Origin of the sequence: Pantoea sp. B_9 (genome assembly GCF_008632015.1) — a bacterium.
Classification (GTDB): domain Bacteria; phylum Pseudomonadota; class Gammaproteobacteria; order Enterobacterales; family Enterobacteriaceae; genus Pantoea; species Pantoea dispersa.
The window spans coordinates 56,333-171,675 of sequence record NZ_VWVL01000005.1 but is presented as its reverse complement, the minus strand read 5'-3'; the positions used below and the strand labels follow the sequence as shown (position 1 = coordinate 171,675).

Sequence of the window (115,343 nt, the reverse complement as noted above, 5' to 3'; positions counted from 1 at the left end):
CCTGCACGTGAAACAGCAGCGGTGTCATACAGGCGAGGCCAACAAATTGCGCGGACGAGTAGATGCCAATTGCACTGGCACGCTCCTGCTCGGGGAACCAGCTGGAAATCACCCGATTGTTAGCGGGCATCACCGGCGCCTCGAAGGCACCCACGCCGAGGCGCAGACCGAACAGCGCGCCGAAGCTGCTGGCAAAAGCGTGCAGTGCGGTGATCAGCGACCAGGCAAACAGCCCCGCGCCGTATACCAGCCGCGCGCCGAGACGATCAATCAGGAATCCGCCGGGAATTTGCAGCGCCGCATAGATCCAGCCGAACGCCGAGAAGATCAGCCCCATCTCCAGCGGCGTGAAGCGCAGTTCACCGGCCATCTGCGTGGCGGCCACCGACAGGTTGGTGCGATCCATGTAGTTAATAATGATGTTGATAAACACCAGTGCCAGCATCATAAAGCGTGTGCGTCCGGCTCGCACGCTGACCGCGCTTTGGCTAAGTGGCTGTTCTGTCATAATACAACTCTCCCGAGGGGCAGAAGTGTTTCTTTAATAGAAACGCAGGCGGCGCTTTTCAGCGAATCTGTAGCGATAAATTTGCGATCGCGGATACGTTAAACCTGAGCAAAGCCGAACTTTTTGCTAATTTCAAACTCAGACCATCACGCATAGTAATGTGTTTTGGGTTTCGCCATAGTGGCGACCTGCAAATTGAACCCTTCAAGGAGGACTTTCGTGAAACTGAAAGCACTGGCGCTGGCCGCCGTAATGAGCACGGGCGCACTGTCCGGTCTGGTCCAGGCGGGAGAAGTGCCGAACGGACCGCACGTGGTGACATCAGGACAGGCCAGCGTGGATGCCCGTCCTGATATGGCTACGCTCTCCATCGTGGTGAATGTTTCGTCGAAAGACGCGGCGGATGCAAAAAAACAGGCTGACGACCGCGTGGCGCAATATTTTGATTTCCTGCAAAAGAACGGCATCGAGAAGAAAGATATTGATGCGGCAAATCTCAGCACCCAGCCGGAGTATGACTACACCAAAGAGGGTAAATCGGTGCTGAAAGGTTACCGTGCGGTGCGTCAGGTGGAAGTGACGCTGCGCCAGCTGGATAAGCTGAATGAGCTGCTGGACGGCGCGCTGAAGTCGGGCCTGAATGAGATTCGTTCTGTTGAGCTGGGCGTGGCTAACGCGGACAGCTATAAAGATCAGGCGCGTAAAGCGGCGATTGCCAATGCCACACAGCAGGCGAACGCCCTGGCCGAAGGCTTCAACGCCAAACTGGGCCCGGTATACAGCATTCGCTATCACGTGGCTAACTACCAGCCGATGCCGATGGCGCGCATGTACAAAGCGGCCGGTGCCGCAGCGGACACCACCGCGCAGCAGACCTACGAGCAGCAGAGCATCCATTTTGACGATCAGGTGGATGTGGTATTCGAAATCAAACCGAATACGGCGCAGTAAGTTAGCCTGTAAAATTGTAGCGGCGCGATTCATCGCGCTTTCCAGCAGCAGAACCGCTGTTAAAACGCGCGATGAATCGCGCCGCTACGACTGTTGTGCGCTAATCTGAACGGCGCTAAGCCGCAACTTCATCCTGGCGCAGTACGCGGTGGCCGTGGGCAATCAGCGCATCGGTCACGCTGCGCATCAGGCGGCTTTCCGGCGCGAAACGGTGCCAGTACAGCATCCGGCGCTGATACAGACCCGGTGTCAAATCAACCAGCTCTCCCTGCGCCAGCTCGCGCTCAATCTGCAGGTGCGGAATCATACAGCACACCGATCCCTGACGCGCCAGCTGCACAAAAGCCTCTGACGAGTTCACGATGTGGCACGGCACGCTGCCCGGCGATAAATCAAAGTTCTGCTGCAAAAAAGCCTGATGCATATCGTCGAGGTGGTCAAACGCCACCGCCGGGGCTTTCAGCAGCGCCGAGCGCGTCACGCCATTGGGGAAATAGCGCGCGGCAAACTCCGGCGAGGCGCAGAACAGATAGTCCAGCGCGCCCAGCTGATCCACCAGGCAACTTGGCAACGGCTGCGGCTGGATACTCACCGCGCCGACCACCTCACCGCGTCGTAAACGCTCCTGTGTGCGGGTTTCATCTTCCACCTGCAGATTCAGGCGCACCGGCGAGTCGGCCAGCACATCTTTCAGCGCCGGCAGCAGCCAGGTCGCAAGACTGTCGGCGTTCACCGCCAGCGACAGCAGCAGCGGCGTGGTGCCGCCGTTATCATCGCCCAGCCACTCCTCTTCCAGCAGCTCCACCTGATGCAGCAGCGCCAGCAATTTTTGTCCCTGCTCGGTCGGGCGCGGCGGCACGGTACGCACCAGCAGCGGCTGACCAAATAAATTTTCCAGCTGTTTAATGCGCTGCGACACCGCAGACTGCGTGATGCACAGCTTCTGGGCGGCACGCTCAAAGCCGCGTTCGCGAATCACAGCATCCAGCGCCTGAAGCGTTCGATAATCCGGGCGTTTCATTGTTGTTCTCTCTCGTTCAGGGTGGAAACTACTATGCCATAAAACGGCGAAGCTGTGCGGCCGACGCGTTTTTGCGGGCTGGCTTCCAAAGGCTTACATCCAACGTCGTTCAGCCGCGCTTTTTGACAGCGCCTTGTTTTATACTACGCGCACTTCGATGTCGCACAGGTTTTAAACATACCATGACCCAGGATGAACTGAAAAAAGCGGTAGGTTGGGCAGCGCTGCAGTACGTGCAGCCAGGCACCATTGTTGGCGTAGGCACCGGTTCAACGGCGGCGCACTTTATTGACGCGCTTGGTACCATCAGGAATCAGATCGAGGGCGCGGTTTCCAGTTCGGAAGCCTCAACCGAAAAGCTTAAATCGCTGGGCATTCCGGTATTCGATCTCAACAACGTGGATGCGCTGTCGGTGTATGTCGACGGGGCTGATGAGATCAATCCACAGATGCAGATGATCAAGGGCGGTGGCGCGGCGCTGACGCGCGAGAAAATTGTCGCGGCGGTGGCGCAGAAATTTATCTGCATCGCGGATGCGTCCAAGCAGGTCGATGTGCTGGGCAACTTCCCGCTTCCGGTGGAGGTGATTCCGATGGCGCGCGCTTATGTGGCGCGGGAGCTGGTGAAGCTGGGCGGCCTGCCGGAGTATCGTCAGCACGTGGTTACGGATAACGGCAACATTATTCTCGACGTACATAATCTGCGTATCCTTGACCCGATTGCGCTGGAAAAAACCATCAATGCGCTGCCGGGCGTTGTCACCGTGGGGCTGTTTGCCGCACGCGGAGCGGATATCGCGCTGATTGGCACGCCGGACGGCGTGAAAACCATCACCAATTGATCTCACCGGCGCGCTGCCAGCGCCGGTTATTTCCATTCGCAAAACATCTTTTCTTGCTGCAGTGAAATTTGGTGACTTATGTCACAAATGATTCATCAACAGCAGGTTCGTACTTTGCGCTCTCGTCATCTCACGATTTTGTGTGGATTTGTGTTGTCTGCACGTGGGCGCGTGCTGGCGTGCAGGCAATCGTTTGTATTGCCGCGCCGGAAAATTTTGATATTTTGACAGAAGGCTACCTTATGGTAGTCCTCGTTGAATTCTGAATAGGGTCGGGAAATGGCAAAGGTATCACTGGAAAAAGACAAGATTAAGTTCCTGCTGGTGGAAGGCGTTCACCAGAGTGCGCTGGATAATCTGCGCGCCGCAGGTTACACCAACATCGAGTTCCACAAAGGCGCACTGGATGCTGAGACGCTGAAGTCCTCCATCCGCGATGCCCACTTCATTGGTATCCGTTCCCGTACCCAACTGACTGAAGAGATCTTCGCGGCGGCTGAAAAGCTGGTGGCGGTGGGCTGCTTCTGTATTGGTACTAACCAGGTTGATCTCAGCGCGGCAGCGAAACGCGGCGTGCCGGTGTTCAACGCCCCGTTCTCCAATACCCGTTCGGTCGCGGAACTGGTAATCGGCGAAATGCTGCTGATGCTGCGCGGCATTCCGGAAGCCAACGCCAAAGCCCACCGCGGCATCTGGAATAAAATCGCTACCGGCTCGTACGAAGCGCGTGGTAAGAAGCTGGGTATCATTGGCTACGGCCATATCGGGATGCAGCTCGGCGTGCTGGCGGAAAGCCTCGGCATGCACGTATTTTTCTACGATATCGAAAACAAGCTGCCGCTGGGCAATGCCACCCAGGTGCGCCATCTCTCTGACCTGCTGAACATGAGTGATGTGGTCAGCCTGCACGTGCCGGAAACGCCATCTACTCAGAACATGATTGGCAGCGAAGAGCTGGCACTGATGAAGCCCGGCGCGCTGTTGATCAACGCCGCGCGCGGCACCGTGATTGACATCCCGGCGCTGTGTAATGCGCTGGCCAGCAAGCACCTCGCCGGTGCCGCCATCGACGTCTTCCCGGTTGAACCTGCAACCAACAGCGATCCGTTTAACTCGCCGCTGTGCGAATTCGACAACGTGATCCTGACGCCGCACATCGGCGGATCAACGCAGGAAGCGCAGGAGAACATCGGTCTGGAAGTGTCTGGCAAGCTGGCCAAGTACTCTGATAACGGCTCGACGCTCTCCGCAGTAAACTTCCCGGAAGTCTCGCTGCCGATGCACGCCGCCAGCGCCAGCCGCCTGCTGCACATCCATGAAAACCGTCCGGGCGTGCTGACCGCCATCAACCAGATCTTTGCCGAGCAGGGCATCAACATTGCCGCTCAGTATCTGCAAACCTCGCCAGTGATGGGTTATGTGGTTATCGATATTGATGCCGAAGAAGATGTAGCGGAGAAAGCGCTGCAGCTGATGAAGGCGATTCCGGGCACTATTCGCGCCCGTCTGCTGTACTGACAGTGCAGGGCGCCGCTGGGCGCCCTGTCTTTATCCCGCCAGCGTTTCCCACTGCCAAAGCTTTGACGGCGTGAGAATCGCCGGCAATGGCACATCCCAGGCCGCCACCGGCAGCGCATCCACGCGCTGGCAGTCGTGCGCAATACCCAGCGGTAAAAAGCCATGCTGTTGCCAGTGCTGTAGCGTGCGATCGTAAAAACCCCCGCCCATGCCTAAGCGTTGTCCCTGCGCGTCAAACGCCACCAGCGGTACCAGCATCACATCCAGCTGATCGAGTGTCGCCAGCTGCGTAATATCCAGCGGCGGCTCAGGGATGCGCAGCTTGTTAGGTCGCAGCGGGGTTTCTGGCGTGTAACGCAAAAAAAGGAGGTGACCGGGCGCAAACGGGTGCAGCACCGGCAGAAAGACCTGCTTCTTTTGCTGCCACAGTTTGGCAATCAGCGGTCGGGTATTGATTTCGCCATCGACGGAGAGAAACAGCGCGATGCGTTGTGCGCTGGCCAGCGGGGCAAAATTGATGGCATGTTCAGCCAGCAGATCGGCGGCCTCAACCTGTTGCTCAGGCGTAAGATTGCGGCGCAGATGGCGCACATGCTGACGAATATCCTGTCGGTCGAGAAGAGAGAGTGCTGGCATGATGTCCCCGGCTGATAAGGCTGTTGATAGCCACATTATCACACCGGGAATAACAGGGTGGAACTAAGAGGAGATCTCCGAGATGCCGCCGCAGGCTGTAACCCTTGAACCCTTGGTTCAAGGTGAGTATGCCGTCGTAACCATCAGGCTTCTCGGACGGACCGAGCATGCTCACAGGTTACAGAGCGTCACACTCTGTTGGTATGAAATATCGGCTCAGGGGACTGGCCCGCTTGCAAACATCTCAGAGAAAATTGACTTCACCGTTACTCTAACACGAGTACCATGAAGTGTTATTCGAATTTAGGGCCCTGACGTTCAGTTATGCGACCTTGCTCAACTAATGCCTGCTCAATGGTCTGCTGCAGCATACGGATGCGTTGTTCCATATTGGCTGCGTAATCGCGCGTTTTACCTTTCTCTTGTGCCAGCTCGTGGCAAATGTTTAACGCGGCGATGAACACCAGCTGCTCTGTATTTGTGACTCTAGTGCGAACTTTTAAATCTTGCAACCGTTGATTGAGATCCTCTGCGGCCAGATTCAGCGCATCTTGCTGTTCAGGCGGACAATTCACTCTCAATGAACGACCAAAAATCTGAATATCTACCGGTTGTGCAGACATGCCACCATCCTGACTGATTACTTCGTTCGCATCTCCCTTACCTGTCAATGGGTTGGGAGGTGCGCAACTATATAGACCCGCGTGATAAGTTACAACCCCTTTTCTGGAAACCCTGAGGCACCTGGTGGTAGCATAACACGAACTTATTCTGCCAACGACGACCAAAGCTTATGTCTTTACAGAACGCAACACCCACTTACAACGCGCTGGCCGCGGCACTTTCCCAGCAGGGCGTTGGCATGACGCCCGCCGAGATGCACGGATTGCTGTGTGGCATTCTGTGCGGCGGCAATCAGGACAGCAGCTGGAAAACCCTGGTGCACGACCTGACTAACGAGGGCATGGCGTTCTCGCAAAGCCTGTCGCAGCCGCTGCAGGCGCTGCATGAAAACCTGGCCAACACGCTGGATGAAGAGGGTTTCCTGTTCCAGCTGATGCTGCCGGATGAGGAGGACATCACGGTGTTCGATCGTGCTGACGCGCTGGCCGGCTGGGTCAATCACTTCCTGCTGGGCCTGGGCGTGACGCAGCCGAAGCTGGACAAAGTGACCGGTGAGACCGGCGAAGCGATTGACGATCTGCGCACCATTGCGCAACTTGGCTACGATGAAGATGAAGATCAGGAAGAGCTCGAACAGTCGCTGGAAGAGGTGATTGAGTACGTGCGCGTTGCCGCGCTGCTGTGCCATGACACCTTCACCCGGCCACGCACGCCGACCGCACCGGAAGTGCAAAAACCTACGCTACACTAAGCGCGTCATCGTGGGCAGGTCGCTGCCCGTTTTCTACAGGGAGTGCAAATATGATTACACTGGAATCCTTCCGGCAACGTCGTCAGGCGCTGATCGCCCGCATGGCGCCCGGCAGCGCGGCTTTGATTTTTGCTGCACCTGAAGTGACGCGCAGCAACGACACCGAATATCCCTTTCGCCAGAACAGCGATTTCTGGTACTTCACCGGCTTCAACGAGCCGCAGGCGCTGCTGGTATTAATCAAGAGCGATGACAATCATAACCACAGCGTGCTGTTTAACCGCGTACGCGACCTGACGGCCGAGATCTGGTTCGGGCGTCGGCTTGGTCAGGAAGCCGCACCGGCGAAGCTGGGCGTTGACCGCGCGCTGCCGTGGGATGCGATTGACGAGCAGCTGCACCAGCTGCTCAACGGACTTGATGTGGTCTATCACGCACAGGGTGAATACGCGGAAGCGGATACGCTGGTGTTCAGCGCGCTGGAGAAACTGCGCCGCGGTTTCCGGCAAAACCTCAGCGCGCCGGCGACGCTGACCGACTGGCGTCCCTGGGTGCATGAGATGCGCCTGTTTAAAAGCGAAGACGAGATCGCCATTCTGCGCCGCGCAGGAAAAATCAGCGCGCTGGCACATACCCGCGCGATGCAGGCGTGCCGTCCCGGCATGTTTGAATATCAGCTGGAGGGCGAAATCCATCACGAATTCACCCGCCACGGCGCGCGCTTTCCGTCTTACAACACCATCGTGGGCTCCGGTGAGAACGGCTGCATTTTGCACTACACCGAAAACGAAAGCGAAATGCGCGACGGCGATCTGGTGCTGATTGATGCCGGTTGCGAATTCCATGGCTACGCCGGCGATATCACCCGCACTTTCCCGGTAAACGGTAAATTCAGCCAGCCGCAGCGCGAGATCTACGACATCGTGCTCGCCTCGCTGTATAAGGCGCTGTCGATGTTCCGCCCGGGCATCAGCATCCATGAAGTCAACGACGAAGTGGTGCGCATCATGATCACCGGTCTGGTCGATCTGGGAATACTGGAAGGCAATATCGATACGCTGTTTGAAGAGCAGGCGCACCGTCCGTTCTTTATGCACGGTCTTGGGCACTGGCTGGGGCTGGACGTGCATGACGTCGGCCACTACGGCACGCCCAGCCGCGACCGCCTGCTTGAACCCGGCATGGTGCTCACCGTTGAACCGGGCCTGTATATCGCGCCGGATGCCAAAGTGCCGGCGCAGTATCGCGGCATCGGTATCCGTATCGAAGACGACATCGTCATCACCGCCGACGGTAATGAAAACCTGACCGACAGCGTGGTAAAAGACGCTGAGGCGATCGAAGCACTGATGGCGGCGGCGCGCGGCGTATGAATATCCTGATTGCAGGCGGCGGCATGACCGGCGCCACGCTGGCACTGGCGATTTCGCATCTGACACAGGGCCAGTTGCCAGTGACGCTGATTGAACGTCATCAGCCGGACAGCCGCGCGCACCCGGGCTTTGACGGGCGCGCCATCGCGCTGGCGGCGGGCACCTGTCAGCAGCTGGCGGAAATTGACCTGTGGCGTTCGCTGGCGGATTGCGCCACGCCCATTACCCACATCCACGTTTCCGATCGCGGGCACAGCGGGTTTGTTCAGCTGCAGGCTGAGGATTATCAGCTGTCGGCGTTGGGCAACGTGGTCGAGCTGTATGACGTGGGACAGCGCCTGTTTACACGTCTGCGTGAGGCACCCGGCGTGACACTATGCTGCCCGGATCACGTGACCTCAGTAACCCGCAGCGCCGATAGCGTGCAGGCGACGCTCAGCAGCGGCGCAACGTTACAGGGCGCGCTGCTGGTGGCCGCTGACGGCGCACGCTCGCCGCTGGCGGCATCCTGCGGCATTCGCTGGCAGCGCGACGACTACCAGCAGCTGGCGGTGATTGCTAACGTCGCGACGCAGTTGCCGCATCAGGGTCGCGCGTTTGAGCGCTTCACCCGGCATGGCCCGCTGGCGCTGCTGCCGATGTCCGGCAACCGTCTGTCGCTGGTGTGGTGCCATCCGGCGGCGGCCGAAGCCACGGTTAAGCAGTGGGACGATGCCACCTTCCTGCATGAATTACAGCGCGCCTTTGGCTGGCGGCTGGGGCGCTTTACTCACGCCGGCCAGCGCGAAATCTATCCGCTGGCGCTGCAGACCGCAGAGCGTCAGGTGACGCACCGGCTGGCACTGGTCGGCAATGCGGCGCAGACGCTGCATCCGATCGCCGGGCAGGGCTTTAACCTCGGTTTGCGCGATGTGATGTCGCTGGCGGAAACCCTTGCGGCGGCGCATCGTCACCAGCAGGATCCGGGCAGCCACGCGGTGTTGCACCATTTTGCTGCGCGCCGCCAGCCGGATCGCGCGGCGACCATTGGCGTCACCGACGGTCTGGTGCGGCTGTTCGCCAACCGTTATGCCCCGCTGGTGGCAGGACGAAATCTTGGGCTGGTGGCAATGGACCACCTGCCATGGCTGCGAAACCCACTTGCCGTGCGCACGCTCGGCTGGGTTAAGCGTTAAGCATGAATTAAGGGGCAGCAATGCAAACATTTGATGTGGCGATTGCCGGTGGCGGCATGGTCGGTCTGGCGGTGGCCTGTGGCTTACAGGGCAGCGGCCTGCGCGTTGCGGTGCTGGAAAAAGCGCCTGAGCCACAATTTGATGCGGCGGCGCCAGCGTCGGTTCGCGTCTCGGCCATCAACGCCGCCAGCGAGCGTCTGCTGCAAAAACTTGATGTCTGGTCCACCATTCTCGCGCTGCGCGCCAGCGCGTATCACGGCATGGAAGTGTGGGATCAGGACAGCTTTGGCTCGATCAGCTTTGATGACGAGCAGCAGGGGCTGTCGCACCTCGGACATATCATTGAAAACGAGGTGATTCACAGTGCGCTGTGGCAGCGCGCCAGCCAGTGCAACGACGTGACGCTGATTGCACCGGCTCAGCTGCAGCAGGTGGCGTTTGGCGATAACGAAGCCTTTATTACCCTGCAGGACGGCAGCATGATGAGCGCGCGCTTGCTGATTGCTGCGGACGGGGCCAACTCGTGGCTGCGTGACAAAGCGGATATCCCGATTACCTTCTGGGATTACGAACATCACGCGCTGGTGGCCAATGTACGCACCGATATGCCGCACGATGCCATCGCGCGCCAGGTGTTCCACGGCGACGGCATTCTGGCCTTCCTGCCGATGCAGGATCCGCACCTGTGCTCCATCGTCTGGTCGCTGTCACCGCAGGAAGCGGCGCGACTGCAATCCATGCCGGAAGCGCTGTTTAACCAGCAGCTGTCGGTGGCATTCGATATGCGCCTTGGTCTGTGCCAGGTGGAAAGCGAACGTAAAACCTTTCCGCTGACGGCGCGTTACGCCCGCAACTTTGCTGCGCACCGGCTGGCGCTGGTGGGCGATGCGGCGCATACCATCCATCCGCTGGCCGGGCAGGGGGTTAACCTCGGCTTTATGGATGCTGCCGAGCTGATTGGCGAAATCCGTCGTCTGCATCAGCAGGGCAAAGATATCGGCCAGCATCTCTATTTGCGGCGTTATGAACGCAGCCGCAAGCACAGCGCAGCGCTGATGCTGGCTGGAATGCAGGGTTTCCGTGAGCTGTTTGCCGGGCACCATCCGGCGAAAAAACTGCTGCGCGACGTCGGGCTGAAGCTGGCCGACACGCTGCCTGGCGTGAAGCCGTTACTGCTGAAGCAGGCCATGGGCCTCAACGACCTGCCCGGCTGGATCCGCTAACCCTCCTTATTACGGCACCCTTTCAGGTGCCGTTTTTCCTGCACTGACGTTACGCGATCGCCCTCAAGGGTGGGCGTGGCAGTCGGCTGCCGCTCATGAATCACCGAACTGCACAGCGTTGTCGCCATCCATCGCGACCCTGTGCGCACCCGGTAACGCCACTGCAAAACCCGCCCCGGCACCATTATTGTGCATCGCTGCACCCAAATTGCCCGTCATTTGATTTATTCTAATTTCAGGTCTCAATTCGCATTACTTTAACTAATCCTAAATGCTTTTTGATCCCGAACCATTTCCCTTGTCTGCGGCACAGGTTCCATTATTCGGCTGAATTACTGCGCAACAGGTGAATTATATGCGCGGTAAATCACATAAATGCAGTGAGATGTGCTGGCGTGGCTGCAGGGGCAGCACAAAGGATGATAAGGTTTCACCCTCGTTTTCCTTATGGTTAATTGCCGTATTCGGTGGTAACTTCAGCGTAAAGAGAACGTTTGCGTCGCTCAAAACTGACGGCGCAGGCGCGTCACACTCACTTGTCTTCACAGGATGGTTATGACTCAGCAAACGCCTCTATTCGAACAGCATCAGGCCTGCGGTGCCCGCATGGTGGACTTCCACGGCTGGATGATGCCGCTGCACTACGGCTCGCAAATGGATGAGCACCATGCGGTGCGCAACGATGCCGGAATGTTTGACGTTTCCCACATGACCATTGTCGATCTGCACGGCGCGCGCACCCGTGAATTTCTGCGTTACCTGCTGGCCAACGACGTCGCCAAACTGACCCAGCCCGGCAAAGCCCTTTATACCGGCATGCTGAATGCTTCAGCTGGCGTCATTGATGATTTAATTGTTTACTTTATGAGCGAAGATTTCTTCCGCCTGGTGGTCAACTCCGCCACGCGCGAGAAGGATCTGGCGTGGATCGCTGAGCATGCGCAGCCGTTTGGGGTTGAACTGACCGAGCGTGACGATCTGGCGCTGATCGCCGTACAGGGGCCGAACGCGCAGCAAAAAGCACAGAGCCTGTTAAGCGCGGCACAGCGTGACGCGGTGGCAGGCATGAAGCCGTTCTTTGGCGTACAGGCGGGCGATCTGTTTATCGCCACGACCGGTTATACCGGTGAAGCCGGTTATGAAATCGCCCTGCCTGCCGCTCAGGCCGCAGATTTCTGGCAACAGCTGCTGGCCGCAGGCGTGAAACCAGCCGGACTGGGCGCACGCGATACGCTGCGTCTCGAAGCTGGCATGAATCTGTATGGGCAGGAGATGGATGAAGGAGTTTCGCCGCTGGCTGCCAACATGGGCTGGACCATCAGCTGGGAGCCCGCCGACCGTGATTTCATTGGCCGTGAGGCGCTGGTAGCACAGCGCGAGAACGGCACGGAAAAGCTGGTCGGGCTGGTGCTGACCGAAAAAGGCGTGCTGCGTAACGGTCTGACGGTGCGCTTTACCGATGCGCAGGGACAGCCGCAGCAGGGCATCATTACCAGCGGCTCCTTCTCGCCAACGCTGGGCTACAGCATTGCGCTGGCGCGCGTGCCGGCCAGTATCTGTGAGCAGGCGATTGTTGAAATCCGCAATCGTGAAATGCCGGTGAAAGTGACTAAACCTATTTTTGTTCGCGCCGGCAAGCCGGTCGCTCAGTAATTTTTTTCAGGAGAAATGGCGATGAGCAATGTGCCAAATGAATTGAAGTACCGTGATAGCCACGAGTGGGTGCGTAAAGAAGCTGACGGTACGTTTACCGTGGGCATCACCGAACACGCGCAGGAACTGCTGGGCGACATGGTGTTTGTCGACCTGCCTGACGTGGGCGCCAGCTTTGCCGCCGGTGACGACTGTGCGGTAGCCGAATCCGTGAAAGCGGCATCGGATATCTATGCCCCGCTGAGCGGCGAAATTGTGGCGGTTAACGAAGCGCTGGGCGATGCCCCGGAGCTGGTGAACAGCGAACCGTACGCCGCCGGCTGGCTCTTCCGCATCAAAGCCAGCGACGAGTCCGAGCTCGACGCGATGCTCGATGCCGCCGCCTACAAAGCGTCCATCGACGAGTAACCGGTAGTCTCTGAAGGTGCCGCACTGCGGCGCCTTCTTTTTTATCTGCCTGATTTAATGCCATTTTGTCACCCAGCCCGATTCAGGATGTACTGTAAATGACCCAGACTCTCAGCCAGCTCGAACATAACGGTGCTTTTATTGAGCGCCATATCGGTCCTGATGCCGCGCAGCAGGCCACCATGCTGGAAGCGATTGGTGCCAGCTCGCTGGCTTCGCTGATCGCTTCAATTGTGCCTGCTGATATCCAGCTGCCAGGCCCGCCGGCGGTAGGCGATGCCGCGACTGAACAGCAGGCGCTGGCAGAGCTGAAAGCCATTGCCAGCCAGAATCAGCGTTACAAATCCTGGATTGGAATGGGTTACAGCGCCGTGATCACCCCGCCGGTGATTCTGCGCAACATGCTGGAAAATCCGGGCTGGTACACGGCGTACACGCCGTATCAGCCGGAAGTGTCGCAGGGCCGTCTGGAAGCGCTGCTCAATTTTCAGACCCTGACGCTCGATCTCACCGGGCTGGATATCGCTTCAGCTTCGCTGCTGGATGAAGCCACCGCGGCCGCCGAAGCGATGGCGATGGCTAAACGCGTCAGCAAGCTGAAAAACGCGACCAAATTCTTTATCGCCGATGACATCCATCCGCAAACGCTGGATGTGGTGCGCACCCGCGCTGAAACCTTTGGCTTTGAGCTGATTATTGATCGCGCCGAAAAAGCCCGCGAGCACGACGATCTGTTTGGCGTGCTGCTGCAGCAGGTCGGTACCAGCGGAGAAGTGCACGACTACCGTGAACTGATTGCTGAGCTGAAAAGCCGCAAAGTGGTGGTGAGCGTGGCGGCGGATTTCATGGCGCTGGTGCAGCTGGAAGCGCCGGGCAAACAGGGTGCTGATATCGTCTTCGGTTCCGCCCAGCGCTTTGGCGTACCGATGGGTTACGGCGGTCCGCACGCGGCCTTCTTTGCCAGCCGTGATGAGCACAAGCGCTCCATGCCGGGCCGTATCATCGGTGTGTCACGCGATGCCGCCGGTAACACCGCGCTGCGCATGGCGATGCAGACGCGCGAACAACACATCCGCCGTGAGAAAGCCAACTCCAACATCTGTACTTCACAGGTGCTGCTGGCGAATATCGCCGGCCTGTACGCGGTTTACCATGGCCCGGCCGGACTGAAGCGCATCGCCTCGCGCATTCACCGTCTGACCTCGATTCTGGCAGCAGGCCTGCAAAACGGCGGCCTGAAGCTGCGCCATCACAGCTGGTTCGATACGCTGACCGTTGAAGTCGCGGACAAAGCGGCGGTGCTGAACCGTGCGCTGAGCTTCGGCGTCAACCTGCGCAGCGATATCCTCAATGCGGTCGGTATCACGCTGGATGAAACCACCACGCGTGAAGACGTGCTGGCGCTGTTTGCCATTCTGCTGGGCGACGCGCACGGCCAGGATATCGAGGCGCTGGACGCCGCGGTGGCGGCGGAAAACAGCGCCATTCCGGCAGGCCAGCAACGTACCAGCGAATTCCTTACCCATCCGGTGTTCAACCGTCATCACAGCGAAACTGAGATGATGCGCTACATGCACAGCCTGGAGAAAAAGGATCTGGCGCTGAATCAGGCGATGATCCCGCTCGGCTCATGCACCATGAAACTGAATGCCGCCGCCGAAATGATTCCGATCACCTGGCCGGAATTCGCTGAACTGCACCCGTTCTGCCCGGCAGAGCAGGCGAGCGGTTATCTGCAGATGATCGGCCAGCTGTCCCAGTGGCTGGTTCAGCTCACCGGGTACGATGCGCTGTGCATGCAGCCGAACTCTGGTGCGCAGGGCGAATACGCCGGTCTGCTGGCCATCCGTCGCTATCATGAGAGCCGTAATGAAGCGGGCCGCACGATCTGTCTGATCCCGAGCTCGGCGCACGGCACCAACCCGGCGTCCGCGCAGATGGCGGGCATGGCGGTGGTGGTGGTGGCCTGTGATAAGCAGGGCAACATCGATCTCGGCGATCTGCGTGAAAAAGCAGCGCAGGCCGGTGATGCGCTGTCGTGCATCATGGTGACCTATCCGTCGACGCACGGCGTCTACGAAGAGACCATTCGCGAAGTGTGCCAGATCGTGCATCAGTACGGCGGCCAGGTGTACCTCGACGGCGCAAACATGAACGCGCAGGTCGGGATCACCACGCCTGGCTACATTGGCGCTGACGTGTCGCATCTCAACCTGCACAAAACCTTCTGCATTCCGCACGGCGGTGGCGGTCCGGGCATGGGGCCCATCGGGGTAAAAGCGCATCTGGCACCATTCGTACCGGGCCATAGCGTGGTGCAGATTGACGGCGTGCTGACCCAGCAGGGCGCGGTTTCTGCGGCGCCGTTCGGCAGCGCATCTATTCTGCCCATTAGCTGGATGTACATTCGCATGATGGGCGCAGAAGGGCTGAAGCAGGCCAGCTCGGTGGCGATTCTCAACGCCAACTACATCGCCAGCCGGCTGCAGTCAGCGTACCCGATTCTGTACGCCGGCCGCGACGGCCGCGTGGCGCATGAGTGCATTCTCGACATTCGTCCGCTGAAAGAGCAGACCGGCATCAGCGAGCTGGATATCGCGAAACGCCTGATCGACTACGGCTTCCATGCGCCGACAATGTCGTTCCCGGTCGCCGGCACGCTGATGGTCGAGCCGACCGAATCCGAGAGCAAAATCGAGCTGGACCGCTTTATTGACGCGATGCTGGCGATCCGCATGGAAATCGATCGCGTGGCCGACGGTGAATGGCCGGCTGACGACAACCCGCTGGTGAATGCACCGCATACCCAGATGGAAATCGTCGGCGACTGGACTCATCCGTACAGCCGCGAGCTGGCGGTCTTCCCGGCCGGCAGCGCCAACAAATACTGGCCGACCGTTAAGCGTCTCGACGATGTGTTTGGCGATCGCAATGTGTTCTGTTCATGCGTTCCGATGAGCGAATACCAGTAATCAGCAGGCGTAATTCAAACCCTTCAGTAATACTAAAGGCCGATTTGTCGGCCTTTTTTTATGGGAGAAGCATATGGATCTGGCACTGGTCACCGGCGGTAGCCGCGGAATTGGACGGGCAACATCGCTGCTGCTGGCGCAGGCAGGTTATCGCGTGGCAATCAATTTCCGGCAGCGCGCAGCAGAAGCGTTGCAGGTGGTAGCAGATATCGAAGCGCAGGGCGGCAGCGCGTTTGCCTTACAGGCGGATATTGCCGATGAAGCGCAGGTGGTGCGCATGTTCCGCCAGCTGGATCAGCAGCCATGCGCGCTGCGCGTGCTGGTGAATAACGCCGGTATTCTCCTCTCCCAGTGCCGGGTTGAGGATCTGGATGCTGCGCGCATTCAGCGCGTGCTGGCAACCAACGTCACCGGCACGTTTATCTGCTGTCGCGAAGCGGTAAAACGCATGAGCACCGCACACGGCGGTCAGGGCGGCGCCATTGTTAACGTCTCGTCAGCGGCCGCGCGTACCGGCTCGCCCAATGAGTATGTCGATTACGCGGCGTCGAAAGGCGCGATGGATACGCTGACCAGAGGATTGTCACTGGAAGTGGCGGCGCAGGGGATTCGCGTCAATAGCGTGCGGCCAGGGCTGATCTACACCGATATGCATGCCGACGGCGGCGAGCCGGGGCGCGTTGATCGTCTCGCGGCATCGCTGCCGATGCAGCGCGGCGGCCAGGCGGAGGAGATCGCTGCCGCCATCGTCTGGCTGGCCAGTGACGCCGCTTCATACGTCACCGGCAGCTTTATTGATGCATCAGGCGGCCGTTGAGCCGCACTTCACAGCCTGTCTGCGCGCGGCGCACATTTATACGTCGCGCGCCATTAGCGGTTACAACACTTCACCATTGCTGGCAATTACCTGCTGATACCAGGCGAAACTCTTCTTCTTCGAACGGGCAAAGCTGCCGCTGCCGTCATCGTTTTTATCAACGTGGATAAAGCCGTAGCGCTTGCTGTACTGGCCGGTGGTAAAGGAGACGCAGTCGATGCAGCCCCACGGCGTATAGCCCAGCAGATCGACACCATCCAGCGCCACCGCTTTTTTCATCTCTTCGATGTGCGCGCGCAGATAATCAATGCGGTAGTCATCTTCGATTACGCCCTCAGCATTGGCTTTATCAATGGCACCAAAGCCGTTCTCAACGATAAACAGCGGCTTCTGATAGCGCTCATACAGCGCATTCAGCACGTAGCGCAGGCCGACCGGATCAATCTGCCAGCCCCAGTCGGACGCTTTCACATGCGGGTTAGGCACTACGCCGTCGAAGCCGGTGATCGGGTCGTCGACGCCGCTGGCTTTGGTGTCCACCGCATTGCTCATGTAGTAGCTGAAACCGATGTAGTCGCAGCAGCCCTGACGCAGCGTTTCGGCGTCATCGGCTTCCATCTCAATGTGATAGCCCTTGCGCGCCCACTCTTTAAGCGTATAAGCCGGGTACGCGCCGCGCATCTGCACGTCGCTGAACACGTAGCGCTGATGCATCGACTCCTGTGCGCGCATCACGTCATCCGGATGGCAGGAGAACGGATAGACCGGTACCATGGCGATCATGCAGCCAATCTGGAAATCCGGGTTGATTTCGTGGCCGCGCTTCACCACTTTGGCACTGGCAACGAACTGGTGATGCATCACCTGATACATCGTCTGCTCCGGCTTTTCATGCTCTGTGAACACGACGCCGGAGCAGCAGTAGCCGAACAGTGGATACTGCCAGTTGCGCTGGTTATTGATTTCATTGAAGGTCATCCAGTACTTCACTTTGTGGCGATAGCGCGTCATCACCACGTCACTGAAGCGCACAAAGAAATCGACCACTTTGCGATTAGCCCAGCCGCCGTACTCTTTAACCAGATGATATGGCATCTCAAAGTGCGACAGGGTAATCACCGGTTCGATGCCATATTTCAGCAGTTCATCAAACAGGTCATCGTAAAATTGCAGGCCGGCTTCATTGGGCTGCAGTTCATCGCCGTTGGGGAAAATGCGCGTCCAGGCAATCGAGGTGCGGAAGCATTTGAAACCCATCTCAGCAAACAGCGCCACGTCCTGTTTGTAGTGCGAATAGAATTCCACCGCCTGATGGTTGGGATAGTGCTGGCCGGGCTGAACGCCGGGCGTGATGACGCGATCTACGCCGTGTGCGCCGCCGGTGAGAACATCGGCGATACTGACGCCTTTGCCGCCCTGATCCCAGCCGCCCTCAACCTGATGGGCTGCCACCGCGCCGCCCCAGAGAAATCCGCTGGGTAACTGCAATCCTTCACTCATTTCAATACCTCGTCACGCTGTTGGCGAAAATAATACTGCCCGCAGTGTAACAACTGAAATAGCAAAGTCACGCTATAACACCGGCGCGGAAATGTGACTTGTTACCGCCGAAAAACAGGCTGTTTTATACCTGCGTGAGGCGGGCAATATAACGGCCCAGCGTCTCCAGAATATAAATGACCGGTACCTGGGTGGTAATATCGAAGCGGTCAGGCAGTTTCTCCTGCGGCACATGATAGGAGAGATTGAAATCCGCCATTTTCGCCAGCGAGCAGTTGTCGTGATTGGTGATGGAGATGATTTTACAGTGATGCAGGCTGAACTGACTGGCAAAGCGCAGGATCTCTTCGGTTTCGCCAGAGACGGATAAAATAATCGCCAGCGCATTTTCCCAGGCGCTCTTACTCACCGGGTAATAAGGATCATCGATGTGATGGCTGAATTTGCCAATATTAGAAAAATAGCGCGCACCATATTTGCCAAGGCTGCCTGAAGTACCAGCACCAATAAAGAAAATGTGCTCAGCCTCAATGATCATTTGCGCCGCGGTGGCAATTTGCTGATCAAATTCTGCGTTATTGATGCTTTTAAAAAAGCTCAGCATTTCTCCGACGCCGGAGGGCAGCAGCACCGGCGCGCTTTGCTCCTGCGCCAGGCGAAAACGGATGCGGAATTCTGACCAGCCGTCACAGTGCATTTTGCGGCAGAAGCGCAGCACCGTGGTGGTCGAGACGCCCGCCTGCGCCGCCAGTTCACGGATGGTCATATAACTGACACTTTCCCGGTGTTTGATGATGAAGTGATAAACCTGCATCTCAAGGTCATTCAAACGGGACAGGTCGCTGTGTGAAAACATTCGGGCGGCGCTCACGGCAAAAAGAAGCCTCAGTGTAACAGATTGGTTTGCCGCTGGGTTGTCACACCTCTTCACAGAATAATTTTAGCGTACATGTGTACTCTGAAATTGTTCTTCGCTACTCTGGTGCACAGAAAAAGCACAACTTTCGTTACGATGTTCAGGAATCCGATGCCATGGTACAGAACCGACTTATTGCCCAGGGCTATTCACTGGCCGAAGAGATCGCCAACAGCATCAGCCACGGCCTGGGCTGTGTGTTTGGCATCGTGGGGCTGGTGTTGCTGTTGACCCAGGCCGTTGAAATGCAGGCGAATATCACCGCCATTACCAGCTATAGCCTGTACGGCGGCAGCATGATTTTGCTGTTCCTCGCCTCGACGCTGTATCACGCCATTCCGCACCAGCGCGCCAAATACTGGCTGAAGAAATTTGACCACTGCGCCATCTATTTGCTGATCGCCGGGACTTACACGCCGTTTCTGCTGGTCGGGCTGCAATCGCCGCTGGCGCAGGGATTGATGGTGGTGATCTGGAGTCTGGCGCTGGCGGGCATCATATTTAAGCTGACCATTGCGCATCGCTTTAAAGTGCTGTCGCTGGTGACCTATCTCGGCATGGGCTGGCTGTCGCTGGTGGTGATTTATCAGCTGGCAACCAAACTGTCGGCCGGCGGCGTCTGGCTGCTGGCGGCGGGCGGGATTGTCTATTCACTCGGGGTGATTTTCTATGTGTCGCGCCGCATCCCGTACAATCATGCCATCTGGCACGGTTTCGTGCTGGGCGGCAGCGTGCTGCACTTTTGCGCCATCTATTTTTACGTAATGTAACAAGGCAAGGGTCGCCACTGATGGCGACCCTGCGGCGTACCAGCCGTAACCGTTACTCCTCCAGCGAATAGGGCAGCAGCTGAATGGTCAGCTTACCGCTTTCATCGCCTTCAACGCGCAGCACGCTGTCCGGCTCCAGATCGTTGTTTAGCACCGCCTGCACCCACACGCTGCCATCATCCAGCTGTACGCCGCTCAGCACCGTGCCGGTGCGACGCCATTTGTCGCCCATCTGCAACTCCAGCGAACTGGCCGCGTCCGGTACTTTGCTGGCGCTGCCCGCCAGCCAGTAGAGCGCACGTTTATTGGCGCCGCGGAATTTGGCGCGCGCCACCATCTCCTGGCCGGTATAACAGCCTTTTTTAAAGCTGATGGCATCCAGCGCCTGCAGGTTGGTGGCTTGCGGAATCAGCTGCGCCGTGGTGGCGCTGTCGATCACCGGCACGCCCGCCGCAATATCCAGCGCCAGCCACTGCGTGCTGTCATTCAGCTGCGCTTCCCCGGCCAGCTTCTGCTGCAGCGCTTCGGCCTGCGCCGGCGTGGTGACCAGCAGAAAACGCTCGGCTGGCTCGGCGAACCACAGCAGGGTGGTGTCATCCTGCTGCACCACTGGGGTTGTGGCATCCGGCAGCGTGGCGAAAACGTTAGCCAGCGCGGCGCGCGCCTGAAAACCGGCAACGCCGAGCAGGACCGCGTCATCATCGGCCGCAATGGTCACTTTGGCGAACACCGCATACTTCTTCAGTTCGGTCACCTGCTGCTCGCGCAGATTGCGGCGCACCAGGTAGGCATAACCTTCTCCACGATGGAACAGACGCAGATTGCTCCACATTTTGCCTTTGGCATCACAGTGCGCCGCCGGGCGATGCTGCGCTGCGTCCAGCGCCGCCACGTCCAGCGTTAGCTGACCCTGCAAATAAGAGGTGCTGTCTTTGCCCTGCACCGATACCAGCGCCCACTCGTCGAGCGACATCAGCGTTAAAGGCAGGCGCGACGCCGCAGCGGGCTGGCGAGGCGGAAGGGTGAAAATCGGCATGAGTCCGTCCTGATCAATAAGGTTTATCCAGTAATATGCTTACCAATGTTAAAAGAGCAGTGCGCCATTGCAACCTGTTTGCGGAATCTGGCGCACAAATCGCGTGATAACCCTGTAACCGGTGGCATTGCTGTGCGTCATCGCGCGCAGCGTCGGGTTGCACGCCTGCAGCGCGGCGAAAAAGCAGGTACACTGAGCGCCACTGTTATCAGCTGTGGAAGAAGACACATGGATATTCATGACAAAGCGCGCGTCCAGTGGGCATGCCGTCGCGGCATGCTGGAGCTGGATGTCTCGATCATGCCGTTCTTTAAATATGAGTATGATTCGCTGAGCGACAGCGACAAACAGGTGTTTGTCGCGCTGCTGAAGAGCGACGATCCGGACCTGTTTAACTGGATGATGAACCACGGCGAACCGGCCGATCCTGAGTTTAAACGCATGGTGAAACTGATTCAGCAGCGCAACCGTGAACGCGGGCCGGTGGCAATGTAATCTGCGCGCGTCACGCAGCGCGCGGGTGCTGAATGTGACGCTGTTCGGGCTGTGTGGCGCGCTGTTGCTGAGCTGTCGCTGGCCGGCGGGCTGGGCCTGGGTTCAGATCGCGGTAGTGATTCTGCTGACACTGCAGTGCTGGCGTAACGCGCGTCGCCTGCAGCAGCGCTGCGGAGCGCTCATGCTGGATGACAAGGGTGACTGGTACTGGCGCGGTGAGCGCTGGCAGGCGCAACGGCAGCCGGACTGGCTACCGTGGGGCGTGTTGCTGGTGCTGCGTAACCGTCGCGGGCAGCGCTGGCGGCTGTGGCTGCTGCACGACAGCATGCCGCCCGACGCGTGGCGCGCGCTACGCGCCCGCTGTTTTTTGCTGGATGGCGCGACGCCGCATTAAAGCAGCGCGGCGGTTTCGGTCAGAATCTGTTCACACCACTGCTCGACGCGCGCTTCGCTCAGCTCAAACTGATTAACATCGTCGAGCGCCAGACCGACAAACTGCTGACCATCGGCGGTCAGCGGTTTTTTACTGGTGAACTGGTAGCCGTCGAGCGGCCAGTAACCGACAAACTGCACGCCCATCGGCAGCAGCAGTTCGTGCAGCATACCCAGCGCATCAAGGAACCATTCGCTGTACTCGACCTGGTCGCCCATGCCGTACAGCGCCACAATTTTGCCCTGCAGATTGAGTGCCGGCAGCTGTTGCCACACCGCTTCCCAGTCCTCCTGCAGTTCGCCGAAATCCCAGGTCGGAATACCGAGAATCAGTAAATCGTACTGCTCCATCAGCGACGGATCGTCATCTTTCAGGTTATGCAGTGTGACTAATTCTTCACCGATAAAGTCGCGGATTTTCTCCGCCGTCATCTCGGTGTAACAGGTACTGGAACCGTAAAACAGACCGATATTCATGCAATTAATGCTCTGACTGAAACTCACTCTGGCGCAATTGTACCAGAAGCAGGCCAGTTTCAGGCATAATGAGCACGATTTCACACGGCGAGGGGCAACAGTGCAGGACAGCGATCTGATAGAACAGTTTCTCGACGCGCTCTGGATTGAGCGCAACCTGGCGCAGAACACGCTGGCGTCCTATCGTCAGGATTTGCAGACGCTCACTGCCTGGCTGCACCACCATGAGCGCACGCTGCTGACGCTGGAAGCCGCTGATTTGCAGCAGTTTCTGGCTGAGCGGATTGAGGGCGGTTACAAAGCCACCAGCTCAGCGCGTACCCTGAGCGCGATGCGCCGTCTGTTTCAGTATCTGTACCGCGAAAAGCTGCGCAGTGACGATCCCAGCGCGCTGTTATCAGCGCCGAAATTGCCGCAGCGCCTGCCAAAAGACCTGTCAGAAAATCAGGTCGAGCGCCTGTTACAGGCGCCGGCGACGGACATACCGCTCGAACTGCGTGACAAAGCGATGCTGGAGCTGCTGTACGCTACCGGGCTGCGCGTCTCTGAGCTGGTCGGTCTGACGTTGAGTGATGTCAGCCTGCGTCAGGGCGTGGTGCGCGTCATCGGTAAAGGCAATAAAGAGCGGCTGGTGCCATTAGGTGAAGAAGCAATTTACTGGCTGGAGCACTATATGGAACACGGGCGGCCCTGGCTGCTGAACGGGCAGACCATTGATGTGCTGTTCCCCAGCAACCGCGCGCAGCAGATGACACGCCAGACCTTCTGGCATCGCATCAAACACTATGCCACCCTTGCCGGCATCGACAGCGAAAAGCTGTCACCGCACGTGCTGCGCCACGCATTTGCCACACATTTACTGAACCATGGTGCCGATTTACGCGTCGTACAGATGTTGCTGGGGCACAGCGACCTGTCGACCACCCAGATTTACACGCACGTGGCGACTGAGCGCCTGCGTCAGTTACATCAACAGCATCATCCGCGCGCCTGAGCAGCGGCAACAAGGATTTGAGATGAAAAAAACCGTTACGACGCTGGCTCTGCTGGTCAGCGCCTTTTCTGCGCTGGCCCATGCCGATGACAGCGCGATTCAGCAATCACTGAAAAAACTGGGTATGCAGCAGGCGGAAATCCAGCCGTCGCCGCTGCCGGGTATCAAAACGGTGATGACCGAAAGCGGCGTGCTGTACGTCACCGAAGACGGCAAGCACATGATTCAGGGCCCGCTGTACGATGTCAGCGGCGCGCAGCCGGTGAATGTCACCAATCAGCTGCTGGAGAAAAAAGTCGCCGCGCTGGCACCGGAAATGATTGTCTACAAAGCGCCGAAAGAGCAGCACGTGATCACCGTGTTCACTGACATTACCTGCGGCTACTGCCGCAAGTTGCACGAACAGATGGCTGACTACAACGCGCTGGGCATCACCGTGCGCTATCTGGCGTTCCCGCGTGAAGGCCTGCACGGCCAGGTGGAGAAAGCCATGACCGCCATCTGGTGCAGCGCCGATCGCAACAAGGCGTTTGATGCCGCAATGAAAGGCGATGCACCGCAAATGGATGCGCCGGCGAGCTGCAAAATCAATCTCGACCAGCACTACAAGCTGGGCATTCTGTTTGGTATTCAGGGCACGCCCGCCATTCTCACCGACAGCGGCATGATGATCCCTGGCTACCAGGGACCGCAGGAGCTGAAGCAGGTGCTGGACGGCCAGAAGCGTGGTGGTTAAGACACAGTGATGCACTCTGTAGAATTGCGTCGGCGTGAAGCCCAGGCCGACGCGCAGTTACCCGATGATTTACCGCCGCTGCTGCGTCGTCTCTACCTGCAACGCGGTGTCAAAGACGCCGCCGAACTGGAGCGCGGCGCGAAATTCCTGCTGCCGTGGCAAAGTCTTGGCGGCATTGAGCGCGCCGTGACGCTGCTGCACCAGATGCTGCAGCAGCAACGCCGCATCGTGGTGGTGGGTGATTTCGATGCCGATGGTGCCACCAGCACCGCGCTCACCGTGCTGGCGCTGCGTAGCATGGGCGGCAACGTCGATTATCTGGTGCCGAACCGCTTTGATGACGGCTATGGCCTGAGCCCGGAAGTGGTGGAGCAGGCGCGCGCGCGTGGCGCCGAGCTGATCCTCACCGTGGATAACGGCATTTCGTCGCACGCCGGCGTCGATACCGCGCACCAGCACGGCATTCCGGTGCTGATCACCGATCATCACCTGCCGGGCGAAACGCTGCCGGCGGCAGAAGCCATCGTTAACCCTAACCTGAGCGACAGCGCATTCCCGTCGCGTTCGCTGGCCGGCGTGGGCGTGGCGTTTTATCTGATGCTGGCGCTGCGTGCCCATCTGCGTCAGCAGAACTGGTTCAGCGACGGGCGCAGTGAACCCAATCTGGCCGAACTGCTGGATCTGGTGGCGCTCGGTACTGTGGCCGACGTGGTGCCGCTGGATGCCAACAACCGCATTCTGGTGTGGCAGGGGCTGAGCCGCATCCGCGCCGGCAAATGCCGTGCCGGCATCCGCGCGCTGCTGGAGATTGCTAACCGCGATGCGCGTCAGCTGGCGGCCAGCGACCTCGGTTTTGCCGTCGGGCCACGCCTCAATGCTGCCGGCCGGCTGGACGATATGTCGGTTGGCGTTGCGCTGCTGCTGACGGAAGATATTGCCCAGGCGCGCATGCTGGCCAGCGAACTTGATGCGCTTAATCAGACGCGCAAAGAGATTGAGCAGGGCATGAAGAGCGAGGCGCTGGCGCTGTGCGATGAGCTGGAGCGCCAGCATCGCGATCTGCCGCTCGGGCTGGCGTTTTATCACCCGGAGTGGCATCAGGGCGTGGTTGGCATCCTCGCGTCACGCCTGAAAGAGCGCTTCCACCGTCCAGTGATCGCCTTCGCACCCGCCGGTGACGGCACGCTGAAGGGCTCTGGCCGTTCGATTGCCGGCCTGCACCTGCGCGACGCGCTGGAACGCATCGACACGCTCTATCCCGGCCTGATCATCAAATTTGGCGGGCACGCCATGGCGGCGGGGCTGTCGCTGGAAGAGGCGAAGTACGATGAGTTCCGCCAGCGCTTTGCTGCGCTGATCGACGAATGGCTGGAGGGCGAGGCGCTGCAGGGCGTGATGTGGTCCGATGGCGAACTGCATGCGCAGGAGTTTACCCTGCACACCGCGGAAATGCTGCGGGAAGCCGGCCCCTGGGGCCAGGCGTTTCCGGAGCCGGTGTTCGACGGTCAGTTTAAGCTGTTGCAGCAGCGTCTGGTGGGCGAGCGTCACCTTAAGGTGATGGTCGAGCCGCTGGGCGGCGGCCCGTTACTGGATGGTATCGCCTTTAACGTCGACACCAGCCTGTGGCCAGACAGCAGCGTGCGTCAGGCGCAGCTGGCCTACAAGCTGGATATCAACGAATACCGCGGCAATCGCTCGGTACAGCTGATCATCGACCATATCTGGCCGCAGTCGTAACCTTTAGAACGTGACGTCGACACCGCCGCGCAGCACCTTCTCATCGCCGCGATCGGCCACGTGGCGGTCGGCACGCAGGAACAGCCGCGCGCGTGCCGACTGCACCAGATCAACCCGCGCACCAAACCACTGCGAGCGGCGATCGAGCTGCATACCCGGGATGGTAAAGCTCTGCTGACCGCTGCCGAAGCCGCTCCAGCGCGCGCTGACGTCCATCGACGGATTGCTGAACGCGTACTGGTATTCGCCATACAGGCTCAGCATACTCCACCAGCCCGCCGACCAGTCCTGGCGCGCGCTGAGATTCAGGCCACCGTAACCGACGCTGCGGCGATAGCTGTCGCCGTCACCCTGCAGACCAAACGCGCTGCCGCTGTCGCTGAAGCTGCCGGTTTGCAGGCCGGTTTCACGCCAGCCGAGATAAGGCTCAATGCGATAATCCTCCAGCAGCGTCCAGCGATAGCCGCTCTGCAGCGCCGCCTGCCAGCTGTCAGTGCGGGCGGAAGAGGAGACCGGTGCAGCTTCATCCAGCAGCACCAGGCGCTGCAGTTTGTCGCGTCCATGCTGATAGCTGAGATTGCCCTGCCAGTACCAGGCTGGCGTCACCGCATAGCGCCCATACAGCATTACGCCCTGCAGGCTGTTCTGGCTGTTGCCGCCGGTGTCGTCATAGGTGGCATCAAGCTGAGTGTGCGTCCAGGCGATGCCGAGGCGCAGGCCGGGCAGGCCAAAATCGCTGTCGGCACCCAGCGCGGTCAGGGTGTTGCGATAGCGGTTGCCGAGATAGCCGTCCTGGTCGAGCGAACCGCGCAGCTGACCGCTCTCCAGCCAGAAGCCGAAGCGCCCCTGTTCGCTGGCATCATCGATGCGGTTGTTGAGCAGGCGCGTCTGATAATCAAGCGCGTTGAACAGCACCGCATTGCCGGAGGCATGCGCCTGGCCGGACAGGGAGTTGATCGCCGCCTGTGCGCTGCGGGTGTCCGCCAGCGTCTGGAAGGCGCCTGCGGCCGCCAGCGCTGACTGCTGCGCACTGCTCAGCGTCGCCTGACCCTGCCAGCGGTCCGCCAGCTCAAACGCCTGCTCCAGGTTGCGGCTGGTTTGCTGCGCGCTGGCGCTATCGATTCCCATCGCCTGTGCCGCCGCGGCGGTGTTCTTGCGCGTCAGCTGGCCGGTAACGCTGTGGGCGTCATAGCTGACGGAACCGTCGAGAAATACGCCGGTATTGACCTGGCTAAACTGACCGCTCACGCCGCCGCCGCTGGTCAGCAGCGTTTCCTGCTGTTTCACCACGTAGCTGGCGGAGGGCGGCGCCAGGTTTAGCGTGCCGTCGAGCGCTGCGTTGCCGGTCACGCGCAGCGGATTGTTCAGCGTGACGTTAAGCGTACCGTTGGCGCTTTGCTGATAGTTGCCCGCCACCTGCAGGCCGCCATTAACCGATCCCTGGTTGACCAGATTGCCGCCGATGCGTCCGCTGCCACCCAGTTTGCCGCTGCCGTTCACCAGCGCATTGCCGGCAATCGCACCGTCAATCAGCAGGCTATTGGCGGAGACCTGCGTCAGGCCCTGATAGCTGTTGTTGCCGGTCAGCTGCAGCGTACCGCCGCGTTCGCTGCCGTCCAGCACCAGCCCGCGATCGCCGCTGATGTCATTGCTGAACACATACTGACCGCCGTCGAGGCGCGCACTGAAGTCCTCTGCCCAGAATTGTCCCGGCCCGTTTAAGGCTTTGGCGGCGTTAAGATCGCCCCAGCCGAACGTCTCATTGTATGGCCGCCCGTTCGCGCTGTCGGCGACGTTATCGTGCGCATCACTGCGGTAGGTGGCGGTGGTCAGCAGGGTTTGCTGCAGGTTATGGCCGCTCATCCACGGGAAACGCTGCAGCAGCTGCGAAGCCGCAGCCGTCACGCGCGGTGCGGCAAATGAGGTGCCGAAGCTGCGCACCTTTACCCAGCTGCCGTCAGAATTTTGATAAAGATAATCGGTATAACCCGGCGCGGTCAGGCACCATGCGGCGGCCGCGCCGCAGGCGTCAAACGGTCCGGTGCCGGCTGCGCGTCCCGGCAGATCATAACCGGTATGATCCATGATGCCGGTGACCGCCAGCAGATTACGCGCCAGCTGCGGGTCGTTATACATCAGCGGTGTCAGCACGTCCGGTGCCGGCGTGGCGCCGTTGCTGTTGCCGGTGATCATCACCGCCAGCCCATCTGCCGCAGCCACCGCGTTGAGCCCCTGATACAGTGACTGATAGCGCTGGCGCGCATCGCTCAGCGCCTGCTGGCTGGTGAGGCGCTCCTGCGAACCGTAGGACATATTGAAAATGCGCACGCCCTGCGCCACCAGGCCCTGCACGGCGCGCGCAGTATTGTCGTAGCTGAAAATGTTATTTTGTGACGCCTGCGCTACATACAGCGCGCTGTCAGGCGACAGCCCCAGCAGCGTCATCGCCACCAGCGTGCCGTGGCCGTTGATCCCCATGTTGTCGTTAAGCGTGGTGTTGCTGTCGACATAGCTGGAGAAATTCACGTTGGCGTAATTAATTCCGCTGCGGCCCGGGGCCAGACCAGAGTCAATGATGCCCACTTTACTGCTGGCGGCCGTGGCCGGCACCGCAGGTTCAACAACCGGCGTGACCGGGGTCAGGGTGCTGTCGCCGCCGCTACCACCGCCGCCGCCTCCGCCACCACAGGCGCTCAGCAGAAACGGGATGATGATCGCCAGCAGGCGCGGTGAGGATCGAAAAGTAACAACAGGATAATGCATGGCAACTCCTCATGCCTCTCAGGGCATGTTGTCGCCCGTTCACGTTAACGGGCCTGAATGCAGTCTTTCCCTGTCACGAATACTCCTGAGCAACGTGGCTGACAGACAGAACGCAATAGATGAAGCACGAATCCCTGAGATTCCGCCAGGGTGCAGAAAGGATAAGGTGCGCACTGGCCGGTTGATGGCCAGGACAGCGCAGCATTGCGCAGGCTAATCGCGCTATATCACGCTTCGAACCAGACATTTCTGATGGTGGAGTTTTAATGATTTTGTTTGAGAAATCATGGGTTTTAATGACGCCAGCTGGCGTTTATTGCCGTGATTATGTAGGAAAATTCTGAAGGCGCACCGCGCCGGTGGCGAGTGACAGCGGGATTTCTGGCAACCGCCATACCTGCCGGTTTCCAGAACTGGCGCAATTATTTTCTGCCGGTTCATACGCGGTATAGCCATTGATGTGCAAAGCTACAAACCAGACGCGCTTTCGGGTAAACTAGCGCGTTACTTTTATCTCCTCTCACCGAATCGTCAAAAAAGACTGAAAAGCCATGTTTGAAATTAATCCGGTCAAAAATCGTATCCAGGACCTCAGCGAGCGCAGCAGCGTTCTTAGGGGGTATCTTTGACTACGATGCTAAGAAAGAACGCCTCGAAGAAGTAAACGCCGAGCTGGAACAGCCGGACGTCTGGAACGAACCTGAACGCGCGCAGGCGCTGGGCAAAGAGCGCGCCTCGCTGGAAGCGTTGGTTGAAACGCTCGACCAGATGCAGCAGGGGCTGGAAGATGTGCAGGGTCTGCTGGAGCTGGCGGTTGAAGCCGACGACGAAGAGACCTTCAACGAAGCCGTGGTCGAGCTGGACGCGCTGGACGTGAAGCTGGGTGAACTGGAGTTCCGCCGCATGTTCTCCGGCGAATACGACAGCGCCGACTGCTACATGGATATTCAGGCCGGCTCCGGCGGCACCGAAGCGCAGGACTGGGCCAGCATGCTGCTGCGCATGTATCTGCGCTGGGCGGAAGCCAAAGGCTTCAAAACCGAGATCATCGAAGAGTCCGAAGGCGAAGTGGCCGGTACCAAATCAGCCACCATCAAAATCATCGGTGATTACGCTTACGGCTGGCTGCGTACCGAAACCGGCGTTCATCGTCTGGTGCGTAAGAGCCCGTTCGACTCCGGCGGCCGTCGTCACACCTCCTTCAGTTCGGTATTTATTTACCCGGAAGTGGATGACAACATCGACATCGAAATCAACCCGGCCGACCTGCGTATCGACGTCTATCGCGCCTCGGGTGCCGGTGGTCAGCACGTTAACAAAACCGAGTCCGCGGTGCGTATTACCCACCTGCCGACCAACATTGTGGTGCAGTGCCAGAACGACCGCTCGCAGCATAAGAACAAAGATCAGGCCTTCAAACAACTGCGTGCCAAGCTGTATGAATATGAAATGCAGAAGAAGAATGCCGATAAGCAGGCGGCGGAAGAGAACAAGTCGGACATCGGCTGGGGCAGCCAGATCCGTTCATACGTTCTTGACGATTCGCGCATCAAGGATCTGCGTACCAGCGTAGAAACGCGTAACACCCAGGCCGTACTGGATGGCGATCTTGACCGTTTTATTGAAGCAAGTTTAAAAGCAGGGCTATAAGGAACCGACATGTCTGAACAACAACCGCAGAGCGCTGATGCCGCCCTTGAGTTAAACAACGAACTGAAAGCGCGTCGCGAAAAACTCAGCGCGCTGCGTGAAAAGGGCGTGGCGTTTCCTAACGATTTCCGCCGTGACACCACCTCCGATCGTCTGCATGCCGACTATGACAGCAAAGAGAACGACGAGCTGGAAGCGCTCGGCGTTGAGGTGAGCGTAGCCGGTCGTATGATGACCCGCCGCATCATGGGTAAAGCGTCGTTCGCCACCCTGCAGGATGTGGGCGGTCAGATCCAGATCTACGTTTCCCGTGACGATCTGCCGGAAGGCGTCTACAACGAGCAGTTCAAAAAGTGGGATCTCGGCGATATCCTCGGCGCGCGCGGTAAGCTGTTCAAAACCAAAACCGGCGAGCTGTCGATCCATATCTCTGAGCTGCGCCTGCTGACCAAAGCGCTGCGTCCGCTGCCGGACAAATTCCACGGCCTCGCCGATCAGGAAACCCGTTACCGTCAGCGTTACCTTGACCTGATCTCCAACGACGATTCGCGTAAAACCTTCAAAATTCGCTCACAAATCATGGCCGGCATTCGTCAGTTCATGGTTAACCGCGACTTTATGGAAGTGGAAACGCCGATGATGCAGGTGATTCCGGGCGGCGCGTCCGCGCGTCCGTTTATCACCCATCATAATGCGCTCGACATCGACATGTACCTGCGTATCGCGCCGGAGCTGTATCTGAAGCGTCTGGTGGTTGGCGGTTTCGATCGCGTGTTTGAGATCAACCGTAACTTCCGTAACGAAGGGATCTCGCCGCGCCACAATCCAGAGTTCACCATGATGGAGCTCTATATGGCGTATGCGGACTACAAAGATCTGATCGAACTGACCGAGAGCCTGTTCCGCACCCTGGCGCAGGACGTGCTGGGCACCACGGAAGTGCCTTACGGTGAGCACACCTTCGATTTCGGCAAGCCGTTTGAGAAGCTCACCATGCGTGAAGCGATCAAGAAATACCGTCCGGAAACGGACCTCGCCGATCTGGATGACTTTGACAAAGCAGTGGCGATTGCCAATGAGCTGCACATCAAAGTGGAGAAGAGCTGGGGTCTGGGCCGCGTGGTGACCGAGATCTTCGAAGAGACCGCCGAAGCGCACCTGATTCAGCCAACCTTCATCACCGAGTATCCGGCAGAGGTGTCACCGCTGGCGCGTCGTAATGACGAGAACCCGGAAATCACCGACCGCTTTGAGTTCTTCATCGGCGGCCGTGAAATCGGTAACGGCTTCTCCGAGCTGAACGATGCGGAAGATCAGGCAGAGCGTTTCCTGCAACAGGTTAACGCGAAGGACGCCGGTGATGACGAAGCGATGTTCTACGACGAAGACTACGTCACCGCGCTGGAGCACGGTCTGCCACCGACTGCGGGTCTGGGCATTGGTATCGACCGCCTGGTCATGCTGTTCACCAACAGCCACACCATTCGTGATGTAATCCTGTTCCCGGCTCTGCGCCCGACCGGTAAGTAATCAGGTTGCCCTCACCCTAACCCTCTCCCATGGGGAGAGGGGACTTGCCCGTACCCCGGTGGGAGAGGGCCGCTGTGGTTTTCTCCCTCTCCCCGTGGCAGAGGGCTGCTGTGGTTTTCTCCCTCTCCCTGTGGCAGAGGACCGCTGTGGTTTTCTCCCTCTCCCCGTGGCAGAGGTCAGCTCTGGTTTTCTCCCTCTCCCACGGGGAGAGGGCCGGGGTGAGGGCATCAGCGCGCACCCAACCTAAGACTTCACCACCCCATCCAGCCACGCCTGGAACCGCGCATAAGGCACATACAGTGCCACATCTTTAAACAGCGTTTTGCCGCTCTTATTATCATCAATCCGACTGCTATAGCCGACAATCACCCCGGCCAGCGTGTCGTCGCTGGCGTTATACACCGCGCCGCCGGACATGCCTTTCACCACGCCGGCATTGGCCGCCACCACCACGCAACTGGCCTTATTCCAGTCATTGCTCAGCGTCGTATTGATCAGGTTTTTGCCGCTTGATGCCACCGGCAGCGCGGAGATAAAGCTATACCCATACAGATTAACGTTGTCGCCGATATGGCTGTTGCGGAACTGCGGGGGCAGGTTGGCTTCTTTATTCGCATGATAAACCACGGCGATATCGCACTCCGGATGCCAGGCCTTCACCCGATACAGCGAATATTTGGCCACGTGCGCCGCCGTCAGGCTATATTCGCGCGTCAGGGGGATAGTGGTGCCCAGCGCACCCATGCCGAGCACGGTGGGGATGCCGGTGACGGTCATATCGACGCGCCTGGCCGCTTCTGAGCTGTATTCATAGTGCCCGACCGAGCAGCCGCTTAAGCCGCCGATCGCCAGCGCGATGATCCATCGCATAACTCTGTCCCCCTGTTGTGTTGACGCCGCATTACCGGGCAATCCATTGGGGTATCGGCAATGTGCGACCATCCTTTACTGCCTGATTTAACGCCAGAAAGCGCCGTCGCTGTGACAGCGATCACAACCTGTTATCAAGCGTAGTCTGTTATCGCCATCCTGTCTCAGTGATGCATAAGCGACACTTTTTAGCGCCGGGATTATTGCCGCGCAGGCAAAATAGCCTTGCTGCCGCCCGGGTGGTTGAGAGTCAGAGGCTGTGCTTTAATAGCAGACTGTGACGCAGTTCAAAAATAAACATCCCCGCACTGTCGGAGGGATACGCGTCTGTCTTAACCGTACGGCGTTCGTCGTGCGGCCCGCCTGCAAAATTATTTTGGGAGAGTGTGTTATGCCTGTTGCATTACTGGCGCTGGCGCTGAGTGCGTTCGCCATCGGCACCACGGAGTTCGTCATCATGGGGTTACTGCCGGAAGTGGCGGGTGACCTGCAGGTGTCGATTCCTTCTGCGGGCTGGCTGATCAGCGGCTATGCGCTGGGTGTGGCCATCGGCGCGCCAATCATGGCGCTGCTGACCGCGAAACTGCCGCGTAAACGTACCCTGATTCTGCTGATGATCATCTTCATCATCGGCAACGTACTCTGTGCGCTGGCTTATACCTATAACCTGCTGATGCTGGCGCGCGTTATTACCGCGTTGTGTCACGGTGCGTTCTTCGGCATCGGTTCAGTGGTGGCGGCCAGCCTGGTGGCACCGAGCCGTCAGGCGTCGGCGGTGGCGCTGATGTTTACCGGTCTGACGCTGGCCAACGTACTGGGCGTGCCGCTCGGCACCTGGTTTGGTCAGCTGTTTGGCTGGCGGGCCACCTTCTGGGGCGTGGCGATTATTGGCATCCTCGCGTTCATCGCGCTGATCGTCAGCCTGCCGACTAACAAAGATGAAAAACCGGTGCACCTGGCGAGCGAAATCAGCGCGCTGGCCAACGGCAAACTGTGGCTGTCGCTGCTGATGACGGTGTGTTTTGCCGCCGCGATGTTTGCGCTGTTCAGCTACATTGCGCCGCTGCTGCTGCAGGTGACCGGCATCAGCGATCGCGGCGTCAGCTGGACGCTGTTCCTGATTGGTGCTGGCCTGACGGTGGGTAACATTGTTGGCGGGAAACTGGCGGACTGGAAAGTGTCGTTCAGCCTGATCCTCAGCTTCTCGCTGATCGCCGTGTTCTCGCTGCTGTTCAGCTGGACCAGCCATGCGCTGTGGCTGGCAGAGGTAACCCTGTTCCTGTGGGCAATGGCGACCTTCGCCACCGTGCCGGGCCTGCAAATTAACGTGGTGCGCCACGGTAAAGACGCGCCAAATCTGGTGTCGACGCTCAACATTTCGGCCTTCAACGTCGGTAACGCACTCGGTGCGTGGGTGGGCGGCGCAGTAATCGATAAAGGCTATGGCCTGACGGCGGTGCCGGTCGCGGCGGCAGCGCTGGCGGCAGCGGGATTAGTGGTTTGTCTGCTGACCTTCCGCAAATCGGGCGGTCAGCGCGAGACGGTGCGCGCTTAAGCCAGACGCTGGGCGATGCGCTGCGTAAAGGTGGCCACCTGCTGCTGCAGGTGGTCGCAGAAGTGATCGACCAGCGCCGATGCTGGTCGATGCTGCGGCCGCACCAGGCTCACCGTGAACGGCACGGCAATACTGAAGCGGCGCATCACCACGCCGCTGTCGGCGTAATCCAGCGCCGTCAGCGGATTAACAATCGAAATACCCACCCCGGCGCGCACCATCGCGCACACCGACGCGGCGCTGTGCGTCTCCAGCACCAGCCGCCGCTCCACCTGCTGCTCATGGAACAGCGCATCCAGCAACTGACGATAGCTATCGCTGCGCGACAGGCTGACATAGTTTTCACCGTGGAAATCCTGCGGCGTCAGCATCGCCCGCTGACACAGCGGATGCTGCGGTGGCAGCACGCACACTTCATCACAGGTCAGCAGTGCCAGACGTTTAGTCCCGGCGGGCGCATGCTGGGTTTCGGTCAGACCGAGATCGTAGCGCTGCGCCGACAGCCACTCCTCCAGCAGCGGCGACTCCTGCGGAATAATATTCAGGCTCACCTGCGGATAGCGTTGTAAAAACGGCTGCAGCAATGGCGGCAACAGCGACTGGGAAAACACCGGCAGGCAGGCGATGGACAGCTCGCCCTGGCGGAAATTGCGCAGCCCTTCGGCGGCATCCATGATGCGATCCAGACCGTACCACGAGCGCTGCACCTCTTCGTACAGCCGCAGCCCCTGCACGGTGGGCTGCAGGCGGCCGCGCACCCGCTCAAACAGCTGTAAGCCCAGCTGCTGCTCCAGCCGCGCCAGTTCGCGGCTCACCGTTGGCTGCGAGGTGTGCAGCAGCGTGGCGGCCTGGGTCAGATTGCCGCTGGTCATCACCGCGTGAAAGATTTCGATTTGCCGCCAGTTAATTTTTGCCATCGTCCCCTCCGTGTCATCCATATCATATTTGCATAGCTGATGCTTAAACAGATATTTTTCCGCATCACTGTGCTGTGGCTAAATGACAGCAACGACTCAGGAGAATGTTCATGCCACGTCCACTTAACGATTCCCAGACGGCGCTTAACGCCACAAATCTACTGCCGCTGGCGCAGCGCTACAGCGGCCCGTTCTGGGCTTACGATGCCGAAATCATTCAGCAGCGTATTGCGCAGCTCAGCGCGTTTGACGTGGTGCGCTTTGCGCAAAAGGCCTGCTCAAATATTCATATTCTGCGCCTGATGCGTGCTGCCGGCGTCAGGGTCGATTCGGTCTCGCTCGGCGAGATCGAACGTGCGCTGGCTGCCGGTTTTCAGCCGGGCGGCGAGGATATAGTGTTCACCGCCGATGTGCTGGACTCGCCGACGCTGGCGCGCATCGCCGAGCTGAAGGTGCCGGTGAATGCCGGCTCCGTGGATATGCTGCATCAGCTCGGCGCGGTTTCGCCGGGTCACAGCGTCTGGCTGCGCATTAATCCGGGCTTTGGCCACGGTCACAGCCAGAAAACTAATACCGGCGGCGAAAACAGTAAGCACGGCATCTGGCATAGCGATCTGCCGCTGGCGCTGGCGGCGATTCAGCAGCATGGCCTGCAGCTGGTGGGGCTACATATGCACATCGGTTCCGGCGTCGATTATGGCCATCTGCAGCAGGTGTGCGACGCGATGGTCGACCAGGTAGTGGCCTTTGGTCAGGACCTGCAGGCCATTTCGGCGGGCGGCGGGCTGTCGATTCCTTACCGCTTTGGTGAGGAGGCGATTGATACGCAGCACTATTACGGCCTGTGGAACGGCGCGCGCGAGCGTATCGCGGCGCACCTCGGCCATGCGGTGAAGCTGGAGATTGAGCCGGGCCGTTTTCTGGTGGCGGAGTCGGGCGTACTGGTGTCGCAGGTGCGGGCGGTGAAGCAGATGGGTAGCCGTCACTTTGTGCTGGTGGATGCCGGTTTCAGCGATCTGATGCGTCCGTCGATGTACGGCAGCTATCACCATATTTCGCTGCTGCCTGCCGATGGCAGCGCGCCGGGTGAGGCGAATGTGGAGAGCGTGGTGGCCGGGCCGCTGTGTGAGTCGGGAGATGTGTTTACCCAGCTGGAAGGGGGCAAAGTGGAAACCCGCGCGCTGCCAGCGGCACAGGTCGGCGATTATCTGGTGTTCCATGATACCGGCGCTTACGGCGCATCAATGTCCTCCAACTACAACAGCCGTCCGCTGATCCCGGAAGTGCTGTTTGAGCAGGGCGTGTCGCGTGAGATTCGCCGTGCGCAGACCATTCAGGAACTGCTGGCGCTGGAGCTGAACTGATGCGCATCGTGCCGCTCAGCAGCGTGCCGCATCACGCCAGCCAGATCATCGACTGGCTATGGCAGGCGTTTGGTGACGGCACCTCGCGCGCGTTTTACGACAGCATTGTACGCAGTAGCCTGAACGGTGCCGCGTTTCCGGTGACCTTTGTCGCGCTGGATGACGATGACGTGCCGCATGGCACGGTAGGGTTCTGGCGCTGCGATTTGATTAGCCGTCAGGATCTCTATCCGTGGGTTGCCGCGCTGTATGTGGATGAAGCGGCGCGCGGGCAGGGGCTGAGCGCCGCCCTGCAGCAGCACGTGCTGGATTACGCCCGCCAGCGCGGCTATGCAACGGTGTGGCTGTGGTCGACGTTTGGCGGCTACTACGAGCGATTCGGCTGGCAGTATCAGTGTGATGCGCTGGAGTTTCCTGAGGTGCAGGTGAAGGTGTATTCGCAGGATTTATAGTGGGTTGGGTGCGCGCTGGCCCTCACCCCGACCCTCTCCCGCAAGCGGGCGAGGGGGCTGACCGCGCGCTCTGGAACGTTCCCTCTCCCTCAGGGTGAGGGAAAGCCTGCACCCGTTTAACCCGGTCCACCCACCGAATGCCGCCTGACCAGCGTCGGGCTAAACATATTGGTCACCTCCGGCAGCGCGGTGCCGTTGGCCAGCGCCAGCGCCAGCTGCGCGGCCTGCTGCGCCATGGTCACAATCGGATAGCGCACCGTGGTCAGGCGCGGACGCACGTAGCGCGACACCAGCACATCATCAAAGCCAATCAGCGACATCTCTTCCGGCACGCGAATGCCGTTATCGCTCAGCACCGCCAGCGCACCGGCGGCCATCGAATCGTTGTAGCACGCCACCGCGCTCACCTGCTTGCCGCGTCCGAGCAGTTCCGTCATTGCCTGCTCGCCACCGACCTCATCCGGTTCTCCCCACGCCACCAGCCGGTCGTTGCACGGCAGACCGTGCTCCTTCAGCGCATCGTAGTAGCCCTGCAGCCGATCTTCGGCGTCAGAGATGGTGTGCGTCGAGCAGATAAAGGCGATCTGCGTATGACCCTGCTGAATCAGGTGACGCGTGGCCAGCCAGGCGCCGTAGCGGTCATCCAGCGCAATGCAGCGCGACTCAAACCCCTGCAGCAGCCGGTTCAGCAGCACCATGCCTGGCACCTGCTTCATCAGCAGCTCTAAATCGTCATCGGGAATTTTCTTGGCGTGCACCACCAGCGCGGCGCAACGATGGCGCATCAACTGTTCAATCGCCTGACGCTCTTTCTGCTCATTATGGTAACCGTTACCAATCAGCAGAAAGTTGCCGGTTTGCCCGGCGACTTCATCGACCGCTTTCACCATCGCGCCAAAAAACGGGTCTGACACATCGCCTACCACCAGCCCGAGCGTTTCGGTGGATTGCTGCGCCAGCGCGCGGGCATTGGCGTTCGGGTGATACTGCAGCTGTTCCATGGCCTGGGTAACGGCGAGGCGCGAACTCTCGCTGGCTTTGGGCGAATTATTGATGACGCGGGACACGGTCGCGACCGACACCCCCGCCATGCGGGCAACATCCTTAATAGTAGCCATGCAATGGTCGACATCCGGGAAAACGTTTACACATGCTCTCAGTGTTACGGAAAAGCCCGGCAGCCGCAACCCGCCAGAATGTCAGCGCTGTCGCAAAAGTGCGGAAAATCAGACGCTCACGGCGAGGCTTTAGCCCGGTAACGGCACCGTGCTATGCTGCCAGCCTGAATCACACCTGCCTGCCGGACCCATAACCATGAAAACTCGTGTGCCGCACCTTGCGCACTGGGGCGCGTTTACCGCCGTCACCGAAAATCAGCGCCTGATTGCCTGCGAACCTTTCTTCGCCGATGCCGATCCTTCCCCGATGATCCACACTATCCCTGAACTGGTGTACTCGGATAAACGCATCCGTCAGCCGATGGTGCGCCGTTCGTGGCTGAAGTCGCGTGAAAACAGCGATCGCACGCTGCGCGGCCGGGAAGATTTTGTCGCCGTGGACTGGGACACCGCGCTCGATCTGGTGGCGGAAGAGAACCGCCGGGTGCGCGACCGCTACGGCGCTTCCGGCATTTTCAACGGTTCGTACGGCTGGTCATCAGCCGGTCGCGTCAACCACGCGCGCACCCTGATTCGTCGCTTCTATTTCCAGGGCGGCGGTGGCGTTGATCAGCAGGGTAACTACAGCTGGGGCGCGGCACAGTTCTTTCTGCCGTACGTGATTGGCACTTATATGCCGCTCACCGGCCGCGTCACCGACTGGCCGCAGGTGGTGGAGCATGCAGAAATTTTCGTCGCCTTTGGCGGCCTGGCGCTGAAAAATGCGCAGGTGGCCTCCGGCGGCGCCGGCGAGCACAGCCTGAAACCGGCGCTGCAGCAGCTGAGCGCCAAAGGCACGCCGATCATTAACATCAGCCCGATGCGCGATGACTGCCCGGCATTCGTTAACGCCGAGTGGATTCCGATTCGCCCGAACACTGACGTGGCGCTGATGCTGGCGCTCGGCTATGAAATTACCCGCCGGAACGCTATCGATGAGGCTTTCCTCGCCAGCCACTGCACCGGCTGGCCGCAACTGCGTGCCTATCTGCTGGGCGAAAGCGACGGCGTGGCAAAAACGCCCGCGTGGGCCAGTGCGATAACCGGCATCCCGGCGGCGCGTATCGCACTGCTGGCGCAGCAGCTGGCGGGCAAACGCAGCTTTATCACTTGTGCTTATGCGGTGCAGCGCGCCCATCGCGGCGAGCAGCCGTACTGGATGATGATTGCGCTCTCGTCGATGCTGGGCCAGCCGGGACTGCCGGGCGGCGGCTTCTCTTTTGGTCATGGCTCGATGAACAGCGTCGGCAATCCGCGCCAGGAAGGCCCGGCGCCGCTGATGAGCACCGGCCCGAATCCGGCGAACCTGTCGATCCCGGTGGCGCGCATCAGCGACATGCTGCTCAATCCCGGCCAGCCGTATGCGTTTCAGGGCGAGACGCTGCACTATCCCGACATTCACCTGGTGCACTGGGCAGGCGGCAATCCGTTCCATCATCACCAGCAGCTCAACCGACTGGTCGAGGGCTGGCAGCGTCCGGATACGGTCATCGTGCAGGATATCGTCTGGACGCCCGCGGCGCAGATGGCGGACATCGTGCTGCCGGCCACCACCACGCTGGAGCGCAACGACATTGGCGGCTCGTCGCGTGACCGCTTCGTGCTGGCGATGCACCAGGCGATTAAACCGCAGCATCAGGCGCGTAACGACTTTGATATCTTTGCCGATCTGGCCGATCGCCTTGGCTACCGCGATCGCTTTACCGAAGGACGCAACGAGATGCAGTGGATTGAGCATCTTTACCAGCAGTGCGCGCAGGCGCATGCGCAGCTGGACATCGCGTTCCCGGAGTTTGAGGCATTCTGGCAGCGCGGCTTTGTTGAGATTCCGCAGGGCGGCAAGCCGTACGTGTTTATGGATGATTTCCGCGCCGACCCGCAGGCGCATCCGATTCACACCGCCAGCGGCAAAATTGAGCTGTTTTGCCAGACCATCGCCGATTACCAGCTGGCGGATTTCGCCGGGCATCCGGAGTGGCGCGCGCCGCAGGAGTGGCTTGGCGCAGCGCTCAGCGCGCAGTTCCCGCTGCACATGATTTCGGTGCAGCCTGCGGATCGCCTGCACAGTCAGCTGGATGCTACCGCCACGGTGCAGGCCGGCAAAACCGCCGGTCACGAAACGCTGTATATGCACGTTGACGATGCCGCCGCGCGCGGTATCAGCGACGGCGATGAGATTGAAGTGAGCAACGCGCGTGGCCGAATGCTGGCTGGCGTCCGCCTGACGGACGGCCTGACGCCCGGTGTGGTGATCATCGCCACCGGCGCCTGGTTCGATCCCGGTTTTGGCAAAGCGTGGCAGCCGTGGGACCGCGCCGGCAACCCTAACGTGCTGACGCTCGACATCGGGACCTCGTCGTTAACTCAGGGCCCGAACGCCATGAGCTGCCTGGTGGAAATCAAAAAACACGCCAGTTGCACAATCGGCTAACAATCTCACCGCTGGTTACATTTTGCCGGTAACTGTTGCGTTTGAGTGATAGTTTCTGCGCTGAGCAACTTGCTACAGTCAGGGTCCCAGAGGTATTGATGGGTGAACATCAACAGTTTTCTTGATTACACCGACCTGCGCAGATGCGCAGGTTTTTTTTGCCTGCGATCTGCCGGTGTGACGCGTCCCGTTACGATGACCTCAATCGGGCATAAACGAACTGATACATTGTTTTCCTGTCAACTCGCTTTACCTTTCTTTATAACTGCAGCTAACCCCTTTGGATTCATCTTTTATCGCAGCGGATCGCCATGCCCCCGATTAAAAAATTTCTGGGAAAAGACCAGATTAAAGCCCCGTTTAACCCGTTTCGTTTTCGTCTGATTTGTCTGGGCGTATTAGGCTGCATGGGCCTGCTGCTGGCGCGCGTCGGCGATCTGCAGCTGATCAATCATCCGATGCTGGAGCACGAGGCCGACCAGCGCTCGCTGCGTACCGTGACGCTGCCGACCAACCGCGGCACGCTGCTCGACCGCGACGGCCAGGCGCTGGCGCTCAGCGTGCCATCGCGCGATATCATCGCCGATCCGCTGCGCGTGCTGGAGGCCAATCCCGACTTCACCAGCGCCAAATGGAGCTATCTGGCGGCGGCGCTGAATCTGCGACCGGACGAGCTGCGCGCGCAGATCACCGCCAATCCGAAAAAGCGCTTCCTCTATCTCGGGCGCAAAATCGAGCTGGGCATTGCCAAAGATATTGCAGAGCTGCATCTGAAAGGCATCAGTTCGGTGTATGACGACAGCCGTTTTTATCCGATGAGTGAGGCCGCGGCGCCACTGATTGGCATCGTCGGGGCGGACAATAACGGGCTTAACGGGCTGGAGAAGGGCTTTGACCGGGTACTGCAGGGCGAGCCGGGTAAAGAGGTGTATCGCCAGGACGGGGACGGCAACATTATTGCGATGATCGATTACGAGCCGCCGAAGCAGCCGCCGACGGTGCAGCTCAGCATCGATAAGTTTGACCAGTTTACGCTGTACAGCAAGCTGCGCGACGGCGTGCTGCTCAACAAGGCCGATTCAGGCGCGGCGGTGCTGGTGAAGATCGACACCGGCGAAATCCTCGCCATGGCGTCTTATCCATCGTTCAACCCCAACAATTATGACAACGCCACGCCGGCGCAAATGCGCAATACCGCCATCAACGACAGCTACGAGCCCGGTTCGACGGTGAAGCCGCTGGTGGTGATGGAAGGGCTGCAGCGTCATCTGGTGCGCCCCGATTCGGTGATCGACACCACGCCCTACAGCGTCAACGGCCACCTGATCCGCGATGTCGGTCACTGGCCGCGCCTGACCATGACCGGCATTTTGCAGAAATCCAGCGACATCGGCGTCTCGCACATCGCGCTGGCAATGCCGGCGGAAGCGCTGGTGAACACCTATCAGGCGTTTGGTCTCGGCAAGCCGACCGGGCTGGGGCTGACCGGAGAGAGCGTGGGCTACTTCCCGCTGCATCGCCAGCGCTGGGCCGACATCGAGCGCGCCACTTTTTCGTTCGGTTACGGTCTGCGCGTAACGCCGCTGCAGATTGCGCGTGAATACGCCACGCTCGGTTCGTATGGCGTCTATCGCCCGCTGTCGATCACCAAAGTGACGCCACCGGTGCTGGGCAGGCAGGTGGCGGATCCGCAGATCGTGCAAACCGTGGTGCACATGCTGGAGAGTGACGTGCTGCCGGGCGGTACCGGGGTGAAAGCAGCGGTACCGGGCTACCGGCTGGCGACCAAAACCGGTACCGCGGAGAAGATGGGCAGCAGCGGCAAATATGACGGCGGCTATGTCAACTACACCGCCGGCATCGCGCCGGCCAGCCATCCGGAAGTGGCGCTGGTGGTGATGATTAACCATCCTACCGCCGGCGATCACTTTGGCGGCTCGGTGGCCGCGCCGGTATTTGGCAACATCATGGGGCCGGTGCTGAAACACATGAACGTGGCACCAGACGCGATTTACAGTAAACCGGCATCAGATAAATCTTAACGAAATCAGGATGTAAACGCGCAGTCGAGCTTTTCACACCTCGTTGCATTTCGCCGAACTCCGTTGCGATTTGCGGCTGTTATCCGTGCCGCCATTGCGCGACGATAAAGGTCCCAGAGGTATTGATTGGTGTGAAGATCGGCTGCTGCGGCAGCGATACCCTTGTGGTATTCACCCTGTTCGGTTGCACCGACCCACGCGGATGCGTGGGTTTTTTTTGCCTGTAAGTTGTCCTCCTCTCCCGTTTATAGCGCCTGCGCGCGCCATCACCGACCGCTGCCGGGCGCGGTTTAAATCCTGCATCTCTTAACGAAACGCTTACGGTTTGCGTATAGAAAACGTTCTGGCGATCCGCCGATAATGCGCGTCGTGATGATTTTCGCTGAAATAATCTCCTGCTTACCGGGGTTTTTACCCACACTTTTGCTGATCTGAAGACGCTGATGACTATCCATGCTCCCCGTTCTGGTTTCTCCCGCTGGCTGAAATGGCTGCTTGTGTTGCTGGTGCTGCTGATCGCGGCCGGCGTGATCTGGCGTGTGGCAGGCGGCAAGCGGGGCGCAGTACCCGGCGACCTGCCGCCAGGCGGTCATCGCGGCGCGGCGCAGATGAGCGGCCCGGCAACGCTGGTGCACAGCGGCGTTGCCGCGACGGCCGACGTGCCGGTGTACCTGAATGCGCTCGGCACGGTGATCCCCAACGCCAGCGTCACCGTCACCAGCCGCGTGGCCGGGCAGTTGCAGCAGGTGTTCTTTACTGAAGGGCAGAAAGTCAGCGCCGGTCAGCTGCTGGCGCAGATCGATCCGCGCAGTTATCAGGCGACGCTGGCGCAGTATCAGGGCGATCTCAGCCAGAACCAGGCGCTGCTGCACAGTGCGCAACTGACGCTGGCGCGCTACAAAAAGCTGGCAGCGCAGGACTCGCTGTCGCGCCAGGATTTGGATAGCCAGATTGCTACCGTCGGCCAGTATCAGGGCGCGGTGGCGGCGGATCAGGCGCAAATCGTCAGCGCAAAACTGGATATTGAGTATGCCCGCATCACCTCGCCGATCAGCGGTCGCGTAGGCCTGCGGCTGGTCGATCCCGGCAATATGGTGCAGACCAGCGACACCACCGGCATTGTGGTGGTGACGCAAATGCAGCCTGCCGCCGTGACGTTCAGCGTGCCGCAGAGCTACATCGCGCAGCTGACGCGCGCACTGCGCAACGGCCAGAGCCTGCCCGCGACGGCCTTTGATCAGGACAACAGCACCATACTGGCGCAGGGTGAGGTGAAGTACATCAGCAATCAGATCGATACCAGCACCGGCACCATCGAACTGAAAGCCAGCTTTCCTAACCAGGACGAAGCGCTGTTTGCCAACCAGTTCGTTAATCTGCGTCTGCAAACCGGCACGCTGAAAAACGCGACGGTGATCCCGGCGCAGGCGCTGCAGCTGAGCAGCGACGGGAGCTTTGTGTTTATTATCAACAAAGACAATAGCGTGACGCGCAAAGCGGTCACCGCCGGACCGGCACTGGGGGAAGATCGTCAGGCGATCCTGCAGGGTGTGGCGCCAGGCGATCGTCTGGTGACCGAGGGGATCGATCGTCTGACTAACGGCAGCAAAGTCCAGCTGGCTGACGACAGCAAAAGTACCCAGCCATGAATCCGTCTCGTCTGTTTATCCTGCGCCCGGTGGCGACGATTCTGCTGATGATCGGCGTGCTGATCGCCGGCCTGTTCGCTTATCGCTTTCTCTCCACCTCGGCGCTGCCGCAGGTGGATTATCCGACCATTCAGGTTACCACCCTTTATCCTGGCGCCAGCCCGGACGTGATGGCCTCATCCGTAACCTCGCCGCTGGAGCGTCAGCTCGGTCAGATGGCCGGTCTTAGCCAGATGACGTCTGCCAGCTCGGGCGGATCATCGATTATCACCCTGAAGTTCAGCCTCGATCTGTCGCTTGACGTCGCCGAACAGGAAGTCCAGGCGGCAATCAACGCGGCGAATAATCTGTTACCGGACGATCTGCCCAATCCGCCGACGTATAAAAAGGTCAATCCGGCCGACAGTGCGGTGATCACGCTGGCCGCCAGTTCCGACACGCTGCCGCTGACTGAAGTGCAGGATCTGGTGAACACGCGCGTGGCGCTGAAGCTGTCGCAAATCAACGGTGTGGGGATGGTGACCCTGGCGGGCGGCAATCAGCCGGCGATTCGCGTGCAGATGGATCCAAAAGCGCTGGCGGCGCACAAGCTGTCGCTGGAAGACGTCAATACGCTGATCGCCAACAGCAACGTCAACGGTTCGAAAGGCGGCTTCGACGGCAAATATCACTCGGTGACCATCGACGCCAACGACCAGCTGCGCACTGCGGCCGAATACGGCAATCTGATTCTCACCTGGCAGAACGGTGCGGCGCTGCGGCTGAAAGATATCGCCCATATCGAACAGGGGCCGGAGAATCGCTTTCAGTCGGCGTGGGCCAATAACCGTCCGGCGATTGTCATCAGCGTGCAGCGCCAGCCTGGCGCCAACGTCATTCAGGTGGTGGATAGCATTAAAAAGCAGCTGCCCGTACTGCAGGCGGCGCTGCCGGATGGCGTGAAAATGCGTGTGCTTGCCGATCGCACGCAGACCATCCGCGCCTCGATCAGCGACGTACAGTTTGAACTGATGCTGTCGATCGCACTGGTGGTGATGGTGACCTTCCTGTTTCTGCGCAACGTGGCGGCGACGCTGATTCCCAGCGTGGCAGTACCGCTGTCGCTGATTGGCACCTTTGGCGTGATGTATCTCGCCGATTTCAGCCTCAACAACCTGTCGCTGATGGCGCTGACCATCGCCACCGGGTTTGTCATTGATGACGCGATTGTGGTGGTGGAGAACATTTCGCGCCGGCTGGAGCAGGGGGAAACGCCGATGCAGGCCGCGCTGAAAGGCTCGCAGCAGATTGGCTTCACCATTATTTCCCTGACGTTTTCCCTGATTGCGGTCCTGATTCCGCTGCTGTTTATGGGCGATGTGGTCGGACGGCTGTTCCGCGAATTCGCCATCACCCTGGCCGTGTCGATTCTGGTGTCGATGGTGGTGTCGCTGACGCTGACGCCGATGCTGTGTGCCTGGCTGTTAAGGCATATTCCGGAGTCGCAACAGTCACGCTTTGCGCGCAAAGGCGGCGAGCTGTTTGACAAACTGGTACGCGGCTATGACCGCCTGCTCAGCGTAGTGCTCAACCATCAGAAGCTGACGCTGCTGGTGGCGCTGGCAACCTTTGCACTCACCGCGCTGCTGTATCTGGCCATCCCGAAGGGGTTCTTTCCCACCCAGGATACCGGGCTGATTCAGGGGGTGACCGTGGCGTCGCAGGATGTCTCCTTCACGGCGATGGCGCAGCGTCAGCAGGCGCTGGCAACGGTGATCCTGCAAAATCCGGCGGTCGAGAGTGTGTCCTCAACCATTGGTATTGACGGCAATAACACCAGCCTCAATAGCGGGCGCCTGCAGATCAACCTGAAAGCGTTTGACCAGCGCGACGTCAAAGCCGGCGAGGTGATTGCGCAGCTACAGCAGGCGGCGCGCCAGGTCGCCGGCATTCAGCTTTATCTGCAGCCAGCACAGGACCTGACGGTCAACGATCAGGTGACGCCGAGCCAGTACCAGTTCACCCTTGATGATGCCGACAGCGAAAACCTGGTGCGCTGGACGCCGCAGCTGATAGCTGCGCTGCAGCAGCGCCCGGAGTTTAATGGCGTGGTCAGCAACCTGCAGGATCAGGGGCGCGTGGCCTATGTGGAGCTGAACCGCGATCAAGCGGCGCGCTACGGCATCACGGCAGCTGACGTCGACACCGCGCTGTACAACAGCTTTGGGCAGCGGCTGGTTTCCACCATTTTTACCCAGGCGAATCAGTATCGCGTGGTGCTGGAAGTGGCGCCGCAGTATCAGCAGTCGCCAGCGTCATTTGATGACGTTTATCTGCCGATGAGCAGCAGTGCATCAACCAGCAGCGACAGCGACAGTGAGACCACCACCGGCATGGTGAAACTCACCGCCATCGCCAGCGTGCATGCGCGGACCGGAGCGCTGATGCACATGCGCCTGAATCAGTTCCCGGCGGTGATGGTGTCGTTCAATCTTAATCCCGGTTATTCGCTGGAGGAGGGGCAGCGGGCGATTGCGCAGGTCACGCAGCAGCTTAAACTGCCCGCCAGCATAACGCTGCGCTATCAGGGTGAAACTGCGGCGTTTCAGAGTGCCACCGGCAACACGCTGTGGCTGATTCTGGCGGCGCTGATCACCATGTACGTGGTGCTGGGCATTCTGTATGAAAGCTTTATTCATCCGGTGACCATTCTCTCCACGCTGCCGTCGGCGGCGGTCGGGGCGCTGCTGACGCTGATGCTGGCGGGCAGCGAATTCAGCCTGATCGCGCTGATTGGCGTCATTCTGCTGATTGGCATCGTTAAAAAGAACGCCATTATGATGATCGACTTCGCGCTGGAGGCGCAGCATAAGCAGCATATGACGCCGCGCGAAGCGATCCATCAGGCCTGCCTGCTGCGCTTCCGGCCGATTCTGATGACCACCATGGCGGCGCTGCTCGGGGCGCTGCCGCTGATGCTGGCCTCCGGCTCCGGTGCCGAACTGCGTCAGCCGCTCGGGCTGGTGATTGTCGGTGGCCTGCTGGTGAGCCAGGTGCTGACGCTGTTCTCCACCCCGGTGATCTATCTGTGGTTTGATGGACTGGCGCAGCGCGGTAAGCGCTACGTGCAGCGCCGGCAGCAGCAGGCGCGGGGCGAGCCATGAACATCACCCGGCTGTTTATCTTTCGCCCGGTTGCTACGCTGCTGCTGACGCTGGCGATCCTGCTGCTCGGGGCGCTGGGCTACCGGCTGCTGCCCGTCGCGCCGCTGCCGCAGGTGGATTTTCCTACCATCATGGTCAGCGCCAGCCTGGCCGGCGCCAGCCCGGAAACCATGGCGGCCACGGTGGCGACACCGCTGGAGCGTTCGCTCGGCCAGATTGCCGGTGTGACGGAGATGACGTCGACCAGCTCGCAGGGCTCGACCAGCGTGATACTGCAGTTTGAACTTGACCGCGATATCAATGGCGCGGCGCGCGACGTACAGGCGGCGATAAACGCGGCGCGCAGCCTGTTACCGAGTGCTATGGAGTCGCTGCCGACCTATCGCAAAGCGAATCCCTCGGACGCGCCGATTGTGATGCTGGCGCTTACCTCCGCCACGCGCACGCCGGGTGAACTGTATGACCTCGCCGAAAGCAAAATTGAACAGGCGATGGGGCAGGTCAGGGGCGTAGGCGAGGTGTCGCTGATGGGCAGCGCGCTGCCGGCGGTCCGCATCGATCTGCAGCCGCAACAGCTGACGCACTATGGCATTGCGCTGGATACGGTGCGCAGCGCCGTCGCCAGCAGCACCACCAATCTGCCGAAAGGCATGCTGCAGGGCAGCAGCCAGTCCTGGATGGTGGACGGTAACGGCCAGCTGGACAAAGCGGCACAGTACCGCGACCTGATAGTCAGCTACCACGCGGGTAAGGCGGTGCGACTGCATGACGTCGCCACGGTGTATGACTCGGTGGAGGATCAGTATCAGGCCGGCTTTCTCAATTCACAGCCGTCGGTGATGATCGCCATCAAGCGTCAGGCCGGCGCTAACATGCTCGACACCATTGACGCCATCAAAGCGCAGCTGCCACAGCTGGAGAAAGATCTGCCTGCCGATACCCAGCTCAAAGTGGTGGTGGACCGTTCGCCAACGGTGCGCGCCTCCCTCTATGACACCGAAGAGACGCTGCTGGTGGCGATGCTGCTGGTGATTGCCGTGGTATTTGTCTTCCTGCGTAATTTGCAGGCGGTGGTGATTCCGGCGCTGGCGCTGCCGGTGTCGCTGATCGGCACCTGCGCGGTGATGTATCTGCTCGGCTACAGTCTCGATAACCTGTCGCTGATGGCGCTGATCATCGCCACAGGCTTTGTCGTTGATGACGCCATCGTGGTGCTGGAAAATATCACCCGGCACATCGAAGCCGGTCTGAGTCCGCTGCGTGCCGCCCTGCGCGGTGCCCATGAAGTGAGCTTTACGGTGCTGTCGATGACGGTGTCGCTGGTGGCGGTGTTTATCCCGATTCTGCTAATGGGTAGTATTGTTGGTCGCCTGTTCCGGGAATTTGCGGTGACGCTGACGGTCTCGCTGCTGATCTCCATGTTTGTCTCGCTCAGCCTGACCCCGATGCTGTGCGCCCGACTGCAGCGGCCGAAGCCGCAGGTCACCCGGCGGCCGCATCCGCTCTATCAGCTAATCGAAAATGCGCTCAACGCGCTGCTGGCAGCCTACGCGCGTGGCCTGGCGTGGGTGATGGCGCACCAGAAGATTACCCTGCTGAGTTTGCTGCTCACCGTGCTGCTCAATCTGTTTCTGTTTAGCGTGGTGCAAAAGGGCTTTTTCCCCAATCAGGACACCGGCCTGCTGATGGGCGCCCTGCGCGCTGACCAGAACATCTCCTTCCAGGCGATGAAGCCAAAGATGCTGGCGTTCACCAAAATCATTGAGGCCGATCCGGCGGTAGACAGCGTGATGTCGTCAATGGGCAGCGGCATGTTTGGCTCGCGCAATAGCGCCAACTTTTTTGTCCGGCTGAAAGATTTTGACCAGCGCAGCGCCAGTGCCACCGAAGTGGCTAACCGGCTGAGCCAGAAAACCCGCCATATTGCCGGGGCGCAGCTGTTCCTGATGGCCGCGCAGGATCTGCACATCGGCGGGCGCAGCGCCAACGCCACTTATCAGTACAGCCTGCAGGCTGACGATCTCGACCTGCTGCGCCGCTGGACGCCGAAAGTCCAGGCGGCGCTGGCCGCGATACCGCAACTCAACAGCGTGGATTCCGATGCGCAAACCGGCGGACAGGAGGTGGTGATCAATATCGATCGCGACCGCGCCACGCGGCTGGGCGTTAACGTGCAGATGCTGGACACGCTGCTGAACAATGCCTTTAGCCAGCGACAGATTGCCACGCTCTATCACACGCTCAATCAGTACCATGTGGTGATGGCCCTGCAGGACAGCGACACGCGCGATCCGGCCATGCTGCAACAACTGTATGTGATTAACGACAGCGGCGATCGCGTGCCGCTGGCGGCCTTTGCCCGCTTCAGCGGCGGCAACGCGCCGCTGTCGGTTGCGCATCAGGGCCAGTCAGCGACCAGCACCATCGCCTTCAACCTCAACGACGGCGTGTCGCTGGAGCAGGCGCAGACGCTGATTAAGCAAGCGATGGCACAGCTGGGGTTGCCCTCCAGCATTCAGGCGGGCTTTGCCGGCACCGCCGCGGCGTTCTCTCAGCTCACCGCCACTATGCCGTGGCTGATCATCGCGGCGCTGGCGGCGGTGTATATCGTGCTGGGCGTGCTGTATGAGAGTTACATTCACCCGCTGACCATTCTCTCCACGCTGCCGTCGGCAGGTGTCGGAGCGCTGCTGCTGTTGCTGCTGACCAATACGCAGCTGACGGTGATTGCGCTGATCGGCATCATTTTGCTGATCGGTATCGTCAAGAAAAACGCCATCATGATGATCGATTTTGCCCTGCACGCCGAGCGCAGCCAGGGGCTGTCGCCGCAGCAGGCGATTACGCAGGCGTGCCTGATGCGCTTTCGGCCGATCATGATGACCACGCTGGCCGCCTTCTTCGGCGCTCTGCCGCTGGCGCTGGGCAGCGGTGGCGACGCTGATTTACGCAGTCCGCTGGGGATTGCCATTGCCGGCGGTCTGGCCCTGAGCCAGCTGCTGACCCTGTTTACCACGCCAGTGGTCTATCTCTGGCTGGATCGTCTCAGCCGCGCCACCCAGCGTCAGTGGCGGCGCGTGCGTCATGTGGAATCCTGATTGATGAAAATGATGAACATTGGCGCGCTGACGGCGGCGCTACTGGTTGCTGGCTGTAGCGTTGGCCCCGATTATCAGCGTCCGGCGATGGCGCTGCCGACGCATTATAAAGAGGCCAAAGGCTGGACGCAGGCCACGCCGCAGGACGCCAGTCGCAAAGGGGAGTGGTGGACGGTGTATCACGATGCTACCTTGTCCAGCCTGCTGCGCCAGGTGAGCATCTCCAACCAGAACGTCGCCAGTTATGCGGCGCAGTATCGCGAAGCTCAGGCGCTGAGCGCGCAGTCGCGCGCGGCGCTGTTTCCCTCACTCGACTACGATGTCAGCAGCACGCGCAGCGGCAGCCGTGCCAGCACCAGCGGTCAGCGCAGCGTCAGCAACAGCCACAGCGCTACGCTGAGTGCCAGCTGGGAGCTGGATCTGTGGGGCAAACTGCGCCGCACCCAGGAAGAGGATAAGGCCAGCGCGCAGGCCAGCCAGGCTGAACTGGCCAATGTCACGCTGAGCGCCCAGTCAGAGCTGGCGCAGGACTATTTTCAGCTGCGCATCATCGACGAAAAGATCGCGCTCTATCAGCGCAGCATTGAAGCTTATCAGCGCTATCTCAGCGTGATCGACAACAAGTACCGCGCCGGTAGCGAATCCCGCGCCACCCTGGCGCAGGCGCAGATGCAGCTGGAGAGCGCCCGCGCTTCGGCGCAGGATTATCAGTGGCAGCGCGCGCAACTGGAGCACGCGGTGGCGCTGCTGCTGGGGCGGGCGCCAGCCGACTTTACGTTGCCGGTGGCGAAGCTGGATGCCACGCTGCCGTCCATTCCACAGAGCCTGCCTTCGGCGCTGCTGCAGCGCCGTCCGGACATCGCCTATGCCGAACGTAACGTGGCGGCCGCCAACGCGGCGGTCGGGGTGGCGATTGCCGGTTATTATCCCGACCTGACGCTCAGCGCCAGCGGTGGCGTGACCGCCTCAGCGATCCACAGCTTATTGTCGCTGCCGAATCGCGCCTGGTCGCTGGGGCCGGAGCTCAGCGGTACGCTGCTCGACTTTGGCGCGACCTCGGCGAAAGTGGCGCAGGCGCGTGCCGCCTATGATGCCAGCGTGGCCACCTATCGCCAGACGGTGCTGAGCGCGCTGGGAGAAGTGGAAGATAACCTGGTGGAACTGAATACCTTGCAGGGGGAAATCGCCGCGCAGCAGCGCGCCGCCGTGGCGGCACAGGAGTCAGCACGCGTAACGCGCAACCAGTATGACGCCGGCATGATTGATTACCTTGATGTCGCTACCACGGAAAACAGCAGCCTGAGCGAGCAGCAGAGCCTGCTGTCGCTGCAGAGCAGCCAGTGGGTGAGCAGCGTGGCGCTGATCGCCGCGCTGGGCGGCGGCTGGCAGGGCGAATCACCCTGAATTCATCACGATAAATCACTGCGCTACTTGTCGAACATCCCCGGATCCTGCAAGGTAAGAACCATTTTTTACCGCTGCTAAGGAGCTGGCATGCTATTTACCGTTCTGCGTTTCCTCTGTCGCCTGTTATGGCGCGTTGAGCTGCGTGGCGATCTGACTGCCCTGCACAAAGAAAAAGTGCTGATCACGCCAAACCATATGTCGTTTCTCGATGGCGTGCTGCTGGCGCTGTTTCTGCCCATCAAACCGGTGTTCGCCGTCTATTCTTCGATCAGCGAACAGTGGTACATGCGCCTGCTCAGGCCGATCATCGACTTCGTGCCGCTCGACCCCACCAAACCGATGTCGATCAAACATCTGGTGCGCATGATCAACGAAGGGCGTCCGGTGGTGATCTTTCCGGAAGGGCGCATTACCGTCACCGGCTCATTGATGAAAATCTACAGCGGCGCTGGCTTCGTCGCTGCGAAATCCGCCGCCACCGTGGTGCCGATGCGCATTGAAGGCGCAGAGTACACGCCGTTTGGCCGCCTGGCCGGGGTGTTTAAACGTCGCCTGTTCCCGCGCATTACCCTGACGGTGCTGCCGGCCACGGTGATTCCCATGCCGGAAGCGAAACGCGCGCGCGACCGCCGCGTGCTGGCCGGTGAGCATTTACATCATGTGATGATGGAAGCGCGCATGGCGGTGCGCCCGCGCGAAACGCTGTTCGACGCTTTTCTCAATGCGCGCACCCGTTACGGGTTGAGTAAAGCCTGCATCGAAGACATCAACTTTAAGCCGGACAGCTACACCGGGCTGCTGAAAAAAGCGCTCGGTGTCGGACGCATTCTGGAGCGCTACAGCCAGCAGGGCGAATTCGTTGGCCTGCTGCTGCCGAATGCCACGGTGACCGCGGCAGCGATTCTCGGGGCTTCACTGCGCGGTCGCGTGCCGGCCATGCTCAACTACACCGCCGGCATCAACGGCATGCGCGCGGCGCTGACCGCCTCGCAGGTGAAAACCGTGTTTACCTCGCGCCAGTTCCTCGAGAAGGGCAACCTGTGGCACCTGCCGCAGGGGCTGACGGAGGTGCAGTGGATCTATCTGGAGGATCTGAAGAATACCGTCACGCTGCAGGACAAACTGTGGATCCTCGCGCACCTGCTGCTGCCACGCCGGGCACAGGTTGCCCAGCAGCCAGAAGACGCGGCAATGGTGCTGTTTACCTCCGGCTCGGAAGGCAATCCCAAAGGTGTGGTGCACTCGCATAAAAGCCTGCTGGCGAACGTGGAGCAGATTCGCACCGTGGCGGATTTCACCCCGCGCGACCGCTTTATGTCGGCGCTGCCGCTGTTCCACGCCTTCGGTCTCACCGTCGGGCTGTTCACGCCGCTGCTGACCGGCGCGCAGGTGTTCCTCTATCCCAGCCCGCTGCACTATCGCATCGTGCCGGAGCTGGTGTATGACCGTAACTGCACCGTGCTGTTTGGCACCTCGACCTTCCTCGGCAACTATGCGCGCTTTGCCAGCCCGTACGATTTCGCCCGGCTGCGCTACGTCGTCGCCGGTGCCGAGAAGCTGCAGGAAGGCACGCGCCAGATCTACATGGAGAAGTACGGCATCCGCATCCTCGAAGGTTACGGCGTGACCGAGTGTGCGCCAGTGGTGGCAATCAACGTGCCGATGGCCGCCAAATCGCATACCGTCGGGCGTATTCTGCCTGGCATGGATTCACGTCTGATTGCGGTGCCCGGCATTGAGCAGGGCGGACGGCTGCAGCTGCGCGGTCCGAACCTCATGAACGGCTACCTGCGGGTGGAAAATCCCGGCGTGCTGGAGCCACCGGTGGCGGATAACGGCGAAGGCGAACAGGAAGCGGGCTGGTACGATACCGGGGATATTGTCAGCTTTGACGAGGGCGGTTTCTGTCAGATTCAGGGGCGCGCTAAGCGCTTCGCCAAAATCGCCGGAGAGATGGTGTCGCTGGAGAGCGTGGAGCAGATTGCCCTGAAAGCTTCGGCGGAGAAACAGCACGCGGCGTCGCTGCGGCCCGATGGCCAGCGTGGTGAAGCGCTGGTGCTGTTTTCCACTGACAGTGAACTCAGCCGCGAGCGGCTGCAGCAGGCTGCGCGTGAGATGGGTGCGCCAGAGCTGGCCGTGCCGCGCGATATTCGCTTCATGAAACAGCTGCCGATGCTGGGCAGCGGTAAACCAGACTACGTCAGCCTGAAACAGCTGGCAGAAGAGGAGCGGGCATGAGTCAGACGGTGAATCCGGACGCCCCGTTGCTGTCGCGCAGTATGCTGGCGGTGATCGTGGCACAGTTTTTCTCTGCCTTTGGCGACAATGCGCTGCTGTTCGCCACGCTGGCGCTGCTGAAAAGTCAGTTCTATCCGGACTGGAGCCAGCCGATCCTGCAGATGCTGTTTGTGGCCACTTACATTCTGCTCGCGCCGTTTGTCGGGCAGATGGCCGACAGCTTTGCCAAAGGGCGGGTGATGATGTTTGCCAACAGCCTCAAGCTGCTCGGGGCGCTGGTAATCTGCTTCGGCTTTAATCCGTTTCTTGGCTACACGCTGGTAGGCGTTGGCGCGGCGGCATATTCGCCGGCGAAATACGGCATCCTGACGGAGATCACCAGCGGCGCGCGGCTGGTGAAAGCCAACGGGCTGATGGAGTCGTCGACTATCGCGGCGATTCTGCTCGGCTCGGTGGCAGGCGGCGTGCTCGCCGACTGGCATCTGCTGGCAGCACTGGTGGTGTGTGCACTCACTTACGCACTGGCGGTGGTGGCGAATCTGTTCATTCCGCGTCTGCTGGCAGCGCGCCCCGGCCAGAGCTGGCACGCTGGCGCGATGCTGCGCAGCTTTATCGCCTCGGCACAGCTGCTGTGGCGTAACGGTGAAACCCGCTTCTCGCTGCTCGGCACCAGCCTGTTCTGGGGCGCCGGCGTCACGCTGCGCTTCCTGCTGGTGCTGTGGGTGCCGGTGGCGCTGGGCATCACGGACAATAAAACGCCGACCACGCTAAATGCCATGGTGGCGATCGGTATCGTTATCGGCGCGGGCGCGGCGGCAAAACTGGTCACGCTGCAAACGGTGCGGCGCTGCATGCCGGCCGGCGTGCTGATTGGCGTGATGGTGGTGCTGTTCTCGCTGCAGCATAGCCTGCTGAATGCGTATCTGCTACTGATGCTGATTGGTGCACTCGGCGGCTTCTTTGTGGTGCCGCTCAACGCGCTGTTGCAGGAGCGCGGCAAAGATACCGTGGGTTCTGGCAACGCGATTGCGGTGCAAAACCTGGGTGAGAACAGCGCGATGCTGCTGATGCTGGGGCTGTATACCGTGGCGATTAAGCTGGGGGCGCCGGCGGTCGCGACGGGCGTAGGCTTCGGCGCGCTGTTCGCCATGTCGATTGCCGTGCTGTGGTGGAGAACGCGTCGCTGAGCGGCGCAGAAAGGGACCAGGTCGCCATGAATGGCGACCCTACCCTGGCCCGGCGCGTACGCCAAAACCACAGCAGTACGCAAGGGTAACGAACCCTGTAGGGTGCGCGTTAACGCGCACCAGGGAGATTACGGTGCCGGATACGTATACTGACGGTGAATCGCTTCCAGCGCTTCTAACACCTCGCCGCTCAGCGTCAGGTTGAAACTCTCCACGTTAACCTTCAGCTGTTCCATGGTGGTGGCACCGAGCAGGGTGCTGGCCACAAACGGCTGCTGCCGCACATAGGCCAGCGCCATCTGTGACGGATCCAGGTTGTGCTGTTTCGCCAGTGCCACGTAGGCAGCAATCGCCTGCTGTGACTGCTCGCCGCTGTAGCGGGTAAAGCGGCTGAACAGCGTATTGCGTGCGCCGGCCGGTTTCGCCCCGTTGAGGTATTTGCCGCTCAGCGTACCAAAGGCCAGGCTGGAATAAGCCAGCAGTTCCACACCCTCATGCTGGCTGATCTCTGCCAGACCCACTTCAAAACTGCGGTTCAGCAAGCTGTACGGATTCTGAATGGTGACGATACGCGGCAGCTCGTGCTTCTCCGCCAGCTGCAGGTAGCGCATTACGCCCCAGGCCGTTTCGTTCGAGACGCCAATGTAACGGATCTTGCCCGCGCGCACCTGTTCGGTCAGCGCTTCCAGCGTCTCCAGCAGCGTAACGGTGGCGGTGTTATCACTGTACTGATAACCGAGCTTGCCAAAGTAGTTGGTCTGGCGCTGCGGCCAGTGCAGCTGGTAGAGGTCGAGGTAATCGGTATTAAGGCGTTTCAGGCTGGCGTCCAGCGCTTCGCGGATGTTCTTGCGATCCAACGCCTGGTTGGGGCGAATCAGCGCATCGCTGCCGCGCACCGGGCCGGCGACTTTACTCGCCAGAATGATTTTGTCGCGGCTGCCGCGCTTTTGCAGCCAGCTGCCAATGTATTTTTCGGTCAGGCCCTGGGTTTCCGGACGCGGTGGCACCGGATACATCTCGGCGGTATCAATCAGGTTAATACCCTGGCTAACGGCGTAATCAAGCTGCTGGTGGGCGTCGGCTTCGCTATTCTGCTCACCAAACGTCATCGTGCCTAACCCCAGCTGACTGACTTCCAGCGTGCTATGGGGGATACGGTGATAATGCATTGCCGGCTTCCTTTTTTCATTATGAAACGGAATGTTGTGTTCTCTGGGACTATAGCCTGTGAAGTGGCGCAGAAGGAAGGGGGGAAAGTTCGGGAAATCGCCTGCACGGGGGGAAAACGCGTACAGGCGAGGCAATTTGGCACTTAACGCTCAATGATGGTGGAAACCTCGTCACCATTAATTTGCATAACATGGCCCTGTTCGTCGGTGTACTGCACCAGACCGGTTTCTTTATCAATCGACGGCTTACCTTCGGTCATAATCATGCGGCCATCTTTGGTGGCCATAACGTAATCACTGCTGCAACCGCTTAATGCCAGCGCCGCCAGCAGCAGGCCCACTGCACTTACCAACCCTTTCATTCTCAGCTCCCTCAAGCCACTTCAACAGCAAAAGTGTAGTAATAAATGCTTTTGCCAGCAGGAGTAATCGCATCATTCCTAAAATAACAGGGCGAGATGCGCTCGCCCTTGACAGGTTACGCTTTGTTTTTCCTGCTGCGCATCAGGTTCAGACACTCTACCGCCATGGAGAAGAACATCGCAAAATAAATGTAACCTTTTGGTACATGCATACCAAAACTCTCGAGGATCAGGGTAAAGCCGACCAGAATCAGAAACGCCAGCGCCAGCATTTTGACCGACGGATGCCGCTCAACAAACTCACCAATCGCGCGCGCGGCCACCATCATCATCAGCACCGCGATAACCACCGCCGCCATCATAATGAACAGATGATCGGACAGGCCGACGGCGGTAATCACCGAATCCAGGCTGAAGATGATGTCGAGCAGCATGATCTGCACGATGGCGCCGAAGAAAGAGTGCACATTGGTTTTATGCTCCTCTTCGTCGCCTTCGATGGTTTCATGGATCTCCATGCTCGACTTCCACAGCAGGAACAGGCCGCCGAACAGTAGAATCAGATCGCGCGCGGAGAAGGCGTGGTCCATGATGGAAAACAACGGCTGCGTCAGTCTCACCACCCAGGCGATGGAGGCCAGCAGCCCGAGGCGCATCAACATCGCCCCCATCAGACCCAGCCGGCGCGCCCGGTTTTGCTGGTGCTGCGGCAGTTTTGCGACCACCAGAGACAGGAAAATAATGTTATCGATACCCAGCACCACTTCCAGAATGGTTAATGTTCCCAGCGCCAGCCAGGCGTTGGGATCAGCAATCCAGTCAAACATGAATCCTTCATTCCTAAACGAAAAGTAAACGGGAATTATACACGGCGCAGGCGGCGCTGCCTAAAGCGATCCTGCAAGGGCGAAGTTGTACCGGGCATTACAGCAGAAAATGCCGCGCCAGCAGCGGTCCGGTAAAACTTTTCTTGAGGTAAAAACCGCGCGGCAGCGTCATGATCGGCTCGCCGTGTTCGCCGATGGCTTCGGTCAGCGCTTTGCTGTTGGCCGCTTTTGGCCTGATTTGCAGCCACGCACCGTGGCGGGCGGTGATGCGCTCCACCTGGCCGAGCACAATCATGTCCATCAGCTCTTCCCAGTCCTCACGTAACTGCTGCTCTTCCTGCGCATTCGGCTGCCACAGCAGCGGCGAACCCACGCGGCGCTCGGCCAGCGGAATGGCGCGATCGCCCTCCACCGGGATCCACAGCACCCGCGCCAGCTTGTGGCGCACGTGGCTGGTTTGCCAGGTAACGCCGCTGTTGCCGGTGAGCGGTGCCACGCAGACAAAGGTGGTTTCCAGCGGCTTACCCAGCGCGTCGACCGGAATGGTTTTGAGTTCAATACCCAGATGCGCAAAATCCTGCTCGGCTTTACTGCCGGCGCTGGCGCCCAGCAGCAGCTCCAGCAGCATACCGACCCAGCCTTTGTCACGGCGTAAATCGGCGGGCATCGGCAGGCCGAGTTGCGCGGCCAGCGCGGCAAAGCTCTGACCAGCCAGCTGTTGGGCACGCTGGAGCAGTTCGGCTTCGTTACGGGGCGCAGCAGGCAAGGCGGCAGGGCAATTCATGATAAAACTCGCATTGGTCAAAATATGGTCAGTAAAGGTCAGCGCGTGTTGTCCACACCGTGCCGGACAATGTAAACGTGATAATAGCATGATTCAGCATGCTTTTTTAGCGCGATTGACCAGGTGCTCACCAGGGTAAGAGGCGGTTATCCCGGTTTGTTATCGACAATGAACAGGATCTTAAACCCAGTTATCCACAGAAAAGTGGGATAACCCCACGTTTTGCCCACCCCTGTTTCCATTTACAGCCTTGACTTTGCCGAACTGCGCGCTTTTTTTCCATTCTCTGCCCAGGTTTAGGACATTCTCTGTGGATAAAATCAACGGTGATGGATCTTTGAGCAGCGGTAACCGCGTGGGGAAGAATAACCGGCTTTCACGCTGTGTATCTGAACGAGTTAATTGGCTATCACTATGATAAATTTGGGGTTTAGTGCTATTCTTCCCGGCGTGCATGAGAATTTTCCGAAGCGGTTATTCAACTCATTCCCGTGTTCTGCACAAAGCTATCCACAGAAAAGGTGAATAAGATCGCCGTTAAATACCCCTGTCTGTTTATAACATGGCTATTATCTGTGAGTTATCCCATTGTTATCCGGTCAGCGGCGCGGATATCCAGTGGTTTACCGCCTGTAAGGAGTATGAAACAATCAGGCTATTCAAATTTAGCTTTGAGGTAGTCCAGTGATCGATGATGATGGCTACCGCCCGAATGTTGGTATCGTAATCTGTAACAGGCAAGGACAAGTGTTATGGGCCAGGCGCTTTGGACAGCACTCCTGGCAGTTTCCTCAGGGAGGCATCAATCCGGGTGAAACCGCTGAACAGGCGATGTATCGCGAACTGTTCGAAGAAGTGGGTTTACACCGCAAAGATGTTCGAATACTTGCTTCAACCCGTAACTGGTTACGTTACAAGTTGCCAAAACGTTTGGTGCGTTGGGACACAAAGCCGGTGTGTATCGGCCAGAAACAAAAGTGGTTTCTTCTGCAGTTGATGTGTAGTGACGCGGATATCAATGTGCAACACAGCAGCACGCCGGAGTTCGATGGCTGGCGCTGGGTCAGCTTCTGGTATCCGGTACGTCAGGTTGTCTCTTTCAAGCGCGATGTGTATCGCCGCGTCATGAAGGAATTCGCTGGCGTGGTGATGTCTATGCAGGAGAGTGCGGGGCAGCGCAATAACAACGCCGCCCATCGACGTAAAAGAGGATAGGCCACGCCCTTTATGCTCACTCAGTTGCGCGAAATTGTAGAAAAAGTGGCGAGTGCACCGCGTCTGAATGAAGCACTCGACATTCTGGTCAACGAAATATGCCTGGCGATGGAGACCGAGGTCTGCTCGGTTTACCTCGCCGATCACGATCGGCGTTGCTACTACCTGATGGCGACGCGCGGCCTGAAAAAGCCGCGCGGCCGCACGGTTACGCTGGCGTTCGACGAAGGTATCGTCGGGCTGGTGGGCCGCCTGGCTGAACCGATCAACCTCGCCGATGCGCAAAGTCATCCCAGCTTCAAATACATTCCCTCCGTCAAAGAAGAGCGCTACCGCTCGTTTCTGGGTGTGCCAATCATCAGCCGGCGTCAACTGCTCGGCGTGCTGGTGGTGCAACAGCGAGAGCATCGTCAGTTCGACGAAAGCGAAGAGTCATTTCTGGTTACGCTGGCCACGCAGATGGCCGCGCTGCTGTCGCAGTCGCAGCTTGGCCAGCTGTTCGGTCAGTTCCGCCAGACGCGCGTCAAAGCGATTGCCGCCGCGCCGGGCGTCGCCGTTGCACCTGGCTGGGTTGATGAAACGCAGCCGCTGCTCGACCAGGTGTCCGCCGCCTCTACGCTCGATCCACAGCGTGAACGCGAGCGCCTGATTGTCGCCATGGGCGAGGCGAGTAACGAGTTTCGCCGCTTCAGCAAGCGTTTCGCGGCCAGCGTGCAGAAAGAGAGCGCGGCGATCTTCGATCTCTACTCGCACCTGCTCACCGATGCGCGACTGAAAAAAGATCTGTTTGCCGAGATCGAGCGCGGATCGGTAGCCGAGTGGGCGGTCAAAACGGTGATCGAGAAGTTTGCCGCACAGTTTGCCAGCCTGCAGGATCACTATTTACGCGAGCGCGCCGGGGATTTGCGCGTGCTCGGCCAGCGCCTGCTGTTCCACCTTGACGACACGCTGGTGGGCACCAACGCCTGGCCGGAACGTTTTGTGCTGGTGGCCGATGAACTCACCGCCACCACGCTGGCGGAGCTGCCGCAGGAGCGGCTGGCGGGCGTAGTGGTGCGCGATGGCGCAGCCAACTCGCACGCGGCGATCCTCACGCGCGCCATGGGTATTCCGACCGTGATGGGCGCGGATATCCTGCCGTCGCAGCTCAACAAGCGGCTGCTGATCGTGGACGGTTATCGCGGCGAAGTGCTGATCGATCCAGAGCCGGTGCTGGTGCAGGAGTATCAGCGGCTGATCAGCGAAGAGAACGCGCTGAGCAAAATGGCCGAAGATGTGGTGGAGCAGCCCGGCGAGCTGAAAAGCGGCGAGCGCGTGCAGGTGATGCTCAACGCCGGTCTCAGCCCGGAACACGAACAGGCGCTCGACAACTGGGTTGACGGCATTGGCCTGTATCGCACCGAAATTCCGTTCATGCTGCAAAGCGGCTTCCCGTCGGAAGAGGAGCAGGTGGCGCAATATCAGGGCATGCTGCAACTGTTTTACGACAAACCGGTGACGCTGCGCACGCTGGATGTCGGCGCTGACAAACAGCTGCCTTACATGCCGATCAGTGAAGAGAACCCCTGTCTCGGCTGGCGTGGCATTCGTCTGACGCTCGACCAGCCGGAGATCTTCCTGGTGCAGGTGCGCGCCATGCTGCGCGCCAACGTCGCTTCGGGCAACCTGAGCATTCTGCTGCCGATGATCAGTCATATCGACGAGATCGAAGAGGCGCGGCGCCTGATCGATCGCGCCGGTCGCGAAGTGGAAGAGATGCTCGGTTATGCCATTCCGAAACCGCGCATTGGCGTGATGATTGAAGTGCCGTCGATGCTGTTTCTGATCCCGCATCTGGCGCAACGCGTGGACTTTATCTCTGTCGGCACCAACGATCTCACCCAGTATCTGCTGGCGGTCGATCGCAACAATACCCGCGTCGCCAACCTTTATGATTCGCTGCATCCGGCGATGCTGCGGGCGTTGCAAACCATCGCCAGTGAAGCCCGCCAGGCCAAACTGGAGCTGTGCCTGTGTGGTGAAATGGCGGGCGATCCGATGTGCGTCGCGCTGCTGGTGGGTCTGGGTTATCACCATCTCAGCATGAACGGCAAGAACATTCCGCGCGTCAAATACCTGCTGCGCCACCTCGATTATGAAGAGGCGCAGAAACTGAGCCAGCAGGGCGTGATGGCGCACACCGCAACGGAAGTGCGCCATCTGGTGTCGGCCTTCATGGAGCGGCGCGGCCTGGGCGGACTGATTCGCGGCGGACGTTAACTGTTTACATTTCTGCGGAAATTGTGAAAAGCGGCTGTGCTATGATGCGCAGCCTTTTATTGTATGGCCCTTTAGCCACGCCCTTTTGCGGGCAGAAAAAACATGGTGAAAGATGACTAACGGCTACATTTCATTTCCCCAATTCGATCCGGTGATCTTCTCCATCGGACCGGTTTCGCTGCACTGGTACGGCCTGATGTATCTGGTAGGCTTTGTGTTTGCTATGTGGCTGGCGGTGCGCCGCGCCAACAAACCCGGTAGCGGCTGGAAGAAAGAAGAAGTTGAAAACCTGCTGTACGCGGGCTTCCTCGGCGTGTTCCTCGGCGGCCGCATCGGCTACGTGCTGTTCTATAACCTGCCGCTGTTCCTCGACAACCCACTCTATCTGTTCAAAGTGTGGGACGGGGGCATGTCATTCCACGGTGGTCTGATTGGTGTGATCGTGGTGATGCTGATCTTCGCCCGTCGTACCAAACGCACCTTCTTCCAGGTCTCTGATTTCATTGCGCCGCTGATCCCGTTTGGCCTCGGTGCTGGCCGTCTCGGCAACTTCATCAACGGCGAACTGTGGGGCCGCGTGGCGCCTGACTTTAAATTCGCCATGCTGTTCCCGGGTTCGCGCAGCGAAGACCTCGCGCTGGCGGCCAATAACCCGCAATATCAGGAACTGCTGAACACGTATGGCGTGCTGCCGCGCCATCCGTCACAGCTGTATGAGCTGTGCCTGGAAGGCATCGTGCTGTTTATCATTCTCAACCTGTTTATTCGCAAGCCGCGCCCGATGGGCAGTGTCTCCGGCCTGTTCCTGATTGGCTACGGCGCATTCCGCATTATCGTGGAGTTTTTCCGCCAGCCGGATGCCCAGCTTGGCCTGTTCGAAGGCGGTATCAGTATGGGCCAGATTCTGTCGATCCCGATGATTCTGGCCGGAGTGATTATGATGGTCTGGGCGTATCGTCGTCGCCCGCAGCAACAAACGCGTGAGGTAAAATGAAACAGTATCTGGATTTGATGCAACATGTGCTGAATGAAGGCGCAGAAAAGGCCGACCGTACCGGTACCGGCACGCTCTCCATCTTTGGCCACCAGATGCGTTTCAATTTGCAGGACGGTTTTCCGCTGGTCACCACCAAGAAGGTGCATCTGCGCTCGATCATTCATGAGCTGCTGTGGTTCCTAAAAGGCGACACTAACATCGGCTACCTGAAAGAGAACAAGGTCACCATCTGGGACGAGTGGGCGGATGAAAATGGCGATCTGGGACCGGTCTACGGCAAGCAGTGGCGCAGCTGGGGCAAGGCTTCCGGCGAAGAGATCGATCAAATCAGCAAGGTGATTGAGCAGCTGAAACGCGATCCGGATTCGCGCCGCATTATCGTTTCGGCATGGAACGTCGGTGAGCTGGATCAGATGGCGCTGGCGCCGTGCCACGCGTTTTTCCAGTTCTACGTGGCGAATGGCAAGCTGTCGTGCCAGCTGTACCAGCGTTCGTGCGATATCTTCCTCGGCCTGCCGTTCAATATCGCCAGCTATGCGCTGCTGGTGCATATGGTGGCACAGCAGTGCGATCTTGAGGTGGGCGATTTCGTCTGGACCGGCGGCGATACGCACCTGTACAGCAACCATCTCGAACAGGCGCGACTGCAGCTGACGCGTGAACCGCGACCGCTGCCGAAACTGGTGATTAAGCGTAAGCCCGCGTCGATTTTTGATTACCAGTTCGATGATTTCGAGATCGAAGGCTACGATCCGCATCCGGCGATCAAAGCGCCGGTCGCCGTGTAATCTGCCGCTCTTCAGCATCAGGCCCTGCCATCGCGCAGGGCTTTTTTTTGCCTGGCCTCCGTCCGCTTCTGCGGGAATTTTCTGAATCCGACGCGCAAAAAAAGGGTGCTGTCTGCACCGGACATAACTTTCCTGCGGCACGCTTTCCATCTTCTCTGTTTGCCGCTGTTGCTTTTCGTCCGGCAGGCGCAGAGTGCCGGTTATGAACAGAACCCAAAACGCCGGCTTTACGCTGCCGGAACTGCTGCTGGTTATGGTGATTGCCGGCATCCTCAGCATCGCAGCCTTACAGGGCTGGCAGCGCTGGCAACAGTATCAGCAACTGCGTGACAGCGTTCTGCAACTGCAGAGCTTTTTGCTGCGGCTGCGCGCACACGCCAGCTGGCACAACCGCGACCTCAGCCTGTGGCTGCAATCGGGCGAAAACGGCTGCCTCGGCACCGGGCCGCAGCCCGCAGAAGGATGTCAGCTGCCGTCGCGCTGGCTGTTCCGGCCGCCTTATCGCGAAGTGCGCATCACCGCACTGGTCGGCGAGCCGGGCTTTTACGGCCGACGCGATGTGGCCCGGCCCGGCAGTATCGAACTGGAGAGCGCAGCTGGCCGCTGGCGCGTCATCCTCTCCGCCCGGGCGCGCATCCGGGTCTGCCAGCCGGGAGAGAAGGGATGCGAATAGCGCAGGGGGGCTCCAGTCTGCTGGAGATGCTGATCGCCATGGCGATTGGCGCGGTGCTGATGGTCAGCGTCGGCCGCTTTCTGCCGCTGCTGCTGGAACAGAACCTGCGCCTGCAGCAGCGGGTCCAGCTGCAACAGGAGCTGCAGCAGGTTGCCGGCTCGCTGGCCAAAGCGCTGCGCCGTGCCGGTTACTGTCACGGTCAGTGCAGCGGTGCGGCGCTCACGCTGGTGAGCGGCGGCAGCTGTGTACTGCTGCGCTGGGACGAAAACAGTAACGGACGCTGGGAAGGTGTTGGTCACAGTGAAAGCGATTATTACGGCTATCGTCTGCGCAACGGACAGCTTGAGATGCAGCGCGGCGTGGACGAGTGCAGCAGCAACGGCTGGGAGCGCATCACCGACCCGGCATTCCTCACCCTCAGCACCTTCCGGGTTGAGCGCCAGGGCTCGCAGCTGCTGTTGCAGCTGGCCGCCACGGCGGGCCGCCAGCAGGCAGAGCTGGCGATAATAGCGGAGGGGCTGAATCTGTGAAGCAGCGTGGCAACAGCACGCTTGGCATGGTGGTGATGTTACTGCTGATGGGCGGGCTCACGCTGCACGCCGCGCGCACGCAGCTGGCGCAGGGCATGGCGCTGGTCGCCGACGAGCAGCAGCATCAGCAGGATTTCTGGCAGGCGCAGGCCGCTTTAACGTGGGGCCGGCAGCAAAACTGGCCGCAGGCCGCGGGCTGGCAGTGTCAGACCGCTCAGGCCGACGCGTGGCAAAGCTGTCTGCTGCGGCAGGAGGAGAATCATGGCTTATTATCGGCGCGCGGCACCGGACGCGCGCTCGTGCTCTATCAGTGGGTGTTGCTACGCAACGGTCAGCTGCAGCCACAGCCGCATGGCTGGATCGACTACTGCCCGCTGGCGAAGGCGGAGCAGTGTCAGCTGCCAGAGGCGACAGCAGGGTTTTAGCCTGGCGGAAACGCTGGTCGCCATGCTGCTGCTGGCGATGACCATCAGCACGCTGCTGCAGTATCATCACGCACTGGCGCTGGGATTTAGCCAGCAGTGGCAGCAGCGCCAGGCGTGGCAGGTAGCCGGGCAGGCGCTGCTCGGGCGTGATACTGCCGGCTGGCACATTGTGCACCAGCCGCAGAGTTTACCTGGCGGGTGTGTGCTGGATCGCGTTACCGTCACCGGACCCCATCAGCGCACGGCGTCGCTGGCGCGGCTCAATTGCCGCGAAGGTGATGCCGGCGGGTAGGCAGGCCAGACGATTAAGGGTAGAGTGACCGGGCTGCGCTTTCCCTTCTTTAAGGAGTTTTATGTTCCGGGTTTACCACTCCAATCGGTTAGATTTATTGAAAGACTTAGCGGTAGAGCTGATAAAACTCCAGCCGCTGGCCGATCCGCTCGCGGCTGAGCAGGTGCTGGTACAGAGCCCGGGCATGGCTCAGTGGCTGCAGATGGAGCTGGCTAACCGCTTCAACATTGCCGCCAACATTGATTTTCCGCTGCCCGCCAGCTTTATCTGGAGCATGTTCGTTAAAGTGCTGCCGGATATCCCGGAAGAGAGTGCTTTCACCAAAGCCAGCATGAGCTGGAAGCTGATGCACCGGCTGCCGGTGCTGCTGGAGCAGGAGGCGTTTCAGCCGCTGCGCAGCTATCTGCATGACGACGACGATCAGCGCAAACTCTACCAGCTCAGCGCGCGCGTGGCGGATCTGTTCGACCAGTATCTGGTCTATCGGTCCGACTGGCTGAACCGCTGGGAGCGCGGCGAACAGGTGGACGGGCTGAGCGATGCTCAGCAGTGGCAGGCGGCGCTGTGGCGCGATCTGGTCGAATTCACGCGCAGCCTCGGTCAGCCGATGTGGCACCGGGCCAATCTCTATGCACGGTTTATCCAGGCGCTGGAGCAGGCGTCAACGCCGCCGCCGGGGCTGCCGCAGCGCGTCTTCATCTGCGGTATCTCTGCGCTGCCGCCGGTTTATCTGCAGGCGCTGGAAGCGCTGGGCCGCCACATTGATATTCACCTGCTGTTTACCAATCCCTGTCGTCACTACTGGGGCGACATTCAGGATTACGCTTTCCTCGCGAAGCTGCAGAGCCGCCAGCGGCTGCGCCTGCATTCGCAGGAGACACAGCCGCTGTTCCGCGACCCGGATGCTGCGCCAGCGCTGTTTAACGAACTGGGCGAGCAGCAGCTGACCAATCCACTGCTGGCCTCGTGGGGCAAGCTGGGCCGCGACAACCTGTTTTTGCTGAGCCAGATGGAGTCAGCCGCCAACGACATCGATGCGTTTGTGGAGATGTCACCGGATAATCTGCTGCACTGCCTGCAGGCCGATCTGCTCAATCTTGACGATCGCGCGGTGATTGGGCTCAGCGCTGGCGAGCTGGCAGACAGCATGGACAAGCGCCGGCTCGATCCGCACGATCGTTCCATCACGCTGCAGGTGTGTCACAGCGCCCAGCGTGAAGTGGAAGTGCTGCAGGATCACCTGCTGGCGCTGATGGAAGCCGATCCGGAGCTGAAGCCGCGCGATATCATCGTCATGGTGGCAGACATCGACAGCTACGCGCCTTTTATTCAGGCGGCTTTTGCCAGTGCGCCGCCTGAGCGCTATCTGCCGTTCGCCATTTCTGACCGGCGCGCCAGTCAGGCGCATCCGGCCATCCTCGCGCTGCTCAGCCTGCTGGCACTGCCGGACAGTCGCTTTGCCTCAGAAGAGGTGCTGGCGCTGCTGGAGGTGCCGGCGCTGGCACAGCGTTTCTCCGTGGAGGAGAGCGGCCTGCGCCTGCTGCGCCGCTGGGTGATGGAATCCGGCATCCGCTGGGGACTGGATGACGCCAGCGTGGAAGCGCTGGCGCTGCCGGTCACCGGCCAGCACACCTGGCGCTTCGGCCTGCAGCGGATGCTGCTGGGCTACGCGCTGGAAAGCCGCAACGGTGACTGGCAGGGCATTCTGCCGTATGACGAATCCAGCGGCCTGATCGCCGAGCTGGCGGGCCATCTGGCCGAGCTGCTGGCGCGGCTCGACAGCTGGCGCACGCGCCTTGCGCAGACGCGCACCCTGGCGGAGTGGCTGCCGCTGTGCCGCGAGCTGATCGACAGCTTCTTCAGCGGCGATGCTGACAGCGAAGCGGCGCTGCTGCTGGTCGAAACGCAGTGGCAGGAGATCATTGAGCAGGGGATGCAGGCCGCCTATCAGCAGCCGATTCCGGTCACGCTGCTGCGCGATGAGCTGCGTGCGCGCCTCGATCAGCAGCGCATCAGCCAGCGCTTCCTGGCCGGGCCGATCAACTTCTGTACGCTGATGCCGATGCGCTCTATCCCGTTTAAAGTGGTGTGCCTGCTGGGCATGAACGACGGTGTGTATCCGCGCACCCTGGCGCCGCTCGGTTTTGACCTGATGCAGCAGCAGACGCGGAAAGGCGATCGCAGCCGGCGTGATGATGACCGCTATCTGTTCCTTGAAGCGCTGATCTCGGCGCAGCAGCAGCTGTACATCAGCTACATTGGCCGGGCGATTCAGGACAACACCGAGCGCTATCCCTCGGTGCTGGTGACTGAACTGGTGGATTATCTGGCGCAAAGCTTCTGTCTGCCGGGCGATGAAGCCTGTGAGCCGGACGTCAGTGAGCAGCGGGTGCGGGCACATTTGCAACGCCTGCACAGCCGCATGCCGTTTGCAGCGGAAAATTTTCAGCCGGGAAGCCACGTGCAGAGCTTCGCCGCAGAATGGTTGCCGGCGGCGACCGGCAGCGGCGTGGCGCAGCCCGGGTTTGTCCAGCCGCTGCCGGTTCAGCCGCTGACCACGCTGTCGCTGGAGCAGCTGCTGCGCTTCTGGCGTCATCCGGTGCGGGCGTGGTTTCAGCAGCGCCTCGGCGTGGCTTTCTGGATGGAGGAGAGCGAACTGCCGGACAGCGAACCGTTCGCACCGGACAGCCTGGAGCGCTATCAGATCAACGCTGAACTGCTCAATACGCTGGTCAACGGTGACGATCCGGCCCAGCTGTATGCGCACCATCGCGCCGCCGGTAATCTGCCTTACGGCGCCTTCGGGGAACTTTTCTGGCAAAGCCAGACCGAAGAGATGCAGGAAGTGGCGGCGGAAGTGAGCGCGCAGCGGCTGCCGGCGGAGAGCTGGGAAGTCAACCTGACGCTGGGCGCAACGCAGTTGACCGGCTGGCTGACTCAGGTGCAAGCTGATGGGCTGCTACGCTGGCGGCCGGGCGTGCTCAACATCAACGATGGCCTGCTGCTGTGGCTGGAACATCTGGTGTATTGTGCGCTGGGCGGCAACGGCACCAGCCGCATGTACGGTCGCAAACAAAGCCGCTGGCGCTTCGCGGCGGTGGCACCCGCCCAGGCGCAGGCGCAGCTGGCTGAATATGTGGCCGCCTGTGAGGCGGGTCTGGCGCAGCCGCTGCTGCTGCTGAATAAATCCGGCGGCGCCTGGCTGGACGCCAGCTTTGACAGCAAATCCGGCCAGCTTCAGGAAGATGACGCCACGCAGAAAAAGGCGCTCAACAAGCTGTTGCAGGCGTGGCAGGGTGGCTACCAGGTTGAAGGCGAGGGCAGCGATCCCTATCTGCAGCGCCTGTGCCGCACGCTGGACGAGCCGACGCAGCAGCAGATCATCGCTGCGGCGCGTCAGTGGTATTTGCCGGTGCGCCTCGCGCATCAGGATGATGAATAGCAACGGAAGTGCGGCCTGTACCTTGGCAGCCACCGTCTTATAAGAAAGTGTTTGAGTATCCCGACCGGCGCAACGCCGGCGGATAAGGGTAACGTTGAGGGGTTGAAATGCGGATTTACGCACGCTGGATAGGAGCGCTGCTGCTGAGCATGCTGGCGCTGAATGCCTTTGCCGACGACGGGCGCGGCTGGCAGCCGATTGATGAAACCATCCGCAAGAGCGATCACGATCCGCGCAGTTATCAGGCCATTACCCTGAGCAACGGCATGACGGTGCTGCTGGTGTCAGATGCTGCCGCGCCGAAATCGCTGGCAGCGCTGACGTTACCGATCGGTTCTCTGGACGATCCCGACAGTCAGCTGGGCCTGGCACACTATCTGGAACACATGGTGCTGATGGGGTCAAAAAATTATCCGCAGCCGGATAACCTGGCGGAGTTTCTCAAGAAGCACGGCGGCAGCCACAATGCCAGCACAGCCTCGTACCGCACCGCGTTTTACCTGGAAGTTGAAAACGATGCGCTGCAACCGGCGGTGGATCGTCTGGCGGATGCGATTGCGCAACCCCTGCTCGACCCGACCAACGCGGACCGCGAGCGGCATGCGGTTAACGCTGAGCTGACGATGGCACGCTCGCGCGATGGGCTGCGTATGGCGCAGGTTGGCGCGGAAACCCTCAACCCGGCGCACCCCGGCTCGCGTTATTCGGGCGGTAATCTTGATACCCTGAGTGACAAACCCGACAGCAACCTGCATCAGGCGCTGCTCGATTTCTATCATCGCCACTACTCGGCGAATCTGATGAAAGCGGTGATTTACAGTAACAAACCGCTGCCGGAGATGGCGACGATCGCTGCCGAGACTTTTGGTCGCGTGGCCAATCATCAGGCCAGCGTGCCGGATATTACCGTGCCGGTGGTCACCGATGCGCAGAAAGGCATCATCATTCATTACGTGCCAGCGCAGCCGCGCAAGCAGCTGAAAATTGAGTTTCGCATCGCCAACGACAGCGACCAGTTCCGCAGCAAAACCGACACCTTAATCAGTTATCTGCTGGGCAACCGCAGCAAAAATACCCTGAACGACTGGCTGCAGCAGCAGGGACTGGCGGATGGCGTCAATGCCGGCGCGGATCCGATGACCGAGCGCAACAGCGGCGTGTTTGCCATCTCGGTTTCGCTGACCGACAAAGGTCTGGCGCAGCGCGATCGCGTGGTGGCTGCAGTATTCAGCTACCTTGATATGCTGCGCAAACAAGGCATCGACAAGCGCTATTTCGATGAAGTCGCGCACGTGCTGGCGCTGGATTTCCGCTATCCATCAATTACCCGCGATATGGATTACATTGAGTGGCTGGTGGATACCATGCTGCGCGTGCCGGTGACGCACACGCTGGATGCACCTTATCTGGCCGACCGCTATGATGCGGCCGCGATCAACGCCCGTCTGGCTGAGATGACGCCGCAGAACGCCCGCATCTGGTACATCAGTCCCGCTGAGCCGCACAACAAACAGGCTTACTTTGTGAATGCGCCTTATCAGGTGGATAAAATCACCGCCGCGCAGTTCAGCGCCTGGCAGCAGCAGGCGCAGCAGATTCCGCTGTCGCTGCCGACCCTGAATCCCTACATTCCGTCGGATTTCTCCCTCATCCCCTCTGACGGTAAGCATTACGATCATCCGGTGGCGCTGACCAGTGGCGACAGCATGCGCATCTACTGGATGCCGAGCCAGTTCTACGCCAGCGAGCCGAAGGCCGCTATTACGCTCGCGCTGCGTAACAAATCCGCGATCAGCGATGCGCGCCAGCAGGTGTTGTTTGGTCTCAACGACTACCTCTCCAGCCTGGCGCTGGATGAGCTGAATTCGCAGGCTTCGGTGGGCGGCATCAGCTTCTCTACCGGTGAGGACGACGGGCTGGTATTCAATGCCAGCGGCTTCACCCAGCGCCTGCCGGAGCTGCTGAAAAAGCTGGTTGAAGGCTACGCCAGCTTCCAGCCGGATGCGCAGCAGCTGGAGCAGGCGAAATCCTGGTATCTGGATCGGCTGGAAGCAGCGGAAAAGGGCAAAGCGTTTGAACAGGCGATTCAGCCGATGCAAATGCTGTCCCAGCTGCCTTATACCCAGCGTGAGGCGCGACGCCAGCTGGTGAAACAGATCACGCTGCAGGAGGTAATGGATTACCGCGATGCGCTGATCCAGCACGCCACGCCGGAAATGATGGTGGTCGGCAACCTGTCGGCCGATCGCGTCAGGCAGCTGGGCGAAGAGCTTAAACAGCAGCTGCACAGCACGGGGCACGGTTACTGGCACAGCAATTATGTGGTGGTGGATAAGCCGATCAAAGCCAACCTGCAGAAAACCGGCAGCAGCACCGACTCAGCGCTGGCGACGCTGTATGTGCCGCTCGGCTACAGCGAGTATCAAAGTATGGCTAACAGCACCATGCTGAGCCAGGTTGTGCAGCCGTGGTTCTACAATCAGCTGCGCACCGAGGAGCAGCTGGGCTATGCGGTGTTCGCTTATCAGATGCCGATTGGTCGCCAGTGGGGCATTGGCTTCCTGCTGCAAAGCAACAGTAAACCGCCCGCTTATCTGCTGCAGCGTTTCCAGGCGTTCTATCCGCAGGCGGAACAGCGTCTGCGCAGCATGAAAGCGGAGGATTTCGCCCAGTATCAGCAGGCACTGATCAACGATCTGAAACAGCGTCCGCAAACGCTGGATGAAGAGGCCAACCGCTACAGCCGTGATTTCAATCGCCAGAACTTCGCGTTTGATACGCGCGAAAAAGCCATTGCGCAAATTCAGCAGCTGACACCGGCCAGCCTGGCTGACTTTTTCCATCAGGCCGTGCTGGCGCAGCAGGGCATGGCGATGATCTCGCAGATTGGCGGCAGTCACGATGGCACCCACGATGCGGATTACGCGCCGCTGCCGGGCTTTACCACCTGGGATGAAGTCGCCCGGCTGCAGCAGTCGCTCTCCGTGAAGAGTGATGCGCCATGAGTCAGCGCCCTGAATCGCTCAATCCCCTGACGCTGCCGCTGCAGGGTGAGCGTCTGATTGAGGCCTCCGCTGGCACCGGTAAGACCTTTACCATTGGTCTGCTCTACCTGCGTTTGCTGCTGGGACTTGGCGGACCGAATGCTTATGCGCGTCCGCTGTCGGTGGAAGAGATTCTGGTGGTGACCTTTACCGAAGCCGCCACCGCCGAACTGCGCGGCCGTATCCGGGAAAATATTCATGAGCTGCGGCTGGCCTGTCTGCGCGGCATCAGCGCAAATCCGATGCTGATGCAGCTGCTGGCCGACATTGCCCAGCCCGCTGAGGCGGCCTCGCTGCTGCTGGCAGCGGAACGTCAGATGGACGAGGCGGCGATCTTCACCATTCACGGCTTCTGCCAGCGCATGCTCAATCTCAACGCGTTTGAGTCCGGCATGCTGTTTGAGCAGCAGCTGATTGAAGATGAACAGCTGCTGTTGCGTCAGGCGACGGCGGATTTCTGGCGGCGCCACTGCTATCCGCTGACGCTGGATATTGCGCGCGTCATCGTTGCGGAATGGAGCGGGCCGGAACAGCTATTGTCGACGCTGCGCCCGTGGCTGCAGGGCGAGTCGCCCAGCCTGCGCCTGGCGCCGCACGACAGTGAAACCCTGACATCGCGCCACAGCAGCAACCTGGCGCGCATTGCCGAAATGAAAGCGCAGTGGCGGGCGCTGGGCGAAGAGGTGCTGACGCTGGTCGGGCAGTCTGATGTCGATAAGCGCAGCTACAGCAGCAAAAACCTGCCGCTGTGGGTCAGCAAAGTCAGCGCCTGGGCGCAGAGCGAGACCGCGGATTACCAGATTCCCGCCGAGCTGGCGCGTTTCGGTCAGCAGGTGCTCAATGAAAAAACCAAAAAGGGCGCGCCACCGCAGCACCCGTTGTTTGCCGCCATAGATACGTTCCTGGCGCAGCCGCTGTCGCTGCGCGATTTGGTGATTGCACGCGCGCTGGTGGAGGTGCGTCACGCGGTGCGTAAAGAGAAACGCCTGCAGGCGCTGCTGGGGTTTGACGATCTGCTGAGCCGGCTGGACGAGGCGCTGCAACAGCCCGGCGGCGAGCAGCTGGCGCAGGCGATTCGCCAGCGCTTTCCGGTGGCGCTGATTGACGAATTCCAGGATACCGACCCGCTGCAGTACCGTATTTTCCGCACGCTCTATTTACAGCAGCCGCAGCATGCGCTGCTGCTGATTGGCGACCCGAAACAGGCTATCTACGCCTTCCGCGGTGCGGACATCTTTACCTATATTCGCGCGCGCGGTGAAGTTCACGCGCACTACACGCTGGATACCAACTGGCGCTCGTCACCGGCGATGGTGGAGAGCGTCAATCAGCTGTTTATGCGCCAGCCCGCACCGTTTCTGTTTGCGGACATCCCGTTTCTGCCGGTCAATGCCGCGCCGCCCAATCAGCGTTTGTCGCTGAGTATCGACGGCGAGGAACAGGCCGCGCTGCGCTTCTGGCTACAGCCGGGCGCAGGCTGCAGCGTCAGCGAATACCAGCAGCTGATGGCGCAGCAGTGTGCCGCTGATATCAGCCGCTGGCTGCAGGCGGGTCAGCAACAGCGCGCGCTGCTGGGCAAAACGCCTGACCAGCGGCCGGTGCAGGCCTCGGACATTACCGTACTGGTGCGCAGCCGGAACGAAGCCAATCTGATTCGCGCCGCACTCAATCAGCTCGGCATCCCTTCGGTGTATCTCTCCAACCGCGACAGCGTGTATACCACGCCCGAGGCGCGAGAACTGCTGTGGCTGTTGCAGGCGATCCTCGCGCCCGAGCAGGAGCGGATGCTGCGCACCGCGCTGGCCACGTCGCTGTTTGCCTTTGATGCCGCGCAGCTGGACGCACTGGATCAGGATGCGCGCGGCTGGGATGCGCTGGTGGATACCTTTGCCCGCTGGCAGCAATTGTGGCACCAGCGTGGCGTACTGCCGATGCTGCGTCAGCTGATGCTGGAGCGCCAGCTGGCAGAAAACCTGCTGGCCTCAGAGAATGGCGAGCGTCGCCTGACCGATCTGCTGCACCTCGGCGAACTGCTGCAGGAGGCGGCGGCCCAGCTCGACAGTCCGCACGCGCTGGTGCGTTATCTGGCGCAGCAGATCGCACGACCGGACAGCCAGTCGGCCAGCCAGCAGCTGCGGCTGGAGAGCGACCGCCACCTGGTGCAGATTGTCACCATCCATAAATCCAAGGGGTTACAGTATCCGCTGGTGTGGCTTCCGTTTGCCGCCGGTTTCCGCGAGGCCGATATCGCGCTCTATCACGACCGCGAGCATTACAACGCGGTGCTGGATTTGCAGAATGATGAGCAAAGTCTGGCGCTGGCAGAGCAGGAGCGGCTGGCAGAGGATTTACGCCTGCTGTACGTGGCGCTGACGCGTTCGGTGTATCACTGCAGCGTCGGCGTGGCACCGCTGTTTCGCGGCACGCGCAAGAAAGAGGGCGAGAGCGATTTACATAAAAGCGCGCTGGGTTTCCTGCTGCAGCGCGGCGAGCCGGCCACCGCAGAACAGCTGGCGAGTTTACTGCACGACATCAGCGTGACCGGAACCGAAGTGGTGATGGCGCAGCCGCAGGGCCATGAACGCTGGCAGGCGCTGGACGAGGTTGACGATGAGCTGGATGCGCGCAGCGTCACGCGCGCGCTGGCCGATCCGTGGCGTGTCACCAGCTATTCCGGGCTGCAGCAGCACGGCAGTCACCGTCTGCTGGATGTGATGCCGGGCTTCGATGCGGAAGCGGTCGGGGAAGATCGCGAGGCGGAAGTGCTGGAAGCCGCGCTGACGCCGCACCATTTCCCGCGTGGCGCTGCGCCCGGGACTTTCCTGCATACGCTGTTTGAATCGCTCGACTTCACCCAGCCGCCGTCAGCGCCGCAGCTGGAACAGCAGTTGCAACAGAGCGGCTATCCGCTGCACTGGCAGCCGATGCTGAGCGAGTGGATTACCCGCGTGGTGAACACGCCGCTCAACACTCAAGGGATCCGGCTGAGCGACATCACACCGGGCAATCGCCTGATCGAGATGGAGTTCTATCTGCCGATTGATGGACTGCTGACGGCACCGGCGCTGGACGCGTTGATGCGGCAGGATCCGCTGTCGCGTCAGGCGCCGCCGCTCGACTTCCGCCAGGTGCAGGGCATGCTGAAAGGCTTCATCGACCTGGTATTTCGCTGGCAGGGCAAATACTATCTGCTGGATTACAAATCTAACTGGCTGGGCGAGAGTCATCAGGCATACACACCGCAGGCGATGGCGCAGGCGATGATCGACCACCGTTACGATTTGCAGTATCAGCTGTATACGCTGGCGCTGCATCGCTATTTGCAGCACCGCCTGACGGATTACGATTATGAACAGCATTTTGGCGGCGTATTCTATCTGTTTTTACGCGGCATGGATGGCAGCTCGCCGGATAACGGGGTGTTCCATACCCGACCGACGTCAGATTTCGTTACACAACTGGATAGCCTGTTTCGCGGGCCGGGAGCAGCAGCATGAGTAGCATGAGTACGCTATTGGCACAGGCGGCAGAACTGCGCCTGCTGCGGGCGCTGGATATTCAGTTTGCCCGGCTGCTGGCCGACGACGATCGGCCCGCGCATCTGCTGGCGGCTGCCTGTCTCAGCGCGGAAGCCGGTGACGGTCACGTCTGTCTGCCGCTGTCGCAGCTTACCCGCGAAGCGCTGTTCAGCGGTCGTCATCCGGAGCTGGCGCACGCCATCTGGCAGGCCGCCGGCGAGCCGCAGGACTGGCCAACGCTGCTGGCGGACTGGCAGGCGCTCAGCGCCAGCGATCGCCCGGCGCCGGTGGTGCTGCGTGATAACCGGCTCTACATGCACCGGCTCTGGCATCACGAAGGGGAAGTGGCGCGCTTCTTCCAGCCACAGGCGGCGCCGCAGCTGTTTGCGCCCGAACAGGTGCGCAGCGTGCTGGATACCTTTTTCGGCTGCCAGCCTGAGGACTGGCAGAAAATTGCGGCGGCGGTGGCGCTGACGCAAAAAACTGCGGTGATCTCCGGCGGACCCGGCACCGGTAAAACCACCACGGTGGCGAAGCTGCTGGCGGCGCTGATTCGCCTCAGTGAGGGAACGCTGCGCATTCAGCTGGCCGCGCCTACCGGCAAGGCGGCGGCGCGGCTCACCGAGTCGCTGGGTAAGGCGCTGCGCAGTCTCGACGTCAGCGATGCGGAGCGCCAGCGTTTTCCGGCAGAAGCCACCACGCTGCACCGTTTACTCGGTGCCCAGCCGGAGACGCAGCGCCTGCGCTACCACGCCGGTAATCCGCTGCATCTCGACGTGCTGGTGGTCGATGAAGCCTCGATGGTCGATCTTGACATGATGGCAAACCTGATCGCCGCGCTGCCCGCTCACGCGCGGGTGATTTTTCTCGGCGATCGCGACCAGCTGGCCTCGGTTGAAGCCGGTGCGGTACTCGGGGATATCTGCCGCTGTGCCGAGGCGGGCTACAGTCCGGTGCGTGCGCTGCAGCTCACCACGCTGACCGGCTGCGAGGTTGCCGGCACCGATGATGCCGTGGCCCCGGCGGTGCGCGATGCCATCTGCCTGCTGCGCAAAAGCTACCGTTTCGCGGCGCACTCCGGCATCGGTCAGCTGGCTGCGGCGGTCAATGCCGGCGAAGCGCAGGCGGTCGAGGCGGCCTTTCAGGCGGGCTTCAGTGATATCGTGCGCCAGCCGCTCAACGATGCCGAAGCGTATCAGGCGATGCTGACGCAGATTGCCGAAGGCTATCGGCCATTTCTCCAGCTGATTAACCAGCGTGCCGCACCGGCCGAGGTGATTGCTGCGTTTGGCCGTTATCAGCTGCTGTGCGCCCTGCGCGAAGGGCCATTTGGCGTACAGGGGCTCAATCAGCGTATTGAGCACAAGCTGATGCAGCTGCAGCTGATTCGGCGTCCGGCAGGGGGCAGCCGCTGGTATCAGGGGCGTCCGGTGATGGTGACGCGTAACGACAGCGCGCTCGGCCTGTTCAATGGTGACATCGGCATTACGCTGTTCGATGAGGAAGGGCTGCTCAAGGTGTTTTTCCCGCTGCCTGATGGCAGCATCAAAGCGGTACAGCCAAGTCGCCTGCCGGCCCATGACACGGCATGGGCGATGACGGTGCACAAATCACAGGGTTCGGAGTTTGACCACACCGCGCTGGTGATGCCGGCTCAGTTCCTGCCGGTACTGACGCGCGAGCTGATTTACACGGCTATTACCCGGGCGCGCAGCCAGCTGACGCTGTTCAGTGATGAAGCGGTGTTCCGGCGCGCGGTGCAGCTGCGCACGCAGCGGCGCAGCGGGCTGCTGGATCGCTTAGGGGGAGAAGAGGGTAGATGATTGCGCCGCCGCGGGGAATAGCCCTCAGCGGCGCGTAAGGTGCGCTGGCGCTTAGCGTAAGTCTGCCATCAGCACTTTGGAACGACGCTGATAGTTGTACATCTGCTTTTTGCTTTCAGGCAGCGACTCAATATCCACCGGCGTGAAGCCGCGCTCCTGGAACCAGTGGATACTGCGCGTTGTCAGCACGAACAGCTTCTTCAGCCCCATCTGCCGCGCCTGCAGCGCTACGCGCTCCAGCAGCAGCTCGCCGCGTGACGAGCTGCGATAGTCGGGGTGCACCGCCACGCAGGCCATCTCTCCGATTTGCTCGTCCGGGAACGGATAGAGCGCTGCGCAGGCGATGGTCATATTGTCGCGCTGAATAATGGTGAATTTGTCGATCTCCATCTCCAGCTGCTCGCGTGAACGGCGCACCAGAATGCCCTGCTGCTCCAGCGGACGAATCAGTTCAAGAATCCCGCCGATGTCGTTGATGTTGGCGCGGCGAATCTGCTCGGCCGACTCCATGACAATTTGCGTACCGATACCGTCACGCGAGAACAGTTCCTGCAGCAGTGCGCCATCTTCCTGATAGCTAATCAGATGGCTGCGGCGCACGCCGCTGCGGCAGGCTTTGACCGCGCCACGCAGGAAGCGCACGGTACCGGAGAGAAAATCACCGTCGCTCTCCATTTCATCAATACGCGTCTGCGCCTCGTTCGGGAACAGCTCGGAAATGATGGTGCCTTCGCGGTCGGTTACGCCCTGTTCGGAGCAGAAACCGATCATCTTCTCGGCTTTCAGCTTAATCGCCAGCTGCGTCGCCACCTCTTCCGAGGTCAGGTTAAAGCTCTCGCCGGTCACCGAGACCGCTACCGGCCCCAGCAGCACAATGGCATTGTTATCCAGCTGACGATGGATCGCCTCTTCGTCAATGCGGCGGATGCGGCCGCTGTGGCAGTAATCGACGCCGTCATCCACGCCCAGCGGCTGAGCGATGATGAAGTTACCGCTCACCACATTAATATGCGCGCCCTGCAGCGGCGTATTATTCAGGCTCATCGACAGACGCGCCGTAATATCGAGCTGTAAACGCCCGGCCGCCTGCTTCACCAGCTCCAGCGATTGGGCATCGGTCACGCGGGTGTGTTTGTGATAAATCGGCTCCAGCTGCTGCTGCGCGAGGCTGGCATCGATCTGCGGCCGTGCGCCATAAACCACCACCAGGCGAATGCCGAGACTATGCAACAGGCCGATATCGTTAACGATGCTGGAGAAGTTCTCATGCTCGATGGCCTCGCCACCCAGCATGATGACAAACGTCTTGTCACGGTGGGCATTAATATAGGGAACGGTATGGCGAAAACCCTGAACCAGTTCGGTACTGCGTTCCTTCACGGCAAACCCTCTGTGAATGGTTATTCGAAATTTATGTATTTTTATGCTCTTTCACCACTTTTTGCAAGCATCGGACCTGACGTTACTTTACGATTTTCCTGATGCAAGCCACGCTAACAGACTGCATTATCTGGTTTTTCCGGCAAGACAAGACATTCCTCATTGAATAAAGTTTTCGCCTTCTGCTCGTCAACTGACGATTTTTTAGACATAACACAGTAGCTGGAGCGGCATGTCCGAAGCTTTTACCCGAAGACGACTTTTACAGGGCGCAGGTGCGCTGTTGTTGCTGAGCGTGACGCGCAGCGGTTTTGCGGCCAGTCAGCACATTGTGGCCGTGCGCATCTGGCCATCCTCGACTTACTCGCGCGTGACGCTGGAATCCAACGTCGCGCTGCACTATAAGCAGTTCACGCTGAGCAATCCCGAACGGCTGGTGATCGATATCCAGAACCTGCATATCAACAGCGCGCTGAAAGGCATTGATAAGCTGGTGCGGGTGGACGATCCCTACATTAAAACCGCGCGCGTCGGTCAGTTCGATCCCACCACGGTGCGCGTGGTGCTGGAGCTGAAGCGCAGCGTGGCACCGAAAATCTTCACCCTCGATCCGGTCGCCGGTATTCGCCACCGGCTGGTGGTCGATCTCTATCCCAGCCAGTCGTCACAGGAAGAGGATCCGCTGCTGGCGTTACTGAAGGATTACAACCAGGGTGAACTGGAGCGCGATCAACCGGCGCAGGCGCCGCTACCGGGTAAAGCCGGGCGCGATCGACCGATTATTATCATGATCGATCCCGGTCACGGCGGGGAAGATCCCGGCGCGCACGGCAAGTACAAAACGCGCGAGAAAGATATCGTGCTGAAGATTGGACGCTATCTGAAAGCGCTGATCGACAAAGAACGTAATATGAAGGCTTACATGACGCGCAACGAAGATGTGTTTATACCGCTGCGCGTGCGGGTCGCGAAAGCGCGCAAGCAGCGCGCCGATCTGTTTGTCTCAATTCACGCCGACGCCTTTACCAGCCGGGCGGCGCGCGGCTCTTCGGTCTTCGCGCTCTCCACCAGCGGCGCAACCTCGGCCGCCGCGCGCTTTCTCGCCCAGACGCAGAACGAAGCGGATTTGATCGGCGGGGTCAGCATGAGCGGCGATCGCTATCTCGACCACACCATGTTCGATATGGTGCAGCGGCAGACCATCAGCGACAGTCTGAAGTTTGGCAAAGAAGTGCTGACGCGCATGGGCCACATTAACCACCTGCATAAACGCACGGTGGATCAGGCCGGCTTTGCGGTGCTGAAAGCGCCGGATATCCCGTCGATTCTGGTGGAAACGGCGTTTATCAGTAACGTTGAAGAAGAGCGGAAGCTGCGTACGCCGCGCTATCAGCATCAGGTGGCGGAAGCCATTCTGCACGGTATTAAGGCGTATTTTGACAAAGGCGGCGTGCTGGCACGGCGTTAGGGCAGGGCGGCAGCGATGCCGCTTTTTACCGGGCGCAGAAACAAAAAAACACCCGTCAGGGTGTTGTGATGTTCTTCGTCTGAAGAAGTGGTTGCGGGGGCCGGATTCGAACCGACGACCTTCGGGTTATGAGCCCGACGAGCTACCAGGCTGCTCCACCCCGCGTCCGTCTGTCGCACTGAGCGACCTTGCACATTGTATTCTTCGTTAAGACAATTGGTTGCGGGGGCCGGATTCGAACCGACGACCTTCGGGTTATGAGCCCGACGAGCTACCAGGCTGCTCCACCCCGCGTCCGTCTGTCGCGCTAAGCGACTTGCCACATTGTCTCTTCATCACGAAGAATTGGTTGCGGGGGCCGGATTTGAACCGACGACCTTCGGGTTATGAGCCCGACGAGCTACCAGGCTGCTCCACCCCGCGTCCGTGGATGCGCACTATACACCGGGCGTATGATGATGCAACCCCTTTTTTGCGTTAAAGCGCTAAATAGACAAACAGTTGCTGAATTATTTGGCCATTGGGCGATTTATTATACAGATGTGAGCGAGCTAGCCTGTGGCAGATTTCATTCTGTCTGCCCCTTTGCTATCGTCGCCGTGCAAACAACCAGCTTAAAAAGAGAAGGTAATGAAAGGACATTGGGCGAAGTATGCACTTACTGGCGCATTTCTGGCGCTGTTAGCCGGTTGTAGCTCTAAGCCGACCGATCGCGGTCAGCAATATATTGATGGCAAGCTGGAGCAACCGCTCGGGCTGGTGAATGAGCCGAACGCCAAAGGGCGCCCGGTCAATGGCCGTGATTTCGGCCTGCAGGTGCAGCAGATCCAGTCGGCGTCGTCCGGTCTGTATGGCCGCAACCTCGGCACTTACAGTGCGATTCAGAACTGGCTGCTCTCCGGGGCCGATACGCGTCAGCTGCGCCAGTTCGGCCTGAACGCCTATCAGATGGAAGGCACCGACAGCTACGGCAACGTACAGTTTACCGGTTACTACACGCCGGTGGTGGAAGCGCGTTATACCCGTCAGGGCGAATTCCAGTATCCGATTTATCGCATGCCGCCGCGTCCGCGCGGACAGAAGCTGCCAAGCCGCGCTTCTATCTATAGTGGCGCACTGGATGAGCGTTATGTGATTGCCTGGAGCAACTCGCTGATCGACAACTTTATGATGGACGTGCAGGGCAGCGGCTATGTCGATTTCGGCGATGGCCGTCCGCTGCGCTTCTTCGGCTACGGCGGCAAGAACGGCTGGGCTTACCACAGTATTGGCAAAGAGCTGATCGATCGCGGTGAAGTGAAGCGCGAAGACATGTCGATGCAGGCGATTCGGCAGTGGGCGCAGGAGCACTCGCCGCAGGAAGTGCGCAACGTACTGGAAACCAATCAGTCGTTCGTGTTCTTTAAGCCGGAAGAGTATGTGCCGGTGCGCGGCGCCAGCGCGGTACCGCTGATTGCCAAAGCCTCGGTGGCGTCCGATCGTTCGCTGATTCCCGCCGGCACGGCGCTGCTGGCTGAAGTGCCGCAGCTGAATGAGAAGGGCAAATTCAACGGCAAATATGAGATGCGCCTGATGGTCGCGCTGGACGTGGGTGGCGCGATCAAAGGCCAGCACTTCGATATCTACCAGGGCGTCGGCCCGGATGCGGCGCATCTGGCGGGCTTCTACAACCATTATGGCCGCGTCTGGGTGCTGAAAGCCGCGCCGGGAACCGGCCAGCCGCTGTTCAGCAATCCGCAAAACGGCAATAATGGTTCATTGATTATCGGCGCAAATTGATAGGCTGCGCACCCTGGGTTTGTCGGGTGCGCGTCTGCGCATCGTACTAAAAGGTTAGCTATGAAAGTTGTCAGCGACGCCTGGCGCCAGCGATTTGGCGGCACGGCGCGTCTCTACGGGCAGGAAGCACTGCAGCGTTTTGCTGACGCGCATTTCTGCGTCATCGGCATCGGCGGCGTCGGTTCCTGGGCGGCCGAAGCGCTGGCGCGCACCGGCATCGGTAAAATTACCCTGATCGACATGGACGATGTGTGTATTACCAATACCAACCGTCAGATTCATGCGTTGCAGGGGCATGTCGGTCAGGCGAAAACCGAGGTGATGGCGCAGCGTATCCACGCCATCAATCCGGAGTGTGAGGTGATCTGCATCGATGACTTTATCACGCCGGACAATACCGCTGAGCTGATGGCGGCGGGGTTCGACTATGTGATTGACGCGATTGATAGCGTGAGGCCTAAGGCTGCGCTGATCGCCTGGTGCCGGCGTAATAAGATCCCGCTGATCACCACCGGTGGCGCCGGCGGACAGATCGATCCGACGCAGATTCAGGTCAGTGACTTAGCCAAAACCATTCAGGATCCGCTGGCTGCCAAACTGCGCGAGCGGCTGAAAAGTGATTTTGGTGTAGTGAAAAACAGCAAGGGTAAACTGGGAATCGACTGCGTATTCTCTACCGAGGCGCTGGTGTATCCGCAGCCGGACGGCAGCGTATGCGCTTCGCGCAGCACGGCGGAAGGGCCAAAGCGCATGGATTGTGCCGCCGGCTTTGGTGCGGCCACCATGGTGACCGCCACCTTTGGTTTTGTTGCGGTGTCGCACGCGCTGAAAAAATTCCTCGCGCGCGCGGCGCGTCAGTCTGCCTGATGCGCGCGGGCGGCACGCTGTACCGCCTCAGCCAGCGCCTGTAAACCACTGCTGCGCGAGGCGCTCAGCTGCGCGCGCAGCCCTAAGGTATCAAACAGCGCCAGCGGGTCTGTGGCTAACAGGGCCGCGGGCGTTTTTCCTTCCACCGCTGTCAGCAGCACCGCCAGCAATCCGCGCACAATGCGCCCCTCACTGTCGCCGTAAAAATGCAGCGTGCCGTCGGCCCGCTGCTGGCTGCTGAGCCAGACGCGGTTTTCGCAGCCGGAGAGCTCAATGTCCGCCGTTTTCAGCGCTTCCGGCAGCGCCGGCAGCTGGCGGCTGAGCTGAATCAGCTGGCGGTAGCGATCTTCCCACTGATGAAAATGGGCAAACTTCTCCGTCAGGCTGGCTTCGGTAATCAGATCCCCAAACGGATGAGGGGCAAGCAGGGCTGATGTCATTACGTTACTCACTCAGTAAATCCACGGCATGGTGCATGGCGCGCACCAGCGCGTCCACGTCCTGCAGATTATTATAGGGGGCAAATGAGACGCGCAGCGTACCGCTGACGCCAAGCGCCGCCATCAGCGGCTGGGCACAGTGCTGGCCGGCGCGCAACGCGATGCCCTGTTCCGCCAGCAGCGTCACGATATCGCTGTGGTGAATACCGGCGATATCAAACGCCAGCAGGCTGGCGCTGCCGCAGCGGAAACTGCGGAAGCCGGGAATAGCGCTGAGTTGCTCTTCGGCAAGGCTGGCCAGCTGCTGGCTCCAGCGTTCGGCTTTTTCCGCATCGTACTGCCCCAGCCAGTCCAGCGCCGCACTCAGCCCGACCACGCCCGCCACGTTCGGCGTGCCTGCTTCAAAGCGCCACGGCACCGGCTGCGGCGTGAAGCCGCTGAAATCGACCTGCGTCAGCATTTTGCCGCCGCCCTGCCACGGCGGCATCGCGTCCAACAGCTCCGCTTTGCCGTACAGCACACCAGTGCCCATCGGACCGTACAGCTTGTGCGCGGAAAAGGCGTAGAAGTCGATATCCAGCGCCTGCACATCCGGCGGGCAGTGCACCACGCCCTGCGCGCCATCCACCATCACTTTCGCCCCGACGCCGTGCGCCAGCGTAATCGCCTGCGCCAGATCCGGACAGCCGCCGGTCACGTTAGACATCTGACCTATCGCCAGCAGCCGGGTGCGCGCGTTGAGCAGTTGCGGCAGCAGGGCGATATCCGGCCGCCGGTCAGCGCCAAGCGGCCACTTAATCACTTTCGCACCGCTGGCCTGCGCCACCATCAGCCACGGCACCAGATTGGCGTGGTGCTCGGCCTCGCTCACCACAATCTCGTCGCCCGGTTGCAGACGCGGCGCCAGCCAGCTGTGCGCCACCAGGTTGATGGCCTCTGTGGTGCCGCGCGTCCAGACGATTTGCCGATCGTCCGCCGCCTGCAGCCAGTGCGCCACGCGCGCACGCGCCTGTTCATACTGTGCCGTCAGCGCGCGGGCAGCGGCGAACTGGCTGCGGTGGACGGTGCCGCCGCTCAGCGAATAAAACTGTGCGGTCGCGTCAATCACCGCCTGCGGCTTCAGCGCGGTGGCAGCGCTGTCGAGATAGACACCCGCATCGCTCAGCGCGGGAAACTGCTGACGAAACTCGCCAGGAGAGAAATGGGTCATACTCAGCTCACTTACTTGGATGTTAGGACCAGGCTGAAAGCCACGCCGTGGCCTGGCAAAGCTGGAAAAGCGCGTTATGCTAATTATTGCAAGGTTTGAACCGAAACCCGCATAACGAATCGGTCTGTTCCAGTCGATCGCTCTGTTTGCTGCCACTGGTCAGCGCACGCGGGTGGTTTAATGCAATCAATCTGCAAGGAGATAGAAGATGAATAAACTCGCCGCAGTGCTGGCCGTGTGCACCATGGCCTTTACCCTGGCCGCCTGTTCCAGCAACTACGTCATGCATACTAATGATGGTCGCACCATTGTTGCGGATGGCAAACCAAAAGTTGACGATGAAACCGGTATGATCAGCTATAAAGATGCCAATGGCAACGAGCAGCAGATTAACCGCTCAGATGTGAAAGAGATGGTGGAAATGGGCCAGTAAGCCCGGTAAGCAGGTAAAAAAAAGCACCGCAATTTGCGGTGCTATTTAAAATCACTATGGACAGACAGGGTAAATCTACAGGAATTAAAAGTTTGATCTGCAATCGTCAGATCAAAATGCAAACACAACATCACGACCACAAGCCAAAAGCTCTCTAAAAGTCTGCGATCTCTCGCACGTTTCCAGAAATCTTTTCGTTCCGGCTCAGGAAGTGCGGCAACTATAGGTATTTGCTGGAGCTTCCTCAACGGACAAATTATAATGTCTCGGATTAAAAAATCTAATACGTAACGACTTTGTATAAGTTGCAGTGTTACGCTGTCAATCCGGGTACGGAAAACCATGTCAAAACGCCTTCCGCCGCTTAATGCTCTTCGCGTCTTCGACGCTGCGGCCCGTCATTTGAGCTTCACCAAAGCCGCTGAGGAGCTGTTTGTCACCCAGGCGGCTGTCAGCCATCAGATTAAATCGCTGGAAGATTTTCTCGGTCTCAAGCTGTTTCGCCGGCGCAATCGTTCGCTGTTACTGACCGAAGAGGGTCAAAGCTACTATCTCGATATCAAAGAGATTTTTTCGGCACTGAACGATGCCACGCGCAAACTGCAGGCGCGCAGTGCCAAAGGGGCTCTCACCGTCAGCCTGTTGCCGAGTTTCGCCATTCAGTGGCTGGTTCCGCGCCTCTCCAGCTTTAATCTGGCTTATCCGGGCATTGATGTGCGTATCCAGGCGGTAGACCGTGATGAGGAGAAGCTGGCCGACGATGTCGACGTGGCGATTTTTTACGGCCGCGGCAACTGGCCCGGTTTGCGGGTAGAGAAATTGTATGCCGAATATCTGCTGCCGGTGTGCTCGCCGCTGCTGCTGACCGGCGACAATCCGCTCAAATCACCAGCCGATCTGGCGCATTTCACGCTGCTGCATGACGCCTCGCGCCGTGACTGGCAATCCTATATTCGTCAGCTGGGCTTGCAGCACATTAATGTTCAGCAGGGGCCGATCTTCAGCCACAGCGCCATGGTGCTGCAGGCGGCGATCCACGGCCAGGGCGTGGCGCTGGCCAATAACGTGATGGCGCAGAGTGAAATTGAGGCCGGACGGCTGGTCTGTCCTTTCAACGATGTCTTAGTGAGTAAAAATGCTTTTTATCTGGTTTGTCATGACAGCCAGGCAGAACTGGGTAAAATAGCCGCCTTTCGGCAGTGGATTCTGGAAAAAGCCGCAACTGAACAAGAAAAATTCCGCTTCCGCTACGATCACTAACGCGTTGCCTGCCGCACAGTGATGTGCGGTTTCACCTTGAGGATAAATGAATGTCCAGTCGTGCCATGTTTATATTTGCCGCCATCAGCGGCTTTCTGCTGGTGGCGTTTGGTGCTTTTGGGGCGCACGTGCTGAGCAAAGCGCTCGGCGCGGCCGAGATGGCGTGGATCCATACCGGCCTTGAATATCAGGCGTATCATACGCTGGCGATTATCGGTATTGGCGCAGCGATGCTGCGTCGCGCCAATATCTGGTTTTACTGGAGCAGCGCCGCGATGGCGCTGGGTATCGTCCTGTTCAGCGGTAGCCTGTATTGTCTGGCGCTGTCGCACCTGAAGTTTTGGGTGTTTGTTACGCCGGTTGGAGGCCTGTGCTTCCTGATTGGCTGGTTTTTGATGTTGATTGGCGCGCTGCGTCTGAAACGAAAGGCAGATCGCCATGAATAAAGTTTTACTCTATTGCCGCCCGGGATTTGAGAAAGAGTGCGCGGCAGAAATCAGTGCCAAAGCAGCGGAACGTGAAATCTATGGTTTTCCGCGCGTTAAAGACGACGCCGGTTACGTGCTGTTTGAGTGCTATCAGCCGGAAGAGGCGGAAAAACTGATCGCCACGCTGCCGTTCGCGGAGCTGATTTTTGCCCGGCAAATGCTGGTGGTGGGCGAGCTGCTGCGCGATCTCCCGCCGGAAGATCGTATTACCCCGATCGTCGGCATGCTGAGCGGCGTGGTGGAGAAGGGCGGCGAGCTGCGCGTTGAAGTGCCCGACACCAATGAAGCCAAAGAGCTGACCAAATTTTGCCGCAAGCTGACGGTACCGCTGCGCGCCAGCCTGCGCGACAGCAAAATCCTGCTGAATTATGAGAGCAAGAAACGTCCGGTAGTGCATGTGTTCTTTATCGCGCCGGGCACCTGCTACGTTGGTTATTCGCTGCCGCACAACAACTCGCCGTTTTACATGGGCATTCCGCGCCTGAAGTTCCCGGCCGATGCGCCAAGCCGCTCTACGCTGAAGCTGGAAGAAGCATTCCATGTGTTCGTGCCGGCCGATGAGTGGGACGAACGGCTGGGCAGCGGCATGTATGCGGTCGATCTCGGTGCCTGCCCCGGCGGCTGGACCTATCAGCTGGTGAAGCGCAGCATGTGGGTCTACGCGGTGGATAACGGCCCGATGGCACCAAGCCTGATGGATACCGGACAGGTTACGCACTGCCGCGAAGACGGGTTCAAATTCCGCCCGCCGCGCAGCAACATCAGCTGGCTGGTGTGCGACATGGTGGAAAAACCGGTGCGCGTCGCCAGCCTGATGACCGAATGGCTGGTCAACGGCTGGTGCCGTGAGGCGATCTTCAACCTCAAGCTGCCAATGAAAAAGCGCTATGAAGAAGTTACGCAGAACCTGGCAATGATGGACGCGGCGCTGAAGGAGAAGGGCGTAAACGCGCAAATCCAGGCGCGCCAGCTGTATCACGACCGCGAAGAAGTGACCGTGCATGTGCGCCGGATTTGGGCGGCAGTCGGCGGACGGCGCGACGAACGCTAGGCCTGCTTCATACTTTGCACTATCGCGGCGTTGGCTGCGCCTGCTTCATACTTTGCACTACCGCAGCGTTGGCTGCGCCTGCTCGCCCCGGTCACATACTGATGTATGCTCCCGGGGACTCCCAGGCTTGCCGCCTTGTGCCAGCACAAATTATTTCGCAGAACTTCTGCTTCATACTTTGCACTATCGCGGCGTTGGCTGCGTCTGCTCGCCCCGGTCACATACTAATGTATGCTCCCGGGGACTCTCAGGCTTGCCGCCTTGCGCTAGCACAAATTATTTCGCAGAAATTAGGTGCACCAGCCCGTAGCGGCGCGATTCATCGCGCAATAAATTGCGCCGCTACCAAAACCGCAATCGGTGTGGAATGGGGCTGAAACCTGCCTGACCAGCTCGGGCTTGCCGTCCTGCGGTGGCACAAATTATTTCGCTGAAATTAGCTGCACTAACCTTTAGCGGCGCGATTCATCGCGCAATAAATTGCGCCGCTACCAAAACCACAACCGGTGTGGAATGGGGCTGAAACCTGCCTGACCAGCTCGGGCTTGCCGTCCTGCGGTGGCACAAATTATTTCGCAGAAATTAGGTGCACTAACCCGTAGCGGCGCGATTCATCGCGCAATGTGTGGGATTGAATTTACCTGAACAGCTCAGGCTTGCCGTGCTGCTGTAGGGGCGCCATTCATGGCGACCTCAATGACGCGCCGGACCCTGATACCGCAACGTATTTAAATTCCCCTGCAATACCAAATCCCGCTTCAGCGTTGACACCTGTCGGCACACCTCGGCGATCGCGCGGTGATCGCGTAACTTCTTCTGCCACTTCTCAGGTACCTGATCCAGCTGCTGATACAGCGCCTCGAGCGAACCAAACTGCAGCAGCAGTTCCCGTGCGCTTTTCGGTCCGATGCCGGGCACGCCTGGAATTTTGCTGCTGCTGATACCGCATAAGCCCCAGTAATCCGCCAGCTGGGCCGGCGCGACGCCGAACTCCTGTTCGATAAACGGCACGTCCAGCCAGCGCTTCTGAAAATAATCGCGGATGCGGATGCTCGGTGCCAGCAGCTGGCAGTAACCTTTATCGGTGGAAACGATGGTGGCCTGATGACCGGCGTCGGCCATCTTCACTGCCAGCGTCGCGGCCAGATCGTCCGCTTCATCCTGTTCGGCAACCCAGCATCTGACACCGCTGGCCTCAAAGGCCGCCTGCAGCGAGGCCATCTCCTGCTGTAAATCATCCGGCATCGGCGGGCGACCCGCTTTGTAGTCCGGCAATAACTGATGACGCCAGCCAGGCTGTCGGTCATGGCTGTCAAACACCGCCACCACGTGCGTTGGCCGCGTGTGACCCAGCAGCTGATGCAGCGCCGCCACGCAGGCCTCGCGACAGGGCGAACCCTGCACGGCGTGCAGGCGGCGGATCAGATTGAGCGCGTCGATAATCAGCAGATGAAGCGACATAGTGATACCGGCAGCCCGCAGGCTGCCTTCCTGATGGGTTATTTGATGATTTCGTAGCAGGGGATGTAAGCACTGCCGGGCAGCTTCATGCGCTGCTGCGCGACGAAGCCCTGCAGCAGTTCGTCCATGCGGTGCATCAGATCGGCATCGCCTTGCAGCTGATACGGACCTTTTTCCCGGATTTCGCGGATCCCCATCTCTTTGACGTTACCGGCCACGATGCCCGAGAAGGCACGCCGCAGATCCGCCGCCAGTTTTTCCGCTGGCTGATTCGGGAACAGCTTGAGATTGGCCATATTTTCGTGGGTCGGCAGGAACGGCACCTGCAGATCCGGCGCAATGCGAATCGACCAGTTAAAGCTGTAAGCATCGCCGGTTTCGCGGCGGTACTCTTTCACCTGCGGCATGGCTTTCTTCATCAGACGCGCCACTTCCGCAGCATCATCAATGATGATTTTGTAATGCCGGCGCGCGGCTTCACCCAGCGTATTAACGATGAAATCATCCAGCACGCGGAAGTAATCGGCGCTCTCTTTTGGCCCTGTGAGGATCAGCGGCAGGACCTGATCGCTGTTCTGCGGATTCATCAGAATGCCCAGCAGATACAACAGCTCTTCAGCTGTACCTACGCCGCCCGGGAAGATCACGATGCCGTGCGCGATGCGCACAAAGGCTTCCAGACGCTTTTCGATATCCGGCATGATGATCAGTTCATTCACCAGCGGGTTAGGTGGCTCCGCAGCGATGATCGACGGTTCGGTCAGGCCGATAAACCGGCTGTCGTGGTAGCGCTGCTGTGCATGGCCTACCGCTGCCCCTTTCATCGGCGCTTCCATCACGCCCGGACCACAGCCGGTACAGATGTTCAGTTCGCGCAGGCCCATCTGCGTCCCGACATTGCGGCAGTATTGATATTCGACCGCGTTGATGGAGTGACCGCCCCAGCACACCACGGTGTTGGGATATTCGCCCACGTGCAGCGCGCGCGCGTTGCGCAGAATAGAAAACACCTGATTGGTGATGTGCGCGGAGTCGGTGACATCCTGATTCTGCAGACGATCCGCTGCCGAGAGCTGACCGTTAACAAACAGAATATCGCGCAGTACGGCAAACAGGTTCGCCTGCAGCGAACGGATAATCCGGCCGTCAACAAACGCCTCTTCCGGCGGGTTGATCAGCTCCAGTTTCACGCCGCGCTCGCGGCGCAGCACGTTGATGTCAAAGTTTTCAAAGCGGGAAAGCAGTTCGTGGCTACTGTCGGTCTGGCTGCCGGAGTTGAGTACCGCCAGCGAACAGTTGCGAAACAGCTGGTAGAGATCGCTGCTGGCAGTGCGCTTCAGCATGTCGACTTCCAGCTGGGAGAGCAGATCCATTGAGCCAAGCGGACTGATATGTGTAATCAAGAGAACTCCTTTACACGCAAATGCGTGACTGATGACGCTGCGCTTAACCCGTTGAGCGCAGTGACGAAAATCCTTCGGTAAGCACGCTGTCGCCCTCGCGCCTGTACCAGAGTACCGTTGTCGGCCGCGAATGCTCAAGTGGAACCGCGCTTCCGTGCGGCGGCCTGCGAGACATCTCGCAATCTGTTACTGGCGCACCAGGCGGGAGTAGCCCGGCGTGAAGGGGACATTGCTGCGCCACGGATTGATATCCAGCCCGCCGCGCCGCGTGTAGCGCGCGTAGACGGTTAATGCTGCTGGCTGACAAAAGCGCTGAATATCGTTAAAAATACGCTCGACGCACTGCTCGTGAAACTCATTGTGCTGGCGGAACGAAATCAGATAGCGCAGCAGCGCTTCGCGATCGATACGCGGGCCCTGATAGCGAATCATCACCGAGCCCCAGTCCGGCTGATTGGTGATCAGACAGTTCGATTTCAGCAGATGGCTGACCAGCGTCTCTTCAACCACTTCGCTGCCCGTTGCGCTGGCGAGGTAATCAGCGTTAAAGCCGTAATCGCTGATGGTGATATCCTGCTCGTCAATGACATCGCCAGCGAAGTGCCCGATCGGCTGACCTTCCACTTCGCTCAGACGAAACAGCGCCACGCTGACCTGGCCGTTAGCGCAGGCGCTGAGATCGCGCTCCAGCGTTTGCCGTACGGCGCCCCAGTCGGCGAAAATCGTCTGGTTAAAGCTGTTAAGATAGAGTTTGAAGCTTTTGGACTCGATCAGATTCACGCTGTCGGCGCTTAGCACCACTTCGCCGACCGCGACCTGCGGCACGCCTTTGCTGTTTAGCCAGGAGAGTTCATACAGCGTCCAGATATCTGCGCCGTGGAACGGCAGGTTGTCGGGATAGAGCCCGAGCGGCTCACGATTCAGGCTGCGCGGCACCGCCTGCAGCAGCGTGTTATCGTAGCGATCAACATACGCGGTGGGCTTACCCAAAGTCAGGCCGCTCAGCGCCGTATCCCGGTTTTCAGAAGACATAACGGTTACCACTAAAATCCATCAAAGGGAGTCAGTGTAACCGATCACCAGCGAGAAGATGAATGATGCAGCAAACCGCAGAGGCCCTGCGCGATTTTACCGCCCGTTATGTAGCGCACTGGCAGCAGCAGCACGGCCATTTTCCCGCCAGCGCAGAGCTGTACGGCGTGCCGTCGCCCTGCATCATCAGTGAACTGGATGAGCGTGTCCTGTGGCAGCCGCAGGATTTTATCCTGCCAGCCTCGCTGGCAGCCGTTGAGCGCGCACTGGATATTCAGCTGCAGCCGGACCTCACCACGTTCTATACCACGCAATTTGCCGGCGACATGCACGCGCAGTTTGCACAGCAGCCGCTGACGCTGCTGCAGGTGTGGAGCGAGGACGATTTTACCCGCCTGCAGGAGAACCTGATTGGTCATCTGGTGATGAAGCGCCGTCTGAAACAGAGCCCGACGCTGTTTATTGCCACGACAGATTCAGAGCAGGATGTTATCGCGGTGTGTAATCTGACCGGCGAGGTAATTGTGGAGCAGCCGGGAACGAAAAAGCGGCAGAAACTGGCGGTGGATATTCAGACATTTCTTAATGCTTTACAACCGGTTAGTTCTTGAGTTGCAGACTTTTCTCGCAGCCCATGTAAGAGATCTCTCACAACTGTTGTGCGAGATCGCCAGAACATTGCGCAGACTTCCGGAAGTCCGCAATGTAAAAATATTGTGAATCATGCAGTTATGGCATCAATCCGAAAATACAGACATGGCTTAATCGTTTAACGGCGCTTACTGACTTGTTATTGCGATGGTTTCTGCCAGAATAGTCACCACTGGCAGGAAGCCACGGATCGAGAGACGTTCAGGAGAATGTCAGCCAGGCGGCAGGAACGTAACGGAGTTTACGTCACAGGGAAGGCTTCAGGATGAAGCAGGACACTCCGGAGTGAGTAAAGGACACCTCCAGGATGGAGAATGAGAGCCACGCGGGATGTGGCGGGCCAGGATGCTAAGGACCAATGTCACGATGACAGGCGACGGAAAGCGCAGGAACAGTTGTCATGGATGAGCAGGGAGCACAGCGGTGGCGGGAATGCTGCAAACGAACCGGGAGCACTGTAATCACAGTGCTCCCTTTTTTTATGCCGTTTTTGCGCGCGCACCCACTAATGATATGCTTGCCGCCCCTTTTTGACGCGGAGGTAGCGTATGTCGACGCACCTGATTATTCAGCGGCTGCAGCAGGTCGAAGCGGTGATGCGCGAACACGGCCACTGGCAGACGCACGCCCCGGCGGCGGAAGCCTTTAATAGCACGCAACCTTTCTGTCTCGATACCCTGCAGCCGCTCGAATGGCTGCAGTGGGTCCTGCTGCCGCGCATGCAGGCGCTGCTTGACGCCGGCGCCGCGCTGCCGCAAAACTTCGCCGTTACGCCTTATTATGAGATGGCCCTGCCGCCCACCACGCCGGGCCATGCAGCGCTGCTGCTGACGCTCAGCCAGCTTGATGCGCTGTTTGCGCCGCCGGACGCCTGATGCTGGAGATCATTTATCAGGATGCATGGCTGGTTGCGGTGAATAAACCGGCGGGCTGGCTGGTGCACCGCAGCTGGCTTGATCGCAAAGAGAAAGTGGTGGTGATGCAGACGGTGCGCGATCAGATTGGTCAGCACGTATTTACCGCGCATCGCCTCGATCGTCCCACGTCTGGCGTGCTGCTGATGGGGCTCTCCAGCGAAATCGGGCGGCTGCTGGCGCAGCAGTTTGAACAGCATCAGATACAGAAGACCTATCACGCAGTGGTGCGCGGCTGGCTGGACGGTAGCGCAACGCTGGATTATCCGCTGGTGGAAGAGCTGGATAAAATTGCGGACAAGTTTGTCACGGAACCGCGCGCGCCGCAGCCGGCGGTCACCGATTATCGCGCGCTGGCGCAGGCGGAACTGCCGGTGGCTATCGGCAAGTACCCCAGCGCACGTTATACGCTGGTTGAGCTGTCGCCGCACACCGGGCGCAAGCATCAGCTGCGACGCCATATGGCGCACCTGCGTCATCCGATTATTGGTGACAGCTCGCACGGCGATCTGCGGCAGAACCGCGGTGCCGCAGCCCACTTTGGCATGGATCGCCTGATGCTGCACGCCAGTGCGCTGACGCTAACGCATCCGGTGACCGGCGAACCGCTGGTGATTCGCGCCGGGCTGGATCGTGTCTGGCAGCAGATGCTGCAATCGTTTGGCTGGCAGCAGCAACTGCCCGAGGTGCCGAGGGTTGAGTTTGCCGCTGAGGCAGTCCAGGATAAGCCGACAGAATAAAGGAGCGGCAAAATGGCAAAGATTGGCATTTTTACAGGTACGGTATACGGCAATGCGCTGCTGGTTGCCGAAGAGGCGCAGCCGGTGCTGGAAGCGCAGGGGCATGAGGTGAAGGTGTTTGAAGATCCGTCACTGGCCGACTGGCAGGCTTACAGCAAAGAGGTCGCGTTAATTGTTACCTCGACCACCGGGCAGGGCGATTTTCCGGACAATATCGCGCGGCTGTATGTGCAGGTGCGCGATGAGCTGGGCTATCAGCCTGAGCTGCGCTATGGCGTGATCGCTTTAGGCGACAGCAGTTACGACCATTTCTGTGGAGCAGGAAAGACTTTTGATGCCACGCTGCAGGAGCAGCAGGCGCAGCGTATTGGCGAGGTGCTGCTGGTGGATGCGACGGAAAATCCGGAGCCCGAGTCAGTGACCACGCCGTGGGTGGAGAGCTGGGGTAAGTTGTTGTAAATCAGGCCCTCACCCTAACCCTCTCCCGCAGGCGGGAGAGGGAACAGCCTGTGCGCGCGGGGGCTGCAGGGATTAACCTTAACGGTTCACCCGAACCGCTCCTCTTCCGCCAGGTGTGCACACATCATGTCACCGGTGCCGGATTGAATACCGCCAGCTGATTACGGATTCCCCAGCGATCTGACCACGTCTGTTTACGTCCGCTGGCGATATCCAGAATCAGCTCGAACAGCCGCCAGCCGACCTGTTCAATACTCTCTTCGCCCGTCGCGATGGTGCCGGCATTGATGTCCATCAGGTCATGCCAGCGGTTCGCCAGCGCGCTGCGCGTCGCCATTTTGATCACCGGAATCGCCGCCAGACCGTAAGGCGTGCCGCGCCCGGTGGTGAACACCTGCAGCGTAATGCCGGAAGCCATCTGCTGGGTGCCACAGACAAAATCGCTGGCCGGCGTGGCGGCGTAAATCAACCCGCGCTGCGTCGGGCGCTGTCCGGGTGACAGCACTTCGACAATCGGGCTGCGGCCGGATTTGGCAATTGAGCCCAGCGCTTTTTCTACCACATTGGCCAGGCCGCCTTTTTTATTGCCCGGCGACGGATTCGCGCTGCGGTCGGTTTGCCCCTGGCTCAGATAATCGTCGTACCACGCCATCTCCTCCAGCAGCCGTTTGCCCACCGCTTCGTTCACCACACGCGGCGTCAGCAGATGGATCGCATCGCGCACCTCGGTCACTTCCGAGAACATCACCGTCGCACCACAGCGCACCAGCAGATCCGAGGCAAAGCCAACCGCCGGATTGGCCGTCACGCCGGAAAACGCGTCGCTGCCGCCGCACTGGGTACCCACTACCAGCGCCGACGCCGGACAGGTTTCGCGCTGACGCTGGTTGAGTTTTTTCAGATGGCGCTCGGCCACCTGCAGAATTTCATCGACCATCGCGCCAAAGCCAACGTGACGCTCATCCTGCAGGCGCACGATATCGCGCTCATCCAGCGAAATGGCCTGTACGTCCGGTGTACCGGTCAGCAGGCGCTCCGGCTGTAATTTCTCGCAGCCGAGGCTCACCACCATCACTTCGCCGCCAAAATTAGGATTCAGTGCAAGGTTGTGAATGGTGCGAATCGGCACCACCGCCGCCGGTGCGTTGATCGCCACGCCGCAGCCATATAAATGGTTGAGCGCCACCACCCCATCGACGTTGCTGTAGCGCGGCAGCAGATCGCGCTCAATCAGCTGCACCACGTAATCCACCACGCCCGCCACGCAGTGCACGCTGGTGGTGATGCCGAGCAGATTGCGCGTGCCGACGCTGCCGTCGGCATTGCGATAGCCTTCAAAGGTGTAGCCGTCCAGCGGCGGCAGGGGCGGCGGCACGTTGGTTGCCAGCGGCAGGCTGGCCAGCGGTGGGGCGGCGGGCAGCGCCACCAGTGACTCCTCAATCCAGCTGCCACGCGCAATCGGGCGCAGCGCTGTGCCAATCACTTCACCGTAACGCACGATGTCGCCATGCAGGGCGATATCGCTCAGCGCCACTTTGTGCCCCTGCGGCACATGCTCAGTCAGCTGCAGACCGTCATCAAAGCGGCTGCCTGCGGGCAATCCCTGATCGTTGACCACTATCGCCACGTTATCGGCGTCGTGCACTTTAATGTAGCGCGGTTTGTCTGTCAGAGGTCGGTTCATTGCTCACCTTCCGGTTCGTCGCACCGGTCATAGCGGTGCGGTTGAAATCACGTCCGTCACATCATCGTTATTTGCCAGCCTCAGTATAAGCAGGGGTATTCACCCGCGCATTGTGCAACTGACTGGCTTTGTGCCGCGATCGGCGCGCAGTTTGGTTCGTTTTACCAAACGCAAGTGAAGAGCCTCACAAAGCGTACGCTTGCTGTTCACTTTTGCAGCAACCTGGCGGCTGGATAGCGGGTTCCGTGAGCCACGCCGCAGCATTATGGGCAAATGCCAGAAAATCGTGCCGGATTGATGATTATCCTCGGGCGTTCCTCCAGTGTTTTGCGGCGATGCTGTTCCTATACTGATTGCCGTTCTTCGACGTTTGGTTATTCGTCACGACGCATCATCGTTTTGCCATAACAACAATCGCCGTGTTTAACCCAACATCATTCTGATACCCAACGCGATGTGTATGCAGTCAGAGTGAATGTAGCGTTCGCTATATTTCAGGAGTGCATCATGAATAGTTACAGCCAGACAGCGGCAGCGGTGCAGAAGCGCACCAACGCCCGTTACTGGATTGTGGTGATGTTATTTATCGTCACCTCGTTCAACTACGGTGACCGGGCCACCATTTCGATTGCCGGTTCGGCGATGTCGAAGGAGATCGGTCTCGATTCCGTCGGCCTCGGCTACATCTTCTCCGCCTTCTCGTGGGCGTACGTTATCGGTCAGATTCCTGGCGGCTGGCTGCTGGACCGCTTCGGCTCCAAACGTGTCTATTTCTGGAGCATCTTCCTGTGGTCGCTGTTTACCCTGTTGCAGGGCTTCGTCGACATCTTTAGCGGCTTCGGCATTGTGGTGTCGCTGTTCCTGCTGCGCTTCATGGTGGGGCTGGCGGAAGCGCCATCTTTCCCGGGTAACAGCCGTATTGTTGCTGCCTGGTTCCCGGCGCAGGAGCGCGGTACCGCCGTCGCCATCTTTAACTCCGCCCAGTACTTCGCCACGGTGATTTTCGCACCGATCATGGGCTGGCTGGTGGCCGAGGTGGGCTGGGCGCACGTGTTCTGGTTCATGGGCGGGCTGGGCATCATTCTCAGTTTTATCTGGCTGAAAGTAATTCATGACCCGAACGATCACCCTGGCGTGAACAAAGCCGAGCTGGAGTACATGGAGCAGGGCGGTGCGCTGATCAACATGGATGCGAAGAAAGCCGAGCGTAAAGTGAGCTGGGATGAGAAGTGGTTTCAAATCAAGCAACTGCTCTCCACCCGCATGATGTGGGGGATCTATCTCGGTCAGTACTGCGTTAACGCCCTGACCTATTTCTTTATTACCTGGTTCCCGGTGTATCTGGTGCAGGCGCGCGGTATGTCGATTCTTAAAGCCGGCATGATCGCCTCGATTCCCGCCATCTGCGGCTTCCTCGGCGGCGTGCTGGGCGGCGTGATTTCAGATTATCTGATGCGTAAAACCGGCTCGCTGAACATCGCGCGTAAAACCCCGATTGTCATCGGCATGCTGCTCTCCATCAGCATGGTGATGTGTAACTACACCGAAACCGAATGGGTAGTGGTGCTGTTTATGGCGCTGGCGTTCTTTGGTAAAGGCATTGGTGCGCTGGGCTGGGCGGTGATGGCCGATACCGCACCCAAAGAGATCAGCGGCCTGAGCGGCGGTCTGTTCAATATGTTCGGTAACTTCTCTGGCATCGTCACGCCGATTGCCATTGGTTACATCATCGCCACCAGCGGTTCGTTTGAAGGGGCGCTGATTTATGTCGGCATCCATGCGTTTGTGGCGGCGTTCAGCTTCCTGGTGATAACCGGCGATATCAAACGTGTCGAACTCAAACCCCGGTCATAAGGAACCGAATATGAATACGCAAAGTTCCCCGGTGATTACCGACATGCAGGTGGTTCCGGTGGCGGGTTACGACAGCATGCTGCTCAACATCGGCGGCGCGCACAGCGCCTGCTTCACCCGCAATATCGTGGTGCTGACCGACAGCGCCGGTCACACCGGCGTCGGCGAAGCGCCGGGCGGTGAAACCATTTATCAGACGCTGGTCGCGGCAATACCGCAGGTGAAAGGGCAGCAGGTGGCGCGCATGAACCGGCTGGTGCAGCAGGTGCACAAAGGCAACCAGTCGGCGGATTTCGATACCTTCGGCAACGGCGCCTGGACGTTTGAGCTGCGGGTCAATGCGGTGGCGGCGCTGGAAGCGGCGCTGCTCGACCTGCTCGGCCAGTGCCTCGGCGTGCCAGTGGCCGAGCTGCTGGGGCCAGGTCAGCAGCGCGATGAGGTCACGGTGCTGGGCTACCTGTTTTACATTGGCGATCGGCGTAAAACTGATTTGCCGTATCAGAGCGGCGACGCGGCCGGTCACGACTGGTATCACTTGCGCCATCAGGAGGCGCTGACGCCGGACGCGGTGGTGCGCTTAGCCGAAGCGGCGCAGGACAGGTACGGCTTCAAAGATTTCAAACTGAAAGGCGGCGTGCTGCCGGGCGAGCAGGAGATTGCCTCGGCGGTGGCACTGAAGCAGCGTTTCCCGGACGCGCGCATCACCGTCGATCCCAACGGCGCCTGGCATCTGGATGAAGCCATCGCGCTGTGCAAAGGCATGCACGAGGTGCTGACCTATGCCGAAGATCCGTGCGGTGCCGAGCAGGGATATTCCGGGCGCGAAGTCATGGCCGAGTTTCGCCGCGCCACCGGTCTGCCGGTCGCCACCAATATGATCGCCACCAACTGGCGTGAGATGAACCACGCGGTGATGCTCAACGCGGTCGATATTCCGCTGGCCGACCCGCACTTCTGGACGCTGAGCGGCGCGGTACGCGTGGCGCAGCTGTGTGATGAGTGGGGGCTGACCTGGGGCTGCCACTCCAATAATCACTTCGACATTTCGCTGGCGATGTTTACCCACGTCGGCGCAGCGGCACCGGGTAAACCGACCGCCATCGATACCCACTGGATTTGGCAGGAGGGCGACCAGCGCCTGACCAAAGAGCCGCTGCAGATCCGCAACGGCAAAATTGCCGTGCCGGACAAGCCCGGCCTCGGTGTTGAGCTGGACTGGGATCGCCTGCGCCAGGCTAACGCCCTGTATCAATCGCTGCCGGCAGGCGCACGTAATGACGCCACGGCAATGCAATATCTGGTTCCCGGATGGTCGTTCGACCGCAAGCGTCCGGCTTTTGGACGCCGCCATGCATAAGGAGCAGGAAATGAGTCACACCCCGAAAATTACAGCAATGCAGGTCATTCCGGTGGCCGGTTACGACAGCATGCTGCTGAATCTGAGCGGTGCCCACGCGCCGTTTTTTACCCGCAATATCGTGATTGTGAAAGATAACGCCGGCCACACGGGCGTGGGCGAGATCCCCGGCGGCGAGAAAATTCGTCAGACGCTGGAAGACGCGGCGGCGCTGGTAACCGGAAAAACCGTCGGCGAGTACAAAAATATCCTCACCCTGGTACGCACCACCTTTGCCGATCGCGATGCCAGCGGGCGCGGCAATCAGACCTTTGACCTGCGCACCACCATTCACGTGGTGACCGGCATCGAAGCGGCGCTGCTGGATCTGCTCGGCCAGCATCTGGGCGTCAACGTGGCGTCGCTGCTGGGCGAAGGACAGCAGCGTGACCGCGTCGAGATGCTCGGCTACCTGTTTTACGTCGGCGATCGCCGCAAAACGTCACTGCCGTATCAGAGCCAGACCGATGATCCGTGCGACTGGTATCGCCTGCGGCATGAGGAAGCCCTGACGCCGGACGCGGTGGTGCGCCTGGCAGAAGCCGCCTATGAAAAATATGGCTTTAACGATTTCAAACTGAAAGGTGGCGTACTGCGCGGCGGTGAAGAGGCCGAAGCAGTAACCGCACTGGCGAAGCGTTTCCCGCAGGCGCGCGTGACGCTTGATCCCAACGGGGCCTGGTCGCTGAATGAGGCCATCCTGCTCGGTAAACAGCTGAAAGGCGTGCTGGCTTATGCAGAAGATCCGTGCGGCGCTGAACAGGGTTACTCCGGACGTGAAGTGATGGCCGAGTTCCGGCGCGCCACCGGTCTGCCTACCGCCACCAATATGATCGCCACCGACTGGCGCCAGATGGGCCACACGCTGTCGCTGCAGTCGGTCGATATTCCGCTGGCCGATCCGCACTTCTGGACCATGCAGGGCTCGGTGCGCGTGGCGCAGATGTGTCACGACTTCGGCCTGACCTGGGGTTCGCACTCCAACAACCATTTCGATGTTTCGCTGGCGATGTTCACCCATGTGGCCGCCGCCGCACCGGGCGCCATTACCGCCATCGACACCCACTGGATCTGGCAGGAGGGCAACCAGCGCCTGACCAAAGAGCCGTTGCAGATCAAGGGCGGCATGGTGCAGGTGCCGCAGAAGCCGGGCCTTGGCGTCGAACTGGACATGGATCAGGTGATGCAGGCCCATGCGCTGTATCAGCAGCATGGACTGGGCGCGCGCGACGATGCGCAGGCGATGCAGTTCCTCGTGCCGAACTGGACATTTGATAACAAGCGTCCGTGCCTGGTGCGCTGATTTTATTCCGCGCGCCCGCGGGCGGCGGTGCTAAATAACAGGAGTAGAGATCATGAGCAATGCCTGGCCCAACCCTTTTCGTCGTCGTTTGCTGGCAGGGGAAACCCTGATTGGCAGCTGGTGCGCCCTTGCCAATCCTCTCACCACGGAAGTGCTGGGGCTGGCGGGCTTTGACTGGCTGGTGCTGGACGGCGAACACGCGCCGAACGACATCACCACCTTTATTCCGCAACTGATGGCGCTGAAAGGCAGCCCGAGCGCGCCGGTGGTGCGACCGCCGTGCAATGAGCCGATCATCATCAAGCGTCTGCTGGATATTGGCTTCTATAACTTCCTGATTCCGTTTGTGGAAACTGCAGAAGAGGCGGCGCGCGCGGTGGCATCGACCCGCTATCCGCCAGCCGGTATTCGCGGCGTGTCGGTTTCGCATCGCAGCAACATGTACGGCACGCTGGCGGACTACAACGCCACCATCAATGACAACATCACCGTGCTGGTGCAAATCGAAACCCAGCAGGCGGTGGACAACATTGACGCCATCGCGGCGGTGGACGGCGTAGACGGCATCTTTGTCGGCCCGGGCGATCTGTCAGCGGCGCTGGGCTATCTCGGCCAGCCGGCGCATCCGGAAGTGCTGAAAGTGATCCGTTACATCCTTGAGCGCGCCAAAGCCGCCGGTAAGCCGAGCGGGATTCTGGCACCGGTGGAGGCTGACGCACGACGTTATCTCGAATGGGGTGCCAGCTTTGTTGCCGTCGGCAGCGATTTGGGTGTTTTCCGCCACGCCACGCAGGCGCTGTGCGACAAATTTAAGCAGTAACTGACGAAGGGGAAAGGCAATGAAAATTGGATTTATCGGCCTCGGCATCATGGGCAAACCGATGAGTAAAAACCTGGTGAAAGCCGGTTACACCCTGGTGGTGCGCGACCACAACGCCAGCAACGAAGCCGAACTGGTGGAGCTGGGTGCCACCGTGGCGAAAACGCCGAAAGAGCTGGCCGCGCAGGTTGACGTGGTGATCACCATGGTGCCGAACTCACCGCAGGTGAAAGAGGTGTGTCTGGGCGAGAACGGCATCATCGAAGGGGCGAAGCCGGGGCTGGTGGTGATCGACATGAGCTCCATCGCGCCGCTGGCCAGCCGCGAAGTGCATGATGCGCTGGCAGAAAAAGGCATCAGAATGCTGGATGCGCCGGTGAGCGGCGGTGAGCCAAAAGCGATTGAAGGCACGCTGTCGGTAATGGTCGGCGGCGATAAAGCGCTGTTTGATCAGTGCTACGATGTTCTTAAGGCGATGGCCGGTTCGGTGGTGCACACCGGCGATATCGGCGCGGGCAACGTCACTAAACTGGCCAACCAGGTGATTGTGGCGCTCAACATTGCCGCGATGTCAGAAGCGCTGTCGCTGGCCACCAAAGCCGGCGTCAATCCGGAACTGGTTTACCAGGCGATTCGCGGCGGTCTGGCGGGCAGCACCGTGCTGGATGCCAAAGCGCCCATGGTGCTGGACCGCAACTTTAAGCCTGGCTTCCGTATCGATTTGCATATCAAGGATTTAGCCAATGCGCTTGATACCTCACACGGCATTGGTGCACATCTGCCGCTGACCGCGGCGGTGATGGAGATGATGCAGGCGCTTAAAGTCGACGGGCAGGGTACGTCCGATCATAGCGCGCTGGCTTGCTATTATGAAAAATTAGCCAAAGTTGAGATCACCCGGTAGTGCCCGCGTCCGGTATCTGCGGATGCCGGACGCTGTACTGCCTTAGCCAGACGGATTTCCGTCATCTACCGCGCTCGGATTGCCTATGAAAATTGTCATCGCACCGGATTCATACAAAGAGAGTTTGTCCGCCCTGGAAGTGGCTACCGCGATAGAAGCGGGATTTCGCGAAATTTTCCCCGCCGCTGACTATGTCAAAATACCGGTCGCCGACGGCGGAGAAGGCACGGTTGAAGCAATGGTGGCGGCAACCCAGGGCAACATCGTCAGACTGACGGTGACCGGGCCGCTCGGCGAGCCGGTCGACGCGTTTTACGGATTATCCGGTGATGCGCGTACCGCCTTTATTGAGATGGCGGCGGCCAGCGGGCTGGAGCTGGTGCCTGCGGCACAGCGCGATCCGCTGATCACCACTTCCTACGGTACCGGTGAACTGATCAAAAACGCGCTGGATCGCGGCGTCGATCACATCATCATCGGCATCGGCGGCAGCGCCACCAACGACGGCGGTGCCGGCATGGTGCAGGCGCTCGGTGCCCGGCTGCTGGACAGCGACGGCAGCGGGATTGGCTATGGCGGCGGGGCACTGCCGCAACTGGCGAAGATTGAGATCGCCGATCTGGATCCGCGCCTGCTGCAGTGCCGCATTGAAGTGGCGTGCGACGTGACCAATCCGCTGATTGGCGAAGAGGGGGCGTCGGCGATTTTTGGCCCGCAGAAGGGAGCCACGCCGCAGCTGGTGCAGCAGCTGGATGCCGCGCTCGGCCATTACGCCGCGATTATTCAGCGCGATCTGGATATTGATGTGCTGCACATCGCCGGCGGTGGTGCAGCCGGCGGCATGGGCGCGGCGCTGCATGCGTTTTGCCACGCGGAACTGCGGCGCGGCATTGAGATTGTCACCGAAGCGCTGGGGCTGGCGCAGCAGGTACGGGATGCCGATCTGGTGATTACCGGTGAAGGGCGCATCGACAGTCAGTCAGTCAACGGCAAAGTGCCGGTTGGCGTGGCGCAGGTGGCGAAGCAGTTCAATAAGCCGGTCATCGGTATTGCCGGCAGCCTGACGGCGGATGTCGGTGTGGTGCATCAGCACGGGATCGACGCGGTGTACAGCGTGCTGTCGGGTATCTGTTCGCTGGAAGAGGCGCTGGCCAATGCCGCGCAGAATGTCCGCCTGACGGCAAGGAACGTCGCTGCCACGATTAAGGTGGGGCAGGGGTTGTAGGGGGGAGGCGGTGCGGTTTTCCCCTCACCCTAACCCTCTCCCGGCGGGAGAGGGAACCGTCCGGCGCGATCCAGAGGAACAGCGCGAAATCCAAATCCTTGCACCATCAGCCCCCTCTCCCGCGTGCGGGAGAGGGCTGGGGTGAGGGCCCAGCGCACAACCCACAACCCACAACCCACAACCCACAACCCACAACCCACAACCCACAACCCACAACCCACAACCCACAACCCACAACCCACAACCCACAACCCACAACCCACAACCCACAACCCACAACCCTGACTACACCACGCCCAGCACCTGACGCGCTTCGCGCGCCACATTCGCCATCTCGTCGCTCAGCTCCAGCAGCTCTGGTTCCAGCGCTGCGATATCGCTCTCCTGATGCAGACTCTTCTCCAGCTGCTGACACAGCTGTTTCAGCCGCGGCACGCCGCTGTAGCTGGCGCTGCCGTGCAGCTTATGAATAATCTCGCGCAGCCCATCGACGTCATTCTGCGCCATACACTGCGCCACGCGCTGCTCCACTTCCGGCAGAAAATCCAGCAGCATCTGCAGCAGATCGCGCGCCAGCTCGGCTTTATTCGCCGCCTGGCGCAGCGCAAGCGCCCAGTCGAGTGAGGGCGCGATCGCCGGTTGTCGCACCGCGCTCGCCACGCTGCCCGGCGCATAGCGCTGCAGCAGCTGCTTCAGCTTGTCCTCATCAATCGGCTTGGCGAGATAATCATTCATGCCGGCGGCGATCAGCTGCTCGCGTTCGCCATCCAGCGCATGCGCCGTGACCGCGACAATCGGCGTGCTGGCGTGCTGTGGCAGGCTGCGGATGATCTCGCTGGCGCGAATGCCGTCGATGTCCGGCATCTGAATATCCATCAGAATCACGTCCAGCCGCTGCTGCCGCGCCTGATGAATCGCCTGACTGGCGTTGTCGCACAGAATGATGTTCTGGACCTGCTCCTCCAGCAATGCGCCGATCAGCTTCAGGTTGGCCGGATTATCATCCACCGCCATCACCGTCAGCGGCTGTCTTACGCCGCGCGGGGCGGCGTCGCTATGACGCATGTTGAGATCGAGCAGCATCGGCAGCAATCGCGTCAGCGACACCGGTTTGGCAATGCAGCCGGCAATACCGCGCGCGCGCAAATCGTCAGCGAACAGCATCATTTCGCTTGGCAGCGCCAGCAGCACGGAGTCGGCGTGTGCGCGCAGGCGGGCAATCAGCGCATCGGACAGCGTAGCCGGATGCGGATCGCTGACCGGCAGCCCCATCAGCAGCAGCGGGAAGTGGGCGTCGGGCAGATCGTCAAGGCTGGCAAAGTGCTGCACCTGCAGAGGCGTAATGCTCAGCATCTCCTGAACCGCTTTCGCCACCGCCGGATGGGGTTCGATATAAGCCAGCGGCGTGGCGTGCAGATCGTCCAGCATGCGTGGAATCGCCGGTGCGTTAGGATTAAGATCCAGATGTACCTGTACCCAGAAGGTGGAGCCCTGATTCTGCCGGCTGTGGAAGGCGATCTCACCGCCCATTTCGTGCACCAGTTTCTGCGTAATCACCAGGCCAAGACCGGTACCGCCGTGACGGCGCGAAATACTGGCATCCGCCTGACGAAAGGCCTGGAACAGCTGCGACTGCTGCTGCTCAGAGATACCGATGCCGGTATCGTGCACCTGAATCTCCAGTTCCGCCCGCGTGATGCTGAGATGACGCAGCTCGACGCGCAGATCAATGTGGCCGCGCTCGGTAAATTTGATGGCGTTGCCAATCAGGTTGATCAGAATTTGCTGCAGACGCAGCGGATCGCCAATCACATTATCCGGCACCTGTTTCTCCAGGCACACAGTGATCTCGAGGCCTTTCTCATGCGCGGACGGCGCCAGCAGCACCAGCGTTTCATCCAGCGTGGCGCGCAGCGGGAACGGGATCGACTCCAGCACCAGCTTACCGGCTTCCAGTTTGGAGAAATCGAGCACGTCGTTAATGATGCTCAGCAGGTTATTGGCCGAGCGCTCAATGGTGCTCATGTAATCACGCTGGTTGGTGCTCAGCCCGGTTTTCAGCATCTGGCGGGTAAAGCCAATCACGCCATTGAGCGGCGTGCGCAGCTCGTGCGACATATTGGCGAGAAACTCCGACTTGATGCGTGCCGCTTCCTGGGCGCGCTTTTTCGCCAGGTCCAGCTCGACGTTCTGAATCTCCAGCTGCTCGAGCGTTTCGCGCAGATCGTAGGTTGCCTGGTCGATGTTCTGCTGCATCTCTTCATGGTAGGCGGTGAGCGACATCGCCATGGCGTTGATGCCGTTTTTCAGGATGCTCAGCTCGCCCAGCATGTAGCCATCCACGCGGCTGTCGAGCTGGCCGCGCCGGATGCGGTCCACGGTGGTAACCATGTTGCGAATCGGGCCGGTGACGTCGCGCATCAGTCGATAGGCAAACAGCATGGCGATGCACAGGCAAAACAGCAGCAGCAGAGTGGCGACAAACACCTCTTTGTACTGCTCCAGCCGCACCGACTGCAGATCCAGCTCAATCGCCACATAACCCAGCGGATTGCCTGCCGGCTTGGCGTCTTCACCCGGCAGTTCGTCCACCGAATAGCGTTCAGAGATGATTGGCGTGCGGAGCACCATCAGGTTGCCGTGTCGCTCCACCGACACGCCATCCGCCAGCGTGGAAATATCGGCTTTTTGCAGCAGCGCGAGGTTCTGGTTGTTATTGGAGCTGACGTAGATGTGATTGTTGTTGTCGAAAACCGTAATGGCACGGACAATATCGGAATGACGGCGATGCAGCAGGCTGACCAGCTCGCGAATCGCATCACGATTATGCCACGTCATGCCGTACTCGCTCGACACCGCCAGCGGTTCGATAATGTTAGCGCCGGCATCGCGCACCTGGTGCTGCAGTTCGTTGTAGCGGTGCACCACGAAGAAGGTACTGAGCAGCAGGCCAATCATCAGCGTCGGCGCCAGTATCAGAATCATCATTCGCGCCCGCAGGCTATATTTGGTCATAATTGTGGCCTGGCGACTCCTGGCATTTTATCCCTGTGCAAAAACCGCGTACGGCTGCACACCTAATGAAAACTGAGAATTCACAATACTATGGCGCAATTTTACTCCGCAAAACAGCGCGTGACGACCAGGCAACGTCTCAGCGTCACCATTGACGAGCTCGATCCCTTTGGTCAGGGCGTAGCGCGCCATAACGGTAAAACGCTGTTTGTCAGCGGCGCGCTGCCCGGCGAACAGGCCGAGGTGATCCTGACCGAAGATAAGCGTCAGTTTGCGCGCGGCAAAGCCAAAAAGATTACACAACCGAGCCCGCAGCGCCAGCAACCGCGCTGCATCCATTTCGGCGTGTGCGGCGGCTGCCAGCAGCAGCACGTGTCCGTGGCGCTGCAGCAGGAGAGCAAAGCGCGGGCGCTGGGCCGCATGCTGAGTCAGGAAGCGGCGCTGCCGGTGCAGGTGGATGAGATCATCAGCGCTGCGCCCTGGGGCTATCGCCGGCGCGCGCGTCTCGGTTTGCAGTGGCTGCCGAAGCAGCAGCGCCTGCAGATGGGCTTCCGTCAGGCGGGCAGTAACGATCTGATTGATGTGACGCAATGCCCCGTTTTGGTGCCCGAGCTTGAGGCGCTGCTGCAGCCGCTGCACCACTGTCTCAGCAGCCTGCACGCAGCGAAACGGCTGGGGCATGTGGAACTGGTGCTGGCGGATAACGGTCCGCTAATGGTGCTGCGCCATCTTGATGCGCTCTCCGCTGCGGACCGGACAAAACTGGAACGTTTTTCGCATGAGCACCGGCTGATGATCTGGCTGGCGGACGGCAGTGACGCGCTGCAGGCGCTCGGTGCCGAGCAGCCTTACTACCGCTCGTTTGATTTGCAGCTAACCTTTAGCCCGCAGGATTTCATACAGGTCAACGATGGCGTGAATCAGCAGATGGTGGCACAGGCGATTGCCTGGCTGGATCTGCAGCCGGACGATCGGGTGCTGGATCTGTTCTGTGGCATGGGCAACTTCACATTGCCGCTAGGAAAGTTCGTACAAAATGCGGTGGGTGTGGAGGGCGTTGCAGCATTAGTGCGCCAGGCAGAGTATAATGCTCAGCTTAACAATCTCAGAAATGTCTGCTTCTTCCAGCACAATTTAGAGGAAGATGTCTCGCGCCAGCCCTGGGCGGCGCAGGGATTTAATAAGGTGTTACTGGATCCGGCGCGTGCCGGGGCCGCGGGCGTCATGTCGCATATCGTTAAACTTGCGCCGCAACGCGTGGTCTATGTTTCCTGTAACCCGACAACACTTGCCCGCGACAGTCAGACATTACTGTCGGCGGGCTACCATCTGGAAAGGGTCGCGATGCTGGATATGTTCCCTCATACCAGCCATCTCGAATCCATGGTGCTGTTTAGCAAAACATAAGCGATGTTTAAGTCGCTGTGGCAGGAGAGGATATGGTTGCGGTTAGAAGTGCGCATTTAAATACGGCCGGGGAATTTGCCCTTGACCAGTGGATCGCCAGCTTGAGTATCAGTAATCCGCAATCCTGCGAACGACTGGCGGAAACATGGCGCTACTGTGAAGCCGAAACGCACGACCATCCAGATCAGGCTCTGCTGCTGTGGCGCGGTATTGAGATGGTGGAAATTCTCACCATGCTCAGTATGGACATCGACAGTCTGCGCGCCGCGCTGCTGTTCCCGCTGGCCAATGCGGGCGTGGTGAGCGAAGAGGATCTGGAGAAGGCCTTTGGCAAAAGCATCGTCTCGCTGGTGCACGGCGTGCGCGATATGGATGCCATCCGCCAGCTGAAAGCCATTCACAACGACTCAATGGCCTCAGAGCAGGTGGATAACGTGCGCCGCATGCTGCTGGCGATGGTGGAAGATTTCCGCTGCGTGGTCATCAAGCTGGCAGAACGTATTGCCCACCTGCGCGAGATGAAAGATGCGCCAGAAGATGAGCGCGTGCTGGCGGCGAAAGAGAGCACCAACATTTATGCGCCGCTGGCCAACCGTCTCGGGATCGGCCAGCTCAAATGGGAGCTGGAAGATTACTGCTTCCGCTACCTGCATCCTGACGAATACAAACGCATCGCCAAACTGCTGCACGAACGCCGCATCGATCGTGAACAGTACATTGATAACTTCGTCGATAACCTGCGTAAAGAGATGCAAAAAGAGGGCGTGCGTGCGGAAGTTTACGGCCGTCCCAAGCATATCTACAGCATCTGGCGCAAAATGCAGAAGAAGTCGCTGGCGTTTGATGAGCTGTTCGACGTGCGTGCAGTGCGCATTGTCGCTGAACGCCTGCAGGACTGCTACGGCGCGCTCGGCACCGTCCACACGCTGTATCGTCATCTGCCTAGCGAGTTCGACGATTACGTCGCCAATCCCAAGCCAAACGGCTATCAGTCGATTCATACCGTGGTGCTGGGCCCGCAGGGCAAAACGGTCGAGATTCAGATCCGTACCCGTCAGATGCACGAGGACGCTGAACTGGGCGTCGCGGCACACTGGAAGTACAAAGAAGGACCGACGGCCAGCAACGCGCGCGGTGCCGCAGGGCACGAAGAGCGCATCGCCTGGCTGCGTAAACTGATTACCTGGCAGGAAGAGATGGCGGATTCCGGCGAGATGCTGGAAGAGGTGCGCAGCCAGGTATTTGATGACCGCGTTTATGTGTTTACGCCAAAGGGCGACGTGGTCGATTTGCCGGCCGGTTCCACGCCGCTCGACTTCGCCTACCACATTCACAGTGATATTGGTCATCGCTGCATCGGTGCCAAAATCGGCGGCCGTATTGTGCCCTTTACCTATCAGCTGCAGATGGGCGATCAGATTGAGGTGATCACCCAGAAGCAGCCGAACCCGAGCCGCGACTGGCTGAACCCCAACCTCGGCTATATCACCACCAGCCGCGGACGCTCGAAGATTCATGCCTGGTTCCGTAAACAGGATCGCGACAAAAATATCGCGGCCGGCCGGCAGATTCTGGATAGCGAGCTGGGCCAGCTGGATATCAGCATGCGCGAAGCCGAGAAGCTGCTGCTGCCGCGTTATAACGTCAGCTCGCAGGATGAGCTGCTGGCGATGATTGGTGGCGGAGATATCCGTCTTAACCAGATGGTTAACTTCCTGCAGGCGAAGCTCAACAAGCCGAGCGCTGAAGAGGAAGATCGCGAGGCGCTGCGTCAGCTGACGCAGAAATCGCATCAGCCGTCGTCGGCGCGCAAAGAGAGTGGCCGCGTGGTGGTGGAGGGTGTCGGCAATCTGCTGCACCACATTGCGCGCTGCTGCCAGCCGATTCCGGGCGATGATATTGTCGGGTTTATTACCCAGGGGCGCGGCATTTCGATTCACCGCGCCGACTGCGATCAGCTCAGCGAACTGATTTCGCATGCGCCGGAACGCATTGTCGATGCGGTGTGGGGCGAAAGTTACTCCAGCGGTTATTCGCTGGTGGTACGCGTGACGGCCAACGATCGCAGCGGGCTGCTGCGCGACATCACCACCATTCTGGCCAATGAAAAGGTCAACGTGCTGGGCGTGTCCAGCCGCAGCGACACCAAAAAGCAGCTCGCCACCATCGATATGGATATCGAGATTTATAACCAGCAGGTGCTGGGTCGCGTGCTGGCGCGCCTTAATCAGGTGCCGGATATTATCGATGCGCGCCGCTTACATTAAGCCCTGCTGAGACCGGTGCGCAGCAATGCGCACCCGGGCAAAACCGCGTAATTACCCTGCAGGGTCGCCATTGATGGCGGCTTTTTATCTTGTTGTTCCGGGGACTTTCATGACTGCTTTAAACCGCCTGCTCACCATCATGCAAACCCTGCGCGATCCGGTGCGCGGCTGCCCGTGGGATCGCCAGCAGACCTTCGCCTCTATCGCGCCGTATACGCTGGAAGAGACCTATGAAGTTATCGACGCCATCCAGCGCGAAGACTTTGACGATCTGCGCGGCGAACTGGGCGATCTGCTGTTTCAGGTGGTGTTCTACGCCCGCATGGCCGAGGAGCAGCAGCGTTTCAATTTCGATGACATCTGCAACGCCATCAGTGACAAACTGGAGCGTCGCCATCCGCACATCTTCGGCGAAGTCCAGGTCGATTCCACGGCCGAAGTGCTGAAAAACTGGGAGGCGATCAAGCAGCGTGAGCGTGCGGAGAAGTCTCAGCACTCGGTGCTGGACGATATCCCGAAAGCGCTGCCGGCGCTGATGCGCGCTTATAAAATCCAGAAGCGCTGTCACAGCGTAGGCTTCGACTGGGACAGCCTCGGGCCGGTGCTGGATAAAGTGCATGAAGAGATCGACGAAGTGATGCATGAAGCCCAGCAGGCGGTGGTGGACAGCGACAAGCTGGAAGAGGAGATTGGCGATCTGCTGTTCGCTACCGTCAATCTGTCACGCCATCTCGGCAGCAAAGCGGAAACCGCGCTGCAAAAGGCCAATGACAAGTTCGAGCGCCGCTTCCGTCAGGTCGAGAATATTATTCAGGCCCAGGGGCTGAGCATGGAACAGGCTACGCTGGCGCAGATGGAAGCCGCCTGGCAGCAGGTCAAAGCCGGCGAATAACCTTATTCAACATCTCTGCGCAGCGCCGGTGATTATTCCAGCGCTGAGCATAAAATCACCGCCTGAGCTTACTCGATTCAGCCAGTCGGCAACTTTGTGACGTACGTCAACATTTCACCCGGCACTCTCCGCTATGTTACAGGCTGTAATGCGAGGAGGATGGTGTGATTCATCAATTGTGGCTGCGGACGACTTCGGGTATACTGTTTTCCCGTCCTGGTTATTCCACCGTCTTTAAACCTAAACTCTCAGGTTCAGCATGACAACGAATTATATTTTTGTGACCGGCGGGGTCGTTTCCTCTCTGGGCAAAGGCATTGCCGCAGCCTCCCTCGCAGCCATCCTTGAAGCACGTGGTCTGAATGTGACCATCATGAAACTCGATCCGTATATCAACGTCGATCCGGGTACCATGAGCCCTACACAGCACGGTGAAGTGTTCGTCACCGATGACGGGGCCGAGACCGATCTGGATTTAGGTCACTACGAGCGCTTCATCCGTACTAAAATGTCGCGCCGCAACAACTTTACTACCGGCCGTATCTACTCAGAAGTGCTGCGCAAAGAGCGTCGCGGCGACTATCTGGGCGCGACCATTCAGGTTATCCCACACATCACCAACGCCATCAAAGAGCGCATCATTGAAGGTGGCGAAGGTCATGACGTCGTGCTGGTGGAAATCGGCGGAACCGTGGGCGATATCGAATCCCTGCCGTTCCTGGAAGCGATTCGTCAGATGGCGGTCGATGTTGGCCGTGAACACACCATGTACATGCACCTGACGCTGGTGCCTTACATGGCGGCGGCGGGTGAAGTGAAAACCAAGCCAACTCAGCACTCGGTCAAAGAGCTGCTGTCGATTGGTATTCAGCCTGACGTGCTGATTTGCCGTTCAGACCGCGCGGTGCCCGCTAACGAGCGCGCGAAGATCGCCCTGTTCTGTAACGTGCCGGAAAAAGCGGTTATCTCGCTAAAAGACGTTGATTCGATCTACAAGATCCCGGGCCTGCTGAAATCGCAGGGTCTGGATGATTACATCTGCAAGCGTTTCAACCTGAGCGCGCCGGAAGCCAATCTGGCCGAGTGGGAGCAGGTGATTTACGAAGAAGCCAATCCGGGCGGCGAAGTCACCATCGGTATGGTCGGCAAATATGTCGAACTGCCGGATGCCTACAAATCCGTGATTGAAGCGCTGAAGCACGGCGGCCTGAAAAATCGCGTCACCGTGAACATCAAGCTGATCGATTCGCAGGATGTGGAAACGCGCGGCGTCGAAATTCTGAAAGATCTTGATGCTATCCTGATTCCTGGTGGCTTCGGTTACCGCGGTGTGGAAGGGAAATTGCTGACCGCGCAATACGCGCGTGAAAACAACATTCCGTACCTCGGCATTTGCCTTGGCATGCAGATTGCGCTGATGGAATTCGCGCGCAACGTGGCCGGGATGGAAGGCGCCAACTCCACTGAATTTGTGCCAGACTGTAAGTACCCGGTGGTTGCGTTAATCACCGAATGGCGCGATGAAAACGGTAACGTTGAACAGCGTACCGAGCAGAGCGATCTGGGCGGCACCATGCGTCTGGGAAGCCAGCAGTGCCAACTGACGCCGGAAAGCAAAGTGCGCCAGCTGTACGGCTCTGACGTCATTACTGAGCGTCATCGCCACCGTTACGAAGTAAACAATCTGCTGCTGAAGCAGATTGAAGCGGCGGGTCTGCACATTGCAGGCCGTTCCGGCGACGATCAACTGGTGGAGATCATCGAGATCCCGAATCATCCATGGTTTGTAGCCTGCCAGTTCCACCCGGAATTCACGTCGACCCCGCGTGATGGTCATCCGCTGTTCGCTGGCTTTGTGAAAGCCGCGCAGGAGCACCAGAAGCGTTTAGCGAAGTAAGAGTTTAACGAACAGCGCGCGAACTTTTCGCGCGTTGTTTGTCTTAGGATTGACTAACTTGTACTGAGGAAAATCGAATGTCCAAAATCGTTAAAGTCATCGGTCGCGAAATCATCGACTCCCGTGGCAACCCGACTGTAGAAGCAGAAGTGCATCTGGAAGGCGGTTTCGTTGGTCTGGCTGCTGCGCCATCAGGTGCATCAACCGGTTCACGCGAAGCACTGGAGCTGCGTGACGGTGATAAGTCTCGTTTCCTGGGCAAAGGCGTAACCAAAGCGGTTGCTGCGGTTAACGGCCCAATCGCTGACGCGGTAAAAGGCAAAGATGCCAAAGACCAGGCGAACATCGATAAGATCATGATCGAGCTGGACGGTACTGACAACAAATCCAACTTCGGTGCAAACGCCATTCTGGCGGTTTCTCTGGCAGCAGCGAAAGCAGCAGCAGCCTCTAAAGGCCTGCCACTGTACGCACACATTGCAGAACTGAACGGCACCCCGGGCAAATACTCTATGCCACTGCCAATGATGAACATCATCAACGGTGGTGAGCACGCGGATAACAACGTTGATATCCAGGAGTTCATGATTCAGCCGGTTGGCGCGAAAACCGTGAAAGAAGCCATCCGTATGGGTTCTGAAGTATTCCATCACCTGGCTAAAGTCCTGAAAGCCAAAGGCATGAACACTGCGGTGGGTGACGAAGGTGGCTACGCGCCAAACCTGGGTTCAAACGCCGAAGCGCTGGCCGTTATCGCTGAAGCTGTTAAAGCAGCAGGCTACGAGCTGGGCAAAGACATCACCCTGGCGATGGACTGCGCAGCATCTGAATTCTACAAAGACGGCAAATATGTGCTGGCTGGCGAAGGCAACAAAGCCTTCACTTCTGAAGAGTTCACCCACTTCCTGGAAGACCTGACCAAACAGTACCCAATCGTTTCTATCGAAGACGGTCTGGATGAGTCTGACTGGAACGGCTTCGCTTACCAGACCAAAGTGCTGGGCGACAAAATTCAGCTGGTGGGCGACGACCTGTTCGTGACCAACACCAAAATCCTGAAAGAAGGCATCGAGAAAGGCATCGCTAACTCTATCCTGATCAAATTCAACCAGATCGGTTCTCTGACCGAAACCCTGGCTGCGATCAAGATGGCGAAAGACGCTGGCTACACCGCGGTCATCTCTCACCGCTCTGGCGAAACTGAAGACGCGACCATCGCTGACCTGGCGGTCGGTACTGCCGCTGGCCAGATCAAAACCGGTTCTATGAGCCGTTCTGACCGCGTTGCTAAGTACAACCAGCTGATTCGTATCGAAGAAGCGCTGGGTGACAAAGCGCCGTTCAACGGTCTGAAAGAAGTTAAAGGCCAGGCGTAATCGCCTGCGGATGTGGCTAAATGGCCACATCGCCTGACATCAAGCCCCGCCTCGTGCGGGGCTTTTGCTTTTTATGGCACGAAGCAGCTGTGAAGCGACGCACAAAATCTGCCATAATCTGCGCCTCGAATTTCTGATGTGAGTAAAAAATGTTCTACCCGATTAACGAAATGTTCCAGACGCTGCAGGGCGAAGGTTTTTACACCGGCGTGCCGGCCATCTTTATCCGCTTACAAGGATGTCCGGTGGGCTGTAGCTGGTGTGATACCAAACATACCTGGGAAACGCGGGCGGATCGGGAGACGTCGCTGGGGGACATTCTGGTCAAAACCGTGGAGAGCGATGCCTGGGGCAGCGCCGATGCGGCCACGCTGATTGAGAGCATTCAGCGTCAGGGCTGGACCGCCCGCCATGTGGTAATCACCGGCGGTGAGCCGGCAATTTTTGACTTACGTCCACTGACCGAAGCGCTGGAAGCGGCCGGTTTTCAGTGTCAGATTGAAACCAGCGGCACGCATGAAGTGCACTGTTCCGCTGCCACCTGGGTGACGGTGTCGCCGAAGGTGAACATGCGGGGTGGCTACGATGTGCTGCCGCAGGCGCTGCAGCGTGCCGATGAGATTAAACATCCGGTGGCGCGTGAGCGGGATGTGGAAGCGCTGGATGCGCTGCTGGCTGGCCTGCAGGATGAGAAAAAACGCATTGTGGCGCTGCAGCCCATCAGCCGTGGCGAGGCGGCGACCAGACTGTGTATCGAAACCTGCATTGCCCGCAACTGGCGGCTTTCGATGCAGACGCACAAATACCTGAACATCGCCTGATTCACCCGATGCGCACCCGGCAAAATTAACGCAATTGTGGCGGGTAAGCATCAATGCGCACCCTGTAAAACTCATTACACCGTAGGGTCGCCATTGATGGCGACCTGGCCAATGGTAGCCGATGCGCATTAATGCGCACCCAGTAAAAATCCGCACTGCACCGTAGGGTCGCCATTGATGGCGACCTTCTGACCTTTACCGCGACTGTCAGCCGCGATAGACGCAGCCTGCGGTGCAGGTCTCTTTGATCATCACTGCACTCAGCTCAGGCAGAATCGGC

90 protein-coding genes, 3 tRNA genes and 1 other RNA gene (2 of these 94 running past the window's edge) are annotated in these 115,343 nt (G+C 59.6%); 65 read left to right on the top strand and 29 right to left on the bottom strand.

Annotation, left to right across the window (positions count from 1 at the left end; genetic code table 11):
• A protein-coding gene (locus F3I21_RS16335) for an MFS transporter (RefSeq protein WP_125309832.1) crosses the window boundary here: on the bottom strand, positions 1–508 show its start. The gene continues 800 nt to the left of window position 1, outside the view; the window shows 508 of its 1,308 coding nt (coding positions 1–508); it begins with the start codon at positions 506–508; its stop codon lies off the left edge, out of view.
• 219 nt (positions 509–727) lie between these two features.
• Between F3I21_RS16335 and F3I21_RS16330 the strand changes: the two genes are divergently transcribed.
• Complete coding sequence (locus F3I21_RS16330) at positions 728–1,459, top strand: oxidative stress defense protein (RefSeq protein WP_150059333.1); 732 nt, start codon at positions 728–730, stop codon at positions 1,457–1,459.
• 115 nt (positions 1,460–1,574) lie between these two features.
• Here F3I21_RS16330 and F3I21_RS16325 read toward each other — a convergent pair whose 3' ends face one another.
• Complete coding sequence (locus F3I21_RS16325) at positions 1,575–2,480, bottom strand: LysR family transcriptional regulator ArgP (protein ID WP_021506656.1); 906 nt, start codon at positions 2,478–2,480, stop codon at positions 1,575–1,577.
• Between the two features lie 182 nt (positions 2,481–2,662).
• Here F3I21_RS16325 and rpiA point away from each other — a divergent pair, with 182 nt between their 5' ends.
• Together rpiA and serA are read left to right on the top strand one after the other, a co-directional pair.
• Positions 2,663–3,322 (top strand): ribose-5-phosphate isomerase RpiA, encoded by a 660-nt coding sequence (gene rpiA, locus F3I21_RS16320; protein ID WP_058771548.1) that lies wholly within the window; start codon positions 2,663–2,665, stop codon positions 3,320–3,322.
• Positions 3,323–3,601: 279 nt separating this feature from the next.
• Positions 3,602–4,840, top strand: a complete 1,239-nt coding sequence (serA, locus tag F3I21_RS16315) for a phosphoglycerate dehydrogenase (protein WP_058757100.1) — start codon at positions 3,602–3,604, stop codon at positions 4,838–4,840.
• A gap of 30 nt (positions 4,841–4,870) precedes the next feature.
• On the opposite strand, the gene F3I21_RS16310 is transcribed toward serA, so the two are convergent.
• From F3I21_RS16310 to zapA, 3 genes are all read right to left on the bottom strand, one after another.
• Positions 4,871–5,476: a 5-formyltetrahydrofolate cyclo-ligase gene (locus F3I21_RS16310; protein WP_058757099.1), complete on the bottom strand. Its 606-nt coding sequence runs from the start codon at positions 5,474–5,476 to the stop codon at positions 4,871–4,873.
• A gap of 70 nt (positions 5,477–5,546) precedes the next feature.
• Positions 5,547–5,730: non-coding RNA, 6S RNA (gene ssrS, locus F3I21_RS16305), on the bottom strand.
• A gap of 39 nt (positions 5,731–5,769) precedes the next feature.
• Entirely contained in the window at positions 5,770–6,099 is a 330-nt protein-coding gene (zapA, locus tag F3I21_RS16300) for a cell division protein ZapA (protein ID WP_021506660.1), read from the bottom strand.
• A gap of 170 nt (positions 6,100–6,269) precedes the next feature.
• On the opposite strand from zapA, the gene F3I21_RS16295 reads away from it, so the two are divergent.
• From F3I21_RS16295 to F3I21_RS16260, 8 genes are all read left to right on the top strand, one after another.
• The gene (locus F3I21_RS16295) at positions 6,270–6,851 is read left to right on the top strand and encodes a YecA family protein (protein WP_058757098.1); all 582 of its coding nucleotides are present in this window, start codon (positions 6,270–6,272) and stop codon (positions 6,849–6,851) included.
• Between the two features lie 50 nt (positions 6,852–6,901).
• Positions 6,902–8,224: a Xaa-Pro aminopeptidase gene (gene pepP / locus F3I21_RS16290; protein WP_150059332.1), complete on the top strand. Its 1,323-nt coding sequence runs from the start codon at positions 6,902–6,904 to the stop codon at positions 8,222–8,224.
• Positions 8,221–9,399 carry a 2-octaprenyl-6-methoxyphenyl hydroxylase gene (ubiH, locus tag F3I21_RS16285; RefSeq protein WP_150059331.1) on the top strand — a complete coding sequence of 393 codons (1,179 nt, stop codon included), beginning with the start codon at positions 8,221–8,223 and terminating at the stop codon, positions 9,397–9,399. Before pepP ends, ubiH begins: the two co-directional genes overlap by 4 nt.
• A 20-nt stretch (positions 9,400–9,419) precedes the next feature.
• A complete protein-coding gene (ubiI, locus tag F3I21_RS16280) occupies positions 9,420–10,622 on the top strand; it encodes an FAD-dependent 2-octaprenylphenol hydroxylase (RefSeq protein WP_125309826.1) in 1,203 nt (400 codons plus the stop codon).
• 555 nt (positions 10,623–11,177) lie between these two features.
• A complete protein-coding gene (gcvT, locus tag F3I21_RS16275) occupies positions 11,178–12,275 on the top strand; it encodes a glycine cleavage system aminomethyltransferase GcvT (protein ID WP_150059330.1) in 1,098 nt (365 codons plus the stop codon).
• Positions 12,276–12,296: 21 nt separating this feature from the next.
• Complete coding sequence (gene gcvH / locus F3I21_RS16270) at positions 12,297–12,683, top strand: glycine cleavage system protein GcvH (protein WP_058781308.1); 387 nt, start codon at positions 12,297–12,299, stop codon at positions 12,681–12,683.
• 98 nt (positions 12,684–12,781) lie between these two features.
• Positions 12,782–15,655: an aminomethyl-transferring glycine dehydrogenase gene (gene gcvP, locus F3I21_RS16265; RefSeq protein ID WP_021506667.1), complete on the top strand. Its 2,874-nt coding sequence runs from the start codon at positions 12,782–12,784 to the stop codon at positions 15,653–15,655.
• Positions 15,656–15,728: 73 nt separating this feature from the next.
• Positions 15,729–16,472, top strand: coding sequence for an SDR family oxidoreductase (locus F3I21_RS16260; RefSeq protein ID WP_150059329.1), 744 nt, complete (start codon positions 15,729–15,731; stop codon positions 16,470–16,472).
• Positions 16,473–16,532: 60 nt separating this feature from the next.
• On the opposite strand, the gene F3I21_RS16255 is transcribed toward F3I21_RS16260, so the two are convergent.
• Together F3I21_RS16255 and F3I21_RS16250 are read right to left on the bottom strand one after the other, a co-directional pair.
• Positions 16,533–17,972, bottom strand: coding sequence for a 6-phospho-beta-glucosidase (locus F3I21_RS16255; protein ID WP_031279480.1), 1,440 nt, complete (start codon positions 17,970–17,972; stop codon positions 16,533–16,535).
• Positions 17,973–18,096: 124 nt separating this feature from the next.
• Positions 18,097–18,828 (bottom strand): MurR/RpiR family transcriptional regulator, encoded by a 732-nt coding sequence (locus F3I21_RS16250; protein ID WP_132464566.1) that lies wholly within the window; start codon positions 18,826–18,828, stop codon positions 18,097–18,099.
• 176 nt (positions 18,829–19,004) lie between these two features.
• Here F3I21_RS16250 and F3I21_RS16245 point away from each other — a divergent pair, with 176 nt between their 5' ends.
• Positions 19,005–19,658, top strand: a complete 654-nt coding sequence (locus F3I21_RS16245) for a hemolysin III family protein (RefSeq protein WP_150059328.1) — start codon at positions 19,005–19,007, stop codon at positions 19,656–19,658.
• A gap of 52 nt (positions 19,659–19,710) precedes the next feature.
• Here F3I21_RS16245 and ygfZ read toward each other — a convergent pair whose 3' ends face one another.
• Positions 19,711–20,694, bottom strand: a complete 984-nt coding sequence (ygfZ, locus tag F3I21_RS16240) for a tRNA-modifying protein YgfZ (RefSeq protein WP_150059327.1) — start codon at positions 20,692–20,694, stop codon at positions 19,711–19,713.
• Between the two features lie 228 nt (positions 20,695–20,922).
• Here ygfZ and sdhE point away from each other — a divergent pair, with 228 nt between their 5' ends.
• The gene (gene sdhE / locus F3I21_RS16235) at positions 20,923–21,189 is read left to right on the top strand and encodes an FAD assembly factor SdhE (protein WP_010616925.1); all 267 of its coding nucleotides are present in this window, start codon (positions 20,923–20,925) and stop codon (positions 21,187–21,189) included.
• A complete protein-coding gene (locus F3I21_RS16230) occupies positions 21,164–21,583 on the top strand; it encodes a protein YgfX (RefSeq protein WP_150059326.1) in 420 nt (139 codons plus the stop codon). The genes sdhE and F3I21_RS16230 overlap by 26 nt, the downstream gene beginning before the upstream one ends.
• Here the strand turns inward: F3I21_RS16230 and fldB are convergent.
• Complete coding sequence (gene fldB, locus F3I21_RS16225; protein ID WP_021506675.1) at positions 21,580–22,098, bottom strand: flavodoxin FldB; 519 nt, start codon at positions 22,096–22,098, stop codon at positions 21,580–21,582. The two genes, F3I21_RS16230 and fldB, sit on opposite strands and share 4 nt — an antisense overlap.
• 100 nt (positions 22,099–22,198) lie before the next feature.
• Between fldB and xerD the strand changes: the two genes are divergently transcribed.
• From xerD to recJ, 3 genes are read left to right on the top strand one after another with little or no spacing between them, the layout of a single operon-like run.
• Positions 22,199–23,092 carry a site-specific tyrosine recombinase XerD gene (xerD, locus tag F3I21_RS16220; RefSeq protein ID WP_058757089.1) on the top strand — a complete coding sequence of 298 codons (894 nt, stop codon included), beginning with the start codon at positions 22,199–22,201 and terminating at the stop codon, positions 23,090–23,092.
• Between the two features lie 22 nt (positions 23,093–23,114).
• Complete coding sequence (dsbC, locus tag F3I21_RS16215; protein ID WP_021506677.1) at positions 23,115–23,828, top strand: bifunctional protein-disulfide isomerase/oxidoreductase DsbC; 714 nt, start codon at positions 23,115–23,117, stop codon at positions 23,826–23,828.
• Positions 23,829–23,837: 9 nt separating this feature from the next.
• Positions 23,838–25,565, top strand: a complete 1,728-nt coding sequence (gene recJ, locus F3I21_RS16210) for a single-stranded-DNA-specific exonuclease RecJ (protein ID WP_150059325.1) — start codon at positions 23,838–23,840, stop codon at positions 25,563–25,565.
• 3 nt (positions 25,566–25,568) lie between these two features.
• On the opposite strand, the gene F3I21_RS16205 is transcribed toward recJ, so the two are convergent.
• A complete protein-coding gene (locus tag F3I21_RS16205) occupies positions 25,569–28,328 on the bottom strand; it encodes an autotransporter domain-containing protein (protein WP_150059324.1) in 2,760 nt (919 codons plus the stop codon).
• A gap of 551 nt (positions 28,329–28,879) precedes the next feature.
• On the opposite strand from F3I21_RS16205, the gene prfB reads away from it, so the two are divergent.
• Both prfB and lysS read left to right on the top strand, forming a co-directional pair.
• A protein-coding gene (prfB, locus tag F3I21_RS16195; protein ID WP_150059323.1) for a peptide chain release factor 2 occupies positions 28,880–29,978 on the top strand; the annotation gives its coding sequence in 2 pieces (ribosomal slippage) (positions 28,880–28,954 and positions 28,956–29,978; 1,098 coding nt in all).
• 9 nt (positions 29,979–29,987) lie between these two features.
• Positions 29,988–31,508, top strand: coding sequence for a lysine--tRNA ligase (gene lysS, locus F3I21_RS16190; protein ID WP_150059322.1), 1,521 nt, complete (start codon positions 29,988–29,990; stop codon positions 31,506–31,508).
• Positions 31,509–31,751: 243 nt separating this feature from the next.
• Here the strand turns inward: lysS and F3I21_RS16185 are convergent, their stop codons facing one another.
• The gene (locus F3I21_RS16185; protein ID WP_021506683.1) at positions 31,752–32,378 is read right to left on the bottom strand and encodes a hypothetical protein; all 627 of its coding nucleotides are present in this window, start codon (positions 32,376–32,378) and stop codon (positions 31,752–31,754) included.
• Between the two features lie 391 nt (positions 32,379–32,769).
• On the opposite strand from F3I21_RS16185, the gene F3I21_RS16180 reads away from it, so the two are divergent.
• The gene (locus F3I21_RS16180; RefSeq protein WP_058775879.1) at positions 32,770–33,933 is read left to right on the top strand and encodes an MFS transporter; all 1,164 of its coding nucleotides are present in this window, start codon (positions 32,770–32,772) and stop codon (positions 33,931–33,933) included.
• Here the strand turns inward: F3I21_RS16180 and F3I21_RS16175 are convergent.
• Positions 33,930–34,850, bottom strand: a complete 921-nt coding sequence (locus tag F3I21_RS16175; protein WP_150059321.1) for a LysR family transcriptional regulator — start codon at positions 34,848–34,850, stop codon at positions 33,930–33,932. The genes F3I21_RS16180 and F3I21_RS16175 overlap by 4 nt on opposite strands.
• Before the next feature lie 110 nt (positions 34,851–34,960).
• On the opposite strand from F3I21_RS16175, the gene lysA reads away from it, so the two are divergent.
• Together lysA and F3I21_RS16165 are read left to right on the top strand one after the other, a co-directional pair.
• The gene (gene lysA / locus F3I21_RS16170) at positions 34,961–36,214 is read left to right on the top strand and encodes a diaminopimelate decarboxylase (protein WP_150059320.1); all 1,254 of its coding nucleotides are present in this window, start codon (positions 34,961–34,963) and stop codon (positions 36,212–36,214) included.
• The gene (locus tag F3I21_RS16165; protein ID WP_150059319.1) at positions 36,214–36,666 is read left to right on the top strand and encodes a GNAT family N-acetyltransferase; all 453 of its coding nucleotides are present in this window, start codon (positions 36,214–36,216) and stop codon (positions 36,664–36,666) included. The genes lysA and F3I21_RS16165 overlap by 1 nt, the downstream gene beginning before the upstream one ends.
• Positions 36,667–36,782: 116 nt before the next feature.
• Here F3I21_RS16165 and galR read toward each other — a convergent pair whose 3' ends face one another.
• Positions 36,783–37,784 (bottom strand): HTH-type transcriptional regulator GalR, encoded by a 1,002-nt coding sequence (gene galR, locus F3I21_RS16160; protein ID WP_031279486.1) that lies wholly within the window; start codon positions 37,782–37,784, stop codon positions 36,783–36,785.
• 196 nt (positions 37,785–37,980) lie between these two features.
• On the opposite strand from galR, the gene F3I21_RS16155 reads away from it, so the two are divergent.
• From F3I21_RS16155 to lplT, 8 genes are all read left to right on the top strand, one after another.
• Positions 37,981–40,254, top strand: a complete 2,274-nt coding sequence (locus F3I21_RS16155; protein WP_031279488.1) for a molybdopterin-dependent oxidoreductase — start codon at positions 37,981–37,983, stop codon at positions 40,252–40,254.
• Between the two features lie 311 nt (positions 40,255–40,565).
• Complete coding sequence (locus F3I21_RS16150; RefSeq protein ID WP_021506690.1) at positions 40,566–42,296, top strand: penicillin-binding transpeptidase domain-containing protein; 1,731 nt, start codon at positions 40,566–40,568, stop codon at positions 42,294–42,296.
• Positions 42,297–42,739: 443 nt separating this feature from the next.
• The gene (locus F3I21_RS16145) at positions 42,740–43,945 is read left to right on the top strand and encodes an MdtA/MuxA family multidrug efflux RND transporter periplasmic adaptor subunit (RefSeq protein WP_150059318.1); all 1,206 of its coding nucleotides are present in this window, start codon (positions 42,740–42,742) and stop codon (positions 43,943–43,945) included.
• Positions 43,942–47,088, top strand: a complete 3,147-nt coding sequence (locus F3I21_RS16140; RefSeq protein ID WP_150059317.1) for a multidrug efflux RND transporter permease subunit — start codon at positions 43,942–43,944, stop codon at positions 47,086–47,088. The genes F3I21_RS16145 and F3I21_RS16140 overlap by 4 nt, the downstream gene beginning before the upstream one ends.
• Complete coding sequence (locus tag F3I21_RS16135; protein ID WP_150059316.1) at positions 47,085–50,186, top strand: efflux RND transporter permease subunit; 3,102 nt, start codon at positions 47,085–47,087, stop codon at positions 50,184–50,186. Before F3I21_RS16140 ends, F3I21_RS16135 begins: the two co-directional genes overlap by 4 nt.
• Positions 50,187–50,198: 12 nt before the next feature.
• Positions 50,199–51,590: an efflux transporter outer membrane subunit gene (locus F3I21_RS16130; protein ID WP_370515640.1), complete on the top strand. Its 1,392-nt coding sequence runs from the start codon at positions 50,199–50,201 to the stop codon at positions 51,588–51,590.
• Positions 51,591–51,680: 90 nt separating this feature from the next.
• Positions 51,681–53,831, top strand: a complete 2,151-nt coding sequence (gene aas, locus F3I21_RS16125) for a bifunctional acyl-ACP--phospholipid O-acyltransferase/long-chain-fatty-acid--ACP ligase (RefSeq protein ID WP_150059314.1) — start codon at positions 51,681–51,683, stop codon at positions 53,829–53,831.
• On the top strand, positions 53,828–55,018 hold the full coding sequence (gene lplT / locus F3I21_RS16120) for a lysophospholipid transporter LplT (protein WP_150059313.1): 1,191 nt from the start codon (positions 53,828–53,830) through the stop codon (positions 55,016–55,018). Before aas ends, lplT begins: the two co-directional genes overlap by 4 nt.
• Before the next feature lie 128 nt (positions 55,019–55,146).
• On the opposite strand, the gene F3I21_RS16115 is transcribed toward lplT, so the two are convergent.
• From F3I21_RS16115 to mutH, 4 genes are all read right to left on the bottom strand, one after another.
• On the bottom strand, positions 55,147–56,187 hold the full coding sequence (locus F3I21_RS16115; protein WP_021506697.1) for an NADP(H)-dependent aldo-keto reductase: 1,041 nt from the start codon (positions 56,185–56,187) through the stop codon (positions 55,147–55,149).
• Between the two features lie 143 nt (positions 56,188–56,330).
• Entirely contained in the window at positions 56,331–56,549 is a 219-nt protein-coding gene (locus tag F3I21_RS16110) for a YgdI/YgdR family lipoprotein (protein WP_021506698.1), read from the bottom strand.
• 116 nt (positions 56,550–56,665) lie between these two features.
• Positions 56,666–57,376, bottom strand: a complete 711-nt coding sequence (locus F3I21_RS16105) for a TerC family protein (RefSeq protein ID WP_150059312.1) — start codon at positions 57,374–57,376, stop codon at positions 56,666–56,668.
• Between the two features lie 97 nt (positions 57,377–57,473).
• Complete coding sequence (gene mutH, locus F3I21_RS16100) at positions 57,474–58,160, bottom strand: DNA mismatch repair endonuclease MutH (protein ID WP_058757065.1); 687 nt, start codon at positions 58,158–58,160, stop codon at positions 57,474–57,476.
• Between the two features lie 684 nt (positions 58,161–58,844).
• Here mutH and rppH point away from each other — a divergent pair.
• From rppH to recD, 12 genes are all read left to right on the top strand, one after another.
• Complete coding sequence (gene rppH, locus F3I21_RS16090) at positions 58,845–59,375, top strand: RNA pyrophosphohydrolase (RefSeq protein WP_031279497.1); 531 nt, start codon at positions 58,845–58,847, stop codon at positions 59,373–59,375.
• A gap of 12 nt (positions 59,376–59,387) precedes the next feature.
• Positions 59,388–61,634, top strand: coding sequence for a phosphoenolpyruvate--protein phosphotransferase (ptsP, locus tag F3I21_RS16085; protein WP_104188424.1), 2,247 nt, complete (start codon positions 59,388–59,390; stop codon positions 61,632–61,634).
• A gap of 112 nt (positions 61,635–61,746) precedes the next feature.
• Complete coding sequence (gene lgt / locus F3I21_RS16080) at positions 61,747–62,628, top strand: prolipoprotein diacylglyceryl transferase (RefSeq protein WP_021506703.1); 882 nt, start codon at positions 61,747–61,749, stop codon at positions 62,626–62,628.
• On the top strand, positions 62,625–63,419 hold the full coding sequence (gene thyA / locus F3I21_RS16075; RefSeq protein WP_021506704.1) for a thymidylate synthase: 795 nt from the start codon (positions 62,625–62,627) through the stop codon (positions 63,417–63,419). The genes lgt and thyA overlap by 4 nt, the downstream gene beginning before the upstream one ends.
• A gap of 202 nt (positions 63,420–63,621) precedes the next feature.
• A complete protein-coding gene (locus F3I21_RS16070; protein ID WP_150059311.1) occupies positions 63,622–64,092 on the top strand; it encodes a prepilin-type N-terminal cleavage/methylation domain-containing protein in 471 nt (156 codons plus the stop codon).
• Complete coding sequence (locus F3I21_RS16065; protein WP_150059310.1) at positions 64,083–64,622, top strand: prepilin peptidase-dependent protein; 540 nt, start codon at positions 64,083–64,085, stop codon at positions 64,620–64,622. Before F3I21_RS16070 ends, F3I21_RS16065 begins: the two co-directional genes overlap by 10 nt.
• Complete coding sequence (locus F3I21_RS16060) at positions 64,619–65,047, top strand: DUF2509 family protein (protein ID WP_150059309.1); 429 nt, start codon at positions 64,619–64,621, stop codon at positions 65,045–65,047. Before F3I21_RS16065 ends, F3I21_RS16060 begins: the two co-directional genes overlap by 4 nt.
• A gap of 1 nt (position 65,048) precedes the next feature.
• Positions 65,049–65,339, top strand: a complete 291-nt coding sequence (locus F3I21_RS16055) for a prepilin-type N-terminal cleavage/methylation domain-containing protein (protein ID WP_353887884.1) — start codon at positions 65,049–65,051, stop codon at positions 65,337–65,339.
• 61 nt (positions 65,340–65,400) lie between these two features.
• Positions 65,401–68,781, top strand: coding sequence for an exodeoxyribonuclease V subunit gamma (gene recC, locus F3I21_RS16050; protein ID WP_150059307.1), 3,381 nt, complete (start codon positions 65,401–65,403; stop codon positions 68,779–68,781).
• Between the two features lie 107 nt (positions 68,782–68,888).
• Positions 68,889–71,786 (top strand): pitrilysin, encoded by a 2,898-nt coding sequence (ptrA, locus tag F3I21_RS16045; protein ID WP_150059306.1) that lies wholly within the window; start codon positions 68,889–68,891, stop codon positions 71,784–71,786.
• The gene (gene recB / locus F3I21_RS16040; protein WP_150059305.1) at positions 71,783–75,322 is read left to right on the top strand and encodes an exodeoxyribonuclease V subunit beta; all 3,540 of its coding nucleotides are present in this window, start codon (positions 71,783–71,785) and stop codon (positions 75,320–75,322) included. The genes ptrA and recB overlap by 4 nt, the downstream gene beginning before the upstream one ends.
• Positions 75,319–77,166: an exodeoxyribonuclease V subunit alpha gene (gene recD, locus F3I21_RS16035; protein ID WP_150059304.1), complete on the top strand. Its 1,848-nt coding sequence runs from the start codon at positions 75,319–75,321 to the stop codon at positions 77,164–77,166. The genes recB and recD overlap by 4 nt, the downstream gene beginning before the upstream one ends.
• 51 nt (positions 77,167–77,217) lie before the next feature.
• Here recD and argA read toward each other — a convergent pair whose 3' ends face one another.
• A complete protein-coding gene (gene argA, locus F3I21_RS16030; RefSeq protein WP_021506712.1) occupies positions 77,218–78,546 on the bottom strand; it encodes an amino-acid N-acetyltransferase in 1,329 nt (442 codons plus the stop codon).
• A 232-nt stretch (positions 78,547–78,778) separates the two neighbouring features.
• Between argA and amiC the strand changes: the two genes are divergently transcribed.
• Positions 78,779–80,014 carry an N-acetylmuramoyl-L-alanine amidase AmiC gene (amiC, locus tag F3I21_RS16025; RefSeq protein ID WP_150059303.1) on the top strand — a complete coding sequence of 412 codons (1,236 nt, stop codon included), beginning with the start codon at positions 78,779–78,781 and terminating at the stop codon, positions 80,012–80,014.
• An 88-nt stretch (positions 80,015–80,102) separates the two neighbouring features.
• Here amiC and F3I21_RS16020 read toward each other — a convergent pair.
• The 3 genes from F3I21_RS16020 to F3I21_RS16010 form a co-directional block, all read right to left on the bottom strand.
• Positions 80,103–80,179: transfer RNA gene (locus F3I21_RS16020), tRNA-Met, on the bottom strand.
• A 52-nt stretch (positions 80,180–80,231) separates the two neighbouring features.
• Positions 80,232–80,308 (bottom strand) — tRNA-Met (locus F3I21_RS16015).
• A 52-nt stretch (positions 80,309–80,360) separates the two neighbouring features.
• Positions 80,361–80,437, bottom strand: a tRNA-Met gene (locus F3I21_RS16010).
• Between the two features lie 207 nt (positions 80,438–80,644).
• Here F3I21_RS16010 and mltA point away from each other — a divergent pair.
• Together mltA and tcdA are read left to right on the top strand one after the other, a co-directional pair.
• Positions 80,645–81,793: a murein transglycosylase A gene (gene mltA / locus F3I21_RS16005; RefSeq protein ID WP_021507388.1), complete on the top strand. Its 1,149-nt coding sequence runs from the start codon at positions 80,645–80,647 to the stop codon at positions 81,791–81,793.
• A gap of 60 nt (positions 81,794–81,853) precedes the next feature.
• On the top strand, positions 81,854–82,660 hold the full coding sequence (tcdA, locus tag F3I21_RS16000) for a tRNA cyclic N6-threonylcarbamoyladenosine(37) synthase TcdA (RefSeq protein WP_021507387.1): 807 nt from the start codon (positions 81,854–81,856) through the stop codon (positions 82,658–82,660).
• On the opposite strand, the gene csdE is transcribed toward tcdA, so the two are convergent.
• Together csdE and csdA are read right to left on the bottom strand one after the other, a co-directional pair.
• Positions 82,648–83,100 (bottom strand): cysteine desulfurase sulfur acceptor subunit CsdE, encoded by a 453-nt coding sequence (csdE, locus tag F3I21_RS15995; protein WP_058771612.1) that lies wholly within the window; start codon positions 83,098–83,100, stop codon positions 82,648–82,650. The two genes, tcdA and csdE, sit on opposite strands and share 13 nt — an antisense overlap.
• A 4-nt stretch (positions 83,101–83,104) precedes the next feature.
• Positions 83,105–84,310 carry a cysteine desulfurase CsdA gene (gene csdA / locus F3I21_RS15990; RefSeq protein WP_104093651.1) on the bottom strand — a complete coding sequence of 402 codons (1,206 nt, stop codon included), beginning with the start codon at positions 84,308–84,310 and terminating at the stop codon, positions 83,105–83,107.
• A gap of 208 nt (positions 84,311–84,518) precedes the next feature.
• Between csdA and F3I21_RS15985 the strand changes: the two genes are divergently transcribed.
• From F3I21_RS15985 to rlmM, 4 genes are all read left to right on the top strand, one after another.
• A complete protein-coding gene (locus F3I21_RS15985; protein ID WP_010616412.1) occupies positions 84,519–84,743 on the top strand; it encodes a YgdI/YgdR family lipoprotein in 225 nt (74 codons plus the stop codon).
• A 342-nt stretch (positions 84,744–85,085) separates the two neighbouring features.
• Complete coding sequence (locus F3I21_RS15980) at positions 85,086–86,003, top strand: transcriptional regulator GcvA (RefSeq protein ID WP_010616414.1); 918 nt, start codon at positions 85,086–85,088, stop codon at positions 86,001–86,003.
• Positions 86,004–86,053: 50 nt separating this feature from the next.
• Entirely contained in the window at positions 86,054–86,449 is a 396-nt protein-coding gene (locus F3I21_RS15975) for a DUF423 domain-containing protein (protein WP_021507384.1), read from the top strand.
• The gene (gene rlmM, locus F3I21_RS15970) at positions 86,442–87,542 is read left to right on the top strand and encodes a 23S rRNA (cytidine(2498)-2'-O)-methyltransferase RlmM (protein ID WP_150059302.1); all 1,101 of its coding nucleotides are present in this window, start codon (positions 86,442–86,444) and stop codon (positions 87,540–87,542) included. Before F3I21_RS15975 ends, rlmM begins: the two co-directional genes overlap by 8 nt.
• A 693-nt stretch (positions 87,543–88,235) precedes the next feature.
• Here rlmM and xni read toward each other — a convergent pair.
• The 3 genes from xni to queF all read right to left on the bottom strand — a co-directional run bounded on the left by xni (position 88,236) and on the right by queF (position 91,438).
• Positions 88,236–89,003: a flap endonuclease Xni gene (gene xni, locus F3I21_RS15965; protein WP_104094370.1), complete on the bottom strand. Its 768-nt coding sequence runs from the start codon at positions 89,001–89,003 to the stop codon at positions 88,236–88,238.
• Between the two features lie 38 nt (positions 89,004–89,041).
• A complete protein-coding gene (ppnN, locus tag F3I21_RS15960; RefSeq protein ID WP_021507381.1) occupies positions 89,042–90,406 on the bottom strand; it encodes a nucleotide 5'-monophosphate nucleosidase PpnN in 1,365 nt (454 codons plus the stop codon).
• A 186-nt stretch (positions 90,407–90,592) separates the two neighbouring features.
• Positions 90,593–91,438 (bottom strand): NADPH-dependent 7-cyano-7-deazaguanine reductase QueF, encoded by an 846-nt coding sequence (gene queF / locus F3I21_RS15955; protein ID WP_058757052.1) that lies wholly within the window; start codon positions 91,436–91,438, stop codon positions 90,593–90,595.
• A 62-nt stretch (positions 91,439–91,500) separates the two neighbouring features.
• Here queF and syd point away from each other — a divergent pair, with 62 nt between their 5' ends.
• From syd to F3I21_RS15935, 4 genes are all read left to right on the top strand, one after another.
• Complete coding sequence (gene syd / locus F3I21_RS15950) at positions 91,501–92,049, top strand: SecY-interacting protein (protein WP_104189646.1); 549 nt, start codon at positions 91,501–91,503, stop codon at positions 92,047–92,049.
• A 588-nt stretch (positions 92,050–92,637) separates the two neighbouring features.
• Entirely contained in the window at positions 92,638–92,964 is a 327-nt protein-coding gene (locus tag F3I21_RS15945; protein WP_058771608.1) for a YqcC family protein, read from the top strand.
• A complete protein-coding gene (gene truC / locus F3I21_RS15940; protein WP_058757049.1) occupies positions 92,964–93,743 on the top strand; it encodes a tRNA pseudouridine(65) synthase TruC in 780 nt (259 codons plus the stop codon). Before F3I21_RS15945 ends, truC begins: the two co-directional genes overlap by 1 nt.
• Positions 93,744–93,755: 12 nt before the next feature.
• A complete protein-coding gene (locus tag F3I21_RS15935) occupies positions 93,756–94,202 on the top strand; it encodes a flavodoxin (protein ID WP_021507375.1) in 447 nt (148 codons plus the stop codon).
• 124 nt (positions 94,203–94,326) lie between these two features.
• Here F3I21_RS15935 and garD read toward each other — a convergent pair whose 3' ends face one another.
• Entirely contained in the window at positions 94,327–95,886 is a 1,560-nt protein-coding gene (garD, locus tag F3I21_RS15930; protein ID WP_058757048.1) for a galactarate dehydratase, read from the bottom strand.
• A 507-nt stretch (positions 95,887–96,393) separates the two neighbouring features.
• Here garD and F3I21_RS15925 point away from each other — a divergent pair.
• The 6 genes from F3I21_RS15925 (at position 96,394) to F3I21_RS15900 (ending at position 103,388) form a co-directional block, all read left to right on the top strand.
• Positions 96,394–97,740: an MFS transporter gene (locus F3I21_RS15925; protein WP_058771607.1), complete on the top strand. Its 1,347-nt coding sequence runs from the start codon at positions 96,394–96,396 to the stop codon at positions 97,738–97,740.
• A 10-nt stretch (positions 97,741–97,750) separates the two neighbouring features.
• Positions 97,751–99,097, top strand: a complete 1,347-nt coding sequence (locus F3I21_RS15920; RefSeq protein WP_088518118.1) for an enolase C-terminal domain-like protein — start codon at positions 97,751–97,753, stop codon at positions 99,095–99,097.
• A 10-nt stretch (positions 99,098–99,107) separates the two neighbouring features.
• Entirely contained in the window at positions 99,108–100,439 is a 1,332-nt protein-coding gene (gene gudD, locus F3I21_RS15915) for a glucarate dehydratase (protein WP_040679678.1), read from the top strand.
• 52 nt (positions 100,440–100,491) lie between these two features.
• Entirely contained in the window at positions 100,492–101,259 is a 768-nt protein-coding gene (gene garL, locus F3I21_RS15910) for a 2-dehydro-3-deoxyglucarate aldolase (protein WP_021507370.1), read from the top strand.
• Positions 101,260–101,278: 19 nt separating this feature from the next.
• Positions 101,279–102,163 carry a 2-hydroxy-3-oxopropionate reductase gene (gene garR, locus F3I21_RS15905; protein ID WP_058771604.1) on the top strand — a complete coding sequence of 295 codons (885 nt, stop codon included), beginning with the start codon at positions 101,279–101,281 and terminating at the stop codon, positions 102,161–102,163.
• An 85-nt stretch (positions 102,164–102,248) separates the two neighbouring features.
• Positions 102,249–103,388: a glycerate kinase gene (locus tag F3I21_RS15900; RefSeq protein ID WP_150059301.1), complete on the top strand. Its 1,140-nt coding sequence runs from the start codon at positions 102,249–102,251 to the stop codon at positions 103,386–103,388.
• Between the two features lie 285 nt (positions 103,389–103,673).
• Here the strand turns inward: F3I21_RS15900 and barA are convergent, their stop codons facing one another.
• On the bottom strand, positions 103,674–106,403 hold the full coding sequence (barA, locus tag F3I21_RS15895) for a two-component sensor histidine kinase BarA (RefSeq protein WP_150059300.1): 2,730 nt from the start codon (positions 106,401–106,403) through the stop codon (positions 103,674–103,676).
• Positions 106,404–106,493: 90 nt separating this feature from the next.
• Between barA and rlmD the strand changes: the two genes are divergently transcribed.
• The 6 genes from rlmD to queE all read left to right on the top strand — a co-directional run bounded on the left by rlmD (position 106,494) and on the right by queE (position 115,063).
• Entirely contained in the window at positions 106,494–107,810 is a 1,317-nt protein-coding gene (rlmD, locus tag F3I21_RS15890; protein ID WP_150059299.1) for a 23S rRNA (uracil(1939)-C(5))-methyltransferase RlmD, read from the top strand.
• A gap of 32 nt (positions 107,811–107,842) precedes the next feature.
• A complete protein-coding gene (gene relA, locus F3I21_RS15885) occupies positions 107,843–110,077 on the top strand; it encodes a GTP diphosphokinase (protein WP_021507365.1) in 2,235 nt (744 codons plus the stop codon).
• Positions 110,078–110,186: 109 nt separating this feature from the next.
• Positions 110,187–110,969 carry a nucleoside triphosphate pyrophosphohydrolase gene (mazG, locus tag F3I21_RS15880; protein ID WP_125310165.1) on the top strand — a complete coding sequence of 261 codons (783 nt, stop codon included), beginning with the start codon at positions 110,187–110,189 and terminating at the stop codon, positions 110,967–110,969.
• 259 nt (positions 110,970–111,228) lie between these two features.
• Positions 111,229–112,866, top strand: coding sequence for a glutamine hydrolyzing CTP synthase (pyrG, locus tag F3I21_RS15875; protein ID WP_021507363.1), 1,638 nt, complete (start codon positions 111,229–111,231; stop codon positions 112,864–112,866).
• Between the two features lie 77 nt (positions 112,867–112,943).
• Positions 112,944–114,242: a phosphopyruvate hydratase gene (eno, locus tag F3I21_RS15870; protein ID WP_021507362.1), complete on the top strand. Its 1,299-nt coding sequence runs from the start codon at positions 112,944–112,946 to the stop codon at positions 114,240–114,242.
• Between the two features lie 149 nt (positions 114,243–114,391).
• Complete coding sequence (gene queE, locus F3I21_RS15865; RefSeq protein ID WP_021507361.1) at positions 114,392–115,063, top strand: 7-carboxy-7-deazaguanine synthase QueE; 672 nt, start codon at positions 114,392–114,394, stop codon at positions 115,061–115,063.
• Positions 115,064–115,270: 207 nt separating this feature from the next.
• Here the strand turns inward: queE and queD are convergent, their stop codons facing one another.
• Positions 115,271–115,343: the final stretch of a 6-carboxytetrahydropterin synthase QueD gene (gene queD, locus F3I21_RS15860; protein WP_176428100.1), read on the bottom strand. It continues 290 nt past the right edge of the window; the window shows 73 of its 363 coding nt (coding positions 291–363); its start codon lies off the right edge, out of view — the gene reads right to left on this strand; it ends in the stop codon at positions 115,271–115,273.

Bases quoted from the DNA above. Each gene is read 5' to 3' on its own strand.
- F3I21_RS16140 (WP_150059317.1), top strand. From the start codon at position 43,942: ATGAATCCGTCTCGTCTGTTTATCCTGCGCCCGGTGGCGACGATTCTG.
- F3I21_RS16255 (WP_031279480.1), bottom strand. From the start codon at position 17,972: ATGAGTGAAGGATTGCAGTTACCCAGCGGATTTCTCTGGGGCGGCGCG.
- garD (WP_058757048.1), bottom strand. From the start codon at position 95,886: ATGAACCGACCTCTGACAGACAAACCGCGCTACATTAAAGTGCACGAC.
- gcvP (WP_021506667.1), top strand. From the start codon at position 12,782: ATGACCCAGACTCTCAGCCAGCTCGAACATAACGGTGCTTTTATTGAG.
- ptrA (WP_150059306.1), top strand. From the start codon at position 68,889: ATGCGGATTTACGCACGCTGGATAGGAGCGCTGCTGCTGAGCATGCTG.
- F3I21_RS16130 (WP_370515640.1), top strand. From the start codon at position 50,199: ATGAACATTGGCGCGCTGACGGCGGCGCTACTGGTTGCTGGCTGTAGC.
- F3I21_RS16245 (WP_150059328.1), top strand. From the start codon at position 19,005: ATGGTACAGAACCGACTTATTGCCCAGGGCTATTCACTGGCCGAAGAG.
- garR (WP_058771604.1), top strand. From the start codon at position 101,279: ATGAAAATTGGATTTATCGGCCTCGGCATCATGGGCAAACCGATGAGT.
- serA (WP_058757100.1), top strand. From the start codon at position 3,602: ATGGCAAAGGTATCACTGGAAAAAGACAAGATTAAGTTCCTGCTGGTG.
- F3I21_RS16260 (WP_150059329.1), top strand. From the start codon at position 15,729: ATGGATCTGGCACTGGTCACCGGCGGTAGCCGCGGAATTGGACGGGCA.
- F3I21_RS16155 (WP_031279488.1), top strand. From the start codon at position 37,981: ATGAAAACTCGTGTGCCGCACCTTGCGCACTGGGGCGCGTTTACCGCC.
- xni (WP_104094370.1), bottom strand. From the start codon at position 89,003: ATGTCGCTTCATCTGCTGATTATCGACGCGCTCAATCTGATCCGCCGC.
- galR (WP_031279486.1), bottom strand. From the start codon at position 37,784: ATGGCTACTATTAAGGATGTTGCCCGCATGGCGGGGGTGTCGGTCGCG.
- gudD (WP_040679678.1), top strand. From the start codon at position 99,108: ATGAGTCACACCCCGAAAATTACAGCAATGCAGGTCATTCCGGTGGCC.
- F3I21_RS15920 (WP_088518118.1), top strand. From the start codon at position 97,751: ATGAATACGCAAAGTTCCCCGGTGATTACCGACATGCAGGTGGTTCCG.
- F3I21_RS15985 (WP_010616412.1), top strand. From the start codon at position 84,519: ATGAATAAACTCGCCGCAGTGCTGGCCGTGTGCACCATGGCCTTTACC.
- F3I21_RS16175 (WP_150059321.1), bottom strand. From the start codon at position 34,850: ATGGCAAAAATTAACTGGCGGCAAATCGAAATCTTTCACGCGGTGATG.
- syd (WP_104189646.1), top strand. From the start codon at position 91,501: ATGATGCAGCAAACCGCAGAGGCCCTGCGCGATTTTACCGCCCGTTAT.
- queF (WP_058757052.1), bottom strand. From the start codon at position 91,438: ATGTCTTCTGAAAACCGGGATACGGCGCTGAGCGGCCTGACTTTGGGT.
- F3I21_RS15945 (WP_058771608.1), top strand. From the start codon at position 92,638: ATGTCGACGCACCTGATTATTCAGCGGCTGCAGCAGGTCGAAGCGGTG.
- F3I21_RS16150 (WP_021506690.1), top strand. From the start codon at position 40,566: ATGCCCCCGATTAAAAAATTTCTGGGAAAAGACCAGATTAAAGCCCCG.
- recJ (WP_150059325.1), top strand. From the start codon at position 23,838: ATGCACTCTGTAGAATTGCGTCGGCGTGAAGCCCAGGCCGACGCGCAG.
- ptsP (WP_104188424.1), top strand. From the start codon at position 59,388: ATGCTCACTCAGTTGCGCGAAATTGTAGAAAAAGTGGCGAGTGCACCG.
- csdE (WP_058771612.1), bottom strand. From the start codon at position 83,100: ATGACATCAGCCCTGCTTGCCCCTCATCCGTTTGGGGATCTGATTACC.
- rlmD (WP_150059299.1), top strand. From the start codon at position 106,494: ATGGCGCAATTTTACTCCGCAAAACAGCGCGTGACGACCAGGCAACGT.
- mazG (WP_125310165.1), top strand. From the start codon at position 110,187: ATGACTGCTTTAAACCGCCTGCTCACCATCATGCAAACCCTGCGCGAT.
- lysA (WP_150059320.1), top strand. From the start codon at position 34,961: ATGCCACGTCCACTTAACGATTCCCAGACGGCGCTTAACGCCACAAAT.
- F3I21_RS16135 (WP_150059316.1), top strand. From the start codon at position 47,085: ATGAACATCACCCGGCTGTTTATCTTTCGCCCGGTTGCTACGCTGCTG.
- fldB (WP_021506675.1), bottom strand. From the start codon at position 22,098: ATGAATATCGGTCTGTTTTACGGTTCCAGTACCTGTTACACCGAGATG.
- F3I21_RS16110 (WP_021506698.1), bottom strand. From the start codon at position 56,549: ATGAAAGGGTTGGTAAGTGCAGTGGGCCTGCTGCTGGCGGCGCTGGCA.
- lgt (WP_021506703.1), top strand. From the start codon at position 61,747: ATGACTAACGGCTACATTTCATTTCCCCAATTCGATCCGGTGATCTTC.
- amiC (WP_150059303.1), top strand. From the start codon at position 78,779: ATGTCCGAAGCTTTTACCCGAAGACGACTTTTACAGGGCGCAGGTGCG.
- F3I21_RS16205 (WP_150059324.1), bottom strand. From the start codon at position 28,328: ATGCATTATCCTGTTGTTACTTTTCGATCCTCACCGCGCCTGCTGGCG.
- recD (WP_150059304.1), top strand. From the start codon at position 75,319: ATGAGTAGCATGAGTACGCTATTGGCACAGGCGGCAGAACTGCGCCTG.
- F3I21_RS16250 (WP_132464566.1), bottom strand. From the start codon at position 18,828: ATGTTTTCACACAGCGACCTGTCCCGTTTGAATGACCTTGAGATGCAG.
- F3I21_RS16115 (WP_021506697.1), bottom strand. From the start codon at position 56,187: ATGCATTATCACCGTATCCCCCATAGCACGCTGGAAGTCAGTCAGCTG.
- F3I21_RS16065 (WP_150059310.1), top strand. From the start codon at position 64,083: ATGCGAATAGCGCAGGGGGGCTCCAGTCTGCTGGAGATGCTGATCGCC.
- rlmM (WP_150059302.1), top strand. From the start codon at position 86,442: ATGAATAAAGTTTTACTCTATTGCCGCCCGGGATTTGAGAAAGAGTGC.
- garL (WP_021507370.1), top strand. From the start codon at position 100,492: ATGAGCAATGCCTGGCCCAACCCTTTTCGTCGTCGTTTGCTGGCAGGG.
- mltA (WP_021507388.1), top strand. From the start codon at position 80,645: ATGAAAGGACATTGGGCGAAGTATGCACTTACTGGCGCATTTCTGGCG.
- lplT (WP_150059313.1), top strand. From the start codon at position 53,828: ATGAGTCAGACGGTGAATCCGGACGCCCCGTTGCTGTCGCGCAGTATG.
- F3I21_RS16105 (WP_150059312.1), bottom strand. From the start codon at position 57,376: ATGTTTGACTGGATTGCTGATCCCAACGCCTGGCTGGCGCTGGGAACA.
- lysS (WP_150059322.1), top strand. From the start codon at position 29,988: ATGTCTGAACAACAACCGCAGAGCGCTGATGCCGCCCTTGAGTTAAAC.
- dsbC (WP_021506677.1), top strand. From the start codon at position 23,115: ATGAAAAAAACCGTTACGACGCTGGCTCTGCTGGTCAGCGCCTTTTCT.
- gcvH (WP_058781308.1), top strand. From the start codon at position 12,297: ATGAGCAATGTGCCAAATGAATTGAAGTACCGTGATAGCCACGAGTGG.
- zapA (WP_021506660.1), bottom strand. From the start codon at position 6,099: ATGTCTGCACAACCGGTAGATATTCAGATTTTTGGTCGTTCATTGAGA.
- recC (WP_150059307.1), top strand. From the start codon at position 65,401: ATGTTCCGGGTTTACCACTCCAATCGGTTAGATTTATTGAAAGACTTA.
- relA (WP_021507365.1), top strand. From the start codon at position 107,843: ATGGTTGCGGTTAGAAGTGCGCATTTAAATACGGCCGGGGAATTTGCC.
- queE (WP_021507361.1), top strand. From the start codon at position 114,392: ATGTTCTACCCGATTAACGAAATGTTCCAGACGCTGCAGGGCGAAGGT.
- F3I21_RS16180 (WP_058775879.1), top strand. From the start codon at position 32,770: ATGCCTGTTGCATTACTGGCGCTGGCGCTGAGTGCGTTCGCCATCGGC.
- F3I21_RS16185 (WP_021506683.1), bottom strand. From the start codon at position 32,378: ATGCGATGGATCATCGCGCTGGCGATCGGCGGCTTAAGCGGCTGCTCG.
- F3I21_RS15935 (WP_021507375.1), top strand. From the start codon at position 93,756: ATGGCAAAGATTGGCATTTTTACAGGTACGGTATACGGCAATGCGCTG.
- pyrG (WP_021507363.1), top strand. From the start codon at position 111,229: ATGACAACGAATTATATTTTTGTGACCGGCGGGGTCGTTTCCTCTCTG.
- gcvT (WP_150059330.1), top strand. From the start codon at position 11,178: ATGACTCAGCAAACGCCTCTATTCGAACAGCATCAGGCCTGCGGTGCC.
- barA (WP_150059300.1), bottom strand. From the start codon at position 106,403: ATGACCAAATATAGCCTGCGGGCGCGAATGATGATTCTGATACTGGCG.
- ygfZ (WP_150059327.1), bottom strand. From the start codon at position 20,694: ATGCCGATTTTCACCCTTCCGCCTCGCCAGCCCGCTGCGGCGTCGCGC.
- F3I21_RS16145 (WP_150059318.1), top strand. From the start codon at position 42,740: ATGACTATCCATGCTCCCCGTTCTGGTTTCTCCCGCTGGCTGAAATGG.
- csdA (WP_104093651.1), bottom strand. From the start codon at position 84,310: ATGACCCATTTCTCTCCTGGCGAGTTTCGTCAGCAGTTTCCCGCGCTG.
- truC (WP_058757049.1), top strand. From the start codon at position 92,964: ATGCTGGAGATCATTTATCAGGATGCATGGCTGGTTGCGGTGAATAAA.
- aas (WP_150059314.1), top strand. From the start codon at position 51,681: ATGCTATTTACCGTTCTGCGTTTCCTCTGTCGCCTGTTATGGCGCGTT.
- thyA (WP_021506704.1), top strand. From the start codon at position 62,625: ATGAAACAGTATCTGGATTTGATGCAACATGTGCTGAATGAAGGCGCA.
- F3I21_RS15980 (WP_010616414.1), top strand. From the start codon at position 85,086: ATGTCAAAACGCCTTCCGCCGCTTAATGCTCTTCGCGTCTTCGACGCT.
- mutH (WP_058757065.1), bottom strand. From the start codon at position 58,160: ATGAATTGCCCTGCCGCCTTGCCTGCTGCGCCCCGTAACGAAGCCGAA.
- F3I21_RS16310 (WP_058757099.1), bottom strand. From the start codon at position 5,476: ATGCCAGCACTCTCTCTTCTCGACCGACAGGATATTCGTCAGCATGTG.
- tcdA (WP_021507387.1), top strand. From the start codon at position 81,854: ATGAAAGTTGTCAGCGACGCCTGGCGCCAGCGATTTGGCGGCACGGCG.
- F3I21_RS16325 (WP_021506656.1), bottom strand. From the start codon at position 2,480: ATGAAACGCCCGGATTATCGAACGCTTCAGGCGCTGGATGCTGTGATT.
- F3I21_RS16070 (WP_150059311.1), top strand. From the start codon at position 63,622: ATGAACAGAACCCAAAACGCCGGCTTTACGCTGCCGGAACTGCTGCTG.
- ubiH (WP_150059331.1), top strand. From the start codon at position 8,221: ATGAATATCCTGATTGCAGGCGGCGGCATGACCGGCGCCACGCTGGCA.
- eno (WP_021507362.1), top strand. From the start codon at position 112,944: ATGTCCAAAATCGTTAAAGTCATCGGTCGCGAAATCATCGACTCCCGT.
- pepP (WP_150059332.1), top strand. From the start codon at position 6,902: ATGATTACACTGGAATCCTTCCGGCAACGTCGTCAGGCGCTGATCGCC.
- F3I21_RS15925 (WP_058771607.1), top strand. From the start codon at position 96,394: ATGAATAGTTACAGCCAGACAGCGGCAGCGGTGCAGAAGCGCACCAAC.
- sdhE (WP_010616925.1), top strand. From the start codon at position 20,923: ATGGATATTCATGACAAAGCGCGCGTCCAGTGGGCATGCCGTCGCGGC.
- rpiA (WP_058771548.1), top strand. From the start codon at position 2,663: ATGACCCAGGATGAACTGAAAAAAGCGGTAGGTTGGGCAGCGCTGCAG.
- recB (WP_150059305.1), top strand. From the start codon at position 71,783: ATGAGTCAGCGCCCTGAATCGCTCAATCCCCTGACGCTGCCGCTGCAG.
- F3I21_RS15975 (WP_021507384.1), top strand. From the start codon at position 86,054: ATGTCCAGTCGTGCCATGTTTATATTTGCCGCCATCAGCGGCTTTCTG.
- F3I21_RS16295 (WP_058757098.1), top strand. From the start codon at position 6,270: ATGTCTTTACAGAACGCAACACCCACTTACAACGCGCTGGCCGCGGCA.
- F3I21_RS16165 (WP_150059319.1), top strand. From the start codon at position 36,214: ATGCGCATCGTGCCGCTCAGCAGCGTGCCGCATCACGCCAGCCAGATC.
- F3I21_RS15900 (WP_150059301.1), top strand. From the start codon at position 102,249: ATGAAAATTGTCATCGCACCGGATTCATACAAAGAGAGTTTGTCCGCC.
- ubiI (WP_125309826.1), top strand. From the start codon at position 9,420: ATGCAAACATTTGATGTGGCGATTGCCGGTGGCGGCATGGTCGGTCTG.